Genomic DNA, 112,878 nt, shown 5'->3' with positions numbered 1-112,878 from the left:
GATTATCGGGTGACCGTTGAGCGGAGCCGCCGCCGGATCATACCGGACAGCGCCTATGCGGGCGTCGGCTGCACGATGGTCGAAGCGCAAGACTGGCATGACGCGCCGGAAGACGCCGTGGTTCTTGGGCTGAAGGAGCTGGACCCGAAAGGTCCGCCACTGCGCCATCATCACGTGATGTTCGGTCATGCCTACAAAGGCCAACCGGACGGTCCTGCCTTGCTCGAGCGGTTCAAGGAAGGCGGCGGAACCCTGCTGGATCTGGAATACCTGACGAACGAAAGAGGCCGTCGTCTGGCCGCTTTCGGCTACTGGGCCGGCTATGTCGGCGCGGCAATCAGCCTGCTGGCCTGGCTTGCACAGCAAAGAGGCCGCCCGATGGAACCGGTAGAGCCGTGGGACGGAGCGAAGCCCTTGCTCGCCGGGCTACAGGGCCGCATGACCGAAGCCCGCGGGACCCGGCCCTCGGCAATCGTGATCGGCGCGAAAGGACGGGTCGGATCGGGAGCGGCGGATCTATGCACCGCGCTTGGCGTGCCCGTGACGGCATGGGATCTGGAGGAGACACAAGGCGGAGGACCGTTCCCGCAGATCCTGAAACACGAGATCTTTCTCAACTGTGTTCTGGCAGGGCCCAAGACGCCTGTCTTTGTCTCGGAGGAGGTTCTGACGAAAGATCGCGCCCTGACCGTGATCGGCGATATCGCCTGCGATCCTGGTAGCGAATACAATCCGATCCCACTTTATGATGGGGCGACAAGCTGGAAAGAGCCGGTGGTCCGGGTGCAGGACAAGCCACCGCTGGACATCATGGCTATCGACAACCTGCCAGCCCTTCTTCCCATGGATGTGTCAGAGGACTTTGCCGAACAGCTCTTTCCGCTTTTGTTGGCCTTCCACACTGATCCGGCGTGGACGAGAGTAGAGGCGCTGTTTCAAGAGCATATCGGAGGCTGACGATCCGCCCGTCGCCTAGTCGCGCAGGGGGAACATCCGGTAGTAGATCGAATCGGGAAGGAATTGTCCGACCCGGAACAGGAGCGAGAAGAGCAGTGGAAAGCTCTTCTTGAAGTCGTCCGTGTTCATGAATTCAAAGACTTCGCGCGCGGCCTCCTCCGGCTCCATGATGAAAGGCATGGAGAAGTCGTTCTGGTCTGTGAGTCGCGTTTTGATGAAGCCCGGGTTGACGACCTGAACATGGATATCGGTCTTGCGCAGATCGGCATGCATCGATTCCGCCAGCACCATCAGCCCCGCTTTGGACGCCGAATATCCGATTGCGCCCGGCAGCCCCCTGAACCCCGACAGGGATCCGACAAGCACGATGTGTCCGTTGCCGCGGTTGAGCATAGGATGGATGACCGCCCCGACAGAGCGGGAGGCGCCCAGATAGTTCACCTGCGCCATCAGATCGGCTTTTTTGTTGTCCCACTCTCCGGCTTTCATGGGCGTATAGACGCCTGCTAGATAGACCATTCCGTCGATGTCGCCGATCCGGCCCGCAACCTCTTCGACCTGTGCAAGATCGGTGACATCGACCACTTCGTAGGACGCCTTTCCCGGAAGCTCTTCAACCAGGCTTTTCAGGCGATCTTCGGATCTGGCGGAGACGATGACCTCGGCGCCGACGCGGCTTAAGGAAAAGGCCAGCTCTCGTCCAAGACCCTCGCTTGCACCGATCAACCAATACCGTTTTCCTTGCCAGTCCTTCACCGCGTCGTCCTCTCGCATTGCTGGCGGCCGATGGTCCGCCTTGTTGCCCTTGATCTGGCGCGAGAGCTTCGCCTGTCCAGCATCGGAGCGGTCTATTTTTGGACAGCGACCTCGCTGGGTTCGGCGCCGGGATCTTCGAGCGTGAGCGCCCAAAGCAGGAGGATCGCCACGCATTTCAAAACGATGGGGACGAGGGCATAGAGAACAGTCAGCATGACCCGCGCGCTTTGCGGATTGTCGGTGCCGCTTTGAAAGCCAGACATCTCGAGAAGCGGTAGAAGCGTGGCCGCCGCAAAAGCCAGCGTGAACTTCGAAACCAGCGACCAAAGGCCGAAGCCCTGTCCACCATTGGGAGAGATCGCGGCCATCCGTTTGGCGAACATCGCGGGCAAAAGCGTCAGGTCCGCTCCGATCGTTGCGCCCGAAAGCACACAGATCACCGCGAAGAACAGAACGTCGCCCGATCCCAAAAAGAGCGTTGCGGCAAAGGAGATAACCGCGACGACCATGGCGCTTAAAAGAACCCTTTTCTCTCCTTTCGCGCGGGCCAGAAGGCTCCACCCGGGAGAGGACAGGGCAGCCGAGAAGAAGAAAAGGACGAGCAGTATCCCTTCCCAGCCCGGCGCTTCGAGGCGACTTTCGACGTAGAAAAGAAAGACGGTCGATGCGACGGCGAGAGGTGTTGCGTTGACCAAGGCGAGGATGAGCAAGCGGCGGGCGATCCGGTCTTCGAGGATACGGCCAATGGGGCTGGCTTCGGTCTTAGCCCGGCCCTTCCATTCAGGCCACATGGCGATGGCCGCCACGACCACCACGCTCGCGAAGCCGACCGCGAAGACCGCATAGGGTCGGGCGACCGTTCCCGTCAGAAGCGTGGGGACGACGGCCGCCAGACAGACCCCGAACAAGGCGCCGGATTCGCGCCATGCGGCGAGACGAACATGACCGCCGTCCTGCGATCCGGCCTTGGCGACGCCTCGGGCATAGAAGCTGATGTTCAGAAAGCTGAAGGCGGTAAAGAGCCCGGTGATCGTCAGTCCGAACCACCAGACCGGCGCGATGGGCGGCACGATTGCGAAAAGGCCGATCATCGATGCGCCCAGAACCGCCGCGCCGAAGGTCAGGGCGATGGCTTTGCCTTTGGCCAGTCGTTCGCTGATCCATCCCAAGAGCGGATCCTGCACCACGTCGAATAGCCGAAGCGCGAAGAGAACCGCACCGAGCAGGGTCAGGCTGACGCCGTAATTGTCCGCGTAATACTTTGGCGCATATATATAAATCGGAAGTCCCGCTCCCGACAGGATCGCTGCGAAGAGCGAATAGGCGGGAAGCCGTTCGCGCCAGGCGGCACCGAGCGCACTCAACGCGATACCTCGGTTTTAGGCGGATCGGGACGGGGCCGATAGCGGGCGCCTTTCCACCAGAGCTTGAGCGCCTGCCAGTGGATCAGCGTCAGCACCCTGCGCGATCCGAACGGACGGCGCAGGCAGGCGGCGAGGATCGAGCGGTTGGTCAGCGGGCGGCGCGGCCCCTGAAGCGTCGCGACCACGCCGCCTCCGGGGCGGGTATGATCGATCAGGATGTCGATAGCCGCGTCGGTTATGGTGAAGCGGAAGCGATAGCTGCCCTCGATCTCCTGAAAGGGCGAGACGTGAAAGCATTTCTTCGCCGTTAGAATGTCGCGCGGGCCGATTGGCTGCAGATCATCTCGATGGCACAGGTAGGAATGCCGGTCGCCGAATGTGTTGCTGACTTCCGCAATGACAACGCAGATCGCGTCCTCCGCGTCGCGGCACAGCCAGAAGCTCACCGGGTTGAAGACGTGCCCCAAAATGCGCGGCTGCGCCAGAAGCTCGATTCGCGCTGGCGCTGGCAGGTCGCGTTCCAGCAGAATCTCTCGCACCCATGCAGCGCCGGTTCCGTCTTTCGGCGCGCCGCCATGGTCGCGATCCCGAAGCGTGGCCACATTCGCCCGATTCCTTGAAAAGAGCGTTGGCCCTGCGCGCGGTGCCTCTGCATCGAGCAACACGTAGTCGATGGAATAGCGAAACGCATTGCGCACGGCGCCCCGGCGGCCATGAAACGTAGTGCCCGCAATGTGGTCGACGCTCACTCTGCGGCCAATACCTGACTGTCGCGGGTACGCATCGCCTGCACCACGTCCACGGCACTCGACAGACCGTCCTCGTGAAAGCCGTTCTTCATCCATGCGCCGCAGAACCACGTTCGCCTCTCGCCGTTTCTAGCGGCGATCTTCTCCTGAGCGGCCAGTGCGGGCAAGTCATAGACCGGATGGCGCAGAGTGGTTGTGTCGTGAACCAGTTCCTCGCGGATCGGCTGCTGGCTGTTCAGCGTCACAAAGATGTCCTGCCCCGCGGGAAGGGGCTGGAGCGAATTCATCCAATAGGTCAGATCAATCGCTTCGGGATCGCGCGCGGTTTCCACATAGGTCCAGGAGGCCCAGACCTTGCGCATCGACGGCATGATGGACGCGTCGGTATGAAGGACGACCTCGTTAGGCTGATAGCCGAAATCGCCGAGGCAGGTGGCCTCGTGATCGCTGGCATCCGTGATCATGCGGAGCGTGTCGTCCGAATGGGTGGCGAAGATGATATCGTCGAACGTCTCGGGCTCGGCCCCCGGGGTTCGGAGGACTACGCCGCCGGAGGTTCTGCTGACGCTTTCAACCGGGGCGGAGAGGCGGATCTGGACGCCTCTGCGTTTCAGTTCGGCCTGCACGCGGTCGACATACTGGATCGAGCCGCCTTCAACCGTGTACCACTGGTGCTGGCCTGACGTTGAGAGCAGAGCATGGTTCTGCATGAACCGCAGCAGGGCATGGGCCGGAAAATCGAGGATCCGGTCCAGAGGTGTGGACCAGATGGCCCCGGTCAGCGGCAGCAGGTACTTATCGCGAAAGAACGGCCCGGTGCCGAGCCGGTCCAGCAGGCCTTCGACCGTCAGCCCGGCCTCACTGGAGGCGGCGAGCGCGCTTTTGTTGAACTTCAGGATGTCGCGGATCATTCGCAGATATGAGGGGCTGAGCGCGTTGCGACGTTGGGCGAAGACGGCGTTCAGTGTCTTGAGCCCGAACTGCAGGCGGCCCTGATTGAAGGACGCCCCGAAGCTCATATCGCTTTCGACGACGGGGACGTCCAGCTCTTCGAAGAGCGAGACGAGGTTTGGATAATTCGGGCGGTTAAAGACGATAAAGCCGGTATCGACCGGCGTCTCCCCGACCCATTTCGTGCGGGCATGTCCGCCGAGGCGGGGGCGACTGTCGAACAGCGTAACGTCCCTGTCCTCCGACAGAAAATAGGCGGCGCCCATCCCCGATATGCCAGCGCCGATCACGGCAACCCGCTGCCGTTTCGCCCCGTCGTCCATATGTTTCGCTCCCGATTGCGATCTTGAGTGGGACATAGCAGCAACAAAAGCGTCGGAAAGCCTGCAAATTTTTGATCCGGACCGCGACCTTGGGCGTAGCCCTCGCATGTTGACGACACCAGAACCTATGGCGAAAACGAGGGGAGCTGCGGCGGTCTCCTTTTCCATGTCTCCGTCTGCGCAAAAAACGCGAAGGATCGGGTCTTCCTGGATGACGTTTGACGACAGAAATCGCCCTTCCTGGACCGGGCATATGCGGCGGATCCGGGAGGAGCGCGATGAAGCGGCTTTTGCAGAGCTTTTCGGGCATTTTGCGCCACGGGTGAAGGCGTTCCTAATTAAATCGGGCGCCGATGCCGGGCAGGCCGAGGATGTGGCGCAGGACGTACTCGTCACTCTTTGGACCAAAGCGCACATGTTCGATGCCAGCCGGGCGAGCGTGGCCACGTGGATCTTTACCATCGCCCGGAACCGCCGGATCGACGTGCTGCGCAAGGACCGGCGGCCCGAGCCGGAAGACCTGACTTGGGGACCTGAACCCGAGCCGGATCAGGCCGATGCCATCGCGTTTCAGCAGGAGGCGGATGCGCTTGGCACTGCCATCGCCGCCCTTCCGGCAAGACAGCGCGAGCTGGTGGAGAGGGCCTATTACGGCGATCTCAGCCATGCCGAAATTGCCGCCGAGACGGGCCTCCCGCTCGGCACGATCAAATCCCGAATTCGTCTGGCGCTGGAGCGCCTTAGACATGTGATGAAGTGACAAAAGATGAACGATATCAATCACCACCTGACCGATGCCCTGCTGATGGGCTATTCCGCCGGAACGCTTCCTGAGGCCTTCAGCCTTGTCGTGGCGAGCCATATTTCGCTGTGCGATGAATGCCGCGCCCGGCTTGAAAGTTTCGATGCGGTGGGTGGCGCCGTGCTTGAGAGATCAGGCCGTGTTGCGATGGATGACGGCGCGCTCGAGGCCTGTCTGGGACGGATCGCCAATGCCGACTGGGCGCCGACGCGGACGGTGGCGAAAGCGGTCGGATCGGACCTGCCGGAGCCATTGACCTCCTATGTCGGTGGGGGGCTGGGCGAGGTGCGCTGGCGCAAGATCGGGGGCGGTGTTTCGCAAGCGGTTTTGAAGACGTCGAAAGGCGCGACGGCGCGGCTTTTGCATATCCCGGCGGGGCGGCAGTTGCCTGACCATGGGCATCAGGGAACCGAGCTGACGCTGGTTCTGAAAGGCGCGTTCCGGGACGAGGAAGAGCGGTTCGGCGCGGGCGATATTGAGGTAGCAGATCAACACCTTACGCATAAACCGGTGGCTGAAGAGGGCGAGGATTGCATCTGCCTTGCGGCCACGGATGCGCCGCTTCGCTTCAGCACGATGCTGCCGCGTCTGGTGCAGCCGTTCTTCAAGATCTAGCGGCGGCTAGGCAGGCGATTCGGGGTCGAGCGCGCCATCCCAAGCGATTGGGATCGCGCGATTATTTCCGAGCACGAAGAAGCCATGACCGCCGGGTGTGAGGTAATAGGTGCGCCCGGGGGCGACGCCAGTGATGACCGTGTACTCACCGCTCTGGCCCACACCAACGGGGCGGCCATGGACGCCGCCGAGGCAAATTTGACCGTTGCGACAAGGGGTTAGGATCACCTCGCGCATCCAGTGGGGACCCGGCTCCACAATATAGACGGTGCCGTCGGCGAAGGGGCGACCTTGCTTGTCCCAGACGAAATTCTGAATGTCGTTGCGGGTTTGCAGACCGGCCTGATCGACGGTCGCGCAGGCGGTCAAAGCAAGGCAGGCGGCGAATGAAAACAGGATCTTACGCATCAGGATCTCTCCGGTCAGGACCTCGGGGCGGACGCTAACGGGCAAGCCCCTTTGTGACAACACCTGTTGAACCGAGCGGTTCAAATCGCAGTTTGACAGGGCCAGGGTTAAGAGTGCCGATCTGGGGAAAACGAGGTTTCGGTATCCGGTCGGTAACACGTCGGTATTTGGTCGGTGTTTTTCATGGACGACCCGCAGTTAACCGGACGCTCGATGGGTCTGGACGCGCAACGGCAGAAACAATGACTTCCTAATCACAGCGATTGGTCAGGACGTCTTTTCGGCGAGCGGAAGGGGGGTCTGGTCCGGGGCAAGCTCTTCGAAATCGAAGCTGTCGAGCCGCTCGGCGCGCTTGCCCGCGCGGCTGGCGGCGGTGGTGATTCCCGAGACGTCGTCGCCCGCCTGCCGCAGGTGGGTTTCGAGTTTTCCCGCCTTCTCGCCGATGATCTCGACGTCGCGGTGAAGCTGCTTGAGCGCCTTGCGGATCGCGCCGGCCTGTTCGCGCATCCGGGCATCCTTGAGGATCGCGCGCATCGTGTTCAGTGTCGCCATGCAGGTGGTCGGCGAGACGATCCAGACGCGGGCGGAGAACCCGTCGCGGACAACCTCGGGAAGACGGGCGTGCAGTTCGGCATAGACGGCTTCGGAGGGCAGGAACATCAGCGCGCCGTCGGCCGTCTCGCCTTCGATGAGGTATTTGTCCGAGATCGCCTTGATATGGGTGCGAACCGAGGCGGCAAAGACCTTGAGCGCCTTGAGCTGCGCCTCCTTGCCTTCGGCGGCGACGAGGCGCTCGTAATCCTCGAGCGGGAATTTGGCGTCGATAACGATCGGACCCGGCGGGTTCGGCAGGTGGATGATGCAATCGGGGCGGCTGCCGTTCGAGAGTGTCGGCTGGAACGCATAGGCGTCGGCGGGCAGCGCCTTGGAGACGATATCGTTGAGCTGGATCTCTCCGAACGCGCCGCGGGTCTGCTTGTTCGACAGGATATCTTGAAGCGAGAGCACGTCGCCCGACAGCTTTTCGATATTGTCCTGCGCCTTGTCGATGGCGGCGAGGCGTTCCTGGAGCTGAGTCAGTGACTTGGTGGTCTTTTCCGACGAGCCGTGCAGGGTTTCCTTCATCCGCTCCTGTAGGTCGCTGAGCGAGCGGGCCTGTTTGAGGGCGTTGTTCGCCAGTTGCTCGTTCATCTGGGTCTGAACGGCAGAGAGGCGTTCCTCCATCGTGCGAACGACGCCGAGCTGGGCGGCGGTCTGGGTTTCGCTGACCGATTGCAGCGATCCGGCGAGCTGCTGCTGCCCGCCTGCGAGCGACTGGACATCGTGGTTAAGGCGTCCGACCTGGCGCATCATATCCTCGACCGCTGTGGCCGAGCGCCCGGCGCGGCGGACCGATGCGATCAAAAGCCAAAAGAGGGCGACGACAAATACGAACAGGAAAACCGCAGCGAGAACGCGCGGATCGTCAAATGCGTATGTCTGGCCGCCGATCTCGATCATGTCCGCCCGAAGAGCCGTTCGATGTCGGAGAGCTTGAGTTCGACGTAAGTCGGGCGTCCATGATTGCATTGGCCCGAGAGCGGCGTCGCCTCCATCTCGCGCAGGAGCGCGTTCATCTCCTCGGCGCGCATCCGGCGGCCCGAGCGGATGGAGCCGTGGCAGGCGATGCGGCTGAGGATGGCGTCGATGCGGGTCTCGATCAGCTGGCTGTCGCCGGTATCGGCCAGCTCGTCGAGGATGTCCTTAAGGATCGGCGCGGCGGCGACCTCTCCGAGCAGCGCGGGGGTGGCGCGGACGGCGATGGCGGTGCCGCCGAAGGGCTCGATGGTGAGGCCGAGGCGGTTCAAATCGTCGGCGATGGCGAGAAGCTGGGCGCACTCCTCGGCGGGAAGCTCCACGATTTCGGGGATCAGGAGCTGCTGGGCGGCGACGCCGTTCTCCGCGCGCTGCTGTTTGAGCTTTTCGTAGACGAGGCGTTCGTGGGCGGCGTGCTGATCGACGATGACCATGCCGGTGGCGGTCTGGGCGATGATGTAGTTTTCGTGGACCTGACCCCGCGCGGCGCCGAGGGGGTGGTTCTCCTCTGGCGGCTCTTCGGGGGTGTCGATGCGGGCAAACACGGGGGCGGTTTCGGCGAAGCCTGGCTGCGGGATCGGAGCAGAGCGCGGACGGTCCATCTGGTAGATGCGGGCGCTTTGCGGCTCGGGCTGCATCGCGCCAAGGACGCCTGCCGCGACAGTCGAGGACGCACGGTGGCCCGCCTCGGCCAGAGCGTGGCGCAGGCCCGAGACGATAAGGCCGCGCACCGTGCCGGGATCGCGGAAGCGGACCTCGGATTTGGCGGGGTGGACGTTGACGTCAACAAGATGCGGATCGCAATCGATAAAGAGCGCGGCGGCGGGGTGCCGGTCGCGGCTGAGCACATCCATATAGGCGGCGCGGAGCGCGCCGTGCAGCATCCGGTCTTTGACCGGGCGGCCGTTGACGAAAAGGAATTGCGTGACCGCCGATCCGCGCGAATAGGTCGGCAGGGCGGCGTAGCCGGTGAGGCGGATGCCGTCCCTCTCGGCGTCGATCTTGAGGGCATTGTCCGCGAAATCCGCGCCGATTAGGGTGCGGAGCCGCCCGTGCAGCGCATCGAAGAGCGCGCCGCTTTCGGCATCGGCGCGCAGGATCATGCGGTCGCCGCCGTCGGTGATGTCGCGCAGGGTGAACGAGATCGATGGCTCGGCCATGGCGATGCGGCGGACGACGTCGGTGATCGCCTGCGCCTCGGCCCGGTCGGAGCGCATGAATTTGAGCCGGGCGGGTGTGGCGTGGAAAAGATCGCGCAGTTCGACCACGGTGCCGCAGCTGAGGGCGGCGGGGCTAACGGGAGCGATCTGTGATGCGGTGACGGTGATCCGGTGGGCCTCGGCGGCGGTCACGCGGCTCGTGATCGTGAGGCGGCCTACGGCGCCGAGGGATGGCAGCGCCTCGCCGCGAAAGCCGAAGGTGTGGATATCGAGCAGGTCGTCGCCCGGCAGTTTGGAGGTGGCGTGGCGCGAGAGGGCGAGCGGCAGGTCCTCAGCGCTCATGCCGCAGCCATCGTCGGTGATGCGGATCAGGCTCTTGCCGCCATCGGCCTGGGCGATGTCGATGCGGGTGGCGCCGGCATCGACGGCGTTCTCGACCAGTTCCTTGACGGCGGAGGCGGGGCGCTCGACCACCTCGCCGGCGGCGATGCGGTTGATCGCGGCCTCGTCCAGTTGACGGATGACCGGGCGGCTATCGCTTATATTGGGGTCGGGAAGCGCCATGCCACAAGGAGTAGCATGGCGCTGCGCGATTCTGGAACCCTAGTTCGTTGTCTCAAGCCCGTCTGGCTGACCGACAACAGTGAAGTGCAGGGCGTCCGGTTGCAGGATCTCGGCGGCGACGCGGTTGATCTCCTCGAGCGTGACGGCGTTGACCTTGTCGTTGCGGGTCTGGACATAGTCGAGGCCCAGATCCTCCATCTGGAGGCCGACGAGGATGTCGGCGATGGGGCCGTTGCCATCAAATCGGAGGGGATAGGCACCGGTGAGGTAGGTCTTGGCGGTCTCGAGCTCGTCCTCGGTGACGCCGGTCTCGGCCATACCGGCCCATTGGTCGCGAATGACCTCGATCGCCTCGGCGACCCGGTCGTTCGAGGAGGCGACGGAGCCGAGATAGAGCGCGGCGTAATCCTTGGGCACGAGGTAGGTGTAGATGCCGTAGGTGAGGCCGCGTTCGACGCGGACCTCGCGCATCAGGCGGCTTTCGAAGTTCGGGCCGCCAAGGATGACATTGAGGATATAGGCGGCGAAGAAGTCTTCGTCGTCGCGGGTGATCCCCTCGTGGCCGAAGAGGACTGTGGATTGCGGGTTGTCGAAGGGCACCACGGTGACGCCGGGTTCGAGCGCGACCTCGACCTCTTCGGGCATGGGGGCGCCGGTTTCGGGCAGATCGCCAAGGAGAGTGTCGAGAAGCGTCGTCAGTTCATCGGCAGTGATGTCGCCGACGGCGCTGACGAAGATGCGGTCGCGGGCGAGGACGGCCTGATGCGCGGCGATCAGATCATCGCGCGTCAGGCCGCTGACCGTGTCGATCGTGCCGCTTTCAGACGTGCCGTAGGGATGGGTGCCGAAGGCTTCGGCGGAGAAGGCGGTCGAGGCCAGCTCGTTCGGGTCCTTGGTGTCGGAGCGGATGCCCGCGATGACCTGGCCGCGCACACGCTCGATCGCGTCCTCATCGAAGCGGGGCTGGGTCAGGGCGAGGCGCAGAAGATCGACGGCCTCGTCGCGGTTTTCGGTCAGGAAGCGCGCGCCGATGGAGAGCGCATCGTCGTAGACGTTGAAGCTGTAGCTGGCGGCGAGGCTTTCGCGGGCGGCTTGGAACTCCTGCGCGGTCAGATCGCCCGCGCCTTCCTCGATCAGGCCGGTCATCAGGTTGATGGCGCCGCGCTTGCCGCCCGCATCGAGCGAGGCGCCGCCTTTGAAACGGATCTCGAGCGCGGTGAAGGGGATGGCGTGATCCTCGACCAGCCAGGCGGTGATGCCGCCGGGGGAGGTGACCTCCTTGATGTCGATCTCGGCGCGGAGGGGTCCGGCGATCAGGACGAAGGCGAGAACAAGAAAGCGGATCATTGGCTGACCTCCGAGAGTTCCGTGGTGGGGGCCTTGAGGATACCGGTCACCGAGGCGCGCGGATCAAAGACGACGCGGGCGGCCTCCATTACGTCGCCGGCGGTAACCTCTTGCAGGATGTCGGGCCAGGCCTGCACATCCTCGACCGTGAGGCCGCTGGTCAAAGCAGAGCCGTAGCGGTTGGCGGCGGATTGCACGTTGTCGCGGGCATAGATCTGGCTGGCGCGGAGCTGCATCTTGATGCGGTCGAGCTGCTCGGCATCGACGCCCTCGTCGAGGAATTCGGCGATGACGCGGTCGAGCGCGGCTTCGGCCTCGTCCAAGGTGATGCCATCGCTGGGCACGACGACGAGCGAGAAGCTGGTGTCGTCGAGCGCCTGCCCGTCGTAGAAGGCGGAAGTGTAGACGGCGATCTGTTCTTCGAATTGCAGCTTGTCGTTGAGAACGCTGGTGAAGTTCGACCCGCCGAGAAGCTGGGCCAGAACGGTCAGGGCGGCGGCATCTTCCTGCGCGCCGGGATCGCGTTCAGGGGCGAGATAGCTGCGGGAGATATAGGGCTGCGCGACGCGCTGATCCTCGAAGACGACGCGGCGGGCCGCGTTTTGCGGCGGCTCTGCCGGGCGGACGCGCTCTGGGATATCAGCATTGGCGGGGATGGGCCCGTAATATTGTTCGGCCAGGGCGCGCACCTCTTCGGGGTCGACATCGCCTGCGATCACGAGAACCGCGTTATTGGGGGCGTAGAACGTCTCGTAGAAGGTCTGCGCATCGTCCATGTCGAGCGCTTCCATCTCGTGACGCCAACCGATGATCGGCACGCCGTAGCGATGGTTGAGAAACTGGGCCGCGCGGATCTGTTCGTTGAGAAGCGCACCCGGCGAAGTATCGGTGCGCTGGGAGCGTTCTTCGAGGATGACGTCCCGCTCGGTCGCGATGTCTTCTTGCTTGAGCAACAGGTTCTCCATCCGGTCCGCTTCCATTGACATCACAAGCTCGAGCCGGTCGGCGGCGATGCGCTGGAAATAGGCGGTGTAGTCGTAGCTGGTGAAGGCGTTGTCCGATCCACCATTGGCGGCGACGGTTGCCGACAGCTCTCCGGGGGCGAGGTTTTCGGTCTGCTTGAAGGTCAGGTGTTCGAGGAAATGCGCGACGCCGGAGGATCCAACCGGTTCATCCGCCGATCCGCTGCGATACCAGACCATCTGGACGACGACAGGGGCGCGGTGATCCTCGATCACGACGACCTCGAGCCCGTTATCGAGGGTGAAGTTGGTCACCGTCTCGTCGGCGGCGGCAATGGCGGGCAGGGTAAGACAGATGCAGGCAGCGATCAGGCGCAGCATGGGACCTCCGGACGGGTGAAAACCTGACGAATAAAGTGGCGTAATCCGCGAAAGGTTCAAGCGGCGGCCACGCGGTCGTGAGGGAGATGTCAGTTCACGAGGCCAAAGAGCCGTCTGCGCCGCTCGGGAGAGGGGGAAGCCGATGGCACGCCAACACCGAGCTGGGAGAACCGCTCTTGTTCGGCATAGGCGTCGAGCGTTTGCTGGCGATAGAGCGTGTAATAGCGGTTGCGGGTCAGCAAACGAAGGCCAGGCGCGCGGGACCGGAAATCCGCATCCTCCTGCGCCAGCTGCGTGCGGATGCCCTGCGGCACTCCGTAGCGCGTGGCGGAGGCGACCAGCGCATTGTCGGCCGCCGGGATCGGGGCGCCTGCACCTGCATTGGGCGTGCCGCCCAGCGCGAGAACAGCGTCGGCGCGCGGCGTCGCATCGGTGCGGTTGGCGCCGCCGGGGGTCGGCGGGGGCAGAACGTTCAGCGTCTTCGGCACCTCGAGCGGGCGCGCGGGCAGGACCGCGAATTCGTCGGGTCCCTCGCTTCGGTTGTCGTAGGTTTCGTGCAGGCCGTTCCTGTTGCCGCAGCCCGCCAGGGCAACCAGCACCACCAACCCCATCAATGCACGCATCACTGCCGTCCTCATTCGTCTTTCGCGCCTTTTAGCAAGACGCGGCGGCGACGTCACGTGCCGTTCTTGCCTGCGACCTTGGAGGAGGACCGGGTCTCTTTCGTCTCACCGGTGAAGAGGATGAGACCGATGGCGCCCACGAAAATCGCGATATCGGCGACGTTGAAGGCATACGGGTTGTCGATGCCGCAGCAGGACATGTTGAGGAAATCGGCCACGGCGCCGTAGAGGATCCGGTCGATCACGTTGCCGAGCGCGCCGCCGACCAGGATCCCGGCGGAGACATAGCCCCATTTGCCGGGCGCCTCGCGGGCGATCCAGATCAGGACGCCGACCGACAGGGCGAGGGCGAAACCGATGAGGATCCAGCGCATCGTGTTGGAGTCGGTGGAGAAGAGGCCGAAATTGATGCCTTCGTTCCATGCCATCCTGAGGTTGAGGAACGGCGGGACAACGTCGATGGCCTTTCGGGTCTGCAGATCGAGCATATGCACGACGACATATTTGCTGATCTGATCGATCAGGAAGACCCAAAAACCCGTCCAGAATGTCAGGCGCATCGCCCCGTTCCCTATGCTCGTGTCCGGCCGCTGTCGCGGACCGCTAATGCCTAAAATGCCGCATACCCGTAAATACCATGGCGAGTCCTGCTGTGTTGGCAGCCTCGATCACGTCGTCATCCCTCATGGAACCGCCGGGCTGAATCACCGCCGTTGCACCGGCGGCAGCTGCCGCGACCAGACCGTCAGCGAAGGGGAAGAACGCGTCTGATGCCACTACCGACCCTTTTGTCGGCGCGGCGTCAAGCCCCAGAATCTCGGCCATGTCCTCGGATTTGCGGGCTGCGATGCGGGTGCTGTCGACCCGGCTCATCTGTCCGGCGCCTATACCTACGGTTGCACCGCCTTTGGCATAGACGATGGCGTTGGATTTGACATGCTTGGCGACGCGCCATGCGAAAAGGAGGTCGCTCAATTCCGTTTCGGAAGGCTGACGTTCCGTCACGACCTTCAGATCCACCGGGTCGAGCCGTCCGGTATCCTTGTCCTGCACCAGAAAACCGCCCGCGACCGGTTTGACCATGAGGTCCGGTTCGCCGGGATCAGCCATGGCGGAGGTGACGAGGAGGCGCAGGTTCTTCTTGGCCGAAAGGACGTTCTGCGCCTCGGCCTTATAGCCGGGGGCGATGACGACTTCGGTGAAGATCTCGGCCATGGCCTTGGCCGTCTCGGCATCGAGTGGGCGATTCGTGGCGATGATGCCGCCGAAAGCGCTGGTGCGGTCGCAATCGAAGGCGGCGCGGTAGGCGTCGAGCAGGGTGGCACCGGTGGCCACGCCGCAGGGATTGGCGTGCTTGATGATGGCGCAGGCGGGGGCGTCGAATTCCGAGACCAGTTCGAACGCGGCATCGGTGTCGGCAACATTGTTGTAGCTGAGCGCCTTGCCCTGAAGCTGCCGGGCTGTGGCGACGCCCGCGCGGTTCGTGCCGTCGGTGTAGAAGGCGGCGGCCTGATGAGGGTTCTCGCCGTAGCGCATCGTATCGGCCAGCGTGCCAGTGAAGCTGCGGCGCCGGGGATGCGCCTCGTCCAGCGCGCCGCCCATCCAGGTGGAGACCGCCGTGTCGTAGGCGGCGGTGCGGCTATAGGTGTTCAGCGCCAGCTTGCGGCGGAAGTCGAGCGTCGTGCCGTCATGGGCGGAAAGCTCGCCCAGAAGCGGCTCGTAATCCTGTGGATCGGTGACGACGGCGACGAAGGCATGGTTCTTGGCCGCTGCGCGGAGCATGGCGGGGCCTCCGATGTCGATATTCTCGATACAGTCGTCCCAGTCCGCGCCTCTGGCGACGGTTTCCTCGAACGGATAGAGATTGACGATCAGAAGATCGATGGGCGCGATGCCGTGTTCCTCCATGGAGGCGACGTGGTCGTCTTTGTCCCGGAGGGCCAGAAGCCCGCCATGCACGCCCGGATGCAGCGTCTTGACGCGGCCGTCCATCATTTCGGGAAAGCCCGTCAGATCCGAGACATCGCGCACCTCGAGCCCGCCCGCGCGCAGCTCGGCGGCGGTGCCGCCGGTCGAGACAAGCTCGATCCCGCGATCCGCGAGCGCGCGGCCCAGCGCCTTGAGCCCCGTCTTGTCGGAGACCGAGATAAGAGCGCGGCGCACGGGGCGGATGTCGGTCATGGGGCGAGGTCCTTTTTACTCGTCGGCATCGGTCATCTCGATATTGAGATCGCGCAAGGCATCGGGCGTCGTCTGCGACTTGGCCAGAATCCAGCGCACCCGCGTCGAATAGGACATCGCCCGCCCCGTCAAGACGATCTGTTGCGTTGTCTGCGGTTTGAGATTTCCGCGCTCGAGATAAACGGACGGATCGAGCGCCAGCGTCTCGTAGCCTTCGAAGCCGAAATTCCAGACCTCCCCGCTCATCAGGGTCAGGCGGACGTAGTTGAGATCCTCGTCGAGGGAGGCCTGCACATCGGGATGCAGATGAAAGCGGATGGTGAAGCCGACGCCTTGCTGGTCGAGTTCCTTCATGATCCGGTCGAAGCGGATCTCGTGCATCTTCTGGGCGGCGACGAGCATGTCCTCTCCGCTGAGCGAGCGGCCGTCGCGCGACAGCTCGAGACTGCGACGATGGGTCAGGCCGTAGCTTTCGGTATAGCCATCATGGGACAGCTCAAGCCGGGTGCCGTTGCGGTGCTTGCGGAACTGGACACCGACCTCCTGGGGACCTTCGACAAGCGGGTTGCCGTTCTGGCGTTTGGCGATGCGGGAGGAGGAGACACCTTCGAGCCCGAGCGTCGACTGGGAGGGCGTGGCGCGACTGGCGCGGCTCCAGACCGGGCCGAAATCGGCACCGGGGCCGCAATTGACGATCAGCGGACGCCGCCCTGATGTCATCTCGAAGGCGCAGGTCGCGGCATGGGCTTTGAGGGAGAAAGCGCGCATTGGCGGTGGCGCGGCGTCGGCCAGGATCGTCGTGCGCCCCGATGCAAGGCGGGCATAGCCCATATGCGGGCCGTCGCCGATGGCCGCGCGCAGGCCCGATCCGGCGAGGGCCTCGTCCAGCCGCCCTTCGACGCCGCGCCCGCCGCCGTGGAACCGGGCCAGACCGCCATCGCTGTGGCGCAGGGCGCGCAGGACCGGGGCGATCCGCTCCATCGCGGTCTGGTGCCCGGCGCGGGGTTCGTGCCCGGCCTCGGCCAGCGCGCCTTCGGCCCATTGCAACAGCGTGAAGAGGCTGAGCAGATCCTCGGGATTGCGGGTCGGTATGCCGCCGCCGGCGTCGATGTCCTTGGTCGCCGCGCGGGACAGACCGTCGGAGGCCGGACCGATGAAGCGGTCGAGCCCCTCGATCGCGCAGGCGGCGATCAGAAGGCCCGTCAACGCCTCGAACCGCGCAAGGCCGCCGGGCGCGGAGGTCCAGCGGCGGCCCAGAAAAACGGCCTGCTGCCGGAGCGAGCCGCGGATCCGGTCGGCGTCGGCAGGTTCGAGCTTGCGCAGGAGCATCTGCGAGTGGTGGACGCATTCGATCAGCCGCCGCCCGGTCAGCTCCGGCGTCCAGCCAGGGCCGGTTCCGTCACCGAACGCGTCGATCCAGCCAAGGACCCAGCGCTGGGCGATGGTGCGCCCTTTTGCACCGCCCAAGGCGGCGAGATCGGCAAGCCAGCCGAAGCGGTGCAACTCGGCCTCGAACCGGGGGGTGGGCGGATCGATCTGCCATAGGTCCGATCCGGGCTGGCGGATGAGGTCCCCGGCAAAGAGGAAATCCCCGGCGGCCAGTTGGCGGCCCCGCGACAGGTGCCCGATGCTGCGCGGCTCTGGCGAGACGGCGAAGGTCCCGCGCACGGAGCCGCGCGTCGCCCAGCGGGCATGGACCCGGTCGAGAAATCCCACACGCAGCGGGACTTGGGGTTGGGCGTCAGAGACTGCCAATGGTGCGTCGCCTCGGTCTCGGGCGGGCCTGCCGCCTCTCGTTTGAGCGATAATATGCCGACGCGGTCGGGCTGTCACCCGGCCTTTCTGAGGCAGGCCATGTAAAATCCATCCCAGCCGCCGATGCCCGCCTGCTGGTCGGGGGTGAGGCGCAGGCCGCCTTCGGAGGTGATCCAAGCGGGATCGATGCCCGGCAGCTTGAGCGCCTCGCTGTCGGCGGAGATATCCTTGTGGCGGATCAGTGCCTCTTCGACCTGGACCTCGCCTTCGTCTGGCAGGAGTGAGCAGGTGCAGAAGACCAGCCGCCCGCCCGGCTTGAGTAGGGAGATTGCATGATCCAGCATCTGGGTTTGCAGATCGATGAGGGCGGCAAATTCCGATCCGTCCTTGGCATAGGGCAGATCGGGATGGCGGCGCAGCGTGCCGGTGGCCGAACACGGCGCATCGAGGAGGATCGCGCTTGCGGTCTGCGTGACCTCGCGGGCGTCGCCGGTCTGCAGCTCGGCAGTGAGGCCGGTGCGGGCGAGGTTTTCAGAAACGCGCGCCAAGCGGGTCTCGGAAGCGTCGACGGCGAGCACGGTCGCCCCGGCGGCGGCCAGTTGCAGCGTCTTGCCGCCGGGCGCGGCGCAAAGGTCGATCACGCTTTCGCCGTTGGCCGGGGCGAGGATACGGGCGGGCAGCGCGGCGGCGGCGTCCTGCACCCACCAGTCGCCGGTGTCATAGCCGGGCAACCGCGAGACCTGGCCGGGATCGGTGAGCCGGACCGATCCGGTCGGCAGAAGCGTGCCGCCTGTCGCCTCGGCCACCGCCTGGGCATCCTTGCGGGCCGTTAGATCGAGCGGCGGAGCGCTGGCGGTAACCTGCTCCATCCGGGCGACGCGGTCTTTGCCATAGGCGGCGATCAGAGGGTCCCTGAGCCAATCGGGCAGGCGCGACTGGCCCGCTTTCTCCCACAGGGCCGGCTGGTCGGCCTTGCGCAGGACGGCATTGACGAGGCCCTTGAGCGAGGCTGTGTGCTTGCCCTGCGCCGCCAGATCGACGCAGGCATCGACGACGGCATGGGAGGCGGCGCCTTCGCCGCAGATCTCGACCACGCCGAGCCGGAGGATGTTCTGAACCGCGAGAGGCGGCGGCTTGCGCAGGAAAGGTTTGAGCATCCGGTCCGCGCGGTCGAGATGTCTGAGCGCGGCGACCGCCAGCCGCTGGGCGCGCGCGCGATCCGCCGGTTCGAGCTTTTCGAGCGCGCCGCCGCCGATCAGCTCGGACATCAGGCGATTATGCTCGGTGACCCCCGTCAGAAGGTAGAGGGCGGCGCGGCGTGCGGGCAGGCCAGGTTTCATCGGAAGCTGATCCGGGTCATTCGGTCCTCTTGTCGCGGTAAACCCGCGCCCTCTATATCAGGCAGCAGCAAGCAACAAGGACCTGCGCCATGACCGATCAGCCTGACACGCGGCAGCTTCCGCCCGAAGCCCGGCGCGCCCTGGCCGAAGCCGAAGAGCGGCGCAAGGCCCGCGATGCGGCGGAAAAGGCGCGCCCAACCGAGCTAGGCGGGCGCGACGGACCGGACCCGGTCCGCTACGGCGATTGGGAAAAGAAAGGGATCGCGATCGATTTTTGATCGCGCACCCCGCTATTCGATGCTGTAGCTGGCCTGCTGGCCCGCTCCGCGGTTCTTGCGGAGATAAACGGTCGAGCCCTCGACGGCGACCTGCTGGCAGTCATTCTCGAGTATCTGGCCGCCCCAGCGTAGATCCCAGCAGAACATGCCGTCCTGCCAGTTCCAGCTGCCGGTGAGGTCACGGCCCGAAGCGGTGCCCTGGATTTCCCCGTTGGGGCCAAGGATGAAACGTTGCAGAGGACGCGACAAGGTCTTGCCGCCGACCGCCTGAACGAAGGCGTCGCGGTCGGAAATCAGGGTTTGTGCGTTCGAAACCACGGGCGCAAGCGCGACCGCAACAATAGCTAAAATACGATACATCCCGAGTACTCCAGATGCTGTGTCGAGTTAATATAGGGCACCCATACTCCAGTTCCGATGGAGCTACACGAAAAATTTTCGGGGTATCCCGAAAAAGTGCTTCAACCCAAGGGCGTATCTAGCGAAGCTCAAGCACGTCCAGCATGTCGTATTCCCCGGCGGACTGATCCTTGGCCCAGAGCGCGGCGCGGATCGCCCCTTTGGCGAAGAGCGAGCGGTCATCGGCGATATGTCTCAGGACAATCCGCTCCCCGGGTCCGGCGAAGATCACGTCATGCTCTCCGACCACATCGCCGCCGCGCAGGGCAGCAAAGCCGATATCGCCCGGTTTGCGCGCGCCTGTGATGCCGTCCCGGGCGCGGTCGGCGATGTCCTCGAGCCTGTGTCCACGCCCCTCTGCCGCCGCCTCGCCCAGCATCAGGGCGGTGCCGCTGGGGGCGTCGACCTTGCGGTTGTGATGGGTCTCGACGATCTCGATATCGAAGCTCTCGCCCAGGGCCGCCGCCACCTGCCGGGTCAGCATCGTCAGAAGGTTGACCCCCAGCGACATGTTCCCGGCGCGCACGATGGCGATCTTTTCAGCGGCCTTGGCGATGGCCTGCAAATGCGCCGCCTCGAACCCGGTCGTGCCGATGACATGGGCCGTGCCCGCCTTGGCAGCCAGGTCCGCGAAGCCCACCGTTGCTTGCGGCGAGGTGAAATCGATCAGCACATCCGCGCCCGCAATCGCCGTATCGGCCTCATCCGTCACTGCCACGCCCAGCGCCGCACCGCCCATCGCCGTGCCCGCATCCTGGCCGATCCAGTCATGCCCGGCCCGCTCGATCACCGCCGAAAGCCGCGCATCCGCATGGTCCGCAATCTCGCGGATCAGCATCTGTCCCATCCGGCCCGATCCTCCGGCCACCGCGATGCCCACCATGGCGCTTCTCCTTGTCCGATCTGCCCATCCCGGGCTCTCGCGGTTAAACCGGGCGAGGCGGTCGCTTGGCAAGCCCCCGACAAGGGCTTAGATCAGGCCCATGGCCAGAAACCGACATCACGAGGGCGCGGGCCCCTCCCAACGGCAACTTCGGGTGGGAGAGCTGATCCGGCGCACCCTGTCGGATGTGCTCAATCGCGGCGATATCCACGATCCTGACCTCAACGCGATGTCGATCACCGTGGGCGAGGTGCGCACGTCTCCCGATCTGCGCGTCGCCACTGCGTTTGTGCTGCCCCTCGGCGGCAAGGACCGGGAGGCCGCGCTCGATGCGCTGCGGCGCAACCGGCATGAGCTGCGGCGCGCGGTGTCGAAGGGGCTGACGCTGAAATTCTCGCCCGAGATCCGGTTCCAGATCGACGAGACCTTCGACCGGATGGACGACACCCGCCGCCTGCTCTCTGAAGAGACGGTGCGCCGCGATATTGATGCGGGCGACGAGAGCGCATGATCCGGCCTCTTCTTGCCCTACTGGTCCTCGCGGGACCGGCCGCCGCCGTGGAGTGCGACCAGATCCGGTTCGACGGAAAGCCCTTCACCATCTGCGAGGTGGATCCTGGGACCGACCGGCTGGGGCTGTTCCTTAAGGACGAGGAGGGCGCGCTGCACGGGCATTTCAATCGGCTGGACGCGGCGACCGAGGGGAATCTGGTCTTTGCGATGAATGCGGGCATGTACCATGGCGACCGCCGTCCGGTCGGCCATTTCATCGCCGATGGCACCGAAGAGATGCGCGTGATCTCAAGCGACGGGCCGGGCAATTTCGGCCTGCTGCCGAACGGAATCCTGTGCCTCGCCGAGGGGCGCGCGCAGGTGATCGAGACGCTGCGCTTTCTGGACGAGGCGCCCGTTTGCAGCGGAGCAACCCAGTCAGGGCCGATGCTGGTGATCGACGGGGCGCTGCATCCGCGGTTTCTGGAAGGCTCCGACAGCCTCTATATCCGCAACGGCGTCGGGACGAGCGTAGGGGGCGATCGCGCGGTCTTTGCCATCTCGGATGTGCCGGTGAATTTCCACACCTTTGCGCGGCTCTTTCGCGACGGGCTGGAGCTGCCGCAGGCGCTTTATTTCGACGGCAATGTCTCGCGGCTGCATGCGCCGCAGATGGGCCGGTCGGATTTCGGGCCGCTGATGGGGCCGATCGTCGCCGTGACGGACCCGTCCGGTACCGATTGACCGCGGCCGCCGAACGGCGCTACTGCGCCGTACCGCCAGCGAGGAGAACATCATGGGACGCCGCCGCAAGGGACGCGACATATCGGGCTGGCTGATCGTCGACAAACCCGCCGGGCCGACCTCGACGGCGGTCGTCAACAAGATCCGCTGGGCGCTGGAGGCCAAGAAGGCCGGCCATGCGGGCACGCTCGATCCGGCGGCGATGGGCCTGCTGGCCGTGGCTTTGGGCGAGGCAACCAAGACGATCCCCTTCATCACCGAGGCCGAGAAGGCCTACCGCTTCACCATCCGCCTGGGCGCCGCGACCAATACCGACGATGCCGAAGGCGAGGTGATCGCCACATCGGACCTGCGCCCCACCGATGCCGAGATCGAGGCCGCCCTGCCCGCCTTTACCGGTGATATCCAGCAGATCCCGCCCAAATTCTCCGCCGTCAAGATCGACGGCGAACGCGCCTATGCGCTGGCCCGGGACGACGAAGAGTTCGAGATCGCCGCCCGCCCTCTCCATGTCTCGGACCTGCGCCTGACCGCCCGCCCGGATGCGGACCACGTAGAGCTCGAGATGACCTGTGGCAAAGGCGGCTATGTCCGATCCATCGCACGCGACCTGGGAGAGGCGCTGGGCTGCCACGCTCATGTGCAGACGCTTCGCCGGATCTGGTCGAGACCCTTCACGCTCGAGGATGCGGTTCGCTTTGACACGATCGAAGCGGAGGCCCGAACCCCGGCTCTCGACGCGCGCCTTTTGCCTGTCGAGGTCGCGCTCACCGACCTGCCGGAGCTGCCCTGCACGGAACTGGCCGCCATGCGCCTGCGCAACGGCAACCCGGCCGAGGTCCTCTCCTCGACCGCGAATTTCGGCGATACGGCCTGGGCCTCCCATCAGGGCCAGCCCATCGCGATCGGCACCTACCGCGCCGGCCAGCTTCACCCAAGCCGTGTCCTCAATCTTTGAGCGCGGCTCCTCTTCATCTTGTTATAAATATGCCCGCCGGAGGCATCCTGCCCGCTCCAGAAGCAAGACCTCCAAAACGACCCGCTCCGCCCGCCAGAGGCGCCAGACAAATAATCACTTGCCGCGCCAGCGGCTCCGTTCGACAACAGCCCCATGATCACTCGCACCCATCAAAAGGGCGACGCCCCCTCAGAGGCGACCTATTCCGCTTGCGAGCGCTATCGATACGCGCTGACGCGGATCTGGGATCCGGCGGGGCAAAAGGTCCTTTTCGTTATGCTCAACCCCTCCATCGCGACCGAAGTGCAGAACGACCCCACGGTCGAGCGCTGCGAGAGGCGCGCCCGGGCGCTGGGCTTCGGGGCCTTCCGCGTCTGCAACATTTTCGCTTGGCGCGACACCGATCCGCGGGCGCTCAGAAGGGCCTCCGATCCGGTCGGACCCGCGAATGACGAGGCGATTCTCGCGGGCGCGGGTTGGGCCGATAGCATCGTCGCGGCCTGGGGTACCCATGGCGCCTATCTGGATCGCGGGCCGGAGGTCGAGCGACTTTTGCGAGGCGCAGGCCACGCTTTGAGCCATCTGGGCCTCAGTCAGGCCGGGCATCCCAAACACCCGCTCTACATCGCCTATAGTCAGCAACCCGAACCCTGGGAACCCACATGATCGACGGCTTCGAGCAGACCCGTATCGACACCGGCGAGGTGACCCTGTCGGTCCATCGCGCGGGCGCGGGCCATCCGCTGATCCTGCTGCACGGCTATCCGGAGAACCATCGCTGCTGGGCCGGGATCGCTCCGGCGCTGGCCGAGCATTTCGACGTCATCATCCCCGATCTGCGCGGCTACGGAGCGTCAGACGCGCCCGAGGATGACGCGGCGCATACCGTCTACTCCAAGCGAACCATGGCCCGCGACATTGCCGGGCTGATGGAGGCGCTCGGCATCGAACAGGCCCATATCCTTGGCCACGACCGGGGCGCGCGGGTGACCTATCGCTTCGCGCTCGACCATCCGGCGCGGATCGCGCGGATGGGCATTATCGAGATCGTGCCGACGGGCGATTTCTGGGCCGCCTGGACAGCCGATCTGGCGATGGCGGCCTATCACTGGACCTTCCTGGCACAGCCCGCCCCGCTGCCGGAGACGCTGATCTCGGCCGATCCGGAAGGATATCTCGACCACACGTTGCAAACTTGGACCTTTGCGAAGGATCTGTCGCCCTTCACGCCCGAGGCGCTGGAGAGCTACCGCGCGCAGATGGCCGATCCGGCGCGGCGTCACGCGATGTGCGCGGACTATCGTGCGGGAGCGACAACGGACCGCCGCATCGACGAGGCGGAAACGGGCCGGATCGAGGCGCCGACGCTGTTCCTTTATGCCGAGGGCGGCTTTCCCGCGCGGTCGGGCGATCCGGCAGGGCTCTGGTCGCGATGGTGCCGCGATCTGACGACCGCGACCTGCCGGTCAGGCCATTTCGCGATGGAAGAAACGCCGGAAGAGGTGCTGGCCGCCGTCCTGCCTTTCTTCACGGGGCATTAACCTAAAGTACCGAAATTCCACCATTTTCCGCAGGACACATGGTAGAAGGTCATCCGTTTCATCAGGACCTCGCCATGCTTGCTACCCTTTTGACCCTCATGGGCGCTGCCGCTGCCGGCGCTTTCGTCACGGACAGCTTTCGCAACGAGGCGGAGGATGAACCGTCGCAGGACAACACTTCGGACGAAGAGACTGGCCAGGTGACCGACTATATCGATCTGACGGGAGAGGATCCCGAGGACGGGGAAGAAGCGGCCCCGACCGAGGAGCGTGACATCATCTTCGGCGACGAGGAGGCCGATTACATCGATGGCGCGGGCGGGGACGATCATATCGAAGGCGACGGGGGCGCGGATATCCTGATCGGCGGCGCGGGAGAGGATATGATCCACGGCAATGATGAAGCCGACCGGATCAACGGAGGCCCGGATGATGACCATCTGTACGGGCACAACGACGATGACGTGATCATCGGCGGCGATGGTGATGACAGGATGGGTGGCGGCGGCGGCGACGACCTTCTTCTGGGCGAGGCGGGGAACGATCGCCTGTCCGGAGATGGGGGCGATGACCGTCTTGTGGGTGGCGCCGGGACCGATACGCTGTTCGGCGGCTTTGGGAACGACACGCTCGACGGGCGCGACGGGGCGCGGGACTTCCTCAATGGCGGTGCGGGGGAGGACCGGCTGCTGACCGATGGCAGCGATCTGATGCATGGCGGCAGCGGGGCCGATACCTTCGTTGTGGACACATCCGGAGAAGAGGCGGGAGCCTCTGGCGGCCCGTCCCATATCCAGGATTTTAACGTGGAGGAGGACCGGATCCTCATTGTCTATGACGCCGAAGGCCCTGCCCCGTCCGTGGATCTGCGCCCGACCGAAACCGGAACGGAGCTACGGGCCGATGGGACGACCCTTGCCCGGATCGATCACGACGGGCCGCTGACGCTGGACCGGATCGACATCGTCGCGTCAGATAGCGAAGAGGCGGCGTAACCCCTTTCCATTACGCGCGGTCTCTCCTATACGCGCGCTTCGCCTGACCGAATGGCGATTCCTCCACGGGCCCTGCTGGACGACATCCCGGCTTGCGCCATTCCTCAAACCCAAAGGAGACCCCGATGTCGATCACAGTCGAAGAAAAAGCAAAAGTCATGAAGGAATACGCGACCAAGGACGGCGATACCGGTTCGCCCGAAGTCCAGGTTGCAATCCTCAGCTCGCGCATCGCGACGCTGACCGAGCACTTCAAGATCCACAAGAAGGACAACCACGGTCGCCGCGGCCTTCTCAAGATGGTCGCCCTGCGCCGCAAGCTGCTCGACTATGTCCGTGCCAAGGACGAAGCACGCTATCAGGACCTCATCAAGCGTCTCGGCCTCCGTCGATAAACCTTCGATTTATCGACCTGTGCGGATAAGCGTTTTGCGAAAAGCGTGATCCGGCACCCGGTCGCAGTTCAGCTATGACGCCCGCCCTCGTGCGGGCGTTTTTGCGTTCAGGCTTCGCCTGCCCGGATGCCTCAAGGTCGCGTCATCCGGCATCCCGGCTTGGCGCACCGCCGAGTTTCGTGTACAAAGCTCGAATTAAGACCTTTTTGTTTCGAGTTCATTATGTTGTATCGCCCGGAGATTGATGGGCTTCGCGCTGTCGCGGTGGTTCCCGTTATCCTGTTTCATTCCGGCCTCGGCCTGTTTTCCGGCGGGTTTATCGGCGTCGACATCTTCTTCGTCATCAGCGGCTATCTGATCACCACGCTTCTGATCGAGGATATCGAGCGCGGCAGCTTCAGCCTGCTGGAGTTCTACGAACGGCGGGCCCGGCGGATCCTGCCCGCGCTCTTTTTCGTCTGCGCGGCCTGCCTGCCATTCGCCTGGCTCTGGATGCTGCCGGAGCAGCTCAGGGATTTCTCGCAAAGCCTCGTCGCTGTCGGCCTTTTCGCGTCGAATATCCTCTTCTGGCGCGAGAGCGGGTACTTTTCGGAAGCAGCCGAGGATAAACCGCTCCTTCATACCTGGAGCCTCGCGGTCGAGGAGCAGTATTATATCATCTTCCCGATTCTGCTGCTCCTGATCTGGCGCAGCGGGCCGCGCCGCGTTCTTTGGATCCTGATTGCGCTTTCCGGTGCCAGCCTGGCCCTGAGCGAGTGGGCATGGCGCACCGCGCCGAGCGCCAACTTCTATCTGATCCCGACCCGCGCCTGGGAGCTGTTCGCGGGATCGATCGCGGCGCTCCACGTCCATCGAAGCGGCCTGAAGAGCAACGGCGCCATCGCGGTGGCCGGACTGTTTCTGATCCTCGCGGCACTCGTGACCTTTGACGAGACCGTTCCGGTGCCGGGGCTTCCCGCGCTCCTCCCGGTCGCGGGTACGGTCCTTGTTCTTCTTTACGGTCACAACACCCCTGCGGCGCGCCTTTTGGGTCTGCCTTTTCTGACCGGGATCGGTCTGATCAGCTACAGCGCCTATCTCTGGCATCAGCCGCTCTTTGCCTTTGCGCGGATCGGCAGCCTTGAGCCGCCCGGGTTGCCGCTGATGCTTGGGCTGGCGCTGGCGAGCTTTCCACTCGCCTGGCTCAGCTGGCGCTTTGTCGAGCGCCCGTTTCGCCGTCGCGGCCCCGGGGCGATGCCGCGGCGCATGGTCTTTGCCGGTTCCGCCTCGGGTCTTGCCGCCGTGGCCGCCGCCGGTGCGGTTCTGTGGACGGCGACCCCTCCCGACGATCTTTTGCGCGAGACCTATGGCGGGGCGTGCAACTACAATGGCGGGCGCTGTTTCGAGATCGAGGAGGCGCCGCTCAAGGTCGCACTGTGGGGTGACAGCTTTGCCGATGCCTTTTCAACATCGCTCGGTCGGCAGCTCAATGAAGACGGCATCAGCCTGGCGCTTTTCATCCGCCATTCCTGCCCGTCGCTCACCGGGGTTCTGCGCAACGAGGATGCCCGGCAGGGGCCTGCCTTCAAGCACGATTGCCTTGAGCATACCCGCGCATCGATGGAGGAGCTGCGGACGGGCGACTATGATATCGTGGTACTGAACAGCGCCTATGAATGGTATGCGAGCGAGACGAATATGGCCGGAGAGCCGATCCTGGTGTCCGAGGGCCCCGGTTCGCAATATGCCTCTCAGCCCCGCTTCGTGGCGGAGCGGCTCGCGGCCACGATTGCCGAGCTGGACCATGCGGGCCGCGCGGTTGTCCTGCTTACCCCGCATCCGATGGTTCGCGAAGAGACGTTCCTGCGGTATCGCAAGATGCGGCATCGCGGGATCGAGGGTGATTTCAGCGCCGATTATGCCTCTGCCGCGCGGATCCATGCGCAGATCCTCGAGGCCACCCAGACGCTCGATGTCACGCGGGTCAGCGGTCTGGATCTGTTTTGCGAGGGCGCGCCCTGCCCGATCCTGACCGACGCGGGCGGCTTCACGCTTTTCGACGGATATCACCTGTCGAGCAGTATCGCCCCCGATGTCGCCCGCCGCCTCACCCGGGCGATCGAAGCGCTTGGCCAGGCCCGGTCGATGCGTCCTCTTGCGTCCCGGTCCTCAAGCGGGGATGGTCGCATCCGGAGGGATCCGCCATGCATCACGCGACCAAGCTCGTCATCATCACCGAACGCATCCTGCTCGATCAGGTGACGGCGCTTATCGATGAGATGGGCGCGACGGGCTACACCTATAGCGGTGTCGGCGGGAAGGGCAGCCGCGGCAAGCGTTCGCAGATGCGCGCTCAGGTGTCGGGGCTGCAGACGAATGTGAAGATCGAGGTGATCGTTTCGGGTCACGATATCGCCGACGCCATCGCCGAGGCTTTGGCGAAGGGGTTCTTCGAGAATTACTCCGGCATCGTCTATGTCGAACCGGTCGAGATCCTGCGCCCGACCAAGTTCAAGGTGAACTGAACACCACCTGCGCCAGCGCGATGAAAAGCGGGATGCACACGCCAATTGCGATCGGTGTGCCGACACTGGTCGAGGATCCGATATAGGCGGACGGATTGGCTTTCGGGATGCCCGCCCGGAGCGTCGGAGGCCCCGAGATATCCGAGGACGAGGCCGCCAGAAGCGCGAGAAGCACGACCCCGCCGGGGCTGAAACCGGTCGCCATGTTCAGCAGATAGCCGACGCCGAAGGCCAGAAAGCCGTGCGCGATCGGCGCGAAGAACGCATAGACGGCGTACCAGTGGGCGACGCGGCGCAGCTCGGCCAGGCGCTGCCAGGCCTCGATGCCCATGACCAGCATCAGGACGGTGAGAAGCCCCCGGAACAGCGGATCGTAGAAGCTTTCGAAGACCTGTTCGGGCCGGGTCAGAAGGCCAAGGAGAAGCCCGAGGAGAAGCGCCGAGAGGGCAGAGCCGCGCAGGCTATCCTTGACGATCATCCATGGCGTAATGCGGCGCTTGGCATCCTTGGCCTCTCCCATACCGGCCAGCACGATGGCGAGGATCAGTGCGGGGATATCCATGAAGGGATAAAGCGCGGGCACCCAGGCCTCGTAATCCATCCCCTCGATCTCGAGCGCAACCATGGCGGCGCCAAGGGTCGACGCGCTGACCGCTCCGAAAAGGCCCGCCGTCGCGATAGCATCGGGGCGGCTGATGCCCGGCAGCCAGGAGAGGACCACCATGCCGATCAGAACGATCATTACGCCGATCCCCATCGCCGCCAGTGCGGGCAGGATGATATCGGCAGGATCGCTTTCGCGGATCGTCATGCCTCCGTTCAAGCCGATCCGCATGAGCAGCATGAAGACGGCGAACTGGTAGACCGCATCAGGGATGGTGAGCCGCGAGCCCATGGCGGCGATGAACATACCGCCCAGCAAGAAGGCGAGAGATGGCGACTGGAACTGACCGAGGACGCGCAGGAGAAAGTCGGCAATCAGATCCATGGCAGGTCCTCTGGTTCCGCTCGACATAATCCTGTCCATCGCAGAGGGGCAAGGCCTGCCGATTGCAGAGCGGCGGGACGGGGCAAAATCTTCTAGAAGATTTTGGGGGCGCAAATCCTTCTAGAAGGATTTGGTCTTAAGAATTTTCTAGAAAATTCTTGCACGCCGATGCTTGGTTCGATTGCCGCTTTTGTTTCGCGCCCGCCTCGGTCATCTCTTTGCTTTATGTCCGCCTATGGCCGCCCGTTTCTGCTGTCACTGATTGTCGTCAGTCTATTCGTGATGGCGCAGACGATCCTATGGTTCACGCTGCCACTTCTGGCCTTCGATCTGAACGAGGCCGGGGTCGATCTATCCTTGATCCGGGGGGTGGCCTTCGTTCCGAACATCGTCTTTGCGGTCTTCATCGGCGTGATCAACGACCGGATCCGCAAGCGGGTGAGCTTTCGGCTTTATTCGGCCCTTCTTCTGGTGGCGCTGGTCGCGCTTTGGCTGGGGGTGCGGAGCGGGCAGATCTCGGTTCCGGCGCTGGTTCTCTTCATGATTGTCTTCAACGGGATCGGCTATGCGCTGGGCAATGCGCATATGACGCTGATCCGGCTGACCGTGGCCCATGACAAGCTGTCGGATGCGACCGCGCTTGTGAGCGGCGTCTATGCGACGCTCGCAACGGTCGGTCCGGCGATCGGAGGGTTTGCTCTGCTTTGGCTGGGGCATGAGGGCGTGATCGGGGCGATGACCCTGACGATGGCGCTGGCCTGCCTTGCGGCCTTTGCCGTGGCGCCGGACGAGAGGCTGCCTGAGCCTGCACGGTTCTGGCCATCGCTGGCCGAAGGCTGGCGGGTCTTTCGCGCCAATCGGGAGCTGGTGATGATGACCGTCGTCATCGTGCTGACCAATGCCGCCGAGGGGGCGTTCAGTGTGGCGCTGTTGCTCAAGCTCAAGGCCGAGCTGAGGCTCGATCCGTCGCAGATCGGCGTTGTGATCGCCTGTGCCGGTGCGGGGTCGATGGTGGCTTCGGTTTATGCGGCAAAGCTTCGGCGGCGGCTGGGCTATCGTTTTGCCTTTTTCTGGCCGATCTGGATGTTGGCGCTGGGCTATCTTGCGGTGGCCGCGAGCGGGGCCTTCCTGATCCTGTGCACACTGAGCTTTGTGATCGGGGCGCTGACGCTGTTCTTCGACGTAGGGATCTGGTCCTACCGGCAGGAGACCGTGGAGGCCGCCCATATGGGGCGCGTGGCCGGGATTACAGGCGCGATCTTCAAGATCGGGATGCCGCCGATCATCCTGTTGACCGGGCTGCTGTCGGATATCGGCTGGCTGAGCCAAGCCTTCATCATGGCCGCCGGGATCAATGCGATCGCCGCGCTTTTCCTCGTTTTTGTCGCGGGGTGGGGCTGGCCCCGGCGCGTCCTTGCGTCTTGACGGGGCGCGCGACCCTCTACTTGCGCGCCCCGTCAAGACGCGCGACCCTTTGCCGGTTTCAAAGATCTTTAAACTCGTGTATGCGCGCCCAATCTGAGACGTGACGCACCGATCCCGGCGTCGTGCAAAGGAACAGGGGTCGGCGGCAATGGGGCCGCCATTCAAACGGGGCACTCGGACCGCCGAGCTGGGCCCCTTACAGGAAACGCATATGTTTAATGAAGTGAAAAAATCCATCCAGTGGGGCGAAGAAACGCTGACGCTGGAAACCGGCAAGGTTGCGCGTCAGGCTGACGGCAGCGTCATCGCCACCTATGGCGAGACCTCTGTGATGGCCAACGTGACGTTTGCCAAGGCGCCCAAGCCGGGCCAGGACTTCTTTCCTCTGACCGTTCACTACAACGAGAAATACTACGCCGCCGGTAAAGTGCCGGGCGGCTTCTTCAAGCGCGAGGCGCGCCCGACCGAGAAAGAGACGCTGACTAGTCGTCTGATCGACCGTCCGATCCGCCCGCTTTTCGTCGAAGGGTTCAAGAACGAGGTCCTCGTGATCTGTACCGTTCTGAGCCACGATCTGGTCAACGATCCTGACATCGTCGCGATGATCGCGGCCTCTGCGGCGCTGACAATTTCAGGCGCACCTTTCATGGGTCCGATCGCCGGTGCGCGCGTCGGTTTCGAGGATGGCGAATACATCCTCAACCCTGAGCTTGACGACATGCACGACCTCAAGTCCAAGCCCGATCAGCGGCTCGACCTTGTCGTCGCGGGCACCAAGGACGCGGTCATGATGGTCGAATCCGAGGCTTACGAGCTGACCGAGGAAGAGATGCTCGGCGCGGTCACCTTTGCCCATGAGCAGATCCAGCCGGTGATCGATCTGATCATTGATCTGGCCGAGGATGCCGCGAACGAGCCGTTCGATTTCCAGGCGCCGGATTACTCGGACCTCTATGCCGCCATCAAGGCCGCGGGCGAAGAGAAGGTCCGCGCCGCCTATGAGATCCAGGACAAGCAGGAGCGCACCACGGCGCAGAATGCGGCCCGCGATCACATTATCGAACAGCTCAGCGAAGAGCAGCGGGACGATCCCAACCTCGTCTCCGCGATCAAAAAGCTCGAAGCGTCCGTTCTGCGCGGCGATGTCGTCAAGACAGGCAAGCGAATCGATGGCCGGGCGCTGGATACCGTCCGTCCGATCGTCGCCGAAACGGGGCTGCTGCCCCGGACCCACGGGTCGGCGCTTTTCACGCGCGGTGAGACGCAGGGCCTTGTGGTCACCACGCTCGGCACCGGTGACGACGAGCAGATGATCGACGCGCTGCAGGGCACCTATCGCAGCAATTTCCTGCTGCACTACAACTTCCCGCCCTATTCGGTCGGTGAGGTTGGCCGCTTCGGTCCTCCGGGACGGCGCGAGATCGGCCACGGCAAGCTCGCCTGGCGCGCGCTTCAGGCCGTCCTGCCTGCTGCCACGGATTTCCCCTACACGATCCGCATCGTGTCGGAGATCACTGAGTCCAACGGCTCGTCCTCAATGGCCTCTGTCTGCGGTGGCTCGCTGTCGATGATGGATGCGGGCGTGCCTCTCAAAGCGCCGGTTGCCGGTGTCGCGATGGGTCTGATCCTCGAGGATGACGGCGAATATGCGGTCCTGACCGACATTCTTGGCGACGAGGATCACCTCGGCGACATGGACTTCAAGGTCGCGGGCACCGAGAACGGCATCACGTCCTTGCAGATGGACATCAAGGTTGCCGGTATCACGCCGCAGATCATGGAAAAGGCGCTGGCTCAGGCCAAGGAAGGCCGTCTGCATATCCTCGGCGAGATGAACAAGGCGCTGAGCGAGACCAAGGGTTTCTCCGAACACGCCCCGCGCATCGAGACGATGACCGTGCCCACCGACAAGATCCGCGAAGTCATCGGATCGGGCGGCAAGGTCATTCGCGAGATCGTGGAAGTCTCCGGCGCCAAGGTCGATATCAACGACGATGGCGTGATCAAGATCGCCTCTTCCGACGGCGAGGCCATCAAGAAGGCCCATGACATGATCTATTCGATCGTGGCAGAGCCGGAAGAGGGCAAGGTCTATACCGGCACCGTGGTGAAGATCGTCGATTTCGGTGCCTTCGTGAACTTCTTCGGAAAGCGCGACGGTCTTGTCCATGTCAGCCAGATCGAGAACCGCCGCCTGAACCATCCTTCGGACGTCCTTAAGGAGGGCCAGGAGGTCAAGGTCAAGCTGCTCGGCTTCGACGATCGCGGCAAGGTGCGCCTGTCGATGAAGGTCGTCGATCAGGAGACCGGCGAGGAAGTGAAGAAAGAGGAAGAGGCCGCCGAATAGGCTGCTTTGCGTTCAGATCGGAAAGGCCCTGGCAGTGATGTCGGGGCCTTTTTGCATTTGGCGCTCCTGACGCAAGCGGGCAACAGCCGCTAAGCTCTTGGCACCGTTCACGCTTTCGGGAATATCGCTTTCGGCGGATCCTTGCTAACGGTCTCTTCACTAAAATCGACCACAACATTGCCAGCAAGAGCAAGATTGAGGCCAATATGATCGAAAGACGTCGGCTCCTGATCGGGGCTGCAATCTCCCTGTGCGCTCCGGCGCTTCTGACCTCCGGCGCCGCCGCCCAGACCGGGCAGGCCGTGACGCCGAAGCTGCCCCGTCATCTGCGCCGGCGAGAGGTCGATATCAATCCGGCCGTCCCCGCCGGCCTGTTGATCGTAAAGCAATCGGATTTTCATCTTTACTGGACGCTCGGCAATGCCCGCGCCATCCGCTACGGGATCGCGCTGGGCGCCGACGGGCGCAACTTTACCGGCGATGCATTCATCGCCCGCAAGGCGGAATGGCCCAGTTGGAAGCCGACCGCCAACATGGTGCAGCTGGAGCCTGCGGTCTACGGCCCCTATCGCAACGGTCTGCCCGGCGGGCATCCGATGAACCCACTCGGCTCGCGCGCGCTTTATATGTATCAGAACGGGCGGGACACGTTCTACCGCGTTCACGGAACACACCTGCCGCATACGATCGGGCAGGGTTTCTCGTCGGGCTGCGTGCGGCTGAGGAACGAGGATATGAACCACCTCTACGATCTGGTTCCCGTCGGCACCCGGATCACGGTTCAGGCCTAGGATCGAACAAAAACGGATCGCGCAGCGTTAGCGGATACTCATAGTCGTCTGCCAACGAGAGAAATCCCATGCTGACCCGCCGTTCTTTCCTGTCCGGTACCGCCGCTGCTGCGGCCGCGACCTTTGTCTTGCCCCGCTCTGCCGAAGCGGCGTGGGAGCTTCCCGATCCCTATCGCGCACAGATCGTGCCGGTGCGCGACGATTTCGGCCTGCGCCCCGGGGAGATCCACGTCGTTCAGTCGGAGTTCTTCCTATACCTCATCCTGCCCGGCAATCGGGCGTTGCGCTACGGCGTGGCCGTGGGCGATGACGGGCGCCGCTTCAAGGGAAGCGCCGTGATCCAGCGCAAGGCGCAGTGGCCAAGCTGGACACCGACGTCCAATATGATCCGCCGCGAGCCCGAGAGATACGCGCAGTACAAGGCCGGAATGCCCGGCGGTCCAGACAACCCGCTGGGCGCGCGGGCGCTCTATCTCTACCGGAACGGGCGCGACACGATGTACCGCATCCACGGCACACCCCAGCCGTGGAGCATTGGGCAGGCTGTGTCTTCGGGGTGCATCCGCATGCTGAACGAACATGTGGCGGATCTGTACATGCGTGTGCCGGTTGGCACCCGTGTGACGACATATGCGTGAACGTCACATGCTCTGCATGTGACGCGTGCCGATAAGCGGTTGCAACGCAACTGCGGCGGTCACCCGGTGGCAACTCCGGGCGCGTCGCCGACCAGCCCTGTCCGTCCCGGGCCTGACCCGGGACCTCTCCCTTTGCCCCACGCGACCGTTTGATCTTCTGGGCTCCGCCCGTTCAGCTCTCGAGCCGTCCACTGGACGGCTCGCCGCCTATCGGCGGACCGGAGCGGGGCTCTGCCCGTTCGATCCTCAAACTCTCCACTGGAGAGTTTGCCGCCTATAGGCGGTCCGGATCTCACTCCTTAAGCTTGACGGTCCGCAGATAGGGCAGCTTCTTGTCGAAGGCGCCGAACTTAGCCTCGGCATCCTCGTCGCTAACCGTGGCGGGGATGATGACGTCCTGCCCCACTTCCCAGTTGGCGGGCGTCGCCACACCCCGGCTGGTCGAGGTTTGTAGCCCGTCGAGCGCGCGCAGCACTTCGGCAAAGTTGCGGCCGACGGTCATCGGATAGGTCATCGACAGTTTCAGCTGCTTGTCCGGCCCGATGATGAAGACCGACCGCACGGTTGCGCTGTCCGCCGGTGTGCGACCGTCGGGCAGGTAGGCTTCGGCGGGGAGCATGTCGAAGGCTTTCGAGACCTCCAGCCCCTCATCCGCGATGATCGGAAAGCCTGCGGGCGTGCCCGCCACGGCCTCGATATCGCCTTTCCACTTCTTGTGATCCTCGGCCCCGTCGACGCTGACGCCGATCACCTTGGTGCCGCGCTTCTCCCATTCGTCCTTAAGCTGGGCGACGGCGCCAAATTCGGTCGTGCAGACCGGCGTGAAATCCTTGGGATGGGAGAACAGGATCGCCCAGCTGTCGCCGATCCAGTCGTGAAAGCGGATCTCTCCCTGATCGGTCATGGCAGTGAAATCGGGGACGGTATCGTTGATGCGCAAACCCATGGGAGGACTCCTTTGGTGCTGGATTTGTGGACAGTCTAACGCTCTGCCGGGACAGGGGCCACCTTTGCGGATCGCCGGAGGCCTGCAATCAGCGCAAGACCGCAGGCCAAGGCGAGCGCCAGCGCGAAGGCGGCAAAGACGCCCTGCAACCCGCCGATGGCGCCTGCAAGGCCCTGGCTGAGGATTGGCGAGACGAACTGTCCCAGGAAGATCGAGGCTGTCAGCCCGCCCGCGAGCCGCCCCCGGATGTGCTCTGGCGCGGCGGACAGCAGCGTGACGCTCAGCGCCGGCATGATGGTTCCCATGCCGGTCCCGAGAGCGATCATGGCGATCAGGATCGCGCCGTATCCCGCCGACAGCCAGACCAGCGCATAGGCGACCGCCATCAGGCCCAGCCCCGCCGAGAAGAACAGCGCCACCGGCATCCGCCCCGTTATCCGCCCGTACAGCAGCGAGGCCGCTGAGCTGAAGAGCGTCGCCACGCCGATGGCCATTCCGGCCCGGCTTGGCTCGGGGATCTGTATCACGCCGCTCAACAGGAAAGGCAGCTGGGTGGGAACAAGGTAAAAGGCCATCATCGAAAAGAAGGCGACGCCGTAGATCGCGAAGACGACCGGGGGGATCCGCCCCTCTCCGGTCTTGATCTCGGGTGCGACCTTGCGCGGCGGTTCTGGCAGAAAGGCGATAACCATAGGGATCAGGAGCAGCGAGGCACCGTAGATCGCGAAGGGCGCGCGCCAGTAGAGATCGGCCAAAAAGCCGCCTCCGGTGACGAAGACCAGCCCGCCGAACCCCATGAAGGCGGCCTGCAGGCCCAGGTAGCGCCCGCGTTCTTCTCCCTGAAAGTAGTCGCCCGCCAGCGTTGTGACCGTCGGCATCATCAGCCCGACCGAGACACCGAGGACAGCGCGCCCAACGAGCATCGCCGTGATGTTGTCGACGACCAGTCCCGACATGCCCGCCAGCGCATAAAGGACCGAGCCGCCCATCAGGATCTTGAGCCGCCCAAGCCGGTCGATCGCCCAGCCTGAAAGCGGGGCCGTGATCGCGATGAACAGCGCAGGCAGGGTGAGGACGAGCCGGGCCAGCACCTCGATATTGGCCGTCTCCGCGAACTGGTCTCTGAGCGCGGGCAGCGACGGGGAAATCGTCGCGCCCGACATCACTGTCAGCGATGCGCCGAAGAGGAGCGTGATCTTGAGGCCGGCGCGATCCATGACATTCCTTCGGCAGGTCAGATCTTCTGACATAGTCCAAGTGGCCCGAAATCCGAACAGTCCATTTCAGCCCCGCGCCGTCCTGTCCCGACCTCGAGCCGGGACCTCCCGCCCTCCGCCGGGAGGATCAGAAGGGCACGTTTGAGATCACCTCGATCCAGGCGCCGCCATCGGGGTGCCGCAGCCTGAGCCGTTCTGCATGCAGCATCATCCGGTCGGCTGGCGGCCCGTCATAAAGGGGATCGCCTAGAATCGGATGCCCCGCCTCAGCCAGATGCACGCGCAGCTGGTGGGACCGCCCTGTCAGAGGCCGCAAGGCGACGCGGCTCTCCTGCTCGGAGACCTCGATCCTTTCCCAATCGGTGATCGCCGCGCGCCCGTCCGGGGCGATCATCTGCCGGGGCCGGTTCGGCCAATCGGCGCGCAGCGGCCCGTCGAACCGCCCGCCCTCGCCGATCCGGCCAGCCACGCGCGCGATGTAGCGCTTTTCCACGATCCGTTTCTCGAATTGCAGCCCCAGATGCCGCTGCGCCTTCGGCGTCAGCGCAAAGACCATGACCCCCGATGTGTCCCGATCCAGCCGATGCACCAGCAGAACGCCTGGAAAATCCGCCTCGAGTCGGGCGAGGAGGCAATCGGCCAGATGGGCACCTTTCCCGGGCACCGAGAGAAGACCTTCGGGCTTGTCCACGAAGAGCAGGTGATCGTCCGCTCTGAGGATGGCGAGCGGATCTGTCGGCGGGGCATAGGAGCTCATTGGGCGCGCTGAGGCAGCCCGTCGGTGATGTCGTAGTAGTCGCCCTTGTCCCTGACGAAGATGTGTTTTCCCAGCGACAACCCGGTCGCGCCATCAAGCGCTCCCATCGCAAAGCTGATCGTGTCCTCGTCATGCGCGACCCAGAACAGGAAGCTGCCGCAGGTCGGGCAGAAGCCCCGTTTCGCGGTGCCGACCGCATCGAACCAGCGGACATCGCCGCTGATCGTGACCGCCTCGTCCTTCGCCCAGCCGGAGGCCCAGACGTGGCCCGATTGCTTGCGGCACTGCCCGCAATGGCAGACGGAGACGCCTGCGATCTCTCCTTCGACCGTAAATGTCACCGCGCCGCAAAGGCAGGATCCTTCACGCATCTGATCCTCCAAAGGCCACGTCCAGAAGGCGCGCCAGACCGGTGGCATCCCGGTCATCAAAGGCGTCGGGCCGGTTGCTGTCGATATCGAAGACCCCTAGAAGCTGGCCGTCCTTGTCAAAGACCGGCAGAACGATCTCGGACCGGGTCGTGCTGGCACAGGCGATATGGCCCGGAAAGGCGTCGACATCGGGCACCAGCTGCACCTCGCCGGTCCGCGCCGCCGCCCCGCAGACCCCGCGCGAAAACGGGATCACAAGGCATCCATGACCGCCCTGATAGGGTCCGATCTTCAGCAGTTCGGGCGCCACGACGCGGTAAAATCCGGTCCAGTCGAAGCGGTCATCGGCCCAATGGACCTCGCAGGCGACGGTGGCCATCTTGGCGATGACATCGGTTTCGCCTTCGACCAAAGCTGCGACGCGCTGCACCAGACCATCATAGTCCAAGGCGCCCCGGACTTGATCCGGGGCCTCTGCCCTGGCCCCGCTCATGGCCGCTCGATCGCAATGGCGGTGCCTTCGCCGCCGCCGATGCAGATCGCGGCGATGCCGCGTTTGAGGTCCCGCGCTTCCAGCGCATGAAGAAGCGTGACGATGATGCGCGCTCCGGACGCTCCGATCGGGTGGCCCAAAGCGCAGGCGCCGCCATTCACGTTTACCTTGTCGCGGGAGATCCCCATCTCGTGCATGAAAGCCATCGGTACGACCGCGAAGGCCTCATTGACCTCCCATATATCGACGTCGTCTGCCGTCCAGCCGAGCGTTTTCAGCAGCTTTTGCGCCGCCGGAACGGGGGCCGTCGTGAACCAGCCCGGCGCCTGCGCATGGCTGGCATGGCCCCTGACGCGCGCCCTTATCGGCAGGCCTGCGCTTTCGGCAGCCATCACCAAGGCCGCTGCACCGTCCGAGATGGAGGAGGCGTTCGCCGCCGTCACCGTGCCGCCATCGCGAAAGGCGGGTTTGAGATGAGGGATCTTATCAGGCCGGGCCGCGCCGGGCTGCTCGTCCTCCTGCGTGACGGTCTCACCTTTACGGGTCCGGACGGTCACGGCGGCGATTTCCGCGTCGAAGCCGCTTTTCTGAGCCTCGAGCGCCCGTTCGAGCGAGCCCAGCGCATAGTCGTCTTGGGCCTGGCGGGTGAACTGGTACGTCTCTGCGCAATCCTCGGCGAAGGTGCCCATGAGGCGGCCCTTGTCATAGGCATCCTCGAGCCCGTCGAGAAACATCGAATCGACCACCGCTCCATGGCCCATCCGGGCGCCGCCACGCATCTTGGGAAGCAGGTAAGGGGCGTTCGTCATGCTCTCCATCCCCCCAGCCACTATGACCGGTGCATGGCCCAACGCGATGCGGTCGAAGGCCATCATGGCGGCTTTCATGCCCGATCCGCACATCTTATTGATCGTCGTCGCCGGGACCTCTTCGCCCAGGCCGGCGGCAAATCCGGCCTGCCGCGCCGGAGCCTGACCCTGACCGGCGGGCAGAACGCATCCCATGAGCAGCTCGCTGACCTCAGGCGATCCGGCCTCGTCCAGCGCCGCCCGGATCGCGACGCCGCCGAGCTCGGGCGCTTGAACCCCGGAAAAAGCGCCCTGAAATCCGCCCATTGGCGTTCGTTTGGCCCCTGCGATCACGACGGTTTCCATCGGTCTTTCTCCGTTTTGCGACTTGCCCTCAACGGAATGGTAACGATTGCGATCTAGATTTCCCAGACGAGGCAGGCAGCAGGGATCGGGATATGCCGTTGAGACAGCAGAAAATGGGCGGCGCCCTTGTGCTTGCCGTGACCGACGACCGGATCGACGCCGTCTCCTCGATCCGTTTCAAGGACGAGGTTGCGGCAGCGGCGCGTGGCGGCCCATCTCAGGTGGTGCTGGATCTCAGTCGCGTCGAATTTATCGATTCGTCCGGTCTGGGTGCAATCGTTGCGGTGATGAAAGTCCTGTCGCCCGAACAGCAACTCGATCTCGCGAACCTCGCCCCAATCGTCGACAAGGTCTTTCGCCTGACGCGGATGGACAGCGTCTTTGCGATCTATCCGGACGTTCAGACCGCGATCCGTGCCCATGTCGATTGACCCACCCACACGTCCGGCACCGCAACGATCGACCCTGATCCGGCTGGTTCTCAATAGCGCGCCCGAAGAGGTGCGCGCGGCGGTTCAGTCGGTGATCCTCCAGCTTGATCCTGTCCATCTGCGTCCGGACGAGCGCAGCACGCTGGAGCTGGTCCTGGCCGAGATCGTGAACAACATCGCGGAGCATGCCTATAGTGGTCGGCCTGATGGCTGGATCGAGATATCGGTGCGCCCCCAACCCGATGGGATTTCCTGCCGCATCACGGATGAGGGGCAGGCGATGCCGGGGGGCAAACTGCCCAGCGGCCTTTTTCAGGATCTCAACGTTCCGACCCAAGATCTTCCCGAAGGCGGCTTCGGCTGGCTTTTGATCAAGGATCTGACCCGGGATCTGGATTACGAGCGGCGCGCGGGCCGGAACCATCTGCGCTTTCGCATGGCGATCGGCGGGGTGTGACGGACTGTTTCCGTTTCGCGGAAATGGTCGCAATGATGCCCGAATTCGTCCCAAGCCCCGCCTGAATGGACTGTCAAACATGTCACCGTAGCTACAAAGCTTCCCTCGGCGCTGCGCTTAATAGCCCCCACCCAAGGCGCGGCGTCGAGGCCTTTGTTGCCATGTTTTCCCTTCCAGATAGCGCCTCTGCAAGCGCGGATCAGAGCCCAGGCCTTGCAACCTTTCGGTCAGGCGGTCATTTTCCGCCTCGCCCCTGAAAGGACGCCCGATGCGAGACTATCACCTTCCCGGCCGGTCGCCGGTTTTGGCCATGAACGGAATGTGCGCGACCTCCCACCCGCTGGCCGCGAAGGTCGCAATCCAGATCCTCGAATCGGGCGGGAATGCCGTCGATGCCGCAATTGCGGGCGCGGTCCTTCTGGGGATTTGCGAGCCGCAGATGACCGGGATCGGCGGGGATGCCTTCGCCCTGGTTCAGCTCCCCGGCGAAGATCGGATCCTCGCGCTCAACGGCTCGGGGCGGGCGCCCGCCGCCTTCGACGCGGCCCGGTTGCGCGACGAAGGGCATACCGAAATCCCGCTGACCAGCGCGCATGCGGTGACGGTGCCCGGGGCGATCGACGCCTTTTGCACCCTGTCCGAGCGATATGGCCGTGCGGGCCTCGCCACGTCGCTCGCCCCCGCCGTTCACTACGCCGAAGCAGGCATACCTGTGGCGCCGCGGACCGCTTTCGATTGGGCGCTGGCGACCGAAACGCTGCAAGGCTCTGCCCGCGATGCCTTCCTGATCGGAGGCACTGCGCCGCGCCCCGGCCAGATCTTCCGCGCCCCCAGGCAGGCAGAGGTCCTGCGCCAGATCGCTCAGGATGGACGGGCCGCCTTTTACGAAGGCGAAATTGCCGAGGATATGGTTGCCGCTTTGAACGCGGCAGGCGGCATGCATACGCTGGAGGATTTCGCGACTGCCGCGTCAACCTGGACCGACCCGATCAGCGGCACCTACAAAGGGGCCGATCTGACCGAGCATCCTCCGAACGGACAGGGCGCGACGGCGCTGCTTCTTCTGAACATCCTCAAACAGTTCGATATCACGTCGATGGACCCGCTGGGCGCGGAGCGCGTCCATATCGAGGCCGAAGCGACCAAACTGGCCTATGACGCCCGCAACCGGCTGATTGCCGATCCAGATCACACAGCCCGGCTTGCGCATATGCTGGCACAGGACACCGCGGAGCGGCTTGCGGCATTGATCGATCCGGCCCGGGCGATGGCCGATCCTGCGCCGTTGAGCGAAGCGGTTCACAAGGACACGATCTATATCACCGTCGTCGACCGGGACCGCATGGCCGTCAGCCTGATTTACTCGATCTTCCATTCCTTCGGCTCTGGGATCGCTTCTGAGAAATACGGGATCCTGTTCCAGAACCGCGGCGCCGGGTTCACCTTGGCCGAAGGCCACCCGAACGAGGCGGGGCCGGGCAAGCGTCCCATGCATACGATCATCCCGGCCTTTCTGGGCGGAGAGGGCCGCCCGACCATGCCGTTCGGTGTGATGGGCGGCGCCTACCAGTCCACCGGTCATGCCCGCTTTGTCAGCAACATCGCTGATTTCGGCATGGATCCGCAGACAGCGATCGACGCGCCCCGCGCGTTTGCCGATGCAGGCAGCCTGAAGGTCGAGCGGGGCTATCCAGACACCGTCCGCGCAGAACTGACCGATCTGGGCCACAAGATCGAGATCCCCGAGGTCGCGATCGGCGGCGCGCAGGCCATCGCGATCCACGGGGACGGTGTACTCGAAGGAGCGTCGGATCCCAGAAAGGACGGCTGCGCGCTGGGATACTGATCCTAATTCAACGCGAAATGCAGAGGATAATGGCCATCCTCGAACGGCCCGAACAGATCATCCAGATCGGGATGATCGACCGGCTGACCGCTGTAATCAGCTACCAGGTTCTGCTCGGACACATAGGCCACGTAGTAGCTTTGGTCGTTCTCGGCCAAAAGATGATAGAACGGCTGATCCTTCTTCGGGCGGCTGTCCTCGGGGATCGCCTCGTACCACTCATCGGTATTGGCAAACATAGCGTCCACGTCAAAGACCACCCCCCGGAAGGGATGCTTCCGGTGCCGGACAATCTGTCCCAGATGATATTTCGCACGCGTCTTCAACATGAGAGGCTCCTGACCCAGAGCTAGTTCCGCTAGTCGCATAAGTCTACGGGTCGTCCTAAAGTTGCGTGGAAACACTCTGTGAACCGGCTGGCAAGCAACCTTGGCCCGCCGGTTTTTTGCCTATTCTCGAATGGCCAGAGATGCGGTATACTTGCCGAAAACAAGATAAAAAAAGCGAGGCAGAGATGAGCAGATCCCTTCGCGCCCTGGTTCTATGTGTGGCTGTCGCAGGATGCGGCGGCGGCAGCAGCAACTATGCGGCGCCCGATAATCTCGACAATGCTTGCAGCATCGTCAGTCAGAACCCCGATTACCTGCGCGCATTCAAGCGGACCGAGCGCAAATGGGGCGTTCCGGTCGAGGTTCAGATGGCCACGATCTATCAGGAAAGCAAATTCATCGGGAATGCGCGCACCCCCTACCGGTTCACGCTTGGTGTGATCCCGGCGGGGCGTCAAAGCTCCGCCTATGGCTATAGTCAGGCGCTCGATGGGACGTGGAAGGAATACCTTGAGGAAACCGGCCAACGCCGCGCCAAGAGGGATGACATCTTCGATGCGACGGATTTCATGGGCTGGTACATGACCCGCACGCAAGAGCGGAACGGGATCGCGCTTTATGACACCCGAAACCAGTATCTGGCCTATCACGAAGGGCATTCGGGCTATCGGCGCGGCAGCTACACGCGCAAGGCCTGGCTGATGCGCGTCGCCGCCGAGCTTGACGACCGCGCGGTGCTTTACGGCACGCAGCTCAGGGCCTGCGGAAAGATCCGGTAAAGGCAGCGACCCGGCGCACTGCCGGGTTCCCAGATTCATGCTTCGGGGCGAAGTACAATCGGAATGGGCTGGCCGACGGCCCGGATTCCGGGCGCGCCCGGTTCGTTCCAACGGAAGATGGCCACATGCCAAAGCCCCGACTTCTGCCGGGAGGGGTCGATCAGGCCCACATAACCCGCCGCCTGGATCTCGTCCGCCGCCGCCCACGAGGGTGGCTCTTCGCCAGCTTCCAGCGCCACCCGCCACGGTTGGCGAGCTCGGGCGTAGAGATCAGAAGCCTCAGGCCCTCGCAGATCAAAAAGCGTGCACGTCTCGAGTTGGTAGGTCAAAAGCACTCGCTCAGGGCTCTCACCGATCTCATAGGAGCGTAGGGCGACGCGGGCGCTCTCCTCGTTTGGGCTGAGATAGAGAGCGTTCTGACCCGCCCGATTGAAGCGAGCTGGGGGTCGGTCTTTGACCTCGGCTCGCAAGAACGCCTCCGCCGGTCCGACCGAGGCGATCTTTACAAATGATCCTGCAATTCTCGCAGCATGACAGAGGGCAGCCAGGGCCCCCGGCTCCGCAAGCAGACCGGGGGTCGAGGCCAGATCTAGCGGTTGATCTCACGCTGAATGTTGAACTGGCTGTCAGCAATTGCCACGCCCTTGGTCAGATCGCCGAGGATGATCGTCGTCTGCGATCCGCTTTGATCGGTGATGACCCATTGGCGCAACTCGGTCGGGTTGGCCGTGAACTTCATATCGATATGACCAAGCTCGGGGCGCTGCGGATCCTGCGCGCGCACGGTCGTCGCGGTCCCGTCGGTCGAATGACCGGTGACCATACCGGCCCGTGCCAGATCGACATTGCGCTCGAGGATGATCTTGAGCGGCGTTTGCGCCAGCGGATATTGCTCGGGGCCCGCATTGGACTTGCGGTCGAAGACAGCGACCGTTCCGGCCGACGCCATCACAAGAGACTGTTCGGGCGGGTTATATTCGAACCGGACCCGACCAGGCCGCTTGATATAGATCGTACCGGTCGAGAGCGTCCCGTCGGCATTGACCTGCGTGAACTCGCCGGTCGCTGTCTGCAAGTTATTGAGATAGCGCGACAACTCTCCCAGCGGGATCTGCTGGGCCGCCGCGGGCAAGGCCAGGATCAGCCAAAGGATCGGAGCGATGAGATATCTGGTCATGTCAGATTGCCTGCATTGTTTCGGTTCGGGTCAACATAGGCACTCTTTGCCGGCCCGCCCAATGATAAGCGATAACCGGCGCTCGCGTTCCAATAACGTCTTCGTCTTGGGTCGGCGGGTGGGCGATGCGGGCTTCGTAGAGGCGCGCGAGTGCCACCCGGCGGCTCAAGTCACTGTTCGGGTACGAGGATCTCGCGTTTGCCCACATGATTGGCAGGCGTCACAAGACCGTTCTCCTCCATCTGCTCCACCAGCCGTGCGGCCTTGTTATAGCCGATCGCCAGTTTCCGCTGGATATAAGAGGTCGAACATTTCCGATCCTTGGCAACAATCGCCACCGCCTGATCGTAAAGCGCATCCTCCCCGTCGGTATTGCCGCCCAGACCCAGTACCAGATCGATATCGCTGCTGCTGTCATCGTCCGGCCCGTCAACGACACCTGACATATATTCGGGCGGACCGAAGCCTTTGAGGTAGGTCACAATCTCCTCGACCTCCTCGTCCGAACAGAACGGCCCGTGCACGCGCCGGATCTTGCCGCCGCCCGACATCCAAAGCATGTCGCCCATGCCCAGAAGCTGCTCGGCCCCCTGCTCGCCCAGAATGGTTCGCGAATCGATCTTGCCTGTGACCTGGAAAGAGATCCGGGTCGGGAAGTTCGCCTTGATCGTGCCCGTGATGACATCGACCGAAGGGCGCTGCGTCGCCATGATGAGGTGAATGCCCGAGGCCCGTGCCATCTGCGCGAGGCGCTGAATACAGGCCTCGATCTCCTTGCCCGCGACCATCATCAGGTCGGCCATCTCGTCGACGATGACGACGATATAGGGCAGCGTCTCTGGCTGGATCTCTTCGGTTTCCCAAACAGGTTCGCCCGTCTCGTCGTCAAAACCGGTCTGCACGGTGCGAGAGAACATCTCGCCCTTGCCCAACGCGTCCTTCACCCGCCCATTGTAGCCTTCGATGTTCCGCACGCCCATCTTGGACATTTTGCGATAGCGCTCCTCCATCTCGCCCACGACCCATTTAAGGGCGACGACCGCCTTCTTGGGGTCCGTGACCACAGGCGAGAGCAGATGCGGGATGCCGTCATAAACGCTCAGTTCCAGCATTTTCGGATCGATCATAATCAGGCGGCACTCGTCCGGCGACAGCCGGTAAAGCAGCGACAGGATCATCGTGTTGATCGCCACGGATTTACCCGATCCGGTCGTTCCCGCGATCAGAAGGTGGGGCATCTTGGCAAGGTTCGCCACCACCGGCTCGCCGCCGATATCCTTGCCCAGCGCCAGCGGCAGGCGCGCATTCGTATCGCCAAAATCTCGAGCCGACAGGATCTCGCGCAGGACGACCTTCTCGCGCTTCTCGTTCGGCAGTTCGATCCCGATCACGCTGCGCCCCGGCACGGTCGAAACGCGGGCAGACAGCGCCGACATGGACCGCGCGATATCGTCCGACAGACCGATCACCCGGCTTGCCTTCAGACCCGGCGCGGGCTCCAGCTCGTACATCGTCACGACCGGCCCGGGGCGGACCGACACGATCTCGCCCTTCACGCCATAATCGTCGAGCACGCTTTCCAGCATCCGCGCGTTCTGCTCCAGCGCATCCTCGCTCAGATGGTGACGTTCGACGCCCGCCGGATCGGTCAGGAGCGACAGAGGCGGATGCTCGTAGCTCGCCTCCTTGTCCTCGAATTTCAGCGCGGGCTGCGCCTCGGCCCGGGCGGCCTTGGAGGGCTGCACCACGCGGGCGGGCGGTGTCTGCACAACGCGCTTGGGTTCCTCCACCGGGATCGAGGGCGCGCTCAGGACAGGCTCGGCCACATCGAGCATCGGCTCGGCGGCTGCCTCTTCCGTTACGGGAGGTTCTTCGCGAAAGATCAACGGCTTCGGACCGCGCCCCTCGGTCAGAGAGCCGCGTTGCGCCACCAGAGGCGCCTTCACACGAGATTTGATCACATCGCTGATCTTGGCCTTAATCCGATCATCATCCGGCGCGCCCGGCTCGGGTCCGTCGAAGGTTTCGCGCTCCACCAGTTCAGGCTCCGGCATGGGCTGCCCGCGCAGACGCGGCAGGATCGAGCCCAGACCGCTCGTTGGCGCCGGGCGTGGATCGGCGACCAGAGGCGCGGCCTGCGGCTCCGCCCGTACGACGGGCTCGGCTAGTGTGCGACGCTCTTTCAAAGCAGCCGCCGCCTGCATCGCGCCGCCGGCTCCGCGGCCGACAAGGCGCAGCGCGCCGTCGTAAAGGACGACCGTTCCCACCAGCAGGAACCGCCCGATCTGGCGCAGCTCGGCGTGGGTGAAACCCAGAACGAAGGCTCCGAGTGCGAGGATGGCCAAAGCCGCGATCAGCGACATCACCTTGACCCCAAAGGCCGCGGTGAACGGGAACATCGTCAAGAGGATCCCTAGCACCGTATCGCCAAAGAGCCCGCCCAGTCCGAAGGAATGGGTCCAGCCCGCCCCCGGCGCGAGCGTCGAGGCATAAACCGAGACCAGCGCGATCGCGATCGGCGCGAAGATCAGCCGACCGACCGCCCGCTCCTTGCCGCGATGCAGAACCAGCCGCAGACCCCAGACGAGGCACACGACCGCGATCCCCCAAGATCCCCAGCCCACGATCATGAAAAGCGGCGCCGCGATCGAGGCGCCCAGCCGTCCCAGCCAGTTCTCCACCGGCGCATCCGTCGCTGACAGCCAGCTTGGATCGTCCGGCGTGTAGGATCCGATCATCATCGCCGCCATCACGCCCAGCGCGATCAGCGCCAGACCGACCAGTTCGGCCCCGCGTTTCTCGATCGCCGCCTGCATGGTGCTGTCGAGAAGAGGATCGCGCGTGCGTGTCTGGTAAGAAGCCATCGGGTATCCCTATGCGTAAAGGCTGTCGCGCAGGGCCGTCAGCCCGCGCCGCGTGTCGTCTTGGGCCGCGACCAGCGCGACCCTGATATATCCGTGTCCCGGGTTCCCGGCGGCCCCGTCCTGCGCCAGATAGCTGCCGGGCAGCACTTTCACGCCGGTCTCGCGCCAGAGCCGCACGGTCGCCGCCTCGCCATCCTCGGCGGGCAGCCAGAGGAAAAACCCAGCGACAGGGCTCATATAGCCGGGCACATCGCCCAGGATCTCATCGGCCAGCGCGTATTTCGCATGATAAAGCGCCCGGTTCGCCTCCACATGCGCTTCGTCGCTCCAAGCGCGGGCGGCGACGGCTTGGAGCGGCAGCGGCAGTGGGGCTCCAGCATAGTTACGAAGCTGCTGCATCTGGGCGATGGCCCCGGGTCCGCTTGCAACAAAGCCGGAGCGCAGCCCCGGCAGGTTCGAGCGCTTGGAGAGCGAATTGAAAAGCACCACCCGCTCGGGATCAGCGCCCATTTCATGCGCGACGGTCAGAATGCCGACGGGTGCGTCATCGCGGTAGATCTCGGAATAGCACTCATCGGCAAAGATGCGGAAATCGTACCGCTCCGCCAGCGCGAGCAGATCACGCCAGTAGTCGCGGCTCGCCACCACGCCCTGGGGGTTCGCGGGCGAGCAGATATAGGCGATCGCCGTCCGGTTCAGGATATCGTCGGGCAAAGCGGTGTAATCCGGCAGGAACCCCGTCTCGGCCGTTGCATCGACAAAGACCGGCTCGGCCGCGACGGACAGGGCTGCAACCATGTAGACCTGATAGAACGGGTTCGGCGTCAGGACGACAGGCCGCCCGTTCTTGTCCTCGGGGCAAAGCGCCATCGCCGCATTGTAGAGCCCCTCACGCGTGCCGTTCAGAGCCATCGCCGCAGGTTCGGGCACGCCGTAACGCCGCGAGATCCAGCCTGTGATTGCGCTGAGCAGCTCGTCAGATCCGGGGTTGGGCGGATAACGGTTAAAGCCCGCAAGGTTTGCCGACAACTCCTCCCCAACCCATTGCGGAAAGGGATGCGTCGGCTCTCCGATGGTCATGACAACGGGATCGCCGCCCGGCTGGATGCCGTTCAGCAATGTCCGCAGGCGCGGAAACGCATAGTCCGGTAGGTTCGAAAACCGCTCGGGGTACATCATGACTGCCTCAATATGCAGGATCGCTTTCGTCCCGCTTGAGGATCAAAATAGCGAGCCGAGACCGCTTCTGTCCAGCCGCCGCGCGGCGAAAAAAGAACAAAGGCGAGTGTTTTGTGATATTTATGGCGTTCCAGCCGATCTATCGCCAGTCCGCGGGATGGCGATGCTTCGCTTTTTCCCAGGCGCTTTATGGCTCGAGGATATCGCGCCGCCTACCTGTCGCGCCAAGATCAGCCAAATCACCAGCCCGCTTGGGCGGGCTGGCGATGGATCGGCGCCTTCGGCTTGTCCCGATCCGGAGGGCATAGCTCAGCCCTCCCCCGAAGCCGCCTCCGCCGCCATCCCAAGCCGCAACAGCCGCGCTTCCGACCCAGGGGGCCCGTTCAGCAGGATCCCCGCCGACGGCACGCCCGCCGGGATCGTCAGCCCGCAGAGCCCCATGAGGTTACCGATCCGCGTGTTTCTGAGCGTCATCAGGTTCGCGCGCTTGAAATAGGCGTCATCAGTGGCCAGCCGCTCCGCATTCGGGGGCGCGATCGGACAGGTGGGGCACAGTACCGCATCGAAGCCGGCCATCCGCTCCGCCCAGTCCGCCCGGATCTCGCGGATGCGCGCCCAGGCCTGCAGATACGCCGCCGCCGTGACGCCCTTTCCGCCCATGATCCGCTCGACGATCTGCGCGTACATCTTTTCGGACTGGTGCTCGACCGCTTGCTGCCACTCGGCATAGGCCTCGGCGGTGTATAGCGGCCCGGCCAGATCGAAAGCATCGGTGAGGGATGGCATCTCGACGGTCTCGATCACTGCGCCTGCGTCTCGTAACGCCTCAAGCGCCCGGTCGAACCCAGCCTTCGGGGCCTCCTCCAGATCCTCCATCCCGACAGTCGCGATCACTGCGAAGCGCCGCCCGGCCAGCGATGCGCCGCGCAGATCCACGCCCTGTCCGCCCAAAGCGGCGAACATCAGCGCCGCATCCTCGACCGTCCGTGTGAGCGGCCCGACCGTGTCAAAGGACCGGCAGAGCGGAACCACACCATCATTGGGCAGCAGTCCCGCCGTCGTCTTGAGCCCCACCAGATCGTTCCAGACCGCAGGCACCCGCACCGATCCGCCGGTATCAGAGCCGACCGCCGCCGCCGCCAGCCCGAACGCCACCGATGTCGCAGCCCCCGAGGACGAGCCGCCCGAGACGGCCTCCGCGTCGTTCACATTCGGCGGCGAGGCGGTCATCGGGTTCAGCCCGAGACCCGAAAAGGCCAGTTCCGTCATATGGGTCTTGCCAAGGCAGACGAGGCCCGCAGCGGTTCCCCGACGCACGACCTCGGCGTCTCTCTCCGGCACCCGCCCCTCGAGTACCTTCGATCCAGCTTCGGTCACCACCCCAGCGGTGTCGAACAGATCCTTCCACGAAACCGGCACCCCGTCGAGCGGGCCAAGCCGCCGCCCCGCCTGCGCCCGGTCCCGGGCCGCGCCCGCTTCGGCCAAAGCCCGCTCTGGTGTCATCCGCGCGTAGATCCGCTCCCCGAATGGGTGCTCGCAGGCGACGCCGAGCATCTCTTCGGTCAGCGCCACCGGATCCAGATCGCCCGTCCCGATCAGACGTCCCAGATCCGCCGCGCTCCTGCCCTGCCACTCTGCCATCGGTCTCTCCTTCGCCTCGCGGCGACGGTAGCGGCCTCGCGGCGCATGGACAATCGTCCGGACAGCGGCATATGCAGCCCCATGACCGATCTGCTCCTCACCGGCGGCGGCCTGAATGGCACCGCGCTCGCCCTTGCCGCCTCCCGTATCGGGCTGAGCGTCACGCTGATCGATGCCGCCCCCGATCCGGGCAGCCGGGTCCCCGACTTCGACGGGCGCGCCTATGCGATCGCGCTGGCCTCGCAACGGCTGATGTCGGCGATTGGCCTGTGGCCCGCGCTGGCCGCTGAGGCGCAGCCGATGACCGAGATCAAGGTCACCGACGGGCGCCCCGGTCAGGGTCCGGCGCCCTGGATGATGCATTTCGAAGCGTCCGAGTTGGGCGAGGAGCCGATGGGCTTCATGGTCGAGGATCGTCACCTGCGCCATCACGCCCGCGCCGCGCTGGACGAGAGCGATCTGGTCGAAACCCGCTACGGGCAGACCGTCACCGCCCAGCGTGTCACGCCGACCGGGGTCGAGGTCGACACCTCCACCGGAGAGACGCTGACCGCCCGCCTGCTGATCGGGGCCGACGGGCGCAGCTCCGGCACGGCGCGGCGCGCCGGGATCCGGCGGATGGAATGGGGCTACGGGCAAACCGCCCTTGTCTGCGCGGTCGAGCATGAAAAACCGCATGACGGCATCGCGCACCAGTTCTTCATGCCGGGCGGGCCGCTCGCGATCCTGCCGCTGACCGGAAACCGCGCCTCCATCGTATGGAGCGAGGACGATGCCGTCGCCGCGCCGCTTGCAACTGCAGACGATGCGGCGTTTCTCAAGGCACTCGCGCCGCGCTTCGGAGAGTTCCTTGGCTCGATCCGTCTGATCGGCGGGCGCCATGCCTACCCGCTGGGGCTAAGCCTGACGCACCAGATGATCGCAGATCGCGTGGCTCTGGTCGGCGATGCCGCGCATGGGGTTCATCCCATCGCAGGTCAGGGCCTGAATGCAGGGCTCAAGGATATCGCCGCCCTGATCGAGGTTCTGGCAGAGGCCCGCAGACGGGGAGAGGATATCGGAACCAGGCCGGTGCTGACCCGCTACCAGCAATGGCGCCGGTTCGACGTGGCGTCTCTGGCGCTGGCGACCGATACGTTCAACCGGCTCTTTTCGAACGACAATCCGATCCTGCGCGCCGCCCGGGATTTCGGGATGGGGGCCATCGACGCGCTGCCGCGCCTGCGTCGCAGCTTTGTGCAGGAGGCGGCGGGGCTGACGGGCGATCTGCCGAACCTTCTCAAAGGCAAGCTGCCCTAGGCGTCAGTCGATCTGGCGCGCCTCGTCGATCAGCATGACCGGCAGGCCTTCGCGGATCGGATAGGCCAGATGCGCAGCTTTCGAGATCAGCTCTTGCGCCTCGGCATCATAGGTCAGGATCCCATGCGTCTGCGGGCAGACGAGAAATTCCAGCATCCGCCGATCGAATTGCGGCTCCTGCATGGGTGTCGCGTCATTCACTGCATGATCTCTTCGGCCGATCCACCGCGCAGGGCAAACTCGATCAGCGTAACGAGTGTCTCGCGGCGGGTCGACAGCGACGGGGCCTCGAGAAGCGCCTGCTTGTCCTCAGGCTCGAACGGGCAAAGCATCGACAGCGAGTTGATAAGCAACTCGTCCTCCGCCTCCTTGAGGCTGTCCCAGTCGGTCGAGAGCTGCTGATCGTCGAAGTACCGGCCCAGAAGATCCAGAAACGCCTTGCGGTCAAAGGTCTTGTCCGCCTCGACGGGCCCAAGGTCACGGTCGAACCCGTCCCATTTCACCTCGCAGCGGCGATAGGGCGTAAAGCCGGAGATCTCCTCGACCACGCGAAAACGGGACATCCCGCTAAGCGTGACCATATAACGCCCGTCCTCGGTTTCGGAAAACGCGGTCAGCCGTCCGGCGCAGCCGATGTGATGCAGCTTGCTTTCCTTCGATCCCGGCGCCTCGAAGGGCTGGATCATGCCGATCAGGCGGGTCTGCGTCTTGAGCGTGTCGTCGAGCATCGCAAGATAGCGCGGCTCGAAGATATGCAGCGGCAACCGGGTTCGCGGCAGCAAAAGAGCTCCCGGCAGCGGAAAGACCGGTATTGTGTCCGGCAGGTCGGCAGCTTGCATCATACCGGCAAAGTAGCCCGGCGGGCAGGTCAGGCAAATATAAGCGACGAGAGTTTCCGCCGACCGTTGAGCACGACCGGATCCTGCGGCGGAAGCGCATCGAAAATCGTGAAGAGCTGCGCCTTGGCCGCGCCATCGTTCCACTCCCGATCCTGCCGGAAGAGCTCCAGCAGCTCACTCACCGCGCCTTCGGCATCGCCCGATGCATGGAGCGCGGTCGCCAGATCGAACCGCGCCTGAAGATCCGCCGGATCGGTCTCGACCTTGGCGCGCAGATCGGCCACGGGGCCTGCATTTTCCGCCTGTCGCGCCAGTTCGAGCTGGGCGCGCACAGCCTCAATCTCGGGCGCATCGGAGATGGCAGCGGGCGCGCCGTTTAGGATCGCTTCGGCCTGATCGGCATCGCCCAGCGCCAGATAGGACCGCGCCAGCCCGCCATAGGCGGCGGCATTCTCGCCGTCCTCCTGAATGATCGCCGCAAAGGTCTGCGCCGCATCGCTCGCCGCGCCTTCGGTCAGCATCTCTTCGGCGGCGGACAGCGCATCGGCCAGACCGCCATCCTCGCCTTCGCCGCCCATCGCGGCGACTTTCTCGATAAAAGCATCGATCTCGGAGGCGGGCAGCGCGCCCTGAAATCCGTCGACCGGCTGCCCCTGCCAGAAGGCGTAGACCGTCGGGATCGACTGGATCCTGAGCTGCGCGGCAATCGCCTGATTCTGGTCGACATCCATCTTCACCAGCTTGACCCGGCCCTTCGCCTTGGTCACCGCAGCCTCGATCGCGGGCGTCAGCTGCTTGCACGGGCCGCACCAGGGCGCCCAGAAGTCCACGATCACCGGCACCGTCTGGGATGCCTCGATCACGTCCTGCATGAAGGTCTCTTCCGTCGCGTCCTTGATCAGGTCGCCTGCGGGTTGTGTCGTGTCTTGGCCGAATTCCAGCATCATCTCGCTCCTTTTGGAGGGTCAGAAGGTCATATGTGAAAGAGCGGCCCCAATGTCAAAGGGCATGGCTCACAGATCGAAATGCGCAAAGACCGGGGCGTGATCGCTCGGCTTCTCCCAGCCGCGCACATCGCGCAGGATACGGCTGCCCGAGGCCGCCCGCGCGACATCGGGCGTCGCCCAGACATGATCCAGCCTGCGGCCCTTGTCAGCCTTGTCCCAATCGGGCGAGCGGTAGGACCACCACGAATAAAGCGGCCCCTCTGGGATGTCCTTGCGCGTGACGTCCACCCAGTCGCCCGCTTCTTGCGCCGCCGTCAGATGCTCCACCTCGATGGGAGTATGGCTGACGATCTTGAGCAGCTGCTTATGGCTCCAGACGTCATCTTCGCGCGGCGCGATGTTCAGATCACCGACAAGGATCGCATCCTTGGGCCGGTCCGCTTCGAACGCCTTCGTCATATCCGTCAGATAATCCAGCTTCTGCCCGAACTTCTCGTTCTTCTCGCGGTCCGGGATGTCGCCGCCCGCCGGGACGTAATGATTGTGAATCACCACCCCGTTCGGCAGCCGCGCCGCCACGTGCCGCGCATGGCCGAGGCCCGCGAAATCCTCCGCGCCCACCTCTTCCAAGGGCAGCTTGGACAGGATCGCCACACCGTTATAGCCCTTCTGACCCCGCGCCACGAGATGCTCGTAGCCCAAAGCCGCGAACCCCTCGCGCGGGATCTTGTCGACGGGCGATTTGCATTCCTGCAGGCACAGCACATCGGGCGCCTCGGCTTTCAGCAGATCGATCACCAGCGGCTCGCGCAGCCGGACCGAGTTGATGTTCCAGGTGGCGAGCGTGAAGGGCATGGGCAGTCTCCGGGCAACCGTGACCCCTCTGATGCCCGCTTGGCCCGGCCGCTGCAACCTCAGGACCGGGGGGTGTCGTCCTCCTCCAGCAGGATCCGGGCTGCATCGCCTTCCAGATCCTCGTATTGCCGGTGCTTGAGCGACCAGAGAAAGGCCAGCAGCCCCAGCGAGGCCAGAACCAGCGAGACGGGAACGAGGATCAGCAGAACATTCATCGGTCTACCTCACTCTAAGCGCATTAAGCAGGACGGTAATCGACGAGGTCGACATCGCGATCGCCGCGCCGAGCGGGGAAGCGAAGCCGAGCACCGCGATGGGGATGGCAATGCAGTTATAGCCTGCCGCGATCCCGAAATTCTCGATCACCCGCCGCCGCGCGGCCTTGGCGGTCCGGACGGCATCGACCAGCTCCGACAGGCTGCGGCTCAACAGGACGATATCCGACGCCGTGCGCGACGCATCCAGCGCCGAGGCCGGAGAGATCGACGCATATGCCCGCGCCAGCGCCGCCGTATCATTGAGCCCATCGCCGACCATCAAAACGCGGTGCCCCGCCTCTTCCAGCGCCTCGATCACGCGAACCTTTTCATCGGGTCGCGCCTGCGCCTGCCAATCGGTCAGGCCCAAACGCGTCGCCACCGCCTCGACGGCTTCGGGCTCGTCGCCCGAGATCAAACGCACGCCATATCTAAGCGCCTGAAGCTCTCGCACCGTCTCTGCCGCGCCCTCGCGCAGCGTCTCAGCGATCGCCAGCGGGATCGCAGGTCCCTCCCCAATCGCCAAGGCCGGAGAGCGCGCAGCCCCGACCCAGGATCCGCGGCCCAGCCGGACGGTTTGCCCGCGCCATGTCGCCTCGACCCCGAGGCCAGGATGCTCTGTCACATCGCCCAGATCGACAGGCGCGATCGCCGGCGGCAAAGCCGCAACCATCATCCGCGCCACCGGATGATCGGACGCCCGCGCCAACGCGGCCAGCACGGACAGCGCCTCGGGCGTCATCTCCGCGACCGACAGGCTAGCATGGCCCTCGGTCAGCGTGCCGGTCTTGTCGAAGATCACCGTATCGACCTCGGCCAGGCGCTCCAAAGCGGTTCCGTTCTTAACCAGAAACCCCCGCCGGAACAGCCGCCCGGTCGCCGCCGTCATTACCGCCGGAACCGCCAGCCCAAGGGCGCAGGGACAGGTGATGATAAGCACTGAAATCGCGATATTCAGCGCCGGTGCGATGTCCGATCCCACAAGGATCCAGCCGATGAACGTCGCCAGGGCCAGCAGATGCACCGCAGGCGCATAGATCTGCGCGGCCCGGTCTGCCAGCGCGGTATAACTGTTGCGCGCGCCTTCTGCTGCCTCGACGAGGGCGGCCATGCGGCGCAGCGTCGTGTCCTCGCCCACCGCCGTCACCTCGAGCGTCAGCGCGCCGGACAGGTTCACCTCTCCGGCGGCCACAACATCCCCCAAAACCACCGAGACGGCCCGGCTTTCCCCGGTGAGAAGCGACCGGTCCATGGTCGACCTGCCGCTCGCGACGATTCCGTCGACCGGCGCGCGCATCCCTGCAGACAAGGCGATCATATCGCCCGGCACCAGCTCCTGCACCCGCACGCTTTCGCGCGCGCCGTCCAGGATCCGCGTGGCGCGCGGCGTCTCCAAAGCGCTCAGCTCCTGCGCCGCCGATCGCGCGGCCTGCCGCGTCCGGTGATCCAGATACCGGCCCGTCAGCAGAAAAAACGTCAGCGACAGGGCCGCATCAAAGTAAACCTCGTGCCCGCCGATCGCCGTCTCGAACACCGACAGGGCCGCAGCCAGGATGATCGCCAGCGAGATCGGCACATCCATATTGAGCCGCCAGACCCGGATCGCCGACCAGGCGGAGGTGAAAAAGATCTGCGCCGAAAACATCAGCGTCGGCACCGCGATCCCGGCTGAAATCCAATGGAACAGGTTGCGCGTCGCCTCGGTCGCACCCGACCAGACGGCAACCGAAAAGAGCATCACGTTCATCATCGCAAAACCCGCCACGGCCAGCCGCAGCAGGATCGCGCGTCCGACCTCGTCAGTATCGGATGCCGCGACAAGCGTCTGGTCCAGCTCTGTCGTCTCAAAGCCCGCGCCCTCGACCGCCGCGATCAAATCCTCGACTGGCACGCGGGGCGCGGCGATCGTCACGCGCTTGCGGCTAAGGTTCACGCGCGCGCCCTCGACGCCCGGCACTGCCATCAGCGCCCGCTCGACCGCTCCGATACAGGCCGCGCAATGGATCGTCGGCAGCGACAGGATCGTTCCACCTTCGATCATCGCGCCGCTCGCCGCCCTTTCGGCCAAAGGGGCGGCAGTGCAGGCCGGACAGGCGGAAACGGCGCTCATCTGGCGGCCGTCACGATGACACGCTGGCGAAAAAGCGTGCCGTCCGGGGCTTCGGCCACCAACCGCAGATTCCAGTTCCCCTTTTCCAGCGCGGCAGGCGCCACATAATCCCGCCCGTCATAGGCAAAGACAAGGTCCTGATCCTGCGCCACATTCGTCGCCCGCCCCAGCACCGCCGACTGGATCTCGGCCTGCACCGGCTGACCATCCTTGCGCAGGCTCAGGCGAACGACACCCCCGTCAGCCACCGCCGCGACATCCCAGCCCAGCGCAAGCTGCGCGGCGCGATCCTCCTGAAACGACTGACTGACGACATAAGAGTTGCGCGTCTCCAGCCCCGGAAAGGTCGCGACCGCCTGAAAGGCCAGCGTCAGGTTGACCGTGATGATCACCGCGAAGGCACTGCACACGATCAAAAGGACCTTCCGGCCCGACAGCGGCTTGTCCGTTACCTCGTCCATCATCCTGCCCTTCCGTTGAAAACCGTGTCGCGATAGGCGCGCTCGGCGCTGCCGACATCCTCGACCCAAAGTCTGAGATCCGTCCGATCCTCGGTGCTGGCCGGATCCTGCGGCCGCGCGGTCACATAGACCCGCGTCAGCGTCGTGCTGTCCGGATCGACCGCCACGACATTGGTGTCTGCCCCCTCCACGTCGATCCGCAGAATATCGTCCGAGGCCAGCGACATCCTGAACTCCCGCGGCTCGCCCAGCTTGTTGCGCAGCCGCACGTTGTAGACATTGCGCACCGACCCATCCGACAGAGTGATAAAGGTCGGGTTGCGCACCGGCTCGACTGTCAGCTCGATATCGGCGCGCACGAACAGCGCAAAGACAAGCCCCACCCCGATCAGTGACCAAAGCGCGGTGTAAAGCACCGTCCGGAACCGGAAGATGTGATGCCATGCGGGACGCGGCGGCTGGCCCGCACGCTCCAGCGGCTCGTCCGACAGTGCAAGGTAGTCGATCAGACCGCGCGGCTTGCCGATCTTTTCCATTACGTCGTCGCAGGCATCGATGCAGAGTGCGCAGGTGATGCATTCCAGCTGCTGCCCGTCGCGGATGTCGATCCCCATCGGGCAGACATTCACGCAAGCCATGCAATCGATACAGTCGCCGGCGGTGTTCTCGTGCTTCTTGCCGCGCGGCTCTCCGCGCCAGTCGCGATAGCCGACGGTGAGCGTGTGATCGTCCATCATCGCGCCCTGAATGCGCGGCCAGGGGCACATGTAAATGCAGACCTGTTCGCGCATGAACCCGCCAAAGAGGAACGTCGTGCCGGTCATGATCGCGATCGTCGTATAGGCAACCGGATGGGCCTGAAATGTCAGCAGATCGCGCAGCAGCGTCGGCGCATCGGTGAAGTAAAAGACCCAGGCCCCGCCGGTCGCCACTGCGATCAGCAGCCAGACCGTCCACTTGGTCAGCCGCAGCCGCCATTTGCGCGCGGTCCAGTCAGCCTCCCACAGGCGCACGCGCGCGTTGCGGTCGCCTTCGATCCAGCGTTCCACAAGGATAAAAAGATCGGTCCAGACGGTCTGCGGGCAAGTATAGCCGCACCAGACCCGGCCCAGCGCCGAGGTGAAAAGAAAGAGCCCCAGCCCCGCCATGATGAGCAGACCGGCCACGAAATAGAATTCATGCGGCCAGATCTCAATCCAAAAGAAGTAGAACCGCCGGTTCGCCAGATCGACCAGAACCGCCTGATCGGGAAGCGACGGCCCACGGTCCCAGCGGATCCAGGGCGTCAGGTAGTAGATCCCCAGCGTCACGCCCATGATCCACCACTTCAGCGAGCGGTAGAACCCCGATACCCGGCGCGGGAAAATCGGCTCTTGCGGCGCATAGAGGGGGGGAGGGTCGGAGCTGCTCATGACGTTATCCGGATTTGTTCGCCCGCCTGCCTTACCGGCGCCGTACCCCGCCGCCCTTGATTCAGATCAAGGGGGGGTAAAAATGCCCCGACCCCGGTCTGGTGCGAACAAATCCTGGGGTCGGGGCGACCTGTGCTCCTCCTCCGAAGCACAGGTATCTCGGGGCCGGGCGCGGGAGTTACTCGCCGCCGCCAAGCTGATGGACATAGGCGGCCACCGCCTTCACCTCGGCCTCGGTCAGGCGGGTGGACCAGGGCGGCATGACGCCAAAGCGCGAATTGGTCACCGTATAGGTCAGCGACCGCAGATCCCCGCCATAAAGCCAGATCGCATCAGTCAGATTGGGCGCGCCGAAATCGCGGTTGCCGCGCCCGTCCTCGTTGTGACAGGCGCTGCACTGATCGGCGAAAAGGACCGACCCTCTCTCGGCCATGGCCGCATCATGGTCCTGACCGGACAGGGCCAGCACATGCTGGACCACATCGTCGATCTCCCCGGTTTCGAAAATCTCGCCATAGGCGGGCATTTGCGACCAATGCGCGTCGGGATCGACCTCGTTGCGGATACCGTGCCGCACCGTATAGGCGATCTGATCGCGCGTGCCGCCCCAGAGCCAGTCATCGTCCAGCAGGTTGGGATAACCGATCCCGCCCGCCGCGCCCGAGCCATGGCATTGCGAGCAATGGCTGCGAAAGACCGACGCGCCGCCCGAAATGGCAAAGCGCTGCAGCTCCGGGTTCTCGTCCAGAACCGCCAGATCGACCTCGGTCAGCGCCGTCGTCAGCGACGCGTTCTGCGTCTCAAACGCATCGATTTGCTCGACCACCTCGGCCCGCGTGGAATAGCCCAAAAGGCCCCCAGTCGCGCGCGAGATCAAAGGCCAGGCGGGATAGGCGATCGTATAGCCCACGCCCCAGATGATCGTCAGGTAAAAGCACCAGAGCCACCAGCGCGGAAGCGGGTTGTTCAGCTCCCTGATGCCGTCCCATTCATGCCCGGTCGTCTCGATCCCGGTTTCCTGGTCGATATCGGTGTCGCGCCGAGTCACGCGCGCTCCTCCAGCCGGGCCTGAAAGGCCGTCTTGCAGACGCAGTCCGGGCAGTTGTTCTGGCACGGCAATGTGTCGTTTCGAAACGGGATCCGGGCGATATCGTCATGCATCGCGCGGCTCTTGGGGCGGAAGGCCCATGCAATCGTGCCTAGAAAGAAGAGCGTCAGGAATAGCAGGACCCAGCTGTCGGCCAGTTCGCGCAGAAAGGAATAGGTGTCCATCATGGGCCTCCGTCAGCGGCTTGGATCGGGGGTAAAGGTCGAGAAATCGACAAGGGTGCCGAGCATCTGCAGATAGGCGATCAGCGCATCCATCTCGGTCAACTCGGGCTGGCCGTCGAAATTACCGAAGACGGCGCCGGGATAGCGCTCTTCCACGCCGTCCCAATCCCCGTCCAGATCGGCCTGCGCGAGGAAATCGGCGCGCGCCGCCTCGATCATCTCGTCGGTATAGGGCACGCCCACGAACCGGTGCGTCCTGAGCAGATCCTCAACATGTTCGCCGTCGATCTCGGCACTGGCGAGAAACGCGTATTTCGGCATGATCGATTCTGGCACGACCGATTGCGGATCCATCAGGTGATCGACATGCCAGGCATCCGAATACCGCCCGCCGACCCGCGCCACATCCGGGCCCGTCCGCTTGGAGCCCCACTGGAACGGATGGTCATACATGCTTTCGGCGGCCAGCGAGTAATGCCCGTAGCGCTCCACCTCGTCGCGCATCGGGCGGATCATCTGGCTGTGACAGACATAGCAGCCCTCGCGGATATAGATGTTGCGCCCCGCCAGCTCGAGCGGCGAATAGGGGCGCATGCCCTCGACCTCTTCGATCGTGTTCTCGAGGTAGAAAAGCGGGGCGATCTCCACGATCCCGCCGATGGTCACGACAAGAAATGACAGGACCAGAAGCAGCGTCGGCGAGCGTTCGATGATATGGTGCCGCGCCAGAAAGCTGGAGTGATGCTGCATCTCGTTGGGCACGTCACCGGGCAGGTCCGACAGGGTGCTGACCTTGGGGTCCTGCTCGGGCGGGGTGATCTTCGGATTGTCGGCCATATGCCTGCGCCTTCTTTATTCTGCGGGAACGCCGACCGGCGCATGGGCGCGTGCGCCGCCCCGGATCGTCATCCACATATTCCAGACCATGATCACGCCGCCCGCGAGGTAGAGCACGCCGCCCAGCGCCCGCACGACATACATCGGGAACTTGGCGCTGACAGTGTCGGCGAAGCTGTTAACGAGGAAACCCTGCGCATCGACCTCGCGCCACATCAGGCCTTCCATGATCCCGCTGACCCACATCGAGGCCGCGTAAAGAACGATCCCGATTGTCGCGAGCCAGAAGTGCCAGTTGATCGCCGACATCGAATACATCCGCGCCCGGCCCCAAAGCTTGGGCGTCAGGAAGTAAAGCGCGCCGAAGGTGATCATACCGTTCCAGCCCAGCGCACCCGAATGCACGTGCCCGATCGTCCAGTCGGTATAGTGGCTCAGCGAGTTCACCGCCCGGATCGACATCATCGGCCCTTCGAAGGTCGACATCCCGTAAAAGGCGAGGCTGACGACCATCATCCGGATGATCGGGTCGGTCCGCAGCTTGTCCCACGCGCCCTGCAAAGTCATCAGACCGTTGATCATGCCGCCCCAGCTGGGCATCCAGAGGATGATCGAGAACACCATGCCCAGCGTCGAGGCCCAGTCGGGCAGCGCCGTGTAATGCAGGTGATGCGGTCCGGCCCAGATATAAAGAAAGATTAGCGCCCAGAAGTGGATGATGCTCAGCTTGTAGGAATAGACCGGCCGCCCGGCCTGCTTGGGTACGAAGTAATACATCATCCCAAGAAAGCCCGCTGTCAGGAAAAAGCCGACCGCGTTATGCCCATACCACCACTGAGTCATCGCATCCTGCACGCCGCTGAAGACCTGCACGGACTTGCTGCCCCAGATGCTGACCGGAATGCTGATATTGTTGACGATATGCAGCATCGCCACGGTCACGATAAAGCTGAGCAGAAACCAGTTGGCGACGTAGATATGCCGCTCCTTGCGGACAAAGATCGTGCCGAGATAGACGGCCAGATAGGCCACCCAGACGATGGTCAGCCAGATATCGACATACCATTCGGGCTCTGCGTATTCCTTGGATTGCGTGGCGCCGAGCAGATAGCCGGTCGCGGCCAGCACGATGAAAAGGTTGTAGCCCCAGAAGACGAACCAGGCGAGGTTGCCGCCCCAAAGCCGCGCGCCGCAGGTCCGCTGCACGATATAGAAAGATGACATGATCAGCGCATTGCCCCCGAAGGCAAAGATCACCGCCGAGGTGTGGAGGGGCCGCAGCCGCCCGAAATTCGTATAGGGCTGCCCCCAGTCGAAATTCAGCGCCGGAAAGGCAAGCTGAAAAGCGATCACGACGCCGACCAGAAAACCGACGACGCCCCAAAGACCCGTCGCGATGACACCCGCGCGGATCACGCCATCCATATAGCCGCTCGTATCGACCTGGGGCTTGGGCTCGTCGATGCCGCGCAGGACCCAGATGAACATCCCGAACGACAGCCCTAGGATCAGCAAAGCATGGACCTGATAGGCCAGATCCCGGGCAAAGTTCGCGGCCAAAGCCGCCACCAGCACGATGATGCCGAGCGCGATAAGCTTGATATAGTCGATCATGGTACGGTCCCGATTGGTCGATCGCACAGGAGCAAGCCGCGCAGATCCAAAGTCCCGACCTCTCTGACCGCTGTCCCGGGCCGGTGCCTTGATCTGGATCAAGCTTTTTAGCGCCGCCCGGTTTGAGCCATGTCAAAGAGGACGTCTGCCCGCCCGTGTCAGCCTGACGCAGATCACATCGCGAGGAGACGGATATGGGCTACACATCGCTTGCGACCGTACTGCATCGGCGCGACTTGCGGGACAGCACGCTTGAAGCGGCCATCGATGCCGCGAACCGGTGGAACGCGCATCTTCATGTTCTGTGCACCGGCGTGAACTACGTCGAGCCGGGGTTCTACTACGCAGGCGCGCAGGCCATCGTGGTTCAGGAAAACCTCGAACAGGCGCAAGAGGATGCCGTCGCTCTGGAAACCGAGGTACGCAAGCGGCTCGCGCGAGAGAATCTGTCCTGGGACGTGCAGGCAATCACGGTCATGCCCGCCGGGCTCGACGGGTTTCTGGCCGACGATCTGCGCTTTCACGACCTGATCGTGCTGCCTGCGCCCTATAACGAGGCGCCTGATACGCTCGATATCTCGATCTTCGAATCCTGCCTCTTCGGCGCGAACCGGCCCGTTCTTGTCGTGCCACCCGGGATCACCGAGATGCGCTTTGACGCCGTCATGGTCTGCTGGAACGACGGGGAAGAGGCGCTGGCCGCCGCGCGGGCCGCCGTACCGGTCCTGCAACGAGCCGACACGACCGAGATCACCATCATCGATCCGCCGACCACCGCCCCCGATCGCTCGGATGCGGGGGGCCGGCTGGCGCAGTACCTGGCGCGGCACGGCACACGTCCTGACATCAATGTCATCTCCGGCAGCGGCGACATACCGGCCAAGCAGCTTCTGCGGCGCGCGCATGAACGCGATATCGATCTTATCGTGATGGGCGCCTATGGCCATTCGCGCCTGCGCGAGGCGATCCTCGGCGGGGCAACGCGCGACATGCTGCAGATCGCCGATCTGCCGGTCCTGATGGCGCGCTGAAGGCTGCCTAGAAGCCCGCGATTTCGGTCAGCCGCGGCAGATCCGGGATTACCACGCCGCGCTTGCCCTCCAGCGCGATGACGCCCTCTTTCTTGAGCGCGGTGAACTGGCGGCTCACCGTCTCGATCGTCAGACCCAGATAATCGGCCATCGCCTCGCGCGTTAGGGGTAGCTCGATCCGGCGGGCCACTATCCCCTGCCCGTCCCGTGGATCCGAGGTTCGCTTTTCGATCATCACGAGGAACGTCGCAATCTTCTCGCGGGCGGTCTTGCGCCCCAGAAGCAGCATCCAGTCCCGCGCCGCGTCCAGCTCGTCCAGCGACATCTCAAGAAGCCGCTGCGAGATATGGGGCGTTGACGCGATCAATTCCTCGAACTTGCGCTTCTCAAAGCAGCATAAGGTCACATCCGTGATCGCCATGACGTTGTAAGGCGCCCGCTCCCGCCCCGGCCGCCCGATGAAATCGGAGGGCAGCAACAGACCCAGCGTCTGCTTGCGCCCGTCCTCCAGCATCTGCTCCAGCGTCGCCGTGCCAAAGACAACCGATCCGACAAAGGACATTCGGTCCTCTGCAAACAGGATCGGCTGCCCGGCTTCGAACGTGCGGTAGGTCTTGATACTGTCGAGCACCGCCAGCTCGTCCGGGTTGCAACTGGCACAAACCGCGCGGTGGCGGATCGGACAGACATCGCAGGATTTCGTTTTTGCGAAAGCGAGTTGCATGAATCCGGCCTATCACGAGGCAAATCGCCTCAAAAGAGCATTCGCGGGCGCGCCTTCAGATGGCGCAGGCCCGCCTTTTCCACATAGGGGCGACCCGCTCGGGTTACGAGGCGGGAAGATCCACGAAGGATCTACCCGGCAGACAGATCATGCCATATCGCGCCCCGCCAAAAGTCACCGAGGGATCTGCCTCTATCGACTTGGTTGGCACCGACAGTCTCTATTGGGGCGAGCCATGCTTGACGTGTGCCGCAAGGTCCTCAAAGACCGTCAGCAGGTCACCCTCAGAGGCTCGCGCAATCGCCCCGTCCGAGACCTCCTCCCTCGACCAAATCAGCGACTTCGCAGGATCGTGCAGCATCGCCCAATCCGCAAAGATTCGGTCTGCGATATGGCGGCTCACGAGCGTTTCGGGGGCCGCATGCCGGTCATCGCGGATGATGCGTTCGTATGTTGCCTCTACCTTCGCTGCGGGTCCCTCCAGCAGCTGAAGATAGATGTCATGCCGGCACACAAGGGCCCCTGTGATGCCGTCCCGTTCGTTGCACCGCCGGGCATCAAGCAGGATGCCGCTCAGCGTTGGCTCGTCGTATCCGAAGGGCTCCGAGTGATAGATGAGTTGCATGAGATCTGTGATGAGTGCCGCCCCCGTTACCCCACGCGACAGGATCTACAGACCGATGATCGGCCCGGTCTCTGCAGGATATGCAAAGCCTACGCGTTCCATCCTCCGAAGTCTCGTAGAATGCGGGTCAGCGACGACAGGGTCATGCCGCTATCCCGCCAACCGCCGATCCGACCCCCCAAACAGCCGTTCCGACATGCCAAAAAAAACCCGGACCAAAAGGCCCGGGCAAGTCCAACAGGGAGGTGATGCCGTATCCCCGACATCTGGGCTTGGTCGTGAACGTGGAACCTCGCGAGAGGTTCCGAACACTCGTTACTGCTTGCTACGCCACCAGTCTGTAACCACCGGATTCGGTCACAAGAAGGCGGGCATTGGACGGATCTGGTTCTATTTTCTGGCGAAGCCGGTAGATATGCGTCTCCAGCGTGTGCGTCGTCACACCCGCATTGTAGCCCCAGACCTCGTGCAGCAGCACATCGCGGGCCACCACGCCATCGGTGGCACGGTAAAGGAACTTGAGGATGTTCGTCTCTTTCTCCGTCAGACGCACCTTCTTCTCGTCTTCGGTGATCAGCATCTTCTGGGCAGGCTTGAACGTATAGGGCCCGAGCTGGAAGACGGCGTCTTCGGACTGCTCGTGTTGGCGCAACTGCGCGCGGATCCGCGCCAGAAGGACCGGAAATTTGAACGGCTTCGTCACGTAGTCATTGGCGCCCGCATCCAGACCCAGGATCGTGTCGCTGTCGCTATCGTGACCCGTGAGCATCAGGATCGGGCATTTCACGCCCTGCTTGCGCATAAGACGGCACAGCTCGCGGCCATCAGTATCGGGCAGACCCACATCGAGGATCAGCAGATCGTAATGCTGCTCTTTCGTGCGATCCATCGCGCCCGCGCCGTCGGCAGCTTCGAACACGTCGAAATCTTCGGTCATCACCAGCTGCTCGCTCAGCGCCTCGCGCAGATCGTCGTCATCGTCGACCAGCAGGATCTTCTTGAGTTGTGCCATATCGATATCTCCTTGAACCGACCTTTAGCGTGAGGTGAGGACGCGCGCGCGCCCTAGCAAGCAATGCTGCAACGGCCTCACGCCGACGTGTCGGATGAGCGGGATATGTTTCAATCCCCGCCACTCTGACGTATCTCAGGTTAACCCCAGACGGAGTTCTCATGTCCTTCGCGCCCTCTCCCGCCGAATATCGCGCCCGCGCCGGTCACGATCTGCGCCTTGGCCTGCCTGTCATCCTGACCGGAGAGACCCCCGCCCTGATCCTCGCCGCCGAGACGCTGACGCCGGAGCGTCTGTCCGCCGCCCGCGCTCTCGGAGAGACGACGCTGGCGCTGACCGACTGGCGGGCGCGCACGCTCAAGGCGCGCGCCTATGATGGCGATCTGGCCCGAGTCACGCTCCCGGCCGATGTGACGACAGGATGGATCCGCGCACTGGCCGACCCGTCAGGCGATCTGGCCCACCCGATGAAAGGGCCGATCCACACCGCCAGGGAGGGGGAAGCCCGCGCTCACCGCGCCGCCATCGCCCTGACCAAAGCCGCGCGCCTCTTGCCTGCCGCGCTTGTCACCCCGCTGACCGAACTTCCGGACGGCCCGCTCACCCTTTCCATCGACGCGGCGCTCGACCTGACGGCCCCGCGTGTGACGAAGGTCGCAAGCGCCCGCATTCCTCTCTCGGTCCATCCCGAGGGCCGGCTCCACATTTACCGCGATCCGGCGGGAGAGGAGCATTACGCGATCGAGATCGGATCCCCGTCCCGCGATGATGCTATCCTCACCCGCCTGCATTCGGCCTGCTTTACCGGCGACCTCCTCGGCTCGCTTAAATGCGATTGCGGCCCGCAACTGCGCGGCGCCCTCGCGGCTATGGCCGGTGAAGGGGCAGGGATCCTGCTCTACCTCAACCAGGAGGGTCGTGGCATCGGGCTCGCCAACAAGATGCGCGCCTACAGCCTGCAGGATCAGGGCTTTGATACAGTGGAGGCGAACCACCGCCTTGGCTTCGAGGATGACGAACGCGACTTTCGCCTCGGCGCCGCTCTGCTCGGTCAGCTCGGTGTCGGCCGCATCCGCCTGATGACCAACAACCCCGCCAAGATCGCCCGTATGGAAAGCTGCGGCATCACCGTGACGGACCGCGTCCCCCTCCGCGTCGGGCAGACCCCGGAGAACACCGCCTACCTTGCCACCAAGGCCGCGAAGTCTGGGCACCTGTTGTGAGAGACACGGACTAACCTGCATCCAAGGCGCCGTAGATTAGACCGGGCGGTCAGCCTCCCTCTTCCTGGGAAACCCGAGATCTCTCCCACAAAACAAATGAGCCCACCGGTGGCGGTGGGCCCTCTTTCTAGCGTAGCTTTATCCGTCTAGCGCAGGTTCGACCGGCTGTTGGGCAGGCGCAGCCAGACCTCGACCCGGCGGTTGCGGGCGCGGCCCACATCACCATCATTGCACGAAAGCGGAAGCAGCTCGCCGTAGCTCAGCGGAAGAAGTCCAAGGCGCCGCCGTGTATCGGGGTTCAGGGACCGCGCCAGGATCTCGCGCACCGCATCGGCCCTGGCCTGGGCCAGCGCCGTGTTGCGTGTCCGGTCTCCGATGGAATCGGCGAAACCGACCAGCAACACCTCGAGGCCGTCGAATTCGCCAGCTTCCATCCGCTCTGCCAGCTCTTCGATATTGCGGACGGATTCGACGTCGAGGATGCTCGAGCCGGTGTTAAAGCGGAACGACACGCTCAGACGATCCGCACCCCGCAGCTGCTGCATCATGTCTGAATATTGCTGGCCATCGAAATCTGGTTCGACCGCCGCCGTGTGAACCAGCATCATGCCCATATCTTCAAGCCGCATCCGCTCCAGCTCGCGGTCGATGAAGTTGCTTTCCTTGATGTACTGCTGAGCCTCCTTGGTGAGCGTCCAGTCGAGAAAGGCCTGAGCCTCGGGATGAACACGGCCCGGCGTCGTGTAGGCGTATAAACGGCGGGACAGCGCATAGCCTTCGATCTTCATCCGGAAATCCGTCGGCGGCGACAGAAGCCCGCATTCCTCCCGGATATCGAGCAGATTGACATCGTTCGTCCGCGCCAGCCAGCGGCCCACGAAGCCGATCCCGCCGCGATCCGCGATCACGGCATCGACCATATCCTGATAGGCGCTCCACCGGGTGACCCGAGCGGTCTCGTCCCGGCCGTTGGGCCGCACGAGCGCATCCATCATGACCGCGCGGTCCCCCGAGCTTTCGCTGAAGGAATTGACGGTGATCGGATAATCGCCGCCCCCGAACTCAAGCCAGTTCGTGACCTCGCCCGACCAGATCCGCGCGACGTCCAGCGCGCTCAGATTACGGACCGGGTTGTCGGGATGGGTGATCATGACGATCCCGTCCACACCGAGCACGGTTTCGTTCGCCGTGTCGCGCAGGTCGGGAATGCCTGCGGGCGCGATCTTTTCGACATCGCTGTCTTTCATCCGGCGGTCGGCCACGCCGATAGCGGCGACGCCGTCCGCCAGCGCCGGAAACGCACTTCCCGACCCGCGCGTCTGCAGATCGATCTCGGCGCGCAAACTTCCGTCGGAATTCGTCAGGCGAACGATCCGTTCCGCGGGATCCTCGGTCGGCGTCATCTCGAATGTCGCATCGACCGACTTCGCGTATCCCCGCAGAAGGTTCGGGATCAGCGTTGTCCCCACCGTTCGCGATCCGTAGATCCCGAATTCCGGTCCGGTATTGTTATTCACCGGACAGACGAGGCCGGTACAAACCACCGCATTCGCCTGGATCCGCAAAGTCCCGAGCTCTTTGTTGTCGAGCAGATAAAATTCGCCGTCATAGTTAAGAAGATTGCCCGAAACGGAGACGGCCCCGTCTTCCGATTTCAAAACCACCTGAGCTGTCTGTTGAGCTGTTCCAGCTGTGCCGGCAAGGATCCCCATTCCCATCGCTACCGCCCAGGAAAGGCCAAAGATCTGCCGCTTGGGCAGGTTAATAACCATCATCGTATTAAGTCCCACTAACTATATCTCTCTCACACCAGAATCAGAGATCTACGAAAAACGACAAGATTATGTCCAATAATTAGGCATTCGCCGTTTTCCATCTCGTGTGAGACGAAGGTATAAGTCAGAAACGCAGACCCATCAGACGTATTGCCTACGCAAGGTCGAATTCAGAAAAACATATGATTACCGAAGATTGATGGTTCTCTGTCGGCTGTGCGAATCAGCCCCCGAATCGCCGATTCGACACCCGAAAATTGCTGCGACATGCGCTGCAAACCCGGATCCTTTGTCGGCAAAGATAGAGCTGGAGGCGTAACAAGACGCCATCATTGCTCCGCCCATAGGCACCCCAGCGCCTTCCTTCTCCGCCTCCGACCTGCGATCCTTCCACAAGCAGGGGAGGACGCATCATGGATCGCTTCGACGCCATCATCGTCGGCGGAGGGCTCGCCGGGCTCGCGGCGGCGGCCGAGCTGGGTGACCGCGGCAAATCCGTCCTGATCCTCGATCAGGAGCATGAGGCGTCTCTCGGCGGGCAGGCCTTCTGGTCGCTAGGCGGGCTCTTCATGGTCGATACCCCCGAACAACGGCGCTTGCGGATCAAGGACAGCCACGACCTTGCACTCTCCGACTGGATGGGATCGGCGCAATTCGACCGGCCCGAGGATCATTGGCCCCGCGAATGGGCGCGCGCCTATCTCGATTTCGCCGCCGGAGAGATGCGCAGCTGGCTTCACCAGATGGGCATGCGCTGGTTCCCCGTCGTCGGCTGGGCCGAGCGGGGCGGCGCCTTCGCCTCGGGCCACGGCAATTCCGTCCCGCGCTTTCACATCACCTGGGGCACCGGCCCCGGCGTGCTCGAGCCGTTCGAGCGGCGCACCCGCGCCCATGCCGAGGCGGGCCGCGTCACCTTTGCCTTTCGCCACCGCGTCACAAAAATCGACACCAAGGCAGGCGCGGCCTCCGGCGTCTCCGGCGACGTCCTTGCCCCCACCGATGCCCTGCGCGGACAGCAAAGCAATCGCGACGTGGAGGGCGCCTTCGAATATGCCGCGGGCAGCATTATCGTCACCTCGGGCGGCATCGGGCATAACCTCGACCTTGTCCGCGCCAACTGGCCCAGGGACCGCCTAGGCGAGCCGCCTAAGGAGATGATTGCAGGCGTGCCGCACCATGTTGACGGTAAGATGATCGGCATTGCCCGCAGTGCCGGAGGCACCACGATCAACGAAGACCGCATGTGGCACTATACCGAGGGCGTGAAGAACTGGGATCCGATCTGGCCCAATCACGGCATCCGCATCCTGCCCGGTCCGTCCTCGATCTGGATCGACGCACGCGGAGACCGCCTCCCAGCGCCTTGCCTGCCTGGCTTCGACACGCTCTCGACCCTCAGGCATCTGCGCCAAACGGGCCATGACCACTCGTGGTTCATCCTGACACAAAAGATTATCGAGAAGGAATTCGCGCTTTCGGGCTCCGAGCAGAACCCCGATCTGACATCCAAGAAATGGGCCGAGGTCCTGAAATCCCGCCTCGGCAAAGGCGCGACCCCGGCGGTCGAGGCGTTCAAGGAGAAAGGCGAGGATTTCGTCGTCCGGTCCGATCTGGACGCGCTGGTGCAGGGCATGAACCAGCTGACCGGAGGCAGCCTGCTCGAGGCCGACAAGCTCCGCAGCCAGATCGAGGCGCGCGACGCCCAGCTGTCCAACCCCTTCTCCAAGGATGCGCAGATCACCGCGATCCACGGCGCGCGCAGTTATCTCGGCGACAAGCTGATCCGCACCGCCAAGCCCCACGCGATCCTCGATCCGGCCAACGGCCCCCTGATCGCTGTCCGGCTGCATATCATCACCCGAAAGACGCTGGGCGGTCTGCAAACCGACCTGCAATCGCGCGTCCTCGGCGAGGACGGCACCCCCGTGCCCGGCCTTTTCGCAGCCGGAGAGGCCGCTGGCTTCGGCGGCGGAGGCTATCACGGCTACAACGCACTCGAAGGCACTTTTCTCGGAGGCTGTATCTTCTCGGGCCGCGCCGCCGGGCGCGCGGCAGGCTGATCTACTGTCGCAAGTAGCGCCGCCATTTGCCGGCCGGATCCTCTAGATCTCTGGCAAGGTTGCTCCGGAACGGCGTCAGCTCCTCCGCTTCGACCATCCGCCGGATCAGCGCTGGCACCTCTCCCGGCGCGCCATGCATATGCAGCGCGATAAAAGGTAGCTCCCGGTTATAGCTGCGCGGCCGTCCCCATGTCGGATCAGGCAGGTTGAGCAGATCCGGATTGTCTCTGATCCAGGCGCGCACGACCTCGGCGACCCGCTCGGATGGTGCGCTCTTATCCTGAATGATCGCCGTCAGTGTCTTGCTCAGCGAAGACGCCTCCAACGGCCCGCTTAAAGCTGCGGCATAGGCGGCGGCTGGATCAAGGCCAGCAAGCGCAAACCAAGGCGCAAAGGTGAACCGGCGCTCCGCCGGCGCCGACTGCATGGCGGTGGTCAGAAGCGCCCGGCCCTCGGGATCGGCAAAGAAATCAGGCGCATCCTCCACGATCTCGCGCAATACCGTCTCGTTCCCTTGCGCCAGCAGATCGACCAGCACCGGGCGGAGCGCCGCTTTCACTTCCGGCACCTGAAACGCCACTTCGGCGATCATGCCGCGGATCAAATCGTTCGACCGCTCGTCGGCAACTATTGTCAGCGCGGTCTCATCCATTCGGCGCGCCAATGCTGGATCCGTCACACCCGGTCGTTTGGCTTTGTACGAACCTGAAAAAAACCCAAGGAACGATCTCAGAACGCCCGAAACCGGCGGCTGCTTCTCCACCGGAACCTCGTCGCGATGCAGGAACATCTCTTCGATCAGCGCCAGGTCCTCTGCGTCGGTCGCATCGACGTCAGCGCGCCGCTTGCTTAATTCAGGTCGATCCACGCGGAGCAGCCCCAAATTTCCATAGACCTCAGCCGCATCAATCTCACCGCGCGCATGCCGCCTCGAGTTCCATCCCCAGGCTGTTAGGGTGACAGCACCGCTTCCAGCATTCCAGTTGAAGTTCGGAATGACAGCGGAAAGCGGCGCGACCTCTTCCCAGACCCAGCGCGCACCAGAATAGACCAGCCGGTCCCCGTCCCTTTGATCGATGACCTGCAAAACATCCGTTACGACGATATCGCCTCGGATCGCAAAGGACGCGCGGATCTCGCGGAGCCTCGCGCTCCTTTGCTCGCGAACGATCCGCACATCCGCCCGGCGGTCATTCGGTCCGCTTACGATCATCCGGTTTAGCGGCTCGCGATACTCCCACCCTTCCTGTGCGGGAGCCAGCGACAGCTCGACCGTATGTCCTTGCCGCCCGACAACCCGGATCCAGTCCAGATCGCCCCCGCGCAAAAGCGCCTCGCATTCCGGGCCGCAAAGACCATTTAGAACGGCCTGGGTTCCATGCGGCCTCCTCGTTTGCTCACCAACTGACTGGTCGATCTCGAGCGAGCGGATTCCGGACAGCTCGCTCATCGCAACCGTCGGGATATCCGGCCCCGCAGGCTCCGGAAGCGCACGCGCGATCACCCCCGGTCCCAGGAAAGCCGCCGCAATCAGCAAAGCAGTCAGGGCCTTCCCGCCACCCGCAAGCGTCGTCCCCGACATGGCGGACCAAGGCAGAAACCCAAGCAGGATGATCGTAACGTTCACGATGAAAGTGCTCACGAAAAAGCCCAACCCGAACGTCACGATCGCAAAGAACAGCGACAGTTCCCTGCTCGATAAAAGGGCAGTTAAAGCGATGAAGACGACGAGAGAAACGATATATCCGTTAGATACGGCACCCACCTTATCCAGGAGTTTGAACACCGCTCTCGTCATGTATATGAACACTGCTCAATCTACCGCCGCCGCGCGTCCCCCGGAAAGACCCCCAAAAGGCGCACTTCGGAGGTGAAGTAATCCAGCTCTTCCATGGCCAGCCGCACGTTCCGGTCGTCGGGGTGGCCTTCGATCTCGGCGTAGAACTGCGTTGCGGTGAACCGCCCGCCGATCATGTAGCTTTCCAGCTTTGTCATGTTCACGCTGTTCGTCGCGAACCCGCCCATCGCCTTGTAAAGCGCCGCCGGAATGTTCCGTACCTGAAAAATGAACGCCGTCATCATCCCGGTCTTACCGCGCGGCTTGAGATCGAGATCCCGGCTCATCACGAAGAACCGCGTCGTGTTGGTCCCTTCGTCCTCGATCTTGCGCGCCAAAAGATCCAGCCCGTAGATCTCGGCCGCCAGATCCGAAGCCAGCGCGCCGATGCTGGGATCCGATCCCTCGGCCACCTCCCGTGCGGCGCGCGCATTGTCCGAGCAATTCACCGGCGTAATGCCATGTTCCCGCAGGAAGGATCGCGCCTGCGGCAAGATCACAGGATGCCCCATCGCGCTTTGGATGCCGTCCAGACGGGTGCCGCGTTTCCCCAGAAGGTTGACGTGAACCCGCACGAACGTCTCCTCGACAATATGCAAACCGCTTTCCGGCAAAAGGGAATGGACGTCCGCCACGCGACCATAGGTAGAATTTTCGACCGCAATCATTCCCAGCTCGGCATCGCCCTTGCGCACGGCCTCGATCGCATCTTCAAAGGTCGGGCAGGGCAGCGGCTCAAGGTCCGGCCGGGTCTCGAGACAGGCCTGATGCCCATAGGCGCCAAGCTCTCCCTGAAATGCGATCCGCGCGGTCATATCAAAGCGTTCCCCCCAGATCCGCTCGAGGCCCGTTTACCGGGCGTTTGGTCGCGCCTTATCACCTTGCAACCGGCCCGGTGAAGCGGATAGATGGCGCGAAAATCGGAACGGTACGGAACGCGACATGTTCGACACAATGACCCTCACCAAGATCGTCGGTGCTTTTTGTGGTGCCCTGCTGGTGTTCCTTCTGGGCGGCTGGACCGCGCAGATCGTCTATGGTGCCTATGGCGGCCACGACGACCACGAGCAAGCCTACTCCATCGAGGTCGAAGGCGGCGATGAGGGCGAGGCGGAAGAGGCTGTGCCTTTTGAGGAGGTCTTCGCCTCCGCCGATGCCGCCGCCGGCGAACGCGTCTGGGGCAAATGCCGCGCCTGTCACATGCTCGAGGATGGCGCAAACGGCACCGGCCCGCATCTTTACGGCGTTGTTGGACGCGAGGTCGCGGCCGTCGCAGGCTTCGGCTATTCCGGCGCACTTGCAGATGCGGCCGACGTCTGGAGCCCTGAGGCGCTCAACGGCTTTCTCGAAAACCCCCGCGGCTATGCGCCCGGCACCTCCATGGGCTTTGCCGGTCTGCCCAAGGTCGAGGATCGCGCGAACCTGATCGCCTATCTTCAGGGCATCGGCAGCTGACATCGACCGATCCGCCCTCGCAATTCCCAAGGCCGCACCCCCCGATGCGGCCTTTTTCATAGGGGCTGCTCACGGCGAGTTCATGCAATCTCGCCTTGATCATTGGACAGCCCGCCTTTTAGCTACATTTTCTACGTCACCCTCTGACCTTCGCCGCAGGAGAGCCGATACATGATCAAGAGCCCCCGCCGCCCCGCCCGCGCCATCGCCCTAGCCCGGTCCCAAGACCGCAACCGCAAGGCAGGCACAGCGCTCGGCGCCCTAGCTCTCGGCATCGGCCTCATCGCCACACAGGTCTTCGGCGAAAGCCACGAGGAAGCCTCTGCGACCTCGGATGAAAACATCATCATCTCGCACGGGTTCAACACGTTCGGCGAGCTGCAGTATCCCGAAGGGTTCGAGCATTTCGACTATGTAAACCCGGATGCCCCCAAAGGCGGAGAGATCGCGCAGGCGGTTGTCGGCAGCTTTGACAGCCTGAACCCCTATGCCCGAAAGGGTGACCCGGGCGGTACGGTCGCCCTGACAACCGAGCGTATGATGTTCGTCGAGGTCGCTGACGACGCCTACGGCTATTACTGCCTGCTTTGCGAAAAGATCGAATATCCGGAAAGCCAGGATTGGATCATCTTCCACCTGCGCGACGATGTAACGTTCTCGGACGGCACGCCGATGACCGCCGAAGACGTGGTCTTTACCGTCGATCTTTTCCTCGAGCAGGGCCTCCCCTCCTTCGCCCAAAGCGTCAGGACCTACTTCGAAAGCTACGAGGTGCTTGACGAGAGACGGGTCAAATACACCTTCGCCGAGGGTGTCGACCGCAAGGCCCTCATCCCGCAAGCCGGAGCCTTTCCTGTCTTCTCCAAGGCGTTCTTCGAGGAGAACGATCGCCGTCTCGATGAAAGCTACCTGACCGAGATCATGGGCACCGGCCCTTACACAATCACTGAAGTCGAGGCTGGGCGCCGCATCGTCTATGAACGGCGCGAGGACTATTGGGGCTGGGATCATCCGGTCAATGCCGGGCGTCACAACTTCGACCGCATCCGTCTGGAATATTTTGCCGACAACACCGCCGCCTTCGAAGCGTTCAAATCCGGTGTGGTGAATTTCCGGGTCGAGTCGAACTCCCTCACATGGGCGACCCAGTACGACTTCCCCGCACTCGATAACGAGTGGGTCACCAAGACCGAACTGCCAAACGGACTTTTGCCGAACGCGGTCGGTATCCTCTACAACCTTCGCAGGCCTCTCTTTCAGGACATCCGCGTCCGCGAAGCTCTGGGCCTGATGTACAACTTCACCTGGACCAACGAGACGCTGCAATACGGCCTTTTGAAGCAACGTCATTCCTTCTGGGAAAACACCGACTTGGCCGCGACAGGCGTGCCCGAAGGCGAAGAGCTGGCCCTTCTGGAAAGCGTGGCTGACATGATCGATCCGTCGATCCTGACCGAACCTGCCGTGATGGCGCATGAAAGCGGCGAGCGGCAGCTCGACCGCGGCAATCTGCGCCGCGCCTCTGCGCTTCTCGATGAGGCAGGCTGGATCGTCGGAGATGACGGCATCCGCCGTAAGGATGGCGAGACGCTAAGCGTCGAGTTCCTCGAAGACAGCCCGACACTCGACCGGATCATCAATCCCTACATCCAGAACCTCCAGCGTCTCGGGGTGGATGCCACCTATAACCGGGTCGATCCCGCACAATACTCCAACCGCCGCAATGAATTCGACTACGACATCATCCTGTCCGGCTACATCAACGGCCTCGCGGAGGCGCGGGGTCTGGGCCAGCGATACGGCTCCGACCGAGCGGAGATTTCGATCTTCAATCCGGCAGGCTATTCAAGCCCTGCCGTCGATAAGCTGATCGAAGATGTCATTGCCGCCAAGACCGAAGAAGAGATGAAGATCGGCGTCCGCGCCATCGATCGCATCATGCGCGCCGAGCGCTTCGTGACCCCCACATGGTACAATGACCAGCATTGGGTCGCCTACTACAACATGTTCGAGCATCCGGAAATTCCGCCCTACGCGCTTGGACAGCTCGATTTCTGGTGGTTCAACGAGGACCGCTACGAAGAACTTGAGGCGGCAGGAGCGTTCTAGTCCGATGGGAGCCTATATCCTCCGAAGGCTCCTCCTCGTCATCCCGACGTTGCTGGGCGTTTTGATCATCAACTTCGCGCTTGTCCAGTTTGTCCCGGGCGGACCGATTGAACAAATCATTGCCGAACTTGAAGGGGGCGGAAACGTCCTCGAAAGCGTCACCGGCGGCTCGGGCGATGTCGAAATCGAAACCGGCACCTCCGATTATGCAGGCGCGCGCGGGCTTCCGCCCGATTTCATCGAAGAGCTCGAGCGTGAATTCGGCTTCGACAAGCCGCCGATCGAGCGGTTTCTCAACATGGTCTGGAACTACTCCCGTTTTGATTTCGGAGAGAGCTATTTCCGCTCTATCTCCGTTGTCGACCTCGTGATCGAAAAGCTCCCCGTCTCGATCTCTCTCGGCCTGTGGTCGACACTGATCGCCTACCTCATCTCGATCCCGCTCGGTGTGCGCAAGGCCGTCAAGGACGGCTCCCCCTTCGATACCTGGACCTCCGGCGCGATCATCGTCGGCTACGCGATCCCCGGCTTTCTCTTCGCGATCCTGCTGATCGTCCTTTTCGCGGGCGGCTCGTACTATCGCATCTTCCCTCTGCGCGGCCTGACCTCCGACGACTGGGAAACGCTGTCCCTCATGGGCAAGATCGCCGACTACTTCTGGCACATCACCCTGCCCACCATCGCGCTCAGCATCTCGGGCTTTGCCACGCTGACGCTACTGACCAAGAACAGCTTTCTCGACGAGATCAAGAAGCAGTACGTCATGACCGCCCGCGCCAAGGGCCTGACCGAACGCCGCGTTCTTTACGGCCACGTCTTCCGCAACGCCATGCTCATCGTGATCGCAGGCTTTCCGGCGGTCTTCATCGGCATCTTCTTCGGCGGATCGCTCATCATCGAGGTGCTGTTCTCGCTCGACGGTCTCGGGCGGCTCGGCTTCGAGGCGGCGGTCCAACGCGACTACCCGGTCGTCTTCGGCACGCTCTTTGTCTTCGGGCTCATCGGGCTTCTCGTCGGGATCCTCTCGGATCTCATGTATGTCCTCGTGGATCCCCGCATCGATTTCGAGGCCCGAACATGAGCCTCAATCCAGCGCCTCCGATCATCCCCGAACCAACTCCCGCCGCAGGTGCCCCGGCACCCGAGCGGCCAAAGACGTTCCTCTCCCCGCTCAACAAACGCCGCTGGCGCAATTTCCGCCGCAACGGTCGCGCTTTCTGGTCGCTGATCATCTTCCTGATCCTCTTCATCCTCTCGCTCTTTGCGGAGTTCATCGCCAACGACAAACCCATCGCCGTGAACTATCGCGGCGATATCCGTTTCCCGGTCTTCCAGTTCTACTCCGAACAGGATTACGGCGGCGATTTCCCGACCGAGGCCGTCTATAACGAGATCGAGGTCCGCTGCCTGATCGAAACCGGCGGGCTGCTCGACTGTTTCGACGAACCGACCGAGTTGATCCAGCAAGCGCGGCTCGGAATGATCGAGGATCCCGAATTCCAGAAGGGCTGGATCCTCATGCCGCCCATCCCCTACCGCTACGACACGATCGTCGATATCCGCGGCGTCGCCCCCAGCCCGCCCGACAGCAACAACTGGCTCGGCACCGACGACACCAAGCGCGACGTGCTCGCGCGCGTGATCTACGGCTTCCGCCTCTCCATCATCTTCACTCTGCTCGTGACAACATGCGCCTCGATCATCGGCATCGCCGCAGGGGCCGTTCAGGGATATTTCGGCGGCTGGACGGATCTGCTCTTCCAGCGCTTCATCGAGATATGGACCGGCGTACCCTCCCTTTACGTGATCATCATCATGTTCGCGATCCTGGGGCGAAGTTTCTGGCTCCTTGTCGGTCTGATGATCCTCTTCGGCTGGATGTCTCTTGTGGGCGTGGTGCGCGCGGAATTCCTGCGCGCCCGCAACTTCGAATATGTCCGCGCGGCCAAGGCGCTCGGCGTCGGCAATGGCACGATCATGTTCCGCCACATCCTGCCCAATGCCATGGTCGCTACGCTCACGCTCCTGCCCTTCATCATCACCGGCACGATCGGCGGGCTGGCCACGCTCGACTTCCTCGGCTTCGGCCTGCCCTCTTCGGCCCCCTCCCTCGGAGAGCTCACGCTCCAAGCCAAGCAGAACCTGCAAGCCCCCTGGCTCGGCTTCACCGCCTTCTTCACCTTCGCCATCATGCTCTCGCTCCTCGTCTTCATCTTCGAGGGCCTACGCGACGCCTTCGATCCCAGAAAGACGTTTCAGTGAGCCGCCTCCTCGACGTGCAGACCCTGAACGTGGCCTTCCGGCAGGACGGGAAGGTGACGCGGGCCGTCCGCGATGTCAGCTTCCATATCGACAAGGGCGAGACGGTGGCCCTCGTCGGCGAATCCGGGTCTGGCAAATCCGTCACTGCCCTCTCGACCGTTCAGCTTCTGGGTGACAGCGCCGAGGTGACGGGCTCGATCACCTATGACGGCACGCAGATGGTGGATGCGCCCGAGAATGACCTGCGCCGGGTGCGCGGCAACGATATCAGCTTCATCTTTCAGGAGCCGATGACTTCCCTCAACCCGCTCCACACGCTCGAACGGCAGCTACGCGAGAGCATCGAGCTGCATCAGGGCCTACGCGGCAGCGCCATCCGCGTCCGCATCATCGAGCTGCTCAACAAGGTCGGTATTCGCGATCCCGAAACCCGGCTCGGCGCCTATCCGCACCAGCTCTCGGGCGGTCAACGCCAACGCGTGATGATCGCCATGGCGCTCGCCAACGGCCCCGACCTGCTGATCGCGGACGAGCCGACCACCGCGCTTGACGTCACGATCCAGGCGCAGATCCTCGACCTGCTCGCCGATCTCAAGCGCGACGAGGATATGTCGCTCCTCTTCATCACCCATGACCTGACCATCGTGCGCAAGATCGCCGACCGCGTCTGCGTCATGAAGGACGGTGAGATCGTCGAACACGGCCCCACCGCTGAAATTTTTGCCAATCCGCAGCACCCCTATACGCAAAAGCTGCTTTCGGCGGAATCGACCGGTCTGCCCGATCCTGTGCCGCACGGCGCCCGGACGATCGCCGAAACCGAGGATCTGCGCATCTGGTTCCCGATCCAGCGCGGCCTGCTCAAGCGCACGGTCGGCCATGTCAAAGCCGTCAACGAGGCGACGCTCACCGTGCGCGAGGGTGAAACCGTTGGCATCGTCGGCGAATCCGGCTCTGGCAAGACGACGCTCGCGCTCGCCGTCATGCGGCTGATCGAAAGCAAGGGACGGATCACCTTTCTGGGCCGCGATATCAGCGATCTGAAGACCTCCCAGATGCGGCCGCTGCGCAAGGACACGCAGATCGTCTTTCAGGATCCCTATGGCTCTCTTTCGCCCCGGATGACGGTCGAACAGATCATCGCCGAGGGCCTCGGCATTCACGGCACCGAACCGGGCCGTAGCAAGCGCGAGATGGTCGCCGAGATCATGGTTGAAACCGGTCTCGATCCGATGACGATGGACCGCTATCCGCACGAGTTTTCCGGCGGCCAGCGCCAGCGCATCGCCATCGCCCGCGCCATGATCCTGCGCCCCAAACTCGTCGTCCTGGACGAGCCGACATCGGCGCTCGACATGACCGTGCAGGTCCAGATCGTGGAGCTTCTGCGCAATCTTCAGCGCAAATACGGGCTCGCCTATCTTTTCATCAGCCACGACCTCAAAGTCGTCCGCGCCCTCAGCCATGAGGTCATGGTGATGAAACAGGGCGACGTGGTCGAGGCAGGCCCGGCCGAGGAGATCTTCGATCGCCCCCGCACCGACTACACCAAGGCCCTCATGGCCGCCGCCTTCGCCGCCGAGGTCCGCGCGGCGGAGTAAACGTCACATGCACCCTGTGTGACGGGTGTCGATTAGCGTCCGCGAAAGCAAATGCGGCAGCACATCCCTCCGGACTAGGCACACCCTTCGCCATCCCGAAGCTGGGCCGTCCCGGACTTGATCCGGGACCTCTCTTTCTCGATCCGCGCGAGCAAACGATCAGGAGCAATATCGGTTCGGTCTTCCCTCACCGGCGATGGACATCCCTGGTGAGATGTCGAAAACAATCCGACCTGAGCGAGCCACATTGTCTCTACAGTTGCGCGAAAAGCGGGCCCCGTCCGTTGCTTAGCCTACGGGAATCCGGACTTTCTGCGCTGCGGCACTCCCCGGATACCGACGTGATACCGACCGGATACCGCAGCGCTCACACTCTTTTAACCAACGAAATATCAATGGCTTACGCCAAATCTCTGCGGCGCGGCGAAGCGCAGGTTTCCTGCACTTACCTTTCTATCGGGTTAACCGCTCAGCCTTCCGCTGGACCGACCATGAAGCAGGTCTTGCCTCGCGCCTGAAGCCTGCGGCAAGCCAGATCCGCACCCTCCCGGGTCAGCCCCACGAAATGCGCATCGAAGCCCTGCGGGCTTTTCACCACCTTCCGCGTCGATCCATCAAGCGATCCCATCTCCATCAAAGCGACCTGCAATAGCGATTGCTGTGCCCGGAATTTCGACCCGTAACGCCCGACATTGACCGCCCAATGCCGCCCGCCGGATGTCGAGACTCGCGTCACAACCTCCTGCTCTGCCGACGGCTGCGCCTCGGGGGGCCGCACCTCGGGCGTAACCGCCGCCGCGATGGACAGCGACTGCGCTTCTTCGACTGCTTTGAGGATATCGCTTTGGGAAACAAGAAGAATATCGGGCGCCTCCACGGGCCGGCCCGTTGGCCGCAAGCTGCGCGTGACCGCCCCAGAGACACGGATCGTCCGCCCCGCTAGACGCGTTCCGCCCCGGTTCACGACGACAGGAGTATCGGCGCTCGCCACCACGGTTCCGCGCTGCGATCCCATATAGGCCGGACGTCCCGGATGCCGGATCGCCGCCCGCGTCGGCGACCGCTCAAACCCCATATCCAAAAGCTCCGCTACCCGCTGGTTGCGCCATGCGCTCGACTGCCCACCGAAGACCGTCGCGATCACTCGCTCGCTCCCCCGCTCAGCCGACGCGACAAGGTTCGATCCGGCAGCCCGCGTATAGCCCGTCTTGATCCCGTCCGCGCCGCGATAGGAGTTCAGAAGACGCCGGTTCGTATTGGCCACTTCCTTGATCCCTGCATGGGTGGAACGCCTTGAAAAGAGGTTATAATATTGCGGATAGTCGTACAGGACATGCCGCCCCAGAATGGTCATGTCACGCGCCGTCGACATGTGCCCGCTCTCGGTCAGACCATGCGCATTGCGGAACGTCGTCCGCGTCATCCCCAGCGACTGCGCCGTGCGATTCATCCGCCGCGCAAAAGCCGCCTCCGACCCTTCGATCGCAACTCCGATCGCTGTCGCGGCATCGTTTGCCGATTTGACCGCAGAAGCCCGGATCAGGTAACGCAGCTTGATCTTCTGACCCGCGCGCAGCCCAAGTTTTGAAGGAGGCTCGTTCGCTGCGACCTGCGGGATCGTGATCATGGTATCGAGACTAAGCTCGCCATTCTCCACCGCCTCAAACGCCACATAAAGCGTCATCATCTTGGTCAAAGACGCCGGATGGAGCCGGGTATCCGCATTTCGCGAATGCAGCACCTCTCCCGTTCGTGCATCGATGACCATCGCCGCATAAGGCGCCGCCACTGCCACGACACCACAAAATATCCACGCAAAGGATGCGATCAGCACGATACGGGCGTGCTTCCCTAGACGACTTGCCACGTCGCTTGCCTCGTTTTTTTACACTGCCTCAAAGACCGCCGGTTATCCGACTGGCCATTTTATGCGAGGACCGTAACACGCGGGGGCTTTCCGGCAAACACCTTATTTATCAAGTGAGTGAGGTTTTTAGTTAACGTGGCAATTGGCAGATCTGGCCCGTCAGGAAATCGTGGATACCAGATCAGCCAATCCACCGAGATCCTCGAGAACATGAAACCGAGGATGGCCCTCCGGAGCGGGAGCATGCTCCCAATCCCATTCCAGGTCTGACGGCACATGCGTGCCCCATCCTCCGGCCTCGATCACTGGCAGAACGTCGGACTTCATCGAGTTGCCGACCATCATGCTGTGCTTGGCCGCCACGCCATGCCGATCAAAGATCGCGCGATAGGACGCCGTTGTCTTCTCGCTCACGATTTCGACCCCATCGAACAACTCGCCCAGACCAGACTGCGCCAGCTTACGTTCCTGATCCAGAAGATCGCCCTTGGTTATCAAAAGCAGATCGTATCGCTTGGACAAGGCGCCGACCGCGTCTTTTGCATGAGGAAGGAGTTCGATCGGGTGATCCAGCATATCGCGCCCTGCCTCGAGCAGTTCCGCGATCACGCCTGCGGGCACAGTTTTGTCGGTGACCTCAATCGCCGTTTCGATCATCGACAGAACAAACCCCTTCACCCCATATCCGTAATGCGCAAGATTCCGGGTCTCGGCGTCGAGAAGCTCTGCCTCGAGTCGCTCTCGGTCAGCATGACCAGCAAGCAGATTGGCAAACCTCTCCTGCGTGAGACGGAACACCCGCTCGTTATGCCAAAGCGTGTCGTCCGCATCGAACCCAATCGTTTCAAGTTTTCCCAACTTCTTCTCCAGGTCGGGCTGCGCCCCCTTTTCAGAGCGACCCCAAGGCTTATATACAAGCGCTTCAAGACAGAGATGGCACGCGGCCTCGGGAACGTGCAATGCGCAAAGACGATCATCTGATGGCGGACAAACCGAAGGATGGCGAGGGCGACCTCGGCGTCGCTCTTGAAACGCGTCCAAAGACCAAGCGGCCGCCTCTTTATAAGGTGATGATCCTGAACGACGATTACACACCTATGGAATTCGTCGTCATGGTGTTGGAGCGGTTTTTCGGGCTTTCCCATGCGCAGGCGTTCGAATTGATGCTGACAGTGCACAAGAAGGGTCTGGCAGTGGTCGGAGTATTCTCCTACGAGATCGCCGAAACCAAGGTTGCGCAGGTGATGGATTTCGCCCAGCGCCATCAGCATCCGCTGCAATGCACCATGGAGCGGGAATAACCGTTCTGCCTCCACGATGACCTCCCGCCTGTCTCTTGCCGCTGAAGACGGTCTGTTCGACGCGAGCGATGCCGCCACCGTTATTTTCGGCGCGCGCGCCAGTGACGATCTGACGTCATTCGACCCCTCGAAGACAACGGTGGTTCAAGGGATGTGGCCGGACCACAAGGCGCTTCTCCAACGAGGATTTGAAACGGTGGTCGATGCACCCGATACCGCCGATATCGCCGTCGTTCTTCTGCCCCGCAGCAAAGGCTTGGCGCGTCACTGGATCGCGCAGGCCATGCAGATTGCGAAAAGTAGAGTCATCGTTGACGGTCAGAAAACCGACGGGATCGACAGCCTTGCCAGAGAGCTTCGCACGATGGGGACCGTGATTGACAGCTTTGCCAAAGCCCATGGCAAGACCGTCGTGCTAGAACCCGGTGCGGCCTTGCCAGGATGGCTTGATCCTGCCCCGCGCAAGACGACGACCGGGTTTTATACGAGGCAGGGGGTCTTTTCAGCGGACCGGATCGATCCCGGTTCTCGACTATTTGCGGCCGCGCTACCTCGGCTGGTGGGACATGTCGTCGATCTGGGCGCAGGCTGGGGATACCTGTCCCATCACATTCTCGTTCAAAATTCCGTGTCCATTCTCGATCTGGTGGAGGCGGACAAGTCGGCGCTCGATTGTGCGAAACTGAACGTGCCTGATCCGCGCGCCAGTTTTCACTGGGCCGACGCGAGGGACTGGAGACCAAGTGGCGCCGTCGATGTGGTCGTCAGCAACCCGCCCTTTCATACCGGGCGCAAGGCAGAGCCGGATCTGGGGATCGCCTTCATCACATCGGCCGCCCGGATCCTTGCGCCCAAGGGGTCGCTTTTTCTTGTCGCAAACCGGCATTTGCCCTACGAAGCGGCCTTGGTCGAGCACTTCAAAGATGTGGAAGAGATCGACGGCGATCCGGCCTACAAGATCCTCAGAGGCACGCGGCCGCGCAGATAACCTTCTCGGATGTAAAGGTCTGTTATGTCATTCTCCATTTCAGGAAAGACGGTCATCGTGACCGGAGCGGCCAATGGGGTCGGTCTTGCGATTGGTCGGCGCTTTATCGAGGCCGATGCCAATGTGATGTTCGCCGACATGGACGAAGCCAGGCTGACCAAGGAGCTTGGAGACCGAGCGCGGGAGGAGGGGAACATCCGCCTTTTCACCGGAGACCTGCGTGAGCGTTTGACGATTGCCAACCTGTTATCTGCGACGATCGATGCGTTCGAGCGCGTCGATATTCTCGTCAATGCAAGCCGGCAAATCCTGCCGTCAGATCCGCTTGACTCCGAGAAAGACGGGATCGAACAGATGCTCTCGCAGAACCTGATGACGTCATTGCGCCTGACGCAGGGCGTCGCGAAGCGGATGATCAAGCAGGCAGGCGAGGATGAGGACGGATCGGCCGGATCGATCATCAATCTCAGCTCTATCGCTGCGCGCCGCACACAGCCCGAGCTGCTTGCCTATTCTGTCAGTTGCGCGGCGCTTGACCAGATGACGCGGTCGATGGCGGTTGCTCTCGCGCCCAAGCGCATCCGGGTAAACGCCGTCGCCTTCGGAAGTGTCATGAGTGCGTCGCTGAAAGGATCGTTGAAGGAAAATGAGGAGTATCGCGAAGATATTGTCGACCATACACCTCTGCACCGGATCGCAGGGCCCGAAGAGATTTCGGATGCGGTGCAATATCTTGCCTCAGACGCTTCCGCCTTCGTGACCGGACAGATCCTGACCGTGGATGGCGGCAGGACGCTCATCGATCCGGTTAGCTCGCCTGCTCACTAGCTTTCGGGGTATTGTGCGATACAGGCGGCCTGACCAGCCCGGGCCCGTTCCAGTGCGATAGGCTGACGGTCCAAAAGCTGGTTCAGTTTGGACTGCTCGGCCTCCAGATCGATCGCAACGGCTTTGCGCCGGGTATAGTAGTCGATGTCGCTGCAGGGCAGACGAATGATGCGACCGTCGCTCAGCCGTTCCGAGCAGAACCCGTATCGCCGCACCGGCACCCGCTCCGTTTCGATCGCGTAGCCACGATCCAAGTTGGCCTGCGTGCTGGCAATCAGCTGATTGATGACCAGCAGATCGCGCGCCTGTTCCTGCACGCATCTTTGCTGTTTCGTTGCGCAACCGCTTAGAACCATCAAAACCAGTACGACAGCGATCCGCATGAAATCTCTCCTTCGCCTGCCACGCTATCATGTGGTGACCCATTTTGAAGCCTGCTACTTAATCCTCGATTAAGGGGGACCTCATTCATGTCAGATCCATTCTCCGACCAGAAAGCGCGGGCGAGCGCGTGGTTCAGGACCCTGCGCGACGATATTGTCAGCGCCTTTCATGCGCTCGAGGATAGTCATTCCTCGGGCCCATTATCGGACGCTCCAGCAGGGCGCGTGGAGGTGAGCAAGACGCACCGTGCCTCGGATGACGGCAGCGATGCGGGCGGCGGAGAGATGAGCGTGATGCGCGGCGGCCGCGTCTTCGAGAAGGTCGGCGTCAATATCTCCACCGTACACGGCACATTGGGAAAGCGGGCCCAGGCAGCAATGGCCGCGCGCAAGGGTATCCCTGGCATGGCTGACGATCCGCGGTTCTGGGCCTCCGGGATCAGCCTTGTCGCACATATGCAGAACCCGCATGTGCCTGCCGTTCACATGAACACCCGCATGTTCTGGACACCGCATGCGTGGTGGTTCGGCGGTGGATCCGACCTTAATCCGGCGATCGAATACGATGAGGATACCGAGCATTTCCACGCTGTTCAAAAAGAGGCGCTGGATCCGCATGGGGCGGACCACTATCCCCGCTTCAAGACATGGGCGGACGAGTACTTCTTCATCCCGCACCGCAACCGTCCACGTGGCGTCGGCGGCGTCTTCATGGATGACTATTGCACCGGCGAGTGGGACGCGGACTTCACTCTGACGCAGGATATGGGACGTGCTTTTCTACCCGCTTTCCTACCGCTTGTTGAGAAGCGGCGTGTTCAAGACTGGAGCGAGGAGGACAAACACGCGCAGCTCGTCCATCGCGGGCTCTATGCCGAGTATAACCTCGTCTATGACCGGGGCACGAAGTTCGGGCTCGAGACGGGGCATGACGCGAATGCCGTCCTTATGAGCCTGCCTCCGCTTGCCAAATGGGTCTGACGGCTCAGGCGGCGTTCCGCACCGTATCGATCATCAGATGAACGTTCTCGGGATCTGCATCCGGCGTGATCCCGTGCCCAAGATTGAAAATATGCGGTCCGCCGGAGAACGCATCGACGATTGCGCGGGTTTCTTGAACCAAGGCATCACCGCCCGTCACCATGTGGGATGAGGCGAGGTTGCCCTGAACGCAGCCATCCTTCTGAACGGCCTCTGCTGCCCAAGTCGCCGTCACGCCGTCATCCAGCGCGATACAGTCCGCTCCGATCTTGGCGTGTAGGCCAGCATAGCGTTCTCCGGCACCGCGCGGGAAGGCGATGACGGGAACGCCTGGGTGGCGGGCCTTCAGGGCCGCCGTAATCCGTGTGAGAGGCGCGATGGACCAGCGCTCAAACGCCTCGCCCTCGAGCGATCCGGCCCAGCTGTCGAAGAGTTTGACCACCTCGGCCCCGGCATTGATCTGTGCGGAGAGATAATCGATCGTCGCATGGACGATCTGGTCGATCAGCTTCTCGAACAGCTCGGGCGCCTCCTGGCGCATCTTATGAGCTGGCCCCTGATCCGGTGTGCCGCGCCCGGCAATCATGTAGGTAGCGACGGTCCAAGGCGCGCCCGCAAACCCGATCAACGTCGTCTCTTCGGGCAGCTCGCGGCGCAAGATCCGAACCGTCTGGTACACCGGAGCGAGGTGATCGTGAATCGCGTGGGCGGGCACAAGTTTGTCGAAGTCCGATTGCGTCTCAATCGGCGACAGACGCGGGCCTTCCCCTGTGACGAACCACAGATCCGCACCCAGCGCCTGCGGGACGAGCAGGATATCCGCGAAAAGGATGGCGGCATCAAAACCGTAGCGCCGGATCGGTTGAAGCGTAACTTCGGCAGCAAGTTCGGGGTTGTAACAAAGCGACAGAAAATCTCCGGCCTGCTGACGGGTCGCACGATATTCCGGTAGATAGCGCCCGGCCTGCCGCATCATCCAAATCGGCGGAACGGGCAGGGTCTCCCCCGCGAGGGCGCGTAAAATCATCTTGTCGGTCATCGGCCCTCTCCTTTGGTGCGCTCTTGTGGTGCGGAGGTCGCCAAAGGTTGTCAAGCGCGCATTGTCAGCCTGCGCTGACACATCTAAAGGTGAGCGTTATGACGATTGATCTGCCCTCCCCGCGCGCCGCCCTGAAAATCGGAACTCGCGGATCGCCTCTTGCCCTGGCGCAAGCGAACGAAACCCGGGATCGTCTTGCCCGCGCATGGGATCTACCCTTCGAAGCCTTTACGATCGTCGTGATAAAAACGAGCGGTGACAGGATCATAGACCGGCCTCTGAAAGAGGTGGGCGGCAAAGGTCTGTTCACGAAGGAGATCGAAGAGGCTCTGCTCTCCAGCGAGATCGATCTTGCTGTTCATTCGACAAAGGACATGCCGGTCGAACAGCCAGAGGGGCTGATCTTTGGCACATACCTGCCGCGCGAGGATGTCCGCGACGCGTTCGTCACGCTCGATGGCAAAGGGTTTTCAGATCTCGAGGAGGGCGCTGTCGTCGGCACCTCCAGCCTGAGGCGCAAGGCGCAGCTCAAGAACAGGCGTCCCGATCTTGAGGTCGTGGAGTTCCGCGGTAACCTTCAGACCCGGATGCGAAAGTTGGAAGACGGCGTCGCTAGTGCGACCTTCCTGGCCATGGCCGGGTTGATGCGACTTCGGATGGACGAGGTGAAACGGCAGGCTATCGATGTGACCGAGATGCTGCCGGCCGTGGGCCAGGGAGCGATCGGGATTGAGTGGCGGCAGAACGATACACGGACGGCGAGCCTTCTCGAGGCGATCCATGATCGGGAGACAGGGGACCGTCTTGCCGCTGAAAGGGCATTTCTGGCAGCGCTCGACGGGTCGTGCGAGACGCCCATCGCAGGCCTCGCCGAATTGAAAGACGGGCGGATCACCCTACGCGGAGAGGTTTTGCGCCCGGATGGCTCCGAGGTGATAGAGGCCGCCGATGATGCCCCGATCTCTGATGGGGCCGAGCTTGGGAAAGAGCTTGCCGGTCGCCTTCTCAAGGAAGCCGGGCCGGGCTTTTTCGATTGGCGCTAATTCCGCGCAGGAAAGACCTTTCCCGGGTTGAGAATACCCTTGGGATCAATCGCGGTCTTGATCGCGCGCATGACGTCAAGCGCCACCTCGTCCTTGCGACGTCTCATGGTGGATAGCTTGTGGACCCCGATTCCGTGTTCGGCGGAGAAGGACCCTCCACTTTCCGCGACGATTTGCTCGATCGTCTCACGAATGCCATCCTTCAGCGTCTCGTCATCGCGACTGGGATAAACGCAGTAGTGAATGTTGCCATCCCCCAGATGCGTGACGCTTATATTCGAAACTTCGGGGTCGAGAGAGCGCAGGCGCATCATCGCCTCATCAAAGAAACCGGCGACCTTATCGAGCGGCAAGGCGATGTCGCTGTCAACCCGGGGCTCTCGGGTATAGGCGACCTCCGCGGCGGCTTCCCGGCGCTCCCACATTTCGCGTCTCTGGGCTTCTGAGCGCGCGATGACGGCATCCGCGATATCGCCGGTTTCAAGACGCCGGGCCAGCTCCGCCTCAAGCAGGCCGGTCAGGGCCGTCGTACCATCGGCATCCACCTGCGCGTCGACGGGCCGGGTCGATGACACCTCGAGCAGGACGTTCACCTCATGGCGGTCCTCGAATGGCTCGCGCGCGCCCTTCGACAAGGCGAGATGGCCTTCGATGTGAGAGCGCGGCATGTATTCAAACGCATCGACCCCCCTGCCTGTCGCGTCGTTCAACTTGTTGAGCACCTCCAGCGCCACGCGCAGATCACGCGGAGCGATCATCGCGGTCGCCACGGCTTTGGGCTTGGGGTGAAGCTTGAGCACGGCGGCCGTGATAATCCCAAGCGTGCCTTCTGCCCCGATCATCAGATGCCGCAGATCAAGGCCGGTGTTGTTCTTATGCAGCTCGCTCATGAGATCCATGATCCGGCCGTCCGGCAGGACGACCTCGATCCCCAGACACAGGTCCCGCGTATTGCCATAGCGCAGGACGTTCGATCCCCCTGCATTCGTGGAGAGACACCCGCCAATCAGCGCAGATCCCCGGGCGCCGAAGGTCAGCGGAAAGATCATGTCCTCGGCGTCTGCGGCATCGTGAAGATTTGACAGGATGACCCCGGCCTCGACGACGGCAATCTGGGTATGTGGATCGATCTTTCGGATCTTATTCAGCCGCGAGAGTGACAGAACGATTGCGCCATCCGCCGTGGTTCCACCGCTGACGCTCGTATTCCCGGAGACCGCCACGACGGGGCAGCCCGCGTCATTTGCCAGCTTGAGAACCTTGCTCACCTCCGCTGTATCCCCAGGCCTGACCACTGCCTTAGGACTCCACCGGTAGCGCCCCGACCAGTCACGGGAAAAGGGCTCTGCATCCGATCCCGTCAGAACATGTTTCGGTCCAACGATCTGCGCCAGGCGCTCGGTCAAGTCTGGTTTGTCCAACATGGCGTCAGGATATGAATTGCAGCGGCGGTCGGCAACGTTTGAACTTGACCGACGATCTGGCCTGCCATAGACCGCGCGCGTCGGCGGAGTAGCTCAGGTGGTTAGAGCAGCGGAATCATAATCCGCGTGTCGGGGGTTCAAGTCCCTCCTCCGCTACCATTCAAACCAGTTTGGAACCCGGTCTCGCCACGCTTGCCGACAATCGCGCACTGTCGTGGGACGATGCCTCACTCTCCGGCTGCGAGAAAGCTGCCGAAGATCGTGTCCTTATGCTCTTCTAGATAGACACGCAGCCATGCTGTGAACCTGTTAGGGTGGCGCTGAACCTCTGCTGACAGTTCGTAGAAATCAACCCACCGGGTCTCCATGACCTCGGACGGGTTGGGTGCGAGCGCCAATGTAGGCGGGGTCTGTGCCAGAAACAGTTCGACGACCTCGTGTTCGACAAGACCGTTTCCTACATCGGCGCGATATTCGACCTGATTGCGCCAAGCCGGATAAAGGCCAGTGATGCCCAGCTCTTCGTTCAGGCGGCGAACGGCACAATCGGCAGCGCTTTCATCCCAGCCTGGATGCGTACAGCAGGTATTCGCCCAAAGGCCCCCGGAGTGGTACTTTCCAAGGGCACGGCGCTGGATCAGCACACGGCTGCCCGAGGTGACAAAGACCGAAACCGCCTTGTGCTTGAGACCACGTTGGTGAACCTCAAGCTTGTCGACCGGCATCAGCGTGCCATCGACCCAGGCGGGGATCAGATCAGAGGTCATGTCCGCAACGGAGAAACGAGCCGCGTGAGATGCGCGAGGTTCTTGACGCCGATTTTGAGATGAGCGAGCGGTCGCGCCTTGACGAGTTTCTTGTTCATGTAAGCCTCGAAGGTCAGTCGCTGGACGTCAACATCGTGACAGAGAGAGACGAACCGCTCGCGTCTCTCGTCAGATCTGTAATACGCATTCTGCATAGCGCCGAGGACGCGGAAGACCTGGCCGTGCTCTTTCATGAATAGCTTGCGAGCGAGCTGCAAGTCTTTGGGGCGTGCTGTCGCGAGGCATGCTGACGCAGCTGTCGCAGCGACACGGCCGCCCATCATCGCGTAGTAGATCCCCTCGCCGGAGGACGGCGCGACAACGCCAGCCGCATCACCGGCCAGAACCACATCTGTGCCGTTGTCCCATTTGGGAAGCGGCTTCAAAGGGATCGGGGCGCCTTCCTTGCGAATGGTCTTGCACCCAGCAAGACCGGAGCTTTCCCGCAGCGCGGCAGTCGCTTGCTTAAGATCGACACCGTCAATCCCTGTGCCCATTCCGACGCTCGCTTGTCCGCCATGGGGGAAGACCCAGCCGTAGAAATCCGGCGAGATCGCACCGTCATAGATCACATCGCACCGATCCGGATGGTAGCTCGCAGTTGGCGCAGGCGCTTCGATGATCTCGTGATAAGCAATGACATAGGGAATTTCGTCCCCGCCCGGGACTTCGGCCCGTGCGACATCTGAACGGGCTCCATCGGCACCGATGATAAGCCTCGTCGTGAGTTGCTTTGTGTCGCCGGTGGCCTTGTCGCGATAGAGGACGTGCGTTCCGGCACTATCACGTTCGATGCGCAGGAAAGTGCCCGTCAGGCGCATCGCGCCGGCGTCGTTAGCGCGATCCCGAAGAAACTCGTCGAAATGCTCGCGATCGACCATGCCGACATAGCCGTTCTCTATCGGAATATCGACGTGGCGCTGCGTCGGAGAGATCATGCGCGCCGTCGTAATACGGGCGACGATCTGGCTATCGGGAATAAAGAAGTCTTTGATCAGACGCGGGGGAACGGCACCTCCGCAGGGCTTGATGCGGCCCGCGCGATCCAACATCGCAACCTTGTGGCCCGACCGGGCGAGATCTTCAGCGGCGGTAGCTCCAGCGGGGCCTCCGCCTATGACGACGACATCATACATCGATCATTCTCCTGCGAAGACGGTAGGTTGGACTGGTTGTCGGCCAATGATGCGGGCCGCCATCGTGGCGGCAGCAAGGAAAAGGGCAGCCTCGGTCAAAAAGACCGTACCGAAAGCCTGGGCATCCGGAAGTGTAAGGCGCGCGAGATCCACAAGTCCTGACCCAAGGATCACGCCGACGCCGCCTGCGATAGCTTGTGCCGCCCCCCAAAGACCCATGCGCGTTCCCTCGCGCCGCTCTCGGCCATTATGGGCCAGCGCCATCATTGATCCGATTGCAGCGACTGCGAACATTCCGTTGAAGATGCCAAGGGCGGCAACAGCCGGGACCAGAGGTGCTCCGGGACCGATCTGACCGAGCAGAGCTATGACGACAAGTGCTGCCGCAGAGCCGAGACATCCCGCAACCGTCCAAGCACGGAGACTTCCGATCTTAAGGCCCGAAGCAAGGATACCGACACATAGCATACCGATGAAGGCGCCGCCGTTCTGCGGGCCGCCCAATGCTGTTGATTGGCCGGGTGTGAAGTTGAAAACGAGACCTGCATAGGGCTCGAGGATCAGCTCTTGCATGAAATAGGCCGTCATCGACAGGAAAACGAAGATGGTGAAATGGCGGGCATGGGTCTCAGCCCAGACTTCGGCCAGACCTTCCCGGAACGGCACCGGATCGGGCTCTCGCGTCGCGGCCACGCGGGTTTCAATACCCTGAACCGTGATGACTGTGACCAGAAAGGCGGTGCCTGTCACGATTGCGACAATCCTGAGAAGAAGCACAGGTGAATAGCCGGTGGCCTCTGCATTCTCCGGATCGAGGTGGAGACCGACGAGGATCGCAGTCACTGCAATCCCAAAGATCATCATCAGCCAGACGATAGTCGCCGCCGCCGCACGCCGGTTTGGAGCCGTTGCTGTCGCGAGCAAGGCAAGAAGCGATGTTCCGCAAGCGCCCACACCCAGCCCGATGAGGGCATATGCGACAACCGCGAGCAGGACCCCCGGACCGAAGGCATGGCCCATCACGACGACACTGACAGCAGCGGCCATACCGCCCAAGGCAAGGACAGCCATCCCCCCGATGATCCAGCGGGTCCTTCGCCCTTCGGTATCTGAGCGAAAGCCCCAATGAGGTCTCGTAATCTGAATTCCATAATAGAGACCGACAAGCAGACCGGGAAGAAGCGCCGGCAGCGACAACTCTACCACCATCAACCGGTTCAGCGTGGCAGTTGTCAGCAAGACAATCGCGCCGAGCGCAGTCTGGACCAGACCAAGCCGCGCGATCTGGATCCAGGTGAGGGTCATGACAAACCTCGCAGGGCGAAGGCCGCTATCATCATGCCCGAGACGTAGAAGAGAACGCCTGTCCCATTATACCATGGCGCTTTCGCCTTCGGGTCTTTGAGCAGTGTATTCATCGCCCAGACCTGTGCACCAAGAAGAGCGGCAACCCCGAGTGCATGAAAAGGCCGGTCCCAAAGCGTCAGCAAAGCGATTACCCCGACCTGCGGCAAGGTCATGATCCAGCAAGCCAATTTGGCGGCGCGATCGGGACCGAGCGTCACGGGAAGCGATGCCACGCCGGTCTGACGGTCACCCTCAAGCGCCTTGAAATCATTGAGCGTCATGATCCCATGCGCTCCGACAACGTAGAGGCCAGCGATCAGAATGATTTGCATCGAAGGGGCGCCCGCGCTCAGAATAGCCGCGCCTGTAAACCAGGGCACACCCTCGTAGCAAAGCGCGACAAGTCCCGGCCCCCACCAGCCTGATCGCTTTAGACGCACCGGCTCCGCCGAGTAGGCCCAGGCAGCAAGAACCGCAAAGACCGTGGCGCCGAATCCCCAAGGACCGAGCTGCATGCCGACAATTAGGGCCAACCCCGTCATCGCAAGAGCAATCCAAAGGCCCCAGCGTCCCGGAACGCGCCCTGATGGAATAGGGCGATCCGGCTCGTTGATCGCATCGACATGCCGGTCGCACCAATCATTGGCCGCCTGGCTCATTCCGCACGTAATCGGACCCGCCAGCAGCACACCTAGTAGGACAAGGCCCCACTGACCGGTCAGGACGGCACCGGACGATATCACGCCGCAAAGATATGCCCAGATTGGCGGAAACCACGTGATCGGCTTGATCAGCCGTAACGTCGCAGATGGTTCGGGCCACTGACGACCAGAGACAGATGAGGTAACACTCATTCTGTCAGCTTATCGAGACAGTCACGGAGTCGGCAAGTGTAAAGCCTGACTTACACCGAGGCGCTCCGTCGCAGCTTCCCGCCAAGGGAGGCCGAAATCAGCCATACGGCACAATCCTGCCTCGCAATCGCTTTTGCTCTCACCTAGAACCGTGCTGACTCAATGGCCGTTCGAACAGCAAACGGCCTCCGACCCGATTGGTTTGGGGCAAAACGCTCCAAGGAAGTCTTGGAGAGCCCTGACAATGACGCGTATGTCTACTTCGACCAAAAGAGTGAATACGGCCACGCGAAAGAGTACTGCGAAGACGACTCTCGTTACCTCGATGAAGGATGAGGCTCCTTATGTGTTGGAATGGGTTGCCTATCATCATGCTCTCGGCTTCAACGATATCCTGATCCTTGCAAATGATTGCACGGATGGAACGGATCAGATTTTAAAGCGACTCGATAACCTAGACTATTGTACTTACCTGGAGAACATCGTCCCTCCGCACAAAAAGCCGCATTCCGCAGCTATGGGCCTCGCGAACGCACATCCGCTGGTAAAGGAAGCTGATTTCGTCCTTGTCCTAGACGCAGACGAGTTTCTCATCCCGAAAGTTGGCGATAACAAGATAGACGATCTCACTCAGCTTATGGACAGCGAGGGTTGGGATGCGTTGGTCATCTCTTGGCGCTTGTTCGGCTCGTCAGGGCAAGTTGAGTTAAGCGAAGAGCTGGTCACCGAGAAGTTTAAGCATTGCTCTGCTCCTAAAAGCAAGGAAGGGGTAAAGACGCTATTCAAAGATCCTCAGGGGCTCCATATCGGGATTCATTATCCGCGTTCGCTTACTAAGAACGGCGTACCGATAAAGGATCTATCCCAACAAAACTGGGTCAATGGAAGCGGCGAAGCGATCAACGTCGACACGCTGACTTGGAACAATAGTAAAGGCCGAGGTGGCAGAGACTACGCCGAGATCGCTCATTTCATGTGTAAGAGCCTTGACGAATACATGCTGAAGATTTTTCGCGGCGATGGAATGATGAATTCGAACCGGCATGGGATAGGCTATTGGAGCCACGCCGATCAGAATACCAACACCGATCTTGGCTTTGACAGCAACAATATTGTAGCGATGAAGGCCGTTCTAGACGATCTCAAATCAGACGCAGAGCTGCGCGAACTCCATGACAGCGCAGTAAAGCGACAACATATTCGCTTGGAAGGCGTACTTTCCAAGCCGGGTGCGAGCGAGCTTCGAGATATCTTGAAACGAAGCACTGATAAATCGCTATCTGAGGCTGATATTGAACGAGCCAAGCACATCGTAAAGGATCTTTCCCCGAAAGATCCCGGACTGGCAGAGCTGGAAGGTCTATTGGATAATAGCTTCCAGTTGTCTTTCATTAACATCACGACAAGTGATCTACCCGTTGCGAAGAAAGTGTTTAATACTTTTAAGGCTTTATCAAAGGAGACTGGCGATTACTTTGTTCACGAGCACAACTTCTCTCGCAAGAGCGTATCTTCAATAATCGAAGCAATCAAGCAGGCGAGATTCCGTGACGCCCACGAACAGACGGTCTTTCGGTTATTTGGCAAATACAAGAAAGCCGAGATAAAGAACAGCTGGGGCGTTTCCAGTGATGCGACGGTCGTTTTCACGAGGAGTAGTGGCGCCATTCGGTCGGGCTACTCTGATGTTCTGATCGAGAAGAATGAGATGGATCATCTTGATGCGCTTAGTTCTACAAAGGGACAGTCTAGATCCGAGATCCTGTCCGATCTGATCTCGTTGGGTTTTGTCGACGACCCGGTCGTATCTCTGAATGCGTATCAAAACGCGCATCATCAGGAGCCGGTATTTTTCTTTGACCTCGAACAGTTCGATGCGCACCGAGAGCAGGTTCACTCTTTTCTAGTCGAGCATGGGTTCCCGAGATCTGCGAGAGACTCCTTCGATGAAGGTCTGGAGCGCCTCAAGCAAAAAGGTGCAGGAAAGCAGTTTAGGGAAAAAGCGAATAAATCCTTCGTGGATCTGGACAGACGGGAATACGGCTTTGATCGTTTTAAGTCTCCTGTTCCCTTGAAGGTCAATTGGTTCAGACGGGGCGGAACAGGGCTTAATTTTGGGGATGAGCTTGGTCCATTTTTGGTCGGCGAGATCCTTGAACGGTCCGTTGAGATGTCCGATGTCGCAGATGCAGATGTCGTCTCGGTTGGGAGTGTGCTGGCCCAAACGAGTAGTGAGGCCAAGCGATCTGGAAGGACAGATCACCTTTTTATTTGGGGAAGTGGTCTTCTAAAGAACCAGTCCAAAAAAATACCCTCAATCCTTACTTTAGGCGCTGTCCGTGGCCCCCGTACCAGAAAGCTGATTGACGGGGATCCCGACGTACCGCTCGGTGATCCGGGTATTCTTGTGTCGCGCTATATCAAGCCAGCCTTCAGCAAGATGTATCGCTGGGGCGTAGTTCCGCACTTCACTCATCGAAACAAGAGCTATGTCAAAGATCCAGTTTCAGCGATTGATGATGCAATTCTGATTGATCCCACTTGGGATCACGTCCGTGTCGTGAAAACTATTTCCGCTTGCGAAGGTATCATATCATCTAGCCTTCACGGACTTATCGTTGCTGACAGCTATAACATACCATGTGTCTGGCTCGATCTGGAAAGCCATAAGGATCATCATTTCAAGTTCGCGGACTATTGCGGTGGAGTGGGTAGAACGTTATTCGATACGATCTCGCTAGACGACTTCCAAAACGCTTTGCGCCAGGATCCTAAAGGTCCGGGGTTTGAGATCGACCCGACGATCGGTGATCGGCTTATCGAGATACTAAAAGAACGCTTCGGCTAGGTATCGCCGCCTTTGTTCAAAAGGCCGTATTTCCGAAGCTTCACATAAAGGGACTGCCTCGAAAGCCCGAGCATTTCTGCAGCGGCTACACGATTGTTTCCGGTCAGTTCAACCGCCGTTTCGATGCACATCTTCTCGACAACGTCGGTTGTCTCAGCAACGATATCCCGCAGTGTGGCAGACCCCATCAGATCCCGAATGGATCGAGAGTCGGTTTCATTGCGTTGAGGCGCTCGAACCGCATCGTTCCGGGAAGCATCCCGCAGGATCATACCGACAACAGGCTCGGCCATTTGATCAAGAATGCTTGCGGAGATCTCGACGGCGCATTCCGCGTCAAACGCCCCTTTCAAACGGGTCGCATACATCTTCATATGTCCGGACCGCTTAGCATTATCAAGCAGGATTTTGAGGTCGATACTCCCCCTGCTAAGAAAATCGGACAACGGTCGTCCTTTGACCGAAAGCCCATGTGCAAAACCGGTCAGGCCGAGGAATGCATCGTTCGCAGACAGGATCGATCCGAACTTGTCGACGAAGAGCATCGCCTCGATCCCGGTCTCGTAGAGCGCCGCCGCCCGATCCGAGGTCGGATCTCCTTCATTGGCGACATCATCATCCAAATCGATGCGGCACAGGATCATCTTTTCCCCGGCGGTCCGGAACACTTTCGGAACGAGGAGAACTTCCCGGCCTGTTTTCGCCAGAGCCACCGAAACGGTGCGCTGATCGCCGGACAAGGCTACATCGGCCAGCTCATCGAGAAGTCCGTCACGCCGGGCAGGGTCAAACACCTGCAGGAAGCTTGTTCCGGGTACAGATTCTCTTGATAAGCCAAGCCGTTTGAGCGCTGGCGCATTGGCGTCGACGATGCGCCCCTTCGACATAGACACATAGACCGCGGCGTCCCGCGTTGCGGACATGAGCGCCCGGTAACGGGTATCGGTGTCGCGTTGAGACTCGTAATCCATCTCAAGCGCAATTTGAGTTTTCACGAGCTGCTGTTGAAGCTCCGAAACAAGACGAAGGTCCCGGCCCAGCATCAGGATCGCACCGTCCGGCCCGATTCTGTGGAAGCTGTAGCGGATTGGGAATTCCCATTCGCTCTTTTGATCCAGATGGTTGAGTTCAACGGATCGCGAAACAGCAGGATCGTCGAGAAACTCCGCAAGACGGTCCTCGAATTTCGGAACGCTCTCGACTGTGAGAAGAGAGCGCATATTCTCCCCCTCCCAATGATCGAGGGTAGACAAATCCGTCTTTTCGGCATCGACGAGAACGGAAAGAATTGCGCCGTTTTCCGATATGACGAGAGCGATATCGGCAACAGCCGCAATGATGTCCCCGAGGATATCGGGACCTATCAGGGGGATCGATCCGCTTGACCAATATTTGGCGCCGCGCGACGTCATGCGTGCTGCGCCATCAGAGAGGTCAGGCGTCGCATCTAACGTTGTCCGGCCTGATGCGCCGGTTTTGCTAGGTAGTCCGTCAGGCCGCAATATTTTAGTGCCTCATCCAAATCGCTCGTGGCACAGTCCGCGCCCGTCAAAGTCTTCACGTCGACCTTTTGTTCCAGAACCGTCCCGCCGATAACTACAGGTGGCGGATTGGCTCGCTTCTTTATTTTATGGACCAGCGTACTCAGAGGCTCAAGCCGTTCGCTTGTCGAAGCGGATATCATCACGACATCGTATCGGGCAGCTTCCAGAAGGCGTTCCAGCTCTTCCAATTCCAGGCCAATGATAAGCCGAACGGCCAGTCCGCGCCGGCGCAATTGACCGGCAAGAATAACCGCACCCAGCGTGTGATAGGCCTCCTTCGCAAGAAGGATCAAAGAGGCAGGTGCGTCGCTTCTGGATAGATCGCTACTGGACCACTCTGTCCCGAGAGTTCGCAAGAGACCCTGAAGACGTGAGGCACCGATCGTCACCGTCGCAAAACTCGCCTCGTCTGAACACCATGCCTCGCCAAGCAAACGTGCGGCTGCGGGAATATAGACATCAGAGATATCGATCGGCTCGATCCCGTCGGCGAGCATACGATCACGGATGGTCATCACATCGCTCGGGTCTGTTGCCTTCGCAGCGTCCGTCAGCTGACCGATGTAATGATCATGGAGGGCAGGCAAGGTCCCTCCTTTGCGGGATGCGAGGACTGAAAGCGCCTGGTTGGCAAGGCGGGCAACCCCGCCGCTCTCTTCATCCGAGGCAGGTGCGGCATCCGACTTGGAGAAGTTCGACATGATGGATCTCCGCGAAGGCTCAGCATCCGCAGTCAAGTCCACGAGGGCTGAGTCTCCATCTGGCGTCCATTGTTCCCCGATGACCTGTCTATGTCAAAGACAATTGACATCTGAGCCAAGCCAATTGGGTGCACAACCGAAACATGCCAATTTTCCTTGCGTGATTCTCAATCCAGCACGCTGATTGAAAACTCTGAGCAAGTGTAAATCTAAGTTGACACTTTTGCAGAGCGACACGTATCCTTTTTTCATGTTGGCAGATCCGACTCCTTCCTCGCTGTCCAGACCGATTGCTCGACCGCTATACACTCCGCAGGAGAGGGCGCGTCGTGACGCGACCGTCTGGACAACCGTCCAAGGGGTACTGGCCCCGCTTCAGTTCGCCGTCTTTCTGATCTCGCTTGGGTTGGTGCTCAGAACTCTCGCAACCGGCGAAGGCTATGCACTGGCAACCGGGTCCATCCTGCTCAAGACAGCGGTTCTTTATACGATCATGATCACCGGAGCGATTTGGGAAAAGGTTGTCTTCGGGCAGTACCTCTTTGCACCCGCCTTTTTCTGGGAAGACGTTGTCAGCTTTGGCGTGATTGCCCTCCATACCCTATATGTCATTGGACTTTTCAGTGGTTGGGCGAGCGCCGATGCACTGCTTTTCATCGCGCTCGCCGCCTATGCCATCTACGTTGTCAACGCCGCGCAATTTGTCTGGAAACTGCGCACCGCCCGGCTCGCGGCATCTGCATGACAGATCTCGCGCCTCCCCCATCCGCCGGATGCAGAAACGCGCCCGTGCTCAAGGAGCGGGGACAAAGGGAAGTCTTCTGCGGCCTCACCGGCATCGTCTGGCTGCACCGCAAGATGCAGGACGCGTTCTTCCTGGTCGTCGGCTCCCGTACCTGCGCCCATCTGCTTCAGTCCGCAGCCGGGGTCATGATCTTTGCAGAGCCGCGGTTCGGAACGGCGATTCTCGAGGAGACAGATCTGGCCGGTCTGGCCGATGCCCATGAGGAGCTTGACCGCGAGGTCGCCCGTCTCCTGTCACGTCGGCCTGACATCCGGCAGCTCTTCCTTGTCGGCTCCTGTCCGTCTGAAGTGATCAAGTTGGACCTAGCGCGTGCGGCTGAACGCCTCACCGAGATCCACGCACCGCGCGTAAGGGTGCTAAACTTTTCGGGTTCTGGGATCGAGACGACCTTCACTCAGGGTGAGGATGCCTGCCTGGCCTCCATGGTGCCTGTCCTGCCCGAAACCGAAGCGCGGGAGCTTTTGGTGGCAGGTGCATTGCCTGATGTCGTCGAGGATCAGATGCTCGAGCTACTTGAGGCTTTGGGGATTGGCCCTGTGCGCACCTTGCCTGCCCGTTGCGCCGATCTCGATCCTAGCGTGGGACCGAATACCGTCTTCGCTCTCACCCAGCCCTTCTTAGGCGATACCCATGCCGCCCTGATCCGCCGCGGCGCCCGCCATATCGAAGCGCCGATGCCGTTTGGTGATGAAGGTACAACCGCGTGGCTCGCTGCAATCGCCAGAGAATTCGGCGTCAGTCAAGAGCGGTTCGAGGCTGTGATATCCGCGCCGCGTGCCCGGGCGCGAAAGGCGATTGCCCAGGCTTCCGAGCCGCTAAAGGGCAAAAGCGTATTCTTCATGCCCGACAGTCAGCTTGAGGTGCCGCTCGCGCGGTTTCTCACCCGCGAATGCGGCATGGACGCGGTCGAGGTCGGCTCTCCCTTCATTCATGACGCTATTGTCGGACCGGATCTAGATCTGCTTCCCGCAGGACCACAGATCTCCGAAGGGCAGGACGTTGAACGGCAGCTCGACCGGGTGCGCAAGGCACGTCCTGATCTGACGGTATGCGGCCTTGGCCTTGCCAATCCGCTCGAAGCCGAAGGGCTGACGACAAAATGGGCCATCGAACTCGTGTTCACGCCGGTCCATTTCTATGAACAGGCCGGCGATCTGGCATCGCTCTTCGCCCGTCCCCTGAACCGCAAGGCGCGTCTTCATCTGGCAAAAAATACTCTCGGGGGTCTGGGGGCAGACAGCCCCCAGCCGGTATCATGAAGCTCTCGGTCTGGACATATGAGGGCCCGCCCCATGTCGGAGCCATGCGTGTCGCGACGGCGATGACGGGTCTGCACTACGTTCTGCATGCACCGCAGGGCGACACCTATGCGGACCTGCTCTTCACCATGATCGAGCGGCGCGATCACCGCCCGCCGGTAACCTACACAACCTTCCAGGCCCGCGATCTGGGGTCGGACACCGCCACGCTCTTCAAGGATGCAGCGCAAGCAGCTTATGAGCGCTTTCAGCCTGAAGCGATGATTGTCGGCGCCTCCTGCACAGCGGAATTGATCCAGGACGATCCCGGAGGTTTGGCCGAGACGATGGGGTTGCCCTGCCCCGTCATCCCGCTCGAGCTTCCGTCCTATCAGCGCAAGGAAAACTTTGGGGCGGACGAAACCTTCTTCCAGATCGTCCGGCATCTCACGCGGCCTGCCGAGCAGGTTCCGATGACCTGCAATATTCTCGGACCGACCGCGATGGGGTTCCGGCATCGCGATGATGTCACCGAAATCCGCAAACTGCTCGAGAGCCTTGGCGTCACGGTCAATATTGTCGCACCATTGGGCGCGACACCAACAGATATCGCGCGTTTGCCCAAGGCGGCGTTTAACGTCTTGCTTTATCCTGAAACCGGCGAAGCGGCCGCGCGCTGGCTCGAGCGGACCCATGGTCAGCCCTTCACAAAGACTGTTCCGATGGGCGTCGGCGCAACCCGTGATTTTGTTGCTGAGATCGCAGAGATCCTCGGGCGGGAGCTGGTTCTCGACGAGACCAACCTGCGGATGCCCTGGTGGTCGCGGTCCGTGGACTCAACCTACCTGACAGGCAAGCGCGTTTTCCTGTTCGGCGATGGCAGCCATGTCATTGCAGCGGCGCGGGTTGCCCGCGACGAAATGGGGTTCGAAGTGGCCGGGATGGGCTGTTACAACCGTGAATTGGCGCGCGCCGTCCGGGCTGCGGCGAAAGATTACGACGTTCCCGCTCTGATTACTGACGACTATCTTGAGGTCGAGGCCGAGATAGAACGCCTGGCGCCGGAGATGATACTCGGCACCCAGATGGAGCGTCATATCGGTAAGCGGCTTGGCATTCCCTGTGCCGTGATTTCGGCCCCCGTCCATGTCCAGGATTTCCCCGCCCGCTATTCTCCGGTCATGGGGATCGAAGGCGCGAACGTCCTCTTCGATACTTGGGTGCATCCCCTTGTCATGGGGCTCGAAGAGCATCTTCTTACGATGTTCCGCGAGGATTTCGAGTTCCACGATGCAGCCGGTCCGTCACATCACGGGCACGGATCCGCCCGGCCGCAATCCTCGGATTCGGGGCGCGCATCGGCAACGCCGATGCCGGCTGGCGACCCCTCGATGGGGTCGTTGGACGGGCCCGTTCTGGAATGGCTCGAGGATGCCGAACGGGAGCTGAAAAAAGTCCCCTTCTTCGTACGTGGCAAGGCGCGGCGCAATACTGAGGCCTTCGCGGTTGAACGGGGTCTGACCGAGATCAGCCGCGACACGCTCTACGAAGCGAAGGCCCATTATGCGCGATGAAATGATCCGCCCCTACCGCATCTGCGTGATCACGCTCGATGCCCACTCCGCAGGCCCCGCTGCGCGGGCCATACAGGATCTTGTCGCCGATTTTCCGGGGCTCGAGATCAACGTCTTCCCGGCTGCGGAATGGGGCGAGCATCCGGAGGCCCTGACCGCGACGAAGGACGCGGTAGCGCAGGCGGATATCATCATCGCCAACCTGCTGTTCCTCGAGGAGCATATTCAGGCAATTCTCCCCGACCTCATCGAGCGTCGCCCGCATTGCGATGCCGTGGTCGGTCTGATCGCGGATCCGCAGATCGTTCAGCTCACCAAGATGGGCGATCTGGACATGTCCAAGCCCGCCTCGGGCGCGATGGCTCTGCTGAAGAAGCTCAAGCCAAAGACCAAGAGCGCATCGAGCGGCGCGAGCCAGATGCGGATGCTCCGCCGCTTGCCCAAGATTCTGCGGCTTATCCCGGGTAAGGCACAGGACCTGCGTGCATGGTTCCTATCGATGCAATACTGGCTCGGCGGCTCAGACGATAATATCCGCGAGATGGTGCGCTTCCTTATCTCGCGCTACGCGGATCGTGCGGAATGGCACGGTGCCGCGGCAGCTGACCCGATCGATTATCCAGAGCTGGGGCTCTATCACCCTGACCTTCCTGGCCATCACATCACTACCGACCTTGCCGATCTGCCGCGAAAAGACGGTCCGACCGTGGGTCTGCTGATGCTGCGGTCCTACATCCTGGCCTCGGACAAGGCGCATTACGACGCGGTTATCCGCGCTTTCGAAGCGGCAGGATGTTCGGTGCGGGCCGCCTTCGCCGGAGGGCTCGACGGGCGCCCCGCGATCGAAACCTATATGCAGGACGTCGACGCGCTGGTCTCGTTGACAGGGTTCAGCCTCGTGGGCGGGCCCGCCTACAATGACAGCGACGCTGCGGTCGATGTGCTGGCCGCGCTCGATGTGCCTTATGTCAGCGCACAGCCGCTAGAGTTCCAGACGCTCCGGCAATGGTCCGAAAGCAAGCAGGGTCTGGGGCCGGTCGAGACGACAATGCTGGTTGCCCTGCCCGAGATCGACGGCGCGACAAATCCATCCGTCTTTGCCGGACGGCATGGCGTTGACGGATGCGATGGCTGCAAGCGGCGATGCCGCGCGGTGCCTCAAAGCAAGGCGATGGCTCCTTGCCCCGAACGGATCGAAGCCCTGGTGAACAAGACCGTGCGGCTAGCTCATCTGCGGCGCAAGGCAAATGCCGAGAAGACCGTTGCGATCACGCTTTTCGGGTTCCCGCCGAATGCGGGCGCTGTCGGGACAGCAGCGTATTTGAGCGTCTTCGAAAGCCTCTTCAATACGCTGCACCGCATGGCTGCTGAGGGCTATGACCTCGAACCACCGGAAAGCGTCGATGCGCTTCGCGCAGCAATGCTGGAGGGTAACGCCTCCCGGTTCGGGCAGCAGGCAAATGTCGCGGCTCACGTGACGGCCGATCGGATCGTCGCGGGAACGCCTTGGCTGGACGAGATCGAAGCGGTCTGGGGTCCGGCGCCGGGACGGCATCAGGCAGACGGTCGCGGTGTCTTCGTTCTGGGCGCGCAGTTCGGGAAGGTCTTCGTCGGAGTGCAGCCAGCCTTCGGCTATGAGGGCGACCCGATGCGGCTGCTCTTTGAGGGCGGGTTCGCGCCCACGCATGCTTTCTCTGCCTACTATCTGTGGCTGAAGGAAGAGCTTGGTGCCGATGTGGTCCTGCATTTCGGAATGCACGGCGCGCTCGAATTTATGCCGGGTAAACAGGCAGGGCTTTCTGGAGCCGATTGGCCTGATCGGCTGATCGGCGGGCTGCCGAACGTCTATCTTTATGCGGCCAACAATCCCTCCGAGGCGACCCTGGCCAAGCGGCGCTCGAACGCGGTGACAATCACACATCTGACGCCTCCGCTTGCGCAGGCAGGGCTTTATAAGGGGCTGGCCGAGCTGAAGGACAGCTTACGGCGCTGGCGCGAGGCCCCGGCAGGCGAGGATCGGTCGGAGCTTGAGGCGCTGATCCGCGATCAGGCGGTCGCTGTCGATCTGAACGGACGCGATCCAGAGCGGCTTTGGCTGGTGTTGCTGGAAACCGAGGATGCGTTGATTACGGATGGCCTTCACGTGGTCGGCCGTCCGATGAGCGCGGCCGCGCGCGCCGATGCTTTATCGCTGATGCAAGGGCATTCCGAAGAAGCGCTGCAGAAAGCCGAAGCGCATCTGGCCGACGAGACCGAGTTGCCTGCCCTGATGCGGGCCCTGTCAGGTCGGTTCATCAAGCCGGTGCCGGGGGGCGATCTTATTCGCAATCCCGAGATTCTGCCGACCGGGCGCAATATTCATGCCTTCGATCCCTTCCGCATGCCGACTGCCTTCGCCATGGCAGACGGAGCCAAACAGGCGAAGGCGCTGCTCGAGACCCACGAAAGCCTGCCGAGAACGGTCGCGCTCGTGCTCTGGGGGTCGGATAATATCAAGAGTGACGGCGGGCCGATTGCTCAGGCGCTCGCCCTTCTCGGAGCGGAGCCGCGCTTTGATGCGTACGGACGGCTTTGTGGCGCGGATGTGGTTCCCCTGGAGCGGCTTGGGCGGCCCCGGATCGACGTGATTATGACCCTGTCGGGCATCTTCCGGGATCTGCTGCCATTGCAAACCAAGATGCTGGCCGAAGCTGCTTTCAAAGCGGCAAGCGCGGATGAGCCGGATGAGATGAACTTCGTCGCGACCCATGCGCGGGCCTATTCCAAGCGGACGGGTTGTTCCCTGGCCGACGCAGCCTTGCGGGTCTTTTCGAATGCGGAAGGCGCCTATGGCTCGAACGTCAACCAGTTGGTCGACAGCTCGGCCTTCGGGGACGAGGACGAACTGGCCGATGCCTATGAGGCCAGAAAGAGCTTCGCCTACGGGGTCGATGGGAAGGCCACTGCCAATCCCGAGCTTCTGCAAGCCACGCTAAAGGATGTGGATTTGGCCTATCAGAACCTTGAAAGCGTGGAGCTTGGGGTGACGACGGTCGATCACTACTTCGACACGCTGGGGGGAATTGCACGCGCCGTGAAGCGGGCCAAGGGCGGGGCCGACACGCCGGTCTACATCGGGGATCAGACGCGAGGCGGCGCCAAGGTGCGAACCCTGGCCGATCAGGTCGCACTCGAGACCCGGTCGCGTTCCCTGAACCCACGTTTCTACGAGCCTTTACTCAAGCATGGTCATGAGGGCGTGCGCCAGATCGAGGCGCATATCACTAACACCGTGGGCTGGTCGGCGACGACCGGTCAGGTCGAGCCTTGGATCTATCAAAGGCTGTCGGAGACATTCGTTCTGGATGAGGCAATGCGCGAGCGGTTGAGCCAGCTCAATCCGCAAGCCTCGATGCGGATGGCGAACCGTCTGCTGGAAGCGTCGGATCGAGACTACTGGGCACCGGACGCGGACACACTGGCCGCGCTTCAGGATGCGGCGGATGCGATCGAAGACCGGATGGAGGGCGTCGCGTGAAGAAGGCAGGACTGAAAATCCTGCCGCGCCTGCGGCGGGCGGAGGGCGCGGCTGCGCCGCGCCGTTTTGAGTATTTTTGGCCAGATGAAGAGGGGCGGCTGTGCCCCACTGAAAGGAGGGCCCTATGAGCCCGCTCGATATCAAAAGCCCTCCGGTTCTGCGGGGTCAGGACGGGGAAGGATCTGTGCAGGTGCATCAGGACGCCTCTGCCAAGATTGAGGGGGCCAAGGTCTTTTCGGTTTATGGAAAAGGGGGAATCGGGAAATCGACGACCTCGTCGAACCTGTCCGCGGCCTTCTCAACCATGGGCAAGCGGGTGCTGCAGATCGGCTGCGATCCCAAGCATGACAGCACGTTCACGCTGACCGGATCTCTGGTGCCGACGGTGATTGACACCCTTAAGGAGGTCGATTTCCACGCCGAGGAGCTACGGCCCGAGGATTTTGTCCATGAAGGCTGGGGCGGCGTGATGTGCGTGGAAGCCGGCGGTCCCCCCGCAGGCACAGGATGTGGCGGTTATGTCGTGGGCCAGACCGTAAAGCTTCTCAAGCAGCATCATCTGCTGGAGGACACCGATGTCGTGATCTTCGATGTGCTGGGCGACGTGGTCTGCGGCGGCTTCGCGGCGCCGCTGCAGCATGCCGACCGGGCGCTGATCGTGACGGCCAATGATTTTGACAGCATCTATGCAATGAACCGGATCATCGCCGCGGTGCAGGCCAAGGCGAGCAACTACAAGGTGCGGCTGGCCGGCTGCGTCGCGAACCGGTCCAAGGATACGGATGAGGTGGACCGCTACTGCAAGACGGTAGGGTTCAATCGGATCGCGCATATGCCCGATCTGGATGCCATCCGGCGATCGCGGCTCAAGAAGAAGACGCTCTTCGAGATGGAGGCTGACGACGACATCCTTGCGGTGCGCGAGGAATATGTGCGGCTGGCCCAAACGCTTTGGAACGGCACGGATCCCCTGGCACCCGCGCCTCTTCCGGACCGCGAGATCTTCGAACTGCTGGGATTCGATTGATGAGTGTCCTGTCTCCGCGCCGTCCCGGGCTTGATCCGGGACCTCTGGCCCCCGGATACGGCGAGACGCGGGACCGGGTCGAACACTATTTCGACCGGACGGCGACGCGGGTGTGGGAACAGCTGACATCAGATGCACCCGTCTCAGGTATTCGTGCGACCGTGCGGGCGGGGCGGGACCGGATGCGGGAGGTGCTGTTATCTCAGCTTGGTCCGGACCTGAGCGGACGGCGGATCCTCGATGCCGGATGCGGAACAGGGGCGCTTTCCTTCGAGCTTGCAGCGCGCGGGGCGGATGTCGTGGCCGTCGACCTGTCTCCCGAGCTGGTGAAGATTGCCGAGGCGCGATGCCCGAAGGGTCTGGCGCGCCGGATCACCTTTACCTCCGGCGACATGACCGATCCGGCGCTTGGGCGGTTTGACCGTGCCGTCGCGATGGACAGCATGATCTACTATTCCGCCGACGATCTGGCGGCCATGATGGGGCGGATCCTGCCGCGTCTAGAGCGCGGGCTCCTCTTTACCGCCGCGCCCCGGACACCGCTTCTGATGACGATGTGGCGGATCGGGAAACTCTTCCCGCGCAGCGACCGTGCGCCGGCTATGGTGCCGCAGACGGCCGCCGGGATCTCATCGGCCTTGCGCCGCGCGAAAGTAGCGGCGCCTCTGCGCGAAATCGACCGGATCTCCTCGGGCTTTTACATCTCCACCGCCCTTGAGGTCGCACCATGATGAAGGGCGCCATTAAGCAGATGGGGTTGAGGATGCTGCCGTTCTCGGATGCAGCCTCTCCAGATCTGCCGATGGCGCAGCTATTGCGTCTGTCGCTGTTCCAGGTCTCTGTTGGCATGGCAGCGGTGATGCTTCTGGGCACGCTCAATCGCGTGATGATTGTCGAGTTGAGCGTGTCGGCCATCGTGGTCGCAACGATGATCGCGATCCCCGTCCTTGTCGCACCCTTCCGCGCCGTGCTGGGGTTCCGGTCGGACACCTATCGCAGCGCGATCGGATGGAAACGGATCCCGTATCTTTGGTTCGGATCGCTGTGGCAGTTCGGCGGCCTTGCGATCATGCCGATGGGGCTGCTTGTCCTATCCGGGTCGCAAGCCACGGGGCCAAGCTGGGCCGGAGAGGTCGGCGCGGCGCTCGCTTTCCTGCTGACCGGGATTGGCATGCATATGACCCAGACCGCCGGGCTGGCGCTGGCGGCGGACCGGGCGACTGAGGAGACGCGGCCCAAGGTCGTGGCCCTGCTTTACGTGATGTTCCTTGTCGGGATGGGCGTCTCGGCCCTGATCGTCGGGGGGCTTCTCCAGAATTTCAGCCAGCTGCGGCTGGTGCAGGTTGTGCAAGGGACCGCGGTTGTCACGATCGTTCTGAATGTCATCGCATTGTGGAAGCAGGAGCGAATGGCTCCGATGACAAAGGCCGAGCGCGAGGTTCCTCGGCCCGACTTCGGGCTGGTATGGAAGGAGTTCGCGCAGGGCGACACGATGCGGCTGCTGGTCGTGATCTTTCTGGGAACGATGGCGTTTAACATGCAGGATGTTCTGCTGGAGCCCTATGGAGGAGAGATCCTCGGCCTGTCGGTCTCTGCAACGACGCTCCTGACGGCGGCCTGGGCCTGCGGGGCACTGGGCGGCTTCGCGCTCGCGGCCAATCGACTGGCGTTGGGGCGGGATGCACACCGGCTGGCGGGAGGCGGGATCCTGGTTGGGCTACTTGCCTTCACGCTGGTTATATTTTCGGCGCCCATTGGGTCGCCGCCGATGTTCTTTGTCGGTGCGCTGCTCATCGGATTTGGCGGAGGGCTTTTTGCGGTGTCGACCCTGACAGCGGCCATGGCCTTGCCGGTCCAAGGACATGCCGGGCGCGGGCTTGCCCTTGGCGCCTGGGGCGCGGCGCAGGCAACGGCGGCGGGTCTGTCGATTTTCCTAGGCGGCGCGATCCGGGATCTCGTCACGCTTCTGACGGCGAACGGACAGTTCGGAGAGGCTCTGGCCACTCCCGCAACAGGATACTCGGCGGTCTATCACCTCGAGATCGGGCTGCTTTTCATCACACTCATTGCTTTGGGGCCGCTGGTGCGGCGCCGGATGCTGACCGGGCAGGCGGAGGGCTCTTTCGGGCTTGCCGACTTCCCCACCTGACCAACGGAGGACACCCAAATGGTTGGAACGGAATTTTTCGGAAACTTCGATCTGGCAAGCGCCGCGATCTGGCTCTTCTGGATCTTCTTTGCCGGGCTGATCTACTACTTGCAGGTCGAGAATATGCGCGAAGGCTATCCACTGGAAGATGACGAGGGGAACCTCGCGCCCAATCAGGGACCCTTTCCGCTGCCCAAGCCCAAGACGTTCAAATTGCCTCACGGGCGCGGCGAGCTGACGGTGCCGACGATGGCCCCCGAAAGCCGCGATGTGGCGCTTGCCCGAACATCCCACGCAGCGGGTTCGCCCTTTGTGCCGACCGGAGATCCGATGGTCGACGGTGTCGGACCAGCGGCTTGGGCGCCGCGCGAGGACCTACCGGAGCTGGATGGTCACGGGCATCCGAAGATCCAGCCGCTGTCGATGGTCGAAAGCGAATTCGGCATCAGCGCCGGGCGCGATCCGCGCGGCCTGCCCGTTCAGGCTGGTGACGGAGAGGTCGTGGGCCGCGTTGTCGATCTGTGGGTCGACGTACCCGAGCAGATGGTGCGGTTCCTGACCATCGACCTCAATCCTGAGGGGACCGGGCGCACCCGGCTTGCCCCGATCCATATGTGCCGGATCAAGTCCGACCGGGTGAAGATCCGGTCGCTCTACGAGCACAACTTCGAGGGGATTCCGCAGATCAAGTCGGACCGCGAGATCACCAAGCTCGAAGAGGAAAAGATCATGGCCTGGTATGCGGGCGGCACGCTCTATGCCTCGCCCAAGCGTCTCGAAGCGCAGTTCTAAGGGAAACCTGCGGGGCGGCCTCGCCAGCCGCCCGGCCCAATCGCGAGGAGGGAGCCCGCGATGAACCACGACGATTTCAAGTTCGAACCCGTAAGGGGACTACCCGAGGCGTTGCCTCCCGGGGAGGTGATCCTCTGGCAAGGTGCACCCTCGCCATGGCGGCTCGCCCGCGAGGCGCTCGGGCTCTACTGGGTCGCTGGGTATTTTGCGCTGCTGGCGGTTTGGCGGGTGGGTGTGTCCTCCACCACCGAACCGTTTGGCCTCGCAATGGCCCATGCCATTCCATTTCTCGTAATTGGCGCGGTCGCCTGTTCGGTGCTGATGCTGATCGCCCTCATTCAAGCGAAAGCGACGGTCTACACACTGACCAACAAGCGGGTCGCGATGCGGATTGGAGCGGCGCTGACAATGACGCTGAACCTGCCCTATACGCAGATCGCCAATGCGGAGCTCGACAAGCGCAAGTCGGGCCATGGCACTATCGCCTTCGAGCTGATCGGTGAGACGCGGTTCAGCTACATTCTGTGCTGGCCGCATCTCAAACCATGGCGGATGCGCAAGACCGAGCCCGCATTGCGCTGCGTTCCGAATGCCGCGCGGGTCGCTGAGATCTTTGCCGAGGCCGCCGAAACCCGGCTGTCCGAGCCACAGATCGAACGGGTCGCAGACATTCAGCAGATCGCGGCGGAGTAACGGATATGAGCAATCTTGAAAGCCAGATGCGTCTTCGCGACAAGGAGATGGTCCCCCGGATCCTTGTCTTTGCAATGTTCTCCGTGATGGCCCTGTCGCTTGCGATGGTCACCTTCGCCACATTGACAGACCGACCAAAAGTCGGGGTTCTTGCCGGAAGCGCCATCGTTAAAGATGTCACAATCCTGATGAAGGGAGACCGAAACGGGAAGGTCACCGTCTTTAATACCGATGGTGTGGAAATTGCCCGCTCGGACGAAAGCCGTAACGGGTTCATCAGCGTCATGTGGCGGATGCTCGACCGCAAGCGGATGCTCAACGATGCGGATCCGGATGCTCCGGTCCGGGTGGCATTGCTCGAGAACGGGCATGTTTCCGTGATCGACGACGCGACCGACTTTTCGGTCGAGCTGATCGGATACGGAAAAGACAACGTAGCCGCATTCCAGCGGTTGATTGACTGACATCAAGGCGGCGGCCAGCCACCGTCGTCTTGGATCGCAACATCAGAGGAGGGAACCTGATGGGACTACTGACGAGAGAGAAGGAGACGGCCCCCTGTACCGTAACGGTCAGCCACCGCTTCGAGGAACTGTCGGCGCATGTGCGGTTCGACAATGGTGCCGTCGTGCATCCCGGTGACAGCGTTCAGGTCCACGGCGCCGAGATCATGGCGCCCTACGGCGAGGTCATCGAGGAGAAGCGCCAGGCCACGATCACGCGGGCATCCAAGCTCGAACGGCTTTGGACGCGCGCGACGGGTGATTTCGAGTTCATGGAATTGTGCGAATTCAGCTTCTCCGAAGAGGTGATGTCATGAATGTCCAGGCCAAGAAGCACTCTGCCGATGCCGCGACCGCCGAGGAAGGTCTCGCTGCCGATAACATGGCGATGCCCGTCGATAGCAAGACGGCAACCGAAGTCGCGATGCAGAACACGCTGCTGACGCCGCGGTTCTACACGACCGATTTCGACGAGATGGATGCGATCGACGTGACCCCGGTTCGCGAGGACTGGGATGCGTTGATCGCTCGGATGACCTCGGATCCGAACAAGGGTCACTTCAAGAAAAACGAGGACTGGGATCAGGTCGATTGGGACGGCATGGATCCGGAATTGAAGCGCGAATTCATCGACTTCCTGATCTCATCCTGCACGGCCGAGTTTTCAGGCTGCGTCCTGTACAAAGAGATGAAGCGGCGCGGGTCAAACAGCGACATTACGACCCTCTTTCAGCTGATGGCGCGGGACGAGGCGCGGCATGCGGGTTTTATCAACGATGCGCTGCGCGAAGCCGGAATCGCTGTGAACCTCGGCTTTCTGACGCAGCAGAAGAAGTACACCTATTTCCGCCCCAAGTTCATCTATTACGCGACCTATCTGAGCGAGAAGATCGGCTATGCCCGTTACATCACGATCTTCCGCCATCTTGAGGCGCATCCTGAGCACCGCTTCCACCCGATCTTCAAATGGTTCAAGGAATGGTGCAACGACGAGTTCAGCCATGGCGAAGCCTTTGCTTTGCTGATGAAAACCGATCCCAAGCTAACGTCGGGCGGCAATAAGCTGTGGATCAAGTTCTTCCTGACGGCGGTTTATTCGACAATGTGGGTGCGCGATCATCAGCGGCCTGCCTTCCACGAGGCGCTTGGCGTCGATACGACGTGGTATGGGCAGGAGGTGTTCCGCAAGACGTCCGAAATTTCCAAGCAGGTCTTTCCGATCACGCTCGACATTGATCATCCGCGTTGGCGCAAGGGGCTGGACCGGCTCGAAGTGGCGAACCGGCAGATTGCCAAGGGTAAAGTGTCGGGTGGCCTGGGGGGGTCGTTGAACCGCATGGCCGGGATGGCGAAGGCTGCGGCGGCGTTCGTGTCGCTCTATACCATTCCTGCAATCAAGCATGACATCCCCGAGGATACCCGGTTGGAGCCAGCTTATTGAGTCTTAGCAGCTTTATAAACGCGCGGCTCTTCGCAGCCAAAGGTTCCGGCTTATGGCCGGGCCTCACGGGGGGATGCTCATGAGCCTCTCGCCGTGGATCGCCGCGCTTTCGGCGCTGTTTCTCTGGTGGTTCTCGACCGGCGCGCTTCTGCTGCTCGTGCGGCGGGCCGACCGGGCCGGGGGATGGGCGCATCGGCAGCTTCTCATCATGGCTGTGCCGCTTTTGGTGCTGGGGGTGATCGGTCTTTGGCAGTCGTTGGCCTGGGACGGGATCGGCGGCGTCTACGTTGGATTTGCGGCGGCTCTAGCGATCTGGGGCTGGATCGAATTGGCGTTCCTGACCGGCATCATCACCGGACCCGAACGGGCGCCCTGCCCTCCGGGATTGTCGGGTCTGGCCCGGTTTTCAAAGGCTTGGGGGACGGTTGCCTGGCACGAACTGGCTTTGACGATGGGTCTTCTGCTGATCGTTATCGTCTCGAGCGGCGCTGAAAATCAGGTGGGTCTGTGGACCTACGTGATCCTCTTCGTTGCGCGCATCTCGGCCAAGCTGAACCTCTTTTTCGGCGTGCCGCATATGACGACCGAATTTATCCCGCG

Annotated in this window: 107 protein-coding genes and 1 tRNA gene (2 of these 108 only partly in view); 50 read left to right on the top strand and 58 right to left on the bottom strand. The window is 62.5% G+C overall.

Annotation, left to right across the window (positions count from 1 at the left end; all coding sequences use genetic code 11):
• Nucleotides 1–957, top strand: the 3' portion of a protein-coding gene (locus AAD018_RS02440; protein ID WP_367313714.1) for a saccharopine dehydrogenase. It extends 90 nt beyond the left edge of the window; the window shows 957 of its 1,047 coding nt (coding positions 91–1,047); its start codon lies off the left edge, out of view; it ends in the stop codon at nt 955–957.
• A 15-nt stretch (nt 958–972) separates the two neighbouring features.
• Here AAD018_RS02440 and AAD018_RS02435 read toward each other — a convergent pair whose 3' ends face one another.
• The 4 genes from AAD018_RS02435 to AAD018_RS02420 form a co-directional block, all read right to left on the bottom strand.
• The gene (locus tag AAD018_RS02435) at nt 973–1,713 is read right to left on the bottom strand and encodes an SDR family NAD(P)-dependent oxidoreductase (protein WP_367313715.1); all 741 of its coding nucleotides are present in this window, start codon (nt 1,711–1,713) and stop codon (nt 973–975) included.
• A 92-nt stretch (nt 1,714–1,805) separates the two neighbouring features.
• A complete protein-coding gene (locus AAD018_RS02430) occupies nt 1,806–3,077 on the bottom strand; it encodes an MFS transporter (RefSeq protein WP_367313716.1) in 1,272 nt (423 codons plus the stop codon).
• Nucleotides 3,074–3,826, bottom strand: a complete 753-nt coding sequence (locus tag AAD018_RS02425) for a DUF1365 domain-containing protein (RefSeq protein WP_367313717.1) — start codon at nt 3,824–3,826, stop codon at nt 3,074–3,076. Before AAD018_RS02425 ends, AAD018_RS02430 begins: the two co-directional genes overlap by 4 nt.
• Nucleotides 3,823–5,100, bottom strand: a complete 1,278-nt coding sequence (locus tag AAD018_RS02420) for an NAD(P)/FAD-dependent oxidoreductase (protein ID WP_367313718.1) — start codon at nt 5,098–5,100, stop codon at nt 3,823–3,825. The genes AAD018_RS02425 and AAD018_RS02420 overlap by 4 nt, the downstream gene beginning before the upstream one ends.
• Before the next feature lie 211 nt (nt 5,101–5,311).
• Between AAD018_RS02420 and AAD018_RS02415 the strand changes: the two genes are divergently transcribed.
• Complete coding sequence (locus AAD018_RS02415; protein WP_367313719.1) at nt 5,312–5,860, top strand: sigma-70 family RNA polymerase sigma factor; 549 nt, start codon at nt 5,312–5,314, stop codon at nt 5,858–5,860.
• A gap of 6 nt (nt 5,861–5,866) precedes the next feature.
• Nucleotides 5,867–6,517, top strand: a complete 651-nt coding sequence (locus AAD018_RS02410) for a ChrR family anti-sigma-E factor (RefSeq protein ID WP_367313720.1) — start codon at nt 5,867–5,869, stop codon at nt 6,515–6,517.
• A gap of 6 nt (nt 6,518–6,523) precedes the next feature.
• On the opposite strand, the gene AAD018_RS02405 is transcribed toward AAD018_RS02410, so the two are convergent.
• From AAD018_RS02405 to AAD018_RS02360, 10 genes are all read right to left on the bottom strand, one after another.
• Complete coding sequence (locus AAD018_RS02405; RefSeq protein ID WP_412005168.1) at nt 6,524–6,970, bottom strand: hypothetical protein; 447 nt, start codon at nt 6,968–6,970, stop codon at nt 6,524–6,526.
• Between the two features lie 222 nt (nt 6,971–7,192).
• A complete protein-coding gene (locus AAD018_RS02400; RefSeq protein ID WP_367313722.1) occupies nt 7,193–8,425 on the bottom strand; it encodes a DNA recombination protein RmuC in 1,233 nt (410 codons plus the stop codon).
• Nucleotides 8,422–10,224, bottom strand: coding sequence for a DNA mismatch repair endonuclease MutL (gene mutL / locus AAD018_RS02395; protein ID WP_367313723.1), 1,803 nt, complete (start codon nt 10,222–10,224; stop codon nt 8,422–8,424). Before mutL ends, AAD018_RS02400 begins: the two co-directional genes overlap by 4 nt.
• A gap of 39 nt (nt 10,225–10,263) precedes the next feature.
• Nucleotides 10,264–11,571 (bottom strand): M16 family metallopeptidase, encoded by a 1,308-nt coding sequence (locus AAD018_RS02390; protein ID WP_367313725.1) that lies wholly within the window; start codon nt 11,569–11,571, stop codon nt 10,264–10,266.
• A complete protein-coding gene (locus AAD018_RS02385; RefSeq protein WP_367313726.1) occupies nt 11,568–12,914 on the bottom strand; it encodes a M16 family metallopeptidase in 1,347 nt (448 codons plus the stop codon). Before AAD018_RS02385 ends, AAD018_RS02390 begins: the two co-directional genes overlap by 4 nt.
• A gap of 89 nt (nt 12,915–13,003) precedes the next feature.
• Nucleotides 13,004–13,537 carry a DUF3035 domain-containing protein gene (locus AAD018_RS02380; RefSeq protein WP_367313728.1) on the bottom strand — a complete coding sequence of 178 codons (534 nt, stop codon included), beginning with the start codon at nt 13,535–13,537 and terminating at the stop codon, nt 13,004–13,006.
• A 53-nt stretch (nt 13,538–13,590) separates the two neighbouring features.
• Entirely contained in the window at nt 13,591–14,097 is a 507-nt protein-coding gene (gene lspA / locus AAD018_RS02375) for a signal peptidase II (protein ID WP_367313729.1), read from the bottom strand.
• A gap of 43 nt (nt 14,098–14,140) precedes the next feature.
• Nucleotides 14,141–15,718: a bifunctional phosphoribosylaminoimidazolecarboxamide formyltransferase/IMP cyclohydrolase gene (gene purH, locus AAD018_RS02370; protein WP_367313730.1), complete on the bottom strand. Its 1,578-nt coding sequence runs from the start codon at nt 15,716–15,718 to the stop codon at nt 14,141–14,143.
• A gap of 15 nt (nt 15,719–15,733) precedes the next feature.
• Entirely contained in the window at nt 15,734–17,473 is a 1,740-nt protein-coding gene (locus AAD018_RS02365; protein WP_367313731.1) for a heparinase II/III family protein, read from the bottom strand.
• Nucleotides 17,474–17,547: 74 nt separating this feature from the next.
• Nucleotides 17,548–18,813, bottom strand: a complete 1,266-nt coding sequence (locus tag AAD018_RS02360; protein WP_367313732.1) for an RsmB/NOP family class I SAM-dependent RNA methyltransferase — start codon at nt 18,811–18,813, stop codon at nt 17,548–17,550.
• 89 nt (nt 18,814–18,902) lie between these two features.
• Between AAD018_RS02360 and AAD018_RS02355 the strand changes: the two genes are divergently transcribed.
• Nucleotides 18,903–19,091, top strand: coding sequence for a DUF1674 domain-containing protein (locus AAD018_RS02355; protein ID WP_367313733.1), 189 nt, complete (start codon nt 18,903–18,905; stop codon nt 19,089–19,091).
• A 12-nt stretch (nt 19,092–19,103) separates the two neighbouring features.
• Here the strand turns inward: AAD018_RS02355 and AAD018_RS02350 are convergent, their stop codons facing one another.
• Together AAD018_RS02350 and dapB are read right to left on the bottom strand one after the other, a co-directional pair.
• Nucleotides 19,104–19,451, bottom strand: a complete 348-nt coding sequence (locus AAD018_RS02350) for a dihydrodipicolinate reductase (protein ID WP_367313734.1) — start codon at nt 19,449–19,451, stop codon at nt 19,104–19,106.
• Nucleotides 19,452–19,569: 118 nt separating this feature from the next.
• On the bottom strand, nt 19,570–20,373 hold the full coding sequence (gene dapB / locus AAD018_RS02345) for a 4-hydroxy-tetrahydrodipicolinate reductase (protein WP_367313735.1): 804 nt from the start codon (nt 20,371–20,373) through the stop codon (nt 19,570–19,572).
• Between the two features lie 100 nt (nt 20,374–20,473).
• Here dapB and rbfA point away from each other — a divergent pair, with 100 nt between their 5' ends.
• From rbfA to AAD018_RS02300, 9 genes are all read left to right on the top strand, one after another.
• On the top strand, nt 20,474–20,884 hold the full coding sequence (gene rbfA / locus AAD018_RS02340) for a 30S ribosome-binding factor RbfA (RefSeq protein WP_367313736.1): 411 nt from the start codon (nt 20,474–20,476) through the stop codon (nt 20,882–20,884).
• Entirely contained in the window at nt 20,881–21,609 is a 729-nt protein-coding gene (locus AAD018_RS02335) for a phosphodiester glycosidase family protein (RefSeq protein WP_367313737.1), read from the top strand. Before rbfA ends, AAD018_RS02335 begins: the two co-directional genes overlap by 4 nt.
• Before the next feature lie 52 nt (nt 21,610–21,661).
• The gene (gene truB, locus AAD018_RS02330) at nt 21,662–22,567 is read left to right on the top strand and encodes a tRNA pseudouridine(55) synthase TruB (protein WP_367313738.1); all 906 of its coding nucleotides are present in this window, start codon (nt 21,662–21,664) and stop codon (nt 22,565–22,567) included.
• Between the two features lie 153 nt (nt 22,568–22,720).
• Entirely contained in the window at nt 22,721–23,233 is a 513-nt protein-coding gene (locus tag AAD018_RS02325; RefSeq protein WP_367313739.1) for a DUF1643 domain-containing protein, read from the top strand.
• A complete protein-coding gene (locus tag AAD018_RS02320; protein WP_367313741.1) occupies nt 23,230–24,108 on the top strand; it encodes an alpha/beta fold hydrolase in 879 nt (292 codons plus the stop codon). Before AAD018_RS02325 ends, AAD018_RS02320 begins: the two co-directional genes overlap by 4 nt.
• 74 nt (nt 24,109–24,182) lie before the next feature.
• A complete protein-coding gene (locus AAD018_RS02315) occupies nt 24,183–25,103 on the top strand; it encodes a calcium-binding protein (RefSeq protein WP_367313743.1) in 921 nt (306 codons plus the stop codon).
• Between the two features lie 125 nt (nt 25,104–25,228).
• Nucleotides 25,229–25,498 (top strand): 30S ribosomal protein S15, encoded by a 270-nt coding sequence (rpsO, locus tag AAD018_RS02310; RefSeq protein ID WP_367313744.1) that lies wholly within the window; start codon nt 25,229–25,231, stop codon nt 25,496–25,498.
• Nucleotides 25,499–25,720: 222 nt separating this feature from the next.
• The gene (locus tag AAD018_RS02305; protein WP_367313745.1) at nt 25,721–27,739 is read left to right on the top strand and encodes an acyltransferase family protein; all 2,019 of its coding nucleotides are present in this window, start codon (nt 25,721–25,723) and stop codon (nt 27,737–27,739) included.
• Nucleotides 27,682–28,002 (top strand): DUF3240 family protein, encoded by a 321-nt coding sequence (locus AAD018_RS02300; protein ID WP_367313746.1) that lies wholly within the window; start codon nt 27,682–27,684, stop codon nt 28,000–28,002. Before AAD018_RS02305 ends, AAD018_RS02300 begins: the two co-directional genes overlap by 58 nt.
• On the opposite strand, the gene AAD018_RS02295 is transcribed toward AAD018_RS02300, so the two are convergent.
• Nucleotides 27,989–28,990 (bottom strand): sodium-dependent bicarbonate transport family permease, encoded by a 1,002-nt coding sequence (locus AAD018_RS02295; RefSeq protein WP_367313747.1) that lies wholly within the window; start codon nt 28,988–28,990, stop codon nt 27,989–27,991. The two genes, AAD018_RS02300 and AAD018_RS02295, sit on opposite strands and share 14 nt — an antisense overlap.
• Nucleotides 28,991–29,158: 168 nt before the next feature.
• Between AAD018_RS02295 and AAD018_RS02290 the strand changes: the two genes are divergently transcribed.
• The 4 genes from AAD018_RS02290 (at nt 29,159) to AAD018_RS02275 (ending at nt 34,191) form a co-directional block, all read left to right on the top strand.
• Nucleotides 29,159–30,415, top strand: a complete 1,257-nt coding sequence (locus AAD018_RS02290; protein WP_412005167.1) for an MFS transporter — start codon at nt 29,159–29,161, stop codon at nt 30,413–30,415.
• 211 nt (nt 30,416–30,626) lie between these two features.
• A complete protein-coding gene (pnp, locus tag AAD018_RS02285; RefSeq protein ID WP_367313749.1) occupies nt 30,627–32,762 on the top strand; it encodes a polyribonucleotide nucleotidyltransferase in 2,136 nt (711 codons plus the stop codon).
• 206 nt (nt 32,763–32,968) lie between these two features.
• Complete coding sequence (locus tag AAD018_RS02280) at nt 32,969–33,553, top strand: L,D-transpeptidase (RefSeq protein ID WP_367313750.1); 585 nt, start codon at nt 32,969–32,971, stop codon at nt 33,551–33,553.
• Between the two features lie 68 nt (nt 33,554–33,621).
• On the top strand, nt 33,622–34,191 hold the full coding sequence (locus AAD018_RS02275; protein ID WP_367313751.1) for a L,D-transpeptidase: 570 nt from the start codon (nt 33,622–33,624) through the stop codon (nt 34,189–34,191).
• A 292-nt stretch (nt 34,192–34,483) separates the two neighbouring features.
• On the opposite strand, the gene AAD018_RS02270 is transcribed toward AAD018_RS02275, so the two are convergent.
• The 6 genes from AAD018_RS02270 to AAD018_RS02245 all read right to left on the bottom strand — a co-directional run bounded on the left by AAD018_RS02270 (nt 34,484) and on the right by AAD018_RS02245 (nt 39,129).
• On the bottom strand, nt 34,484–35,137 hold the full coding sequence (locus AAD018_RS02270; protein WP_367313752.1) for a peroxiredoxin: 654 nt from the start codon (nt 35,135–35,137) through the stop codon (nt 34,484–34,486).
• A gap of 35 nt (nt 35,138–35,172) precedes the next feature.
• Complete coding sequence (locus tag AAD018_RS02265; protein WP_367313753.1) at nt 35,173–36,354, bottom strand: MFS transporter; 1,182 nt, start codon at nt 36,352–36,354, stop codon at nt 35,173–35,175.
• A 127-nt stretch (nt 36,355–36,481) separates the two neighbouring features.
• The gene (locus tag AAD018_RS02260) at nt 36,482–37,111 is read right to left on the bottom strand and encodes an RluA family pseudouridine synthase (protein ID WP_367313755.1); all 630 of its coding nucleotides are present in this window, start codon (nt 37,109–37,111) and stop codon (nt 36,482–36,484) included.
• The gene (locus AAD018_RS02255) at nt 37,108–37,482 is read right to left on the bottom strand and encodes a GFA family protein (protein ID WP_367313756.1); all 375 of its coding nucleotides are present in this window, start codon (nt 37,480–37,482) and stop codon (nt 37,108–37,110) included. The genes AAD018_RS02260 and AAD018_RS02255 overlap by 4 nt, the downstream gene beginning before the upstream one ends.
• On the bottom strand, nt 37,475–37,975 hold the full coding sequence (locus tag AAD018_RS02250) for a GAF domain-containing protein (protein ID WP_367313757.1): 501 nt from the start codon (nt 37,973–37,975) through the stop codon (nt 37,475–37,477). The genes AAD018_RS02255 and AAD018_RS02250 overlap by 8 nt, the downstream gene beginning before the upstream one ends.
• Nucleotides 37,972–39,129, bottom strand: coding sequence for a thiolase family protein (locus tag AAD018_RS02245; protein WP_367313758.1), 1,158 nt, complete (start codon nt 39,127–39,129; stop codon nt 37,972–37,974). Before AAD018_RS02245 ends, AAD018_RS02250 begins: the two co-directional genes overlap by 4 nt.
• A 92-nt stretch (nt 39,130–39,221) precedes the next feature.
• On the opposite strand from AAD018_RS02245, the gene AAD018_RS02240 reads away from it, so the two are divergent.
• The 3 genes from AAD018_RS02240 to ggt all read left to right on the top strand — a co-directional run bounded on the left by AAD018_RS02240 (nt 39,222) and on the right by ggt (nt 41,863).
• Complete coding sequence (locus AAD018_RS02240) at nt 39,222–39,560, top strand: STAS domain-containing protein (RefSeq protein ID WP_367313759.1); 339 nt, start codon at nt 39,222–39,224, stop codon at nt 39,558–39,560.
• Nucleotides 39,550–40,017 carry an ATP-binding protein gene (locus AAD018_RS02235; protein WP_367313760.1) on the top strand — a complete coding sequence of 156 codons (468 nt, stop codon included), beginning with the start codon at nt 39,550–39,552 and terminating at the stop codon, nt 40,015–40,017. The genes AAD018_RS02240 and AAD018_RS02235 overlap by 11 nt, the downstream gene beginning before the upstream one ends.
• A 268-nt stretch (nt 40,018–40,285) precedes the next feature.
• Complete coding sequence (gene ggt / locus AAD018_RS02230) at nt 40,286–41,863, top strand: gamma-glutamyltransferase (RefSeq protein ID WP_367313761.1); 1,578 nt, start codon at nt 40,286–40,288, stop codon at nt 41,861–41,863.
• 2 nt (nt 41,864–41,865) lie between these two features.
• Here the strand turns inward: ggt and hspQ are convergent, their stop codons facing one another.
• On the bottom strand, nt 41,866–42,192 hold the full coding sequence (hspQ, locus tag AAD018_RS02225; protein ID WP_367313762.1) for a heat shock protein HspQ: 327 nt from the start codon (nt 42,190–42,192) through the stop codon (nt 41,866–41,868).
• A gap of 185 nt (nt 42,193–42,377) precedes the next feature.
• On the opposite strand from hspQ, the gene AAD018_RS02220 reads away from it, so the two are divergent.
• On the top strand, nt 42,378–42,971 hold the full coding sequence (locus tag AAD018_RS02220) for a transglycosylase SLT domain-containing protein (protein ID WP_367313763.1): 594 nt from the start codon (nt 42,378–42,380) through the stop codon (nt 42,969–42,971).
• Nucleotides 42,972–43,006: 35 nt separating this feature from the next.
• On the opposite strand, the gene AAD018_RS02215 is transcribed toward AAD018_RS02220, so the two are convergent.
• From AAD018_RS02215 to AAD018_RS02195, 5 genes are all read right to left on the bottom strand, one after another.
• Entirely contained in the window at nt 43,007–43,441 is a 435-nt protein-coding gene (locus tag AAD018_RS02215; protein ID WP_367313764.1) for an RES family NAD+ phosphorylase, read from the bottom strand.
• A gap of 119 nt (nt 43,442–43,560) precedes the next feature.
• Nucleotides 43,561–44,148, bottom strand: coding sequence for a LolA family protein (locus AAD018_RS02210; protein WP_367313765.1), 588 nt, complete (start codon nt 44,146–44,148; stop codon nt 43,561–43,563).
• A 170-nt stretch (nt 44,149–44,318) separates the two neighbouring features.
• Nucleotides 44,319–47,012: a DNA translocase FtsK gene (locus tag AAD018_RS02205; RefSeq protein WP_367313766.1), complete on the bottom strand. Its 2,694-nt coding sequence runs from the start codon at nt 47,010–47,012 to the stop codon at nt 44,319–44,321.
• Between the two features lie 9 nt (nt 47,013–47,021).
• Nucleotides 47,022–48,191 (bottom strand): aminotransferase class I/II-fold pyridoxal phosphate-dependent enzyme, encoded by a 1,170-nt coding sequence (locus tag AAD018_RS02200; RefSeq protein ID WP_367313768.1) that lies wholly within the window; start codon nt 48,189–48,191, stop codon nt 47,022–47,024.
• 309 nt (nt 48,192–48,500) lie between these two features.
• Nucleotides 48,501–49,832: an amidase gene (locus AAD018_RS02195; protein WP_367313769.1), complete on the bottom strand. Its 1,332-nt coding sequence runs from the start codon at nt 49,830–49,832 to the stop codon at nt 48,501–48,503.
• A gap of 45 nt (nt 49,833–49,877) precedes the next feature.
• Here AAD018_RS02195 and AAD018_RS02190 point away from each other — a divergent pair, with 45 nt between their 5' ends.
• A complete protein-coding gene (locus AAD018_RS02190; protein WP_367313770.1) occupies nt 49,878–51,131 on the top strand; it encodes a UbiH/UbiF/VisC/COQ6 family ubiquinone biosynthesis hydroxylase in 1,254 nt (417 codons plus the stop codon).
• 3 nt (nt 51,132–51,134) lie between these two features.
• Here the strand turns inward: AAD018_RS02190 and AAD018_RS02185 are convergent, their stop codons facing one another.
• The 12 genes from AAD018_RS02185 to ccoN all read right to left on the bottom strand — a co-directional run bounded on the left by AAD018_RS02185 (nt 51,135) and on the right by ccoN (nt 61,735).
• Nucleotides 51,135–51,314, bottom strand: a complete 180-nt coding sequence (locus tag AAD018_RS02185; protein ID WP_367314218.1) for a Trm112 family protein — start codon at nt 51,312–51,314, stop codon at nt 51,135–51,137.
• Between the two features lie 14 nt (nt 51,315–51,328).
• The gene (locus tag AAD018_RS02180; RefSeq protein WP_367313771.1) at nt 51,329–51,973 is read right to left on the bottom strand and encodes an LON peptidase substrate-binding domain-containing protein; all 645 of its coding nucleotides are present in this window, start codon (nt 51,971–51,973) and stop codon (nt 51,329–51,331) included.
• A gap of 26 nt (nt 51,974–51,999) precedes the next feature.
• Entirely contained in the window at nt 52,000–52,914 is a 915-nt protein-coding gene (gene trxA / locus AAD018_RS02175) for a thioredoxin (RefSeq protein WP_367313772.1), read from the bottom strand.
• A gap of 69 nt (nt 52,915–52,983) precedes the next feature.
• Nucleotides 52,984–53,772, bottom strand: coding sequence for an exodeoxyribonuclease III (locus AAD018_RS02170; protein WP_367313773.1), 789 nt, complete (start codon nt 53,770–53,772; stop codon nt 52,984–52,986).
• Nucleotides 53,773–53,831: 59 nt separating this feature from the next.
• Nucleotides 53,832–53,987 (bottom strand): cbb3-type cytochrome oxidase assembly protein CcoS, encoded by a 156-nt coding sequence (gene ccoS / locus AAD018_RS02165; protein WP_367313774.1) that lies wholly within the window; start codon nt 53,985–53,987, stop codon nt 53,832–53,834.
• Nucleotides 53,988–53,991: 4 nt separating this feature from the next.
• On the bottom strand, nt 53,992–56,139 hold the full coding sequence (locus tag AAD018_RS02160; protein ID WP_367313775.1) for a heavy metal translocating P-type ATPase: 2,148 nt from the start codon (nt 56,137–56,139) through the stop codon (nt 53,992–53,994).
• Complete coding sequence (locus tag AAD018_RS02155) at nt 56,136–56,603, bottom strand: FixH family protein (RefSeq protein WP_367313777.1); 468 nt, start codon at nt 56,601–56,603, stop codon at nt 56,136–56,138. Before AAD018_RS02155 ends, AAD018_RS02160 begins: the two co-directional genes overlap by 4 nt.
• Complete coding sequence (gene ccoG / locus AAD018_RS02150; protein ID WP_367313778.1) at nt 56,600–58,012, bottom strand: cytochrome c oxidase accessory protein CcoG; 1,413 nt, start codon at nt 58,010–58,012, stop codon at nt 56,600–56,602. The genes AAD018_RS02155 and ccoG overlap by 4 nt, the downstream gene beginning before the upstream one ends.
• A 178-nt stretch (nt 58,013–58,190) precedes the next feature.
• Nucleotides 58,191–59,060 (bottom strand): cytochrome-c oxidase, cbb3-type subunit III, encoded by an 870-nt coding sequence (ccoP, locus tag AAD018_RS02145; RefSeq protein WP_367313779.1) that lies wholly within the window; start codon nt 59,058–59,060, stop codon nt 58,191–58,193.
• Nucleotides 59,057–59,284: a cbb3-type cytochrome c oxidase subunit 3 gene (locus AAD018_RS02140; protein ID WP_367314219.1), complete on the bottom strand. Its 228-nt coding sequence runs from the start codon at nt 59,282–59,284 to the stop codon at nt 59,057–59,059. Before AAD018_RS02140 ends, ccoP begins: the two co-directional genes overlap by 4 nt.
• Before the next feature lie 12 nt (nt 59,285–59,296).
• Nucleotides 59,297–60,121 carry a cytochrome-c oxidase, cbb3-type subunit II gene (gene ccoO, locus AAD018_RS02135; protein ID WP_412005166.1) on the bottom strand — a complete coding sequence of 275 codons (825 nt, stop codon included), beginning with the start codon at nt 60,119–60,121 and terminating at the stop codon, nt 59,297–59,299.
• Between the two features lie 15 nt (nt 60,122–60,136).
• A complete protein-coding gene (gene ccoN, locus AAD018_RS02130) occupies nt 60,137–61,735 on the bottom strand; it encodes a cytochrome-c oxidase, cbb3-type subunit I (protein WP_367313780.1) in 1,599 nt (532 codons plus the stop codon).
• 194 nt (nt 61,736–61,929) lie between these two features.
• Between ccoN and AAD018_RS02125 the strand changes: the two genes are divergently transcribed.
• Nucleotides 61,930–62,766, top strand: coding sequence for a universal stress protein (locus AAD018_RS02125; protein WP_367313781.1), 837 nt, complete (start codon nt 61,930–61,932; stop codon nt 62,764–62,766).
• Between the two features lie 7 nt (nt 62,767–62,773).
• Here AAD018_RS02125 and fnrL read toward each other — a convergent pair whose 3' ends face one another.
• The 3 genes from fnrL to AAD018_RS02110 form a co-directional block, all read right to left on the bottom strand.
• Nucleotides 62,774–63,490 (bottom strand): transcriptional regulator FnrL, encoded by a 717-nt coding sequence (gene fnrL / locus AAD018_RS02120; protein WP_367313782.1) that lies wholly within the window; start codon nt 63,488–63,490, stop codon nt 62,774–62,776.
• Between the two features lie 220 nt (nt 63,491–63,710).
• On the bottom strand, nt 63,711–64,115 hold the full coding sequence (locus tag AAD018_RS02115) for a BLUF domain-containing protein (protein WP_367313783.1): 405 nt from the start codon (nt 64,113–64,115) through the stop codon (nt 63,711–63,713).
• Nucleotides 64,116–64,440: 325 nt separating this feature from the next.
• A complete protein-coding gene (locus tag AAD018_RS02110; protein WP_367313784.1) occupies nt 64,441–65,127 on the bottom strand; it encodes a response regulator transcription factor in 687 nt (228 codons plus the stop codon).
• A gap of 161 nt (nt 65,128–65,288) precedes the next feature.
• Here AAD018_RS02110 and ribA point away from each other — a divergent pair, with 161 nt between their 5' ends.
• The gene (gene ribA / locus AAD018_RS02105) at nt 65,289–66,350 is read left to right on the top strand and encodes a GTP cyclohydrolase II (protein ID WP_367313785.1); all 1,062 of its coding nucleotides are present in this window, start codon (nt 65,289–65,291) and stop codon (nt 66,348–66,350) included.
• A gap of 146 nt (nt 66,351–66,496) precedes the next feature.
• Here the strand turns inward: ribA and AAD018_RS02100 are convergent, their stop codons facing one another.
• On the bottom strand, nt 66,497–68,125 hold the full coding sequence (locus tag AAD018_RS02100) for a substrate-binding domain-containing protein (RefSeq protein WP_367313786.1): 1,629 nt from the start codon (nt 68,123–68,125) through the stop codon (nt 66,497–66,499).
• Between the two features lie 413 nt (nt 68,126–68,538).
• Between AAD018_RS02100 and AAD018_RS02095 the strand changes: the two genes are divergently transcribed.
• On the top strand, nt 68,539–70,185 hold the full coding sequence (locus AAD018_RS02095) for an FAD-binding dehydrogenase (RefSeq protein WP_367313787.1): 1,647 nt from the start codon (nt 68,539–68,541) through the stop codon (nt 70,183–70,185).
• Nucleotide 70,186: 1 nt separating this feature from the next.
• On the opposite strand, the gene AAD018_RS02090 is transcribed toward AAD018_RS02095, so the two are convergent.
• Nucleotides 70,187–71,971, bottom strand: coding sequence for a hypothetical protein (locus AAD018_RS02090; RefSeq protein ID WP_367313788.1), 1,785 nt, complete (start codon nt 71,969–71,971; stop codon nt 70,187–70,189).
• A 32-nt stretch (nt 71,972–72,003) separates the two neighbouring features.
• Nucleotides 72,004–72,837: a prephenate dehydratase gene (locus AAD018_RS02085; RefSeq protein WP_367313789.1), complete on the bottom strand. Its 834-nt coding sequence runs from the start codon at nt 72,835–72,837 to the stop codon at nt 72,004–72,006.
• 127 nt (nt 72,838–72,964) lie between these two features.
• On the opposite strand from AAD018_RS02085, the gene AAD018_RS02080 reads away from it, so the two are divergent.
• The 5 genes from AAD018_RS02080 to AAD018_RS02060 all read left to right on the top strand — a co-directional run bounded on the left by AAD018_RS02080 (nt 72,965) and on the right by AAD018_RS02060 (nt 79,449).
• Nucleotides 72,965–73,477 (top strand): c-type cytochrome, encoded by a 513-nt coding sequence (locus AAD018_RS02080; RefSeq protein WP_367313790.1) that lies wholly within the window; start codon nt 72,965–72,967, stop codon nt 73,475–73,477.
• Nucleotides 73,478–73,648: 171 nt separating this feature from the next.
• Nucleotides 73,649–75,586 (top strand): extracellular solute-binding protein, encoded by a 1,938-nt coding sequence (locus AAD018_RS02075; protein WP_367313791.1) that lies wholly within the window; start codon nt 73,649–73,651, stop codon nt 75,584–75,586.
• 4 nt (nt 75,587–75,590) lie between these two features.
• Nucleotides 75,591–76,667: a microcin C ABC transporter permease YejB gene (locus AAD018_RS02070; RefSeq protein ID WP_367313793.1), complete on the top strand. Its 1,077-nt coding sequence runs from the start codon at nt 75,591–75,593 to the stop codon at nt 76,665–76,667.
• Nucleotides 76,664–77,848, top strand: coding sequence for an ABC transporter permease (locus tag AAD018_RS02065; RefSeq protein ID WP_367313794.1), 1,185 nt, complete (start codon nt 76,664–76,666; stop codon nt 77,846–77,848). The genes AAD018_RS02070 and AAD018_RS02065 overlap by 4 nt, the downstream gene beginning before the upstream one ends.
• A complete protein-coding gene (locus AAD018_RS02060) occupies nt 77,845–79,449 on the top strand; it encodes an ABC transporter ATP-binding protein (protein ID WP_367313795.1) in 1,605 nt (534 codons plus the stop codon). Before AAD018_RS02065 ends, AAD018_RS02060 begins: the two co-directional genes overlap by 4 nt.
• Nucleotides 79,450–79,918: 469 nt before the next feature.
• Here AAD018_RS02060 and AAD018_RS02055 read toward each other — a convergent pair whose 3' ends face one another.
• Together AAD018_RS02055 and AAD018_RS02050 are read right to left on the bottom strand one after the other, a co-directional pair.
• Nucleotides 79,919–81,217, bottom strand: a complete 1,299-nt coding sequence (locus tag AAD018_RS02055) for a D-alanyl-D-alanine carboxypeptidase family protein (RefSeq protein WP_367314221.1) — start codon at nt 81,215–81,217, stop codon at nt 79,919–79,921.
• 258 nt (nt 81,218–81,475) lie between these two features.
• A complete protein-coding gene (locus AAD018_RS02050) occupies nt 81,476–82,174 on the bottom strand; it encodes an HAD family hydrolase (RefSeq protein WP_367313796.1) in 699 nt (232 codons plus the stop codon).
• A 101-nt stretch (nt 82,175–82,275) separates the two neighbouring features.
• Between AAD018_RS02050 and clpS the strand changes: the two genes are divergently transcribed.
• Genes clpS through AAD018_RS02035 form a run of 3 tightly spaced genes read left to right on the top strand, consistent with a single transcriptional unit; the run spans nt 82,276 to nt 84,433 of the window.
• Nucleotides 82,276–82,617: an ATP-dependent Clp protease adapter ClpS gene (gene clpS, locus AAD018_RS02045; RefSeq protein WP_367313797.1), complete on the top strand. Its 342-nt coding sequence runs from the start codon at nt 82,276–82,278 to the stop codon at nt 82,615–82,617.
• A 16-nt stretch (nt 82,618–82,633) separates the two neighbouring features.
• Nucleotides 82,634–83,605, top strand: a complete 972-nt coding sequence (locus tag AAD018_RS02040) for a class I SAM-dependent methyltransferase (protein ID WP_367313798.1) — start codon at nt 82,634–82,636, stop codon at nt 83,603–83,605.
• A gap of 24 nt (nt 83,606–83,629) precedes the next feature.
• Nucleotides 83,630–84,433 carry an SDR family NAD(P)-dependent oxidoreductase gene (locus AAD018_RS02035; RefSeq protein ID WP_367313799.1) on the top strand — a complete coding sequence of 268 codons (804 nt, stop codon included), beginning with the start codon at nt 83,630–83,632 and terminating at the stop codon, nt 84,431–84,433.
• On the opposite strand, the gene AAD018_RS02030 is transcribed toward AAD018_RS02035, so the two are convergent.
• Nucleotides 84,430–84,816: a hypothetical protein gene (locus tag AAD018_RS02030; RefSeq protein WP_367313800.1), complete on the bottom strand. Its 387-nt coding sequence runs from the start codon at nt 84,814–84,816 to the stop codon at nt 84,430–84,432. The two genes, AAD018_RS02035 and AAD018_RS02030, sit on opposite strands and share 4 nt — an antisense overlap.
• 87 nt (nt 84,817–84,903) lie before the next feature.
• Between AAD018_RS02030 and hemF the strand changes: the two genes are divergently transcribed.
• Entirely contained in the window at nt 84,904–85,797 is an 894-nt protein-coding gene (hemF, locus tag AAD018_RS02025) for an oxygen-dependent coproporphyrinogen oxidase (protein ID WP_367313801.1), read from the top strand.
• Between the two features lie 4 nt (nt 85,798–85,801).
• Here hemF and hemE read toward each other — a convergent pair whose 3' ends face one another.
• The gene (gene hemE / locus AAD018_RS02020) at nt 85,802–86,836 is read right to left on the bottom strand and encodes a uroporphyrinogen decarboxylase (protein ID WP_367313802.1); all 1,035 of its coding nucleotides are present in this window, start codon (nt 86,834–86,836) and stop codon (nt 85,802–85,804) included.
• Nucleotides 86,837–86,934: 98 nt separating this feature from the next.
• Between hemE and hemC the strand changes: the two genes are divergently transcribed.
• Nucleotides 86,935–87,879 carry a hydroxymethylbilane synthase gene (hemC, locus tag AAD018_RS02015; protein WP_367313803.1) on the top strand — a complete coding sequence of 315 codons (945 nt, stop codon included), beginning with the start codon at nt 86,935–86,937 and terminating at the stop codon, nt 87,877–87,879.
• Here hemC and AAD018_RS02010 read toward each other — a convergent pair.
• Nucleotides 87,876–89,285: an FAD-binding oxidoreductase gene (locus AAD018_RS02010; RefSeq protein WP_367313804.1), complete on the bottom strand. Its 1,410-nt coding sequence runs from the start codon at nt 89,283–89,285 to the stop codon at nt 87,876–87,878. The genes hemC and AAD018_RS02010 overlap by 4 nt on opposite strands.
• A gap of 100 nt (nt 89,286–89,385) precedes the next feature.
• Here AAD018_RS02010 and AAD018_RS02005 point away from each other — a divergent pair.
• Nucleotides 89,386–89,462: transfer RNA gene (locus AAD018_RS02005), tRNA-Met, on the top strand.
• A gap of 68 nt (nt 89,463–89,530) precedes the next feature.
• On the opposite strand, the gene idi is transcribed toward AAD018_RS02005, so the two are convergent.
• Genes idi through chlG form a run of 4 tightly spaced genes read right to left on the bottom strand, consistent with a single transcriptional unit; the run spans nt 89,531 to nt 93,446 of the window.
• Nucleotides 89,531–90,070, bottom strand: a complete 540-nt coding sequence (idi, locus tag AAD018_RS02000; RefSeq protein ID WP_367313805.1) for an isopentenyl-diphosphate Delta-isomerase — start codon at nt 90,068–90,070, stop codon at nt 89,531–89,533.
• Nucleotides 90,067–91,245, bottom strand: a complete 1,179-nt coding sequence (locus AAD018_RS01995; RefSeq protein WP_367313806.1) for a geranylgeranyl diphosphate reductase — start codon at nt 91,243–91,245, stop codon at nt 90,067–90,069. Before AAD018_RS01995 ends, idi begins: the two co-directional genes overlap by 4 nt.
• Nucleotides 91,246–91,248: 3 nt before the next feature.
• A complete protein-coding gene (locus AAD018_RS01990; protein WP_367313807.1) occupies nt 91,249–92,550 on the bottom strand; it encodes a BCD family MFS transporter in 1,302 nt (433 codons plus the stop codon).
• The gene (chlG, locus tag AAD018_RS01985; protein WP_367313808.1) at nt 92,547–93,446 is read right to left on the bottom strand and encodes a chlorophyll synthase ChlG; all 900 of its coding nucleotides are present in this window, start codon (nt 93,444–93,446) and stop codon (nt 92,547–92,549) included. The genes AAD018_RS01990 and chlG overlap by 4 nt, the downstream gene beginning before the upstream one ends.
• A 325-nt stretch (nt 93,447–93,771) precedes the next feature.
• Here chlG and AAD018_RS01980 point away from each other — a divergent pair, with 325 nt between their 5' ends.
• The gene (locus AAD018_RS01980) at nt 93,772–96,294 is read left to right on the top strand and encodes a glycosyltransferase family 2 protein (RefSeq protein WP_412005165.1); all 2,523 of its coding nucleotides are present in this window, start codon (nt 93,772–93,774) and stop codon (nt 96,292–96,294) included.
• On the opposite strand, the gene ppsR is transcribed toward AAD018_RS01980, so the two are convergent.
• Nucleotides 96,291–97,706, bottom strand: coding sequence for a transcriptional regulator PpsR (gene ppsR, locus AAD018_RS01975; protein WP_367313810.1), 1,416 nt, complete (start codon nt 97,704–97,706; stop codon nt 96,291–96,293). The two genes, AAD018_RS01980 and ppsR, sit on opposite strands and share 4 nt — an antisense overlap.
• 35 nt (nt 97,707–97,741) lie before the next feature.
• Nucleotides 97,742–98,539 carry a cobalamin B12-binding domain-containing protein gene (locus AAD018_RS01970; RefSeq protein WP_367313811.1) on the bottom strand — a complete coding sequence of 266 codons (798 nt, stop codon included), beginning with the start codon at nt 98,537–98,539 and terminating at the stop codon, nt 97,742–97,744.
• A 250-nt stretch (nt 98,540–98,789) separates the two neighbouring features.
• Between AAD018_RS01970 and bchF the strand changes: the two genes are divergently transcribed.
• The 13 genes from bchF to puhE all read left to right on the top strand — a co-directional run.
• Nucleotides 98,790–99,284 carry a 2-vinyl bacteriochlorophyllide hydratase gene (gene bchF / locus AAD018_RS01965; RefSeq protein WP_367314222.1) on the top strand — a complete coding sequence of 165 codons (495 nt, stop codon included), beginning with the start codon at nt 98,790–98,792 and terminating at the stop codon, nt 99,282–99,284.
• Complete coding sequence (locus AAD018_RS01960; RefSeq protein ID WP_367313812.1) at nt 99,281–100,603, top strand: ferredoxin:protochlorophyllide reductase (ATP-dependent) subunit N; 1,323 nt, start codon at nt 99,281–99,283, stop codon at nt 100,601–100,603. The genes bchF and AAD018_RS01960 overlap by 4 nt, the downstream gene beginning before the upstream one ends.
• Complete coding sequence (bchB, locus tag AAD018_RS01955; RefSeq protein ID WP_367313813.1) at nt 100,600–102,156, top strand: ferredoxin:protochlorophyllide reductase (ATP-dependent) subunit B; 1,557 nt, start codon at nt 100,600–100,602, stop codon at nt 102,154–102,156. The genes AAD018_RS01960 and bchB overlap by 4 nt, the downstream gene beginning before the upstream one ends.
• A complete protein-coding gene (locus AAD018_RS01950; RefSeq protein WP_367313814.1) occupies nt 102,146–105,673 on the top strand; it encodes a magnesium chelatase subunit H in 3,528 nt (1,175 codons plus the stop codon). Before bchB ends, AAD018_RS01950 begins: the two co-directional genes overlap by 11 nt.
• A 124-nt stretch (nt 105,674–105,797) precedes the next feature.
• The gene (bchL, locus tag AAD018_RS01945) at nt 105,798–106,700 is read left to right on the top strand and encodes a ferredoxin:protochlorophyllide reductase (ATP-dependent) iron-sulfur ATP-binding protein (protein ID WP_367313815.1); all 903 of its coding nucleotides are present in this window, start codon (nt 105,798–105,800) and stop codon (nt 106,698–106,700) included.
• Nucleotides 106,700–107,431: a magnesium protoporphyrin IX methyltransferase gene (bchM, locus tag AAD018_RS01940; RefSeq protein WP_367313816.1), complete on the top strand. Its 732-nt coding sequence runs from the start codon at nt 106,700–106,702 to the stop codon at nt 107,429–107,431. Before bchL ends, bchM begins: the two co-directional genes overlap by 1 nt.
• Entirely contained in the window at nt 107,431–108,849 is a 1,419-nt protein-coding gene (locus tag AAD018_RS01935; protein ID WP_412005164.1) for a PucC family protein, read from the top strand. Before bchM ends, AAD018_RS01935 begins: the two co-directional genes overlap by 1 nt.
• Nucleotides 108,850–108,867: 18 nt before the next feature.
• Nucleotides 108,868–109,641: a photosynthetic reaction center subunit H gene (gene puhA / locus AAD018_RS01930; RefSeq protein WP_367313818.1), complete on the top strand. Its 774-nt coding sequence runs from the start codon at nt 108,868–108,870 to the stop codon at nt 109,639–109,641.
• Between the two features lie 60 nt (nt 109,642–109,701).
• Nucleotides 109,702–110,334: a photosynthetic complex putative assembly protein PuhB gene (gene puhB, locus AAD018_RS01925; protein ID WP_367313819.1), complete on the top strand. Its 633-nt coding sequence runs from the start codon at nt 109,702–109,704 to the stop codon at nt 110,332–110,334.
• A gap of 5 nt (nt 110,335–110,339) precedes the next feature.
• A complete protein-coding gene (gene puhC, locus AAD018_RS01920) occupies nt 110,340–110,798 on the top strand; it encodes a photosynthetic complex assembly protein PuhC (RefSeq protein WP_367313820.1) in 459 nt (152 codons plus the stop codon).
• Between the two features lie 59 nt (nt 110,799–110,857).
• Entirely contained in the window at nt 110,858–111,154 is a 297-nt protein-coding gene (locus AAD018_RS01915; RefSeq protein ID WP_367313821.1) for a hypothetical protein, read from the top strand.
• Nucleotides 111,151–112,278 carry a magnesium-protoporphyrin IX monomethyl ester (oxidative) cyclase gene (gene acsF / locus AAD018_RS01910; RefSeq protein WP_367313822.1) on the top strand — a complete coding sequence of 376 codons (1,128 nt, stop codon included), beginning with the start codon at nt 111,151–111,153 and terminating at the stop codon, nt 112,276–112,278. The genes AAD018_RS01915 and acsF overlap by 4 nt, the downstream gene beginning before the upstream one ends.
• A 79-nt stretch (nt 112,279–112,357) precedes the next feature.
• Nucleotides 112,358–112,878, top strand: the 5' portion of a protein-coding gene (puhE, locus tag AAD018_RS01905; RefSeq protein WP_367313823.1) for a putative photosynthetic complex assembly protein PuhE. Its footprint extends 283 nt past the window's final position; 521 of the gene's 804 nt are visible here — the first part of the coding sequence; the start codon lies at nt 112,358–112,360; the stop codon falls past the right edge of the window.

Origin of the sequence: Aestuariibius insulae (assembly GCF_040783535.2) — a bacterium.
Lineage (GTDB): Bacteria > Pseudomonadota > Alphaproteobacteria > Rhodobacterales > Rhodobacteraceae > Aestuariibius > Aestuariibius insulae.
Note: the sequence above shows the minus strand (reverse complement) of the source record. Positions and strands in the feature narration are given on the sequence as shown.

Excerpts from the sequence above, each read along its gene's own strand:
- AAD018_RS02420 (WP_367313718.1), bottom strand. The coding sequence starts at position 5,100 with ATGGACGACGGGGCGAAACGGCAGCGGGTTGCCGTGATCGGCGCTGGC.
- AAD018_RS02415 (WP_367313719.1), top strand. The coding sequence starts at position 5,312 with ATGACGTTTGACGACAGAAATCGCCCTTCCTGGACCGGGCATATGCGG.
- AAD018_RS02410 (WP_367313720.1), top strand. The coding sequence starts at position 5,867 with ATGAACGATATCAATCACCACCTGACCGATGCCCTGCTGATGGGCTAT.
- AAD018_RS02400 (WP_367313722.1), bottom strand. The coding sequence starts at position 8,425 with ATGATCGAGATCGGCGGCCAGACATACGCATTTGACGATCCGCGCGTT.
- mutL (WP_367313723.1), bottom strand. The coding sequence starts at position 10,224 with ATGGCGCTTCCCGACCCCAATATAAGCGATAGCCGCCCGGTCATCCGT.
- AAD018_RS02390 (WP_367313725.1), bottom strand. The coding sequence starts at position 11,571 with ATGATCCGCTTTCTTGTTCTCGCCTTCGTCCTGATCGCCGGACCCCTC.
- AAD018_RS02385 (WP_367313726.1), bottom strand. The coding sequence starts at position 12,914 with ATGCTGCGCCTGATCGCTGCCTGCATCTGTCTTACCCTGCCCGCCATT.
- AAD018_RS02380 (WP_367313728.1), bottom strand. The coding sequence starts at position 13,537 with ATGCGTGCATTGATGGGGTTGGTGGTGCTGGTTGCCCTGGCGGGCTGC.
- lspA (WP_367313729.1), bottom strand. The coding sequence starts at position 14,097 with ATGCGCCTGACATTCTGGACGGGTTTTTGGGTCTTCCTGATCGATCAG.
- purH (WP_367313730.1), bottom strand. The coding sequence starts at position 15,718 with ATGACCGACATCCGCCCCGTGCGCCGCGCTCTTATCTCGGTCTCCGAC.
- AAD018_RS02360 (WP_367313732.1), bottom strand. The coding sequence starts at position 18,813 with ATGAAACCTGGCCTGCCCGCACGCCGCGCCGCCCTCTACCTTCTGACG.
- AAD018_RS02355 (WP_367313733.1), top strand. The coding sequence starts at position 18,903 with ATGACCGATCAGCCTGACACGCGGCAGCTTCCGCCCGAAGCCCGGCGC.
- AAD018_RS02350 (WP_367313734.1), bottom strand. The coding sequence starts at position 19,451 with ATGTATCGTATTTTAGCTATTGTTGCGGTCGCGCTTGCGCCCGTGGTT.
- dapB (WP_367313735.1), bottom strand. The coding sequence starts at position 20,373 with ATGGTGGGCATCGCGGTGGCCGGAGGATCGGGCCGGATGGGACAGATG.
- rbfA (WP_367313736.1), top strand. The coding sequence starts at position 20,474 with ATGGCCAGAAACCGACATCACGAGGGCGCGGGCCCCTCCCAACGGCAA.
- AAD018_RS02335 (WP_367313737.1), top strand. The coding sequence starts at position 20,881 with ATGATCCGGCCTCTTCTTGCCCTACTGGTCCTCGCGGGACCGGCCGCC.
- truB (WP_367313738.1), top strand. The coding sequence starts at position 21,662 with ATGGGACGCCGCCGCAAGGGACGCGACATATCGGGCTGGCTGATCGTC.
- AAD018_RS02325 (WP_367313739.1), top strand. The coding sequence starts at position 22,721 with ATGATCACTCGCACCCATCAAAAGGGCGACGCCCCCTCAGAGGCGACC.
- AAD018_RS02320 (WP_367313741.1), top strand. The coding sequence starts at position 23,230 with ATGATCGACGGCTTCGAGCAGACCCGTATCGACACCGGCGAGGTGACC.
- AAD018_RS02315 (WP_367313743.1), top strand. The coding sequence starts at position 24,183 with ATGCTTGCTACCCTTTTGACCCTCATGGGCGCTGCCGCTGCCGGCGCT.
- rpsO (WP_367313744.1), top strand. The coding sequence starts at position 25,229 with ATGTCGATCACAGTCGAAGAAAAAGCAAAAGTCATGAAGGAATACGCG.
- AAD018_RS02305 (WP_367313745.1), top strand. The coding sequence starts at position 25,721 with ATGTTGTATCGCCCGGAGATTGATGGGCTTCGCGCTGTCGCGGTGGTT.
- AAD018_RS02300 (WP_367313746.1), top strand. The coding sequence starts at position 27,682 with ATGCATCACGCGACCAAGCTCGTCATCATCACCGAACGCATCCTGCTC.
- AAD018_RS02295 (WP_367313747.1), bottom strand. The coding sequence starts at position 28,990 with ATGGATCTGATTGCCGACTTTCTCCTGCGCGTCCTCGGTCAGTTCCAG.
- AAD018_RS02290 (WP_412005167.1), top strand. The coding sequence starts at position 29,159 with ATGCTTGGTTCGATTGCCGCTTTTGTTTCGCGCCCGCCTCGGTCATCT.
- pnp (WP_367313749.1), top strand. The coding sequence starts at position 30,627 with ATGTTTAATGAAGTGAAAAAATCCATCCAGTGGGGCGAAGAAACGCTG.
- AAD018_RS02280 (WP_367313750.1), top strand. The coding sequence starts at position 32,969 with ATGATCGAAAGACGTCGGCTCCTGATCGGGGCTGCAATCTCCCTGTGC.
- AAD018_RS02275 (WP_367313751.1), top strand. The coding sequence starts at position 33,622 with ATGCTGACCCGCCGTTCTTTCCTGTCCGGTACCGCCGCTGCTGCGGCC.
- AAD018_RS02270 (WP_367313752.1), bottom strand. The coding sequence starts at position 35,137 with ATGGGTTTGCGCATCAACGATACCGTCCCCGATTTCACTGCCATGACC.
- AAD018_RS02265 (WP_367313753.1), bottom strand. The coding sequence starts at position 36,354 with ATGGATCGCGCCGGCCTCAAGATCACGCTCCTCTTCGGCGCATCGCTG.
- AAD018_RS02260 (WP_367313755.1), bottom strand. The coding sequence starts at position 37,111 with ATGAGCTCCTATGCCCCGCCGACAGATCCGCTCGCCATCCTCAGAGCG.
- AAD018_RS02255 (WP_367313756.1), bottom strand. The coding sequence starts at position 37,482 with ATGCGTGAAGGATCCTGCCTTTGCGGCGCGGTGACATTTACGGTCGAA.
- AAD018_RS02250 (WP_367313757.1), bottom strand. The coding sequence starts at position 37,975 with ATGAGCGGGGCCAGGGCAGAGGCCCCGGATCAAGTCCGGGGCGCCTTG.
- AAD018_RS02245 (WP_367313758.1), bottom strand. The coding sequence starts at position 39,129 with ATGGAAACCGTCGTGATCGCAGGGGCCAAACGAACGCCAATGGGCGGA.
- AAD018_RS02240 (WP_367313759.1), top strand. The coding sequence starts at position 39,222 with ATGCCGTTGAGACAGCAGAAAATGGGCGGCGCCCTTGTGCTTGCCGTG.
- AAD018_RS02235 (WP_367313760.1), top strand. The coding sequence starts at position 39,550 with ATGTCGATTGACCCACCCACACGTCCGGCACCGCAACGATCGACCCTG.
- ggt (WP_367313761.1), top strand. The coding sequence starts at position 40,286 with ATGCGAGACTATCACCTTCCCGGCCGGTCGCCGGTTTTGGCCATGAAC.
- hspQ (WP_367313762.1), bottom strand. The coding sequence starts at position 42,192 with ATGTTGAAGACGCGTGCGAAATATCATCTGGGACAGATTGTCCGGCAC.
- AAD018_RS02220 (WP_367313763.1), top strand. The coding sequence starts at position 42,378 with ATGAGCAGATCCCTTCGCGCCCTGGTTCTATGTGTGGCTGTCGCAGGA.
- AAD018_RS02210 (WP_367313765.1), bottom strand. The coding sequence starts at position 44,148 with ATGACCAGATATCTCATCGCTCCGATCCTTTGGCTGATCCTGGCCTTG.
- AAD018_RS02205 (WP_367313766.1), bottom strand. The coding sequence starts at position 47,012 with ATGGCTTCTTACCAGACACGCACGCGCGATCCTCTTCTCGACAGCACC.
- AAD018_RS02200 (WP_367313768.1), bottom strand. The coding sequence starts at position 48,191 with ATGATGTACCCCGAGCGGTTTTCGAACCTACCGGACTATGCGTTTCCG.
- AAD018_RS02195 (WP_367313769.1), bottom strand. The coding sequence starts at position 49,832 with ATGGCAGAGTGGCAGGGCAGGAGCGCGGCGGATCTGGGACGTCTGATC.
- AAD018_RS02190 (WP_367313770.1), top strand. The coding sequence starts at position 49,878 with ATGGACAATCGTCCGGACAGCGGCATATGCAGCCCCATGACCGATCTG.
- AAD018_RS02185 (WP_367314218.1), bottom strand. The coding sequence starts at position 51,314 with ATGCAGGAGCCGCAATTCGATCGGCGGATGCTGGAATTTCTCGTCTGC.
- AAD018_RS02180 (WP_367313771.1), bottom strand. The coding sequence starts at position 51,973 with ATGATGCAAGCTGCCGACCTGCCGGACACAATACCGGTCTTTCCGCTG.
- trxA (WP_367313772.1), bottom strand. The coding sequence starts at position 52,914 with ATGCTGGAATTCGGCCAAGACACGACACAACCCGCAGGCGACCTGATC.
- AAD018_RS02170 (WP_367313773.1), bottom strand. The coding sequence starts at position 53,772 with ATGCCCTTCACGCTCGCCACCTGGAACATCAACTCGGTCCGGCTGCGC.
- ccoS (WP_367313774.1), bottom strand. The coding sequence starts at position 53,987 with ATGAATGTTCTGCTGATCCTCGTTCCCGTCTCGCTGGTTCTGGCCTCG.
- AAD018_RS02160 (WP_367313775.1), bottom strand. The coding sequence starts at position 56,139 with ATGAGCGCCGTTTCCGCCTGTCCGGCCTGCACTGCCGCCCCTTTGGCC.
- AAD018_RS02155 (WP_367313777.1), bottom strand. The coding sequence starts at position 56,603 with ATGATGGACGAGGTAACGGACAAGCCGCTGTCGGGCCGGAAGGTCCTT.
- ccoG (WP_367313778.1), bottom strand. The coding sequence starts at position 58,012 with ATGAGCAGCTCCGACCCTCCCCCCCTCTATGCGCCGCAAGAGCCGATT.
- AAD018_RS02140 (WP_367314219.1), bottom strand. The coding sequence starts at position 59,284 with ATGGACACCTATTCCTTTCTGCGCGAACTGGCCGACAGCTGGGTCCTG.
- ccoO (WP_412005166.1), bottom strand. The coding sequence starts at position 60,121 with ATGGCCGACAATCCGAAGATCACCCCGCCCGAGCAGGACCCCAAGGTC.
- ccoN (WP_367313780.1), bottom strand. The coding sequence starts at position 61,735 with ATGATCGACTATATCAAGCTTATCGCGCTCGGCATCATCGTGCTGGTG.
- AAD018_RS02125 (WP_367313781.1), top strand. The coding sequence starts at position 61,930 with ATGGGCTACACATCGCTTGCGACCGTACTGCATCGGCGCGACTTGCGG.
- fnrL (WP_367313782.1), bottom strand. The coding sequence starts at position 63,490 with ATGCAACTCGCTTTCGCAAAAACGAAATCCTGCGATGTCTGTCCGATC.
- AAD018_RS02115 (WP_367313783.1), bottom strand. The coding sequence starts at position 64,115 with ATGCAACTCATCTATCACTCGGAGCCCTTCGGATACGACGAGCCAACG.
- AAD018_RS02110 (WP_367313784.1), bottom strand. The coding sequence starts at position 65,127 with ATGGCACAACTCAAGAAGATCCTGCTGGTCGACGATGACGACGATCTG.
- ribA (WP_367313785.1), top strand. The coding sequence starts at position 65,289 with ATGTCCTTCGCGCCCTCTCCCGCCGAATATCGCGCCCGCGCCGGTCAC.
- AAD018_RS02100 (WP_367313786.1), bottom strand. The coding sequence starts at position 68,125 with ATGATGGTTATTAACCTGCCCAAGCGGCAGATCTTTGGCCTTTCCTGG.
- AAD018_RS02095 (WP_367313787.1), top strand. The coding sequence starts at position 68,539 with ATGGATCGCTTCGACGCCATCATCGTCGGCGGAGGGCTCGCCGGGCTC.
- AAD018_RS02085 (WP_367313789.1), bottom strand. The coding sequence starts at position 72,837 with ATGACCGCGCGGATCGCATTTCAGGGAGAGCTTGGCGCCTATGGGCAT.
- AAD018_RS02080 (WP_367313790.1), top strand. The coding sequence starts at position 72,965 with ATGTTCGACACAATGACCCTCACCAAGATCGTCGGTGCTTTTTGTGGT.
- AAD018_RS02075 (WP_367313791.1), top strand. The coding sequence starts at position 73,649 with ATGATCAAGAGCCCCCGCCGCCCCGCCCGCGCCATCGCCCTAGCCCGG.
- AAD018_RS02070 (WP_367313793.1), top strand. The coding sequence starts at position 75,591 with ATGGGAGCCTATATCCTCCGAAGGCTCCTCCTCGTCATCCCGACGTTG.
- AAD018_RS02065 (WP_367313794.1), top strand. The coding sequence starts at position 76,664 with ATGAGCCTCAATCCAGCGCCTCCGATCATCCCCGAACCAACTCCCGCC.
- AAD018_RS02055 (WP_367314221.1), bottom strand. The coding sequence starts at position 81,217 with ATGGTCATCGATGCACGAACGGGAGAGGTGCTGCATTCGCGAAATGCG.
- clpS (WP_367313797.1), top strand. The coding sequence starts at position 82,276 with ATGCGCAAAGACGATCATCTGATGGCGGACAAACCGAAGGATGGCGAG.
- AAD018_RS02040 (WP_367313798.1), top strand. The coding sequence starts at position 82,634 with ATGACCTCCCGCCTGTCTCTTGCCGCTGAAGACGGTCTGTTCGACGCG.
- AAD018_RS02035 (WP_367313799.1), top strand. The coding sequence starts at position 83,630 with ATGTCATTCTCCATTTCAGGAAAGACGGTCATCGTGACCGGAGCGGCC.
- AAD018_RS02030 (WP_367313800.1), bottom strand. The coding sequence starts at position 84,816 with ATGCGGATCGCTGTCGTACTGGTTTTGATGGTTCTAAGCGGTTGCGCA.
- hemF (WP_367313801.1), top strand. The coding sequence starts at position 84,904 with ATGTCAGATCCATTCTCCGACCAGAAAGCGCGGGCGAGCGCGTGGTTC.
- hemE (WP_367313802.1), bottom strand. The coding sequence starts at position 86,836 with ATGACCGACAAGATGATTTTACGCGCCCTCGCGGGGGAGACCCTGCCC.
- hemC (WP_367313803.1), top strand. The coding sequence starts at position 86,935 with ATGACGATTGATCTGCCCTCCCCGCGCGCCGCCCTGAAAATCGGAACT.
- idi (WP_367313805.1), bottom strand. The coding sequence starts at position 90,070 with ATGACCTCTGATCTGATCCCCGCCTGGGTCGATGGCACGCTGATGCCG.
- AAD018_RS01995 (WP_367313806.1), bottom strand. The coding sequence starts at position 91,245 with ATGTATGATGTCGTCGTCATAGGCGGAGGCCCCGCTGGAGCTACCGCC.
- AAD018_RS01990 (WP_367313807.1), bottom strand. The coding sequence starts at position 92,550 with ATGACCCTCACCTGGATCCAGATCGCGCGGCTTGGTCTGGTCCAGACT.
- chlG (WP_367313808.1), bottom strand. The coding sequence starts at position 93,446 with ATGAGTGTTACCTCATCTGTCTCTGGTCGTCAGTGGCCCGAACCATCT.
- AAD018_RS01980 (WP_412005165.1), top strand. The coding sequence starts at position 93,772 with ATGAAGGATGAGGCTCCTTATGTGTTGGAATGGGTTGCCTATCATCAT.
- ppsR (WP_367313810.1), bottom strand. The coding sequence starts at position 97,706 with ATGACGTCGCGCGGCGCCAAATATTGGTCAAGCGGATCGATCCCCCTG.
- AAD018_RS01970 (WP_367313811.1), bottom strand. The coding sequence starts at position 98,539 with ATGTCGAACTTCTCCAAGTCGGATGCCGCACCTGCCTCGGATGAAGAG.
- bchF (WP_367314222.1), top strand. The coding sequence starts at position 98,790 with ATGTTGGCAGATCCGACTCCTTCCTCGCTGTCCAGACCGATTGCTCGA.
- AAD018_RS01960 (WP_367313812.1), top strand. The coding sequence starts at position 99,281 with ATGACAGATCTCGCGCCTCCCCCATCCGCCGGATGCAGAAACGCGCCC.
- bchB (WP_367313813.1), top strand. The coding sequence starts at position 100,600 with ATGAAGCTCTCGGTCTGGACATATGAGGGCCCGCCCCATGTCGGAGCC.
- AAD018_RS01950 (WP_367313814.1), top strand. The coding sequence starts at position 102,146 with ATGCGCGATGAAATGATCCGCCCCTACCGCATCTGCGTGATCACGCTC.
- bchL (WP_367313815.1), top strand. The coding sequence starts at position 105,798 with ATGAGCCCGCTCGATATCAAAAGCCCTCCGGTTCTGCGGGGTCAGGAC.
- bchM (WP_367313816.1), top strand. The coding sequence starts at position 106,700 with ATGAGTGTCCTGTCTCCGCGCCGTCCCGGGCTTGATCCGGGACCTCTG.
- AAD018_RS01935 (WP_412005164.1), top strand. The coding sequence starts at position 107,431 with ATGAAGGGCGCCATTAAGCAGATGGGGTTGAGGATGCTGCCGTTCTCG.
- puhA (WP_367313818.1), top strand. The coding sequence starts at position 108,868 with ATGGTTGGAACGGAATTTTTCGGAAACTTCGATCTGGCAAGCGCCGCG.
- puhB (WP_367313819.1), top strand. The coding sequence starts at position 109,702 with ATGAACCACGACGATTTCAAGTTCGAACCCGTAAGGGGACTACCCGAG.
- puhC (WP_367313820.1), top strand. The coding sequence starts at position 110,340 with ATGAGCAATCTTGAAAGCCAGATGCGTCTTCGCGACAAGGAGATGGTC.
- AAD018_RS01915 (WP_367313821.1), top strand. The coding sequence starts at position 110,858 with ATGGGACTACTGACGAGAGAGAAGGAGACGGCCCCCTGTACCGTAACG.
- acsF (WP_367313822.1), top strand. The coding sequence starts at position 111,151 with ATGAATGTCCAGGCCAAGAAGCACTCTGCCGATGCCGCGACCGCCGAG.